Source organism: Rhodococcus sp. 27YEA6, assembly GCF_044908235.1.
In the GTDB taxonomy this organism is placed as follows: domain Bacteria; phylum Actinomycetota; class Actinomycetes; order Mycobacteriales; family Mycobacteriaceae; genus Rhodococcus_F; species Rhodococcus_F qingshengii.
In genome coordinates this window covers 1-114,956 of the sequence record NZ_JBIYCY010000017.1, presented here as the reverse complement: position 1 = coordinate 114,956, position 114,956 = coordinate 1, and the positions used below count along the sequence as shown (strand labels likewise).

Below are 114,956 nucleotides of genomic sequence, written 5' to 3'. Positions count from 1 at the left end.
GCTCGACCTTGCTGCGGGTAGACCCAGGCTTCTGCGATGTCGAGGTCGTCGAGTTCTGCGCCGATTCCGCCATCGGCGATGGACGTTTGCAGTGCGTCGAGGCTGACGGTGGTGATCCAGGTCTGCACTGGTTGGTCGGCGAGCATGTGTGGGTGAGGCAACGGTAGAGCGGGTGGGAGCGCCAGCATGTCACCCGGTGGGAGGGTTACCCGCCAGAGTCCGAACGGGGTTTTAGATTGCCGCGCAGCGTCGAGCGCGTTCTCGCCGCGAAGATGTCGAGGTTTTCCGTAGCCGAATTCGAGCATGCCAGCGGAAGCGAGGTACGCCGCTCGTTGGTCTATCGATACCAGTTGTGTTGCGTCGGAGAGTTCTTCGAGGTCCGGGATGCGTGTCCAACCGGCGGCTGGTTCGAGATCTCCGCGGGGTTCGCCGTCCAGCGGTGGGACCGGTCCACCGACGGTGACGACGATTCCTTTACCGCTGCGGGTGCGGTCGCGTTTGATCTTGTCGACGATGGCGGCGCCGGTGCGTGCTGGGGTGGGGCCGGGTAGCACGCCGAGGTGTTGTGCGCACCAGGCGAGTCGGCGTCCCAGTTCGCGGGCAGCGGGGAGGTCCTCGTCCGGGAGGTAGGTTCCGGCGGCCGGTGACCCGAGGATCCCCATGTCCCCCACGCGATTACCCCATCCGAAGTCTTTGTTCCAGTAGGTCCACACGTAGGGTTCGATGAAAATGTCGACCATGGATGTGAAGTTCCCGGTGGTGCGGGAGAGGTGAACGACGTGGCCGGGTTCTCCGCGGAGTTCCCATCCTGCGGTCAGCATCGGGGTCAGCGTGGCATGGAGGATCGCGGTGAGTTCCTCGGCAGCGCGGGTGCGGAGGATTTCCATGTCATCGACGTCGTCTTCGCTACCTGGATCGATGATCCATCCGAGCATCTCGCAGGCTTCGATTCCGACTATCCAGATCTGTGCCGGCGCGCCCAGCGGGGTGAGCGTTGCCCATCTGATGAGTTTGTCGAGTTTTTCGATAGAATCTACTGGGCCGGTGAGCGTGTGGCCGGATGGTGTGTAGGTTCCAGCTGCCGTGACAATGACGGCGTGGCCGTCTGCCGACTCGCCGGCGGGAGGAAGGGCGGCCGGTTCGGTTGCGTCGAGTCCGGGGGCCTGGGTGGTTTCCGGTTCCACATCAGCGGCGGTCTTGTCTTGGGGCACAACGGGTGCAGTGTCCGAGACCTCGAAGACCGATGCCAGGGGCGACGTCGAGCCCCCTTGGCGATCGGCATCGGTGCTTTCGCCGGTTTCTGGTTCGACATCTGCCTCTGCGTCGAGGCGATATGCCGCAACCTGCGATGCGGTGTCCACGCCAGTTTCGGATTCCGGGGCCGAGGCGGCGTCGTCGAGATCGAAAAGTGTTGGTTCAGCATCGAGCTCAGGACCCTCGCCATGGACTTCGGGCACCGGAGGAGGATCGAGGTCGAACAGGGGGATCTGCTCCCACTTCTTCACCGCCATCGCTGTCCCGTCGTTGCTGTTGGCGTCGTCATGATTCGAGATCGAATGCTGATCGCAATGCCCTGGTCAACAACACTTCCTGAGCCGGCAGGAGAAATCCTCGGTTCGCGCCGAGTGCCGACACGGGGATGGTCGTTACTCCGTCGCAGTCGGCAACAGATCCGTCCTCGACGCCGTTGCCTTCGCCTAAACTCAGTTCGGTCGACAACCCCCGCCCCTCCGAACGAATGGGAGCAACAGTAACCGTCCCCAGATGAGGCCGAACCAGCTCCCTCGTCAGAACCAACACCGGACAAAGACCTCCGAGTTGCGCGTCATGGATCGGCCGCACTCAGCTCTTCTTTCCGTGCGCGGCAGCGATATTCACATCACTATCCATTCCCGCGCCGTCAGACAGGATCTCCACGTCGCGGACCGCCAACTGTCGACGCTGCTCACGTTCCAACGCTCGAAGTACGACTTGGGCACGGCTTTTCGCGCGCCCGCCGCTGACCTCACTGTCGAGAAACGCCACGATGTCCTCGGGCAGTCGTACCGCGATCTGCGTACTCATAACCATCATGATACCGAATTGGGATGTAAACCGGTACCGGTCCCCCATCCATTCATCTCCTTGCAACCACCGCCCCTGACACTCCCGGTGCCGGGGACTGCCGGCCGAACATCCGTGGACTGCCGGGCCGTCAGCGCCCCGATTACTCGGTGCCGTACAACTCGGCGGTGTAAATGCCCCTCCCCATTGCGTGTGGCATCACCGAAAATCGACGCCCACCGCGTCGGCCAGGTGATGTGCATCGGAGAGGAAGTCCGCGAACACCGTGGGCAATTCTTCGGTGCCGGTACCGCAGCGGCGGGCGTACGCGATCATTGCGTCCGCTGCCCGCACAGCGCGGACGGAAGTTGTCGTGGATCTGCGCCTCTTCGGTCCTGCTCGCACAAGGAACTCATCGCGCATGCTCCCCGCCCGCCGTCGACGGCTGCGACTGCATCGAATGTGTCTATTCCTTCCCAGACGCATGCACGGTATTCGATCTTCGTTGTTTCGGACATTGCCTAAGTCCCTTTCTTTTTCGGGTGAGCTACACAGCGGGGGTGCTGTGTAGCGCGGCCAACAGGCCGGTCTGGACCTCGAGCGCGGGCGACGGCGCACCGTGTGCGAGAACGCTCGCAGTCGCGCTGTCGATGACGACGGACATGTGGGCGCGGTGACGCGAGAGCATCACGCAGGCGCGGCCCGGATCGAGATTGAAGGGTTCGGCGGTCCGGTATCCCGCCAATGGGTGCAGCACCACGACGGCGGGACGCTCGAGGCCTTGCAATGAGTTGGCGGTGCCGACCAGTACGTCGGGGTGCTCGCTCAGTAGTGCGCGGATTGCCGCAGCCTGGGTCACGTGCGGGACCACCACGGCCACGTCGGCGGCCGTCATTGACCGCTGGCCTGTGGTGGTGACCAGATCCGCTGCCAGTAGTTCCGCCGCCCGCGCAGCGCATGCGGTCACCAGGGCCGGATCGGACGGGCCTCCGCAGGTTGTGATCGGGCGGTGTGCCAATTCGGGCCACACAGCGCCGCTCGAATCGGTGAGGTGTTCCGGGGGTCTCTTGGAGGTGAACGGCAGATCGGGGTAGAACAGTGGCGCGATCAGTGCTGTGGTGTCGGGTCCGAGTCGCCAGGTGTGCGCCAACCGCACCATCCCCACCGCATCGCCGTGTGCGGCCAACAGTGCGATCGGGGCGGGTAGATCGGGTGCGGTTTCGCTTCCCTCCCAACGAGATACATCGCCGGTCACCACCGGGTCGATCTGTCCGGGATCGCCCACGCACACCACCTGTTTCGCCATGGCTCCCAGCGCTCCCAGATCGGCGTAGGTGCATTGCCACGACTCGTCCACGATCAACACGTCCGCGCCGACTCGGTCCGGGTCCGAGAACAACCATCGCGCCGTCGTGCCGATCAGAATTCCCCCGACGTCGCCCTGCCAGCGCACTTTCTGTCCCGAGACCACCGGGGTGTCGCCGCTGTCCGGTGCCGGTGCTTTCGCCTTCCACATCAAGGCGGCGCGGTCGGTGAGTGTTCCCAACCGGCGTGCAATCTCCACCGCCTGTTCGCGGGTCTGAGCCGCGATCCCTACGCGCAGATCCGCCCGGTGCGCCAATGCCGCAGCCAGCAGTGCAACCAAGCGGGTCTTGCCTGCGCCGGGAGGGGACGGCACCACCACCGCAGGATCACCCGACCACACCGAGAACAGCACACGCGCTGTGATCGGGTCGGACATGATCTCCGACCCCGGCCACCCCGTCAGCGACGGGGTGGCCGGACGGGACGACGGCGGGACCGGCCCGGAGGGGGCAGCGATATCCGACGAGGCCGTAATGCGCATGACGAATCAAACCTTTCTGAAAAAAGCTTCTGAACTGCCTATTTACTTATGGCAGTTGTGCTGCCGGTGCTATTCCTCAGCGCCCGCAATGAGCACGTCCAACGGCACGCCGCGCCGAGAAGGGACAGGCGTCTGCCCCGTCGAAAGCCAGGACCGCCGACCTCGGTAGAGCCTCCAGTACCGGCCCCGCCCAGCGCGCATCGCGAAAGGTGACGCAGCCTGCGGCATCAACACCACCGACGCCCCACTCGGCGGCGCATACATCCCCACCGAACCGAGTCCGAGCACCAACTTCCCGCCGACAACCTCGGCCTGAGTGACCTCGACGGTGAACTGCTCGAACGGACGCCGTCGCGGTGTACCGACCCACCCGGTGACAGCCGATCCAACCCGAAGGCGCGAATCCAAACGCTCACACGTCACCGACAACGACCCATTGCGCCGACGCGAGCCCTTCGGTGGCGGCGTCATCGATGCCACACCCACCGCAACGTGACCGGTGTGCAGTGCGCGCTCGCGCCACATCGGATCATCGAGCAAACCCGATGACATCACATCTGCTGCATCACAACGACTTCGCAGACCCATCGCGGCACTGGCCGTGTTGTCGGGACGCGACCAGTCGTGACCGTCCACCAAGGCGGACTGTGCCCGAGAAAACGAATACGCGTCGTCTTCACCGATCGCAGCGAGCAGCGGCAGCAACGGGCCACTGCCGATCGCACGCGCCCATTCGTGCATCCCGGCGACACTCTCGTCCGCGATCTGCAACCACGTCCGCCACACCCTCGCCGACCGCTGCGCTTCCGGCACCACTCCGAGCACGTAGCGGGAACTCGACGCGGCCGGAAGATTCACCACCGCCGACGTGCCGGGATGATCCGCCCGATCCGCCCACCACCCCACCATCGCGGCGCTACCGGAGATGTTCGGGTCGCTGTGGTGAGCGTGCGCCCGCGCCAACCCCACCAGGGCCGGAATCGTGCCGCCGTCGTCGGTGAGCAACGTCGCCGGGGCATCCGCCGCCAGCGTGCCGCCCAACCGTGCCAGCAACGCCAACCCGGCCTCGTCGCACGCGGTTTCCTCTCGTCCACCGAACGCCGCAGCGGACACGCGCACGCTGCCGCCGCGTGCGCTCGCCCGCACCGCCAGCGCCGACGCTGACGGGGTGAACGTGGTGTGTGCGAGCCGAGCAACGGGGCGCCCTGTTTCGGCGGCATAGAGACGCTGAGCCAGATCGAACCATTCCACGCTCACGACACGTCCTCCGTCTGTTCGCACGCCAGGATCACCGGATTCGCGGCGCACTCCCACCCCGCACGCAAGGCCCGCGCCGCCGCATCCTCGCTGGTACCGGCGACCACGCTCGCCACCTGATCCGGCGCGTGAGAAGTCCCGGTCAACACCTGCTGCGCGTACCGCAACAGGTCACCGCTCACCGAGTTCACAACGCACCGACCGGGATCTGCACACTCGACGCCCATTCCGGGGTCCGTGCCAGTGCGCCGTCGTTGCCGATCACCGCGCACACCAGATGCGCTCGCGACGGCCGATCCGGCCACGGCGTATCCCCATCCGTCAACACGATCACCACGTGCGGGGCAGGACGGGCAGCGTTCGCCGCATCGATCCCGACCCGCATATCCGTACCGCCGCCGCCCACCAACTGCACATCGGCCACCGACCGCACCGCCTGCGCAGACGTCGATTTCGCATCGCACGAGAGAATCCGTACCCGCTCCCGCGCTACACCGCCCGCAGTACACCCGCCACCTCACCCATCGCCGCCGACAGATCACCTGCCGACATGGACCCCGACGTGTCGATCACAATCGACACCGTGATCGACGGACCCCGCATCGCCGGGGCCACGATCCCCGGCAGGCTGCGCCGCGACGGACGCGCATGCTGTAGTTCGTCCGCCCCGACTGATCCGCCAGCGCGCGCCGGATCACCGCACGCAACAACCGATCCCACGGCACGGTCGGCGGCGTGAGAACCTCACCAGCCCACCGCGCCAATCCTGCCGGTGCGCTCCCGCGCCCCTTCCCTTGCGCCGCCTGCACCGCCCGCGCCACATGACGGCGCACCAGATCTGCTTCCGCGCCGTCCAACCCGTCCGCGACCTCCCCCGCTGCCGCGCCCAACTCCCCCGGCACCGGCGCGCACCCCGCACCGGACCCGCATCCCACATCGTCGTCGTCTGGAAACTGTTGTCCCGTAGCCGGATCGATCAGGTGCGTGTAGTAGTCCTCTGCGATTCCGCCGTCGCCGCACCCGAACGATTGTGGAGTGATCACCCCGTCCGGTAACCCGACGCCCGCCGCCAGCAAGTCGTCGTTGATTTCCGCATCCGCCGCGTAATTCCACGCCACGTGCTGCACCGGCTTCGGCAAGGACTGACCCCGCACACCGTGCGCCCGCAGCAAGTGCCCGACCTCGTGCAACAACACCGCACCCGCCACCGGCACCGGCCACGCACCAGCCCCCACCAACAACGCCGGATCGAGATAAAGCCGCCACTGCGCATCCACCGCGAACGTGCCCAACCCCGGTGCAGCAACAGGCTGCGCCGCGAACAACGCCCGCATGAAATACGGCATCTGTTCGGCAGAAACCAGTCGTGCCAGGCGAAACGCCCGCAACTCATCCGGCGCGAGCGCCCGAACCCCGCTCATGCCGCCGCCTCCATCAGACCCGCAGCGGTCAACATCGGCGCGAACCGACGTGCAGACGCCGGGACAGTCGCCTTCGCCGGTCGCGCCTTCGCCAGCGTGCGCGCCGCCGCGCCCGCCACGTCCGGTGCGCCCGCCTCCGCAGCCGCGATCAGCGGACCCCACGCACTGCGCCAGGCCTCCACCGTGCCCCATCCCACCGCCCACGCCGTGACACCGGACAGCACCGCCCACACCAGATCAGGACGCGACTGCCAATCGAACGCCGAATCGGGATTCTCCACCACCGCAACCGGATCGGGAAGATCCGCGCTACGCCGCCACTCCAAGAACTCCACGCCCGCGCCCTCACCGATCAACCCGAACACCGCCGTGTTGATCGCGGCGTTGTCGTCCTCCCGCAAATGCGGCAACACCGCCGCCAACATCGACCACGTACGACGCGACGGCCACGCACCACCGGTCTGCGCAGCCGACGACGGAAACGCATCCAACGCATCAGGATTGCGCTGCACAAAGCCGGTGATCGAACTGCGCACCAACGCAACCCGCTGCTCATCGGTGGCCACCGCACGCGAGGCAGGCGGCGCACCCCACCCCGGCGCCATACCGTCCAACCACTCATCGACAGACGGTGTGAACTCCACATGGCAGAACCGATTCGCCAACGGCGCTTCCAACTCGTACCCACCAGCAGCGCAATCCGGAGGATTCGCCCCGCAATCACCCGAGTTCCCTTCGGTAACTGCACATCACCGACAGTCAGATCCAACGCCACCGCCAACATCGCCGCCTGCACAGCAGGCGGACTCGTCGTCAACTCGTCCAGAAACAGATACCCGCCACCACCGGCTACCAATTCCTTCGCCCACGCCGGAGCTTCCAACGTCACACCGTGCTCCCGCACCACCGGCAACCCCGCGAAATCCGACGGCTCACGCAACGACCCCAACACCGTCTTGCACAACACCCCATCCGCCGCAGCCACCCCACGAACCAAACTCGACTTGCCCATCCCCGGACCCGAAATCAACAACGACGGCACACCCGCTCGCCCGTTCGCATCCAACACAGTCACAGCAGTAGCCAGATCAGCCATCAGAACACTCCAAAAAATCGGCACGATGCATCTCGATCGCCCAAACCACCGATAGTCAATGTAGTGCTGTTATTGCCTTATATAGTCTTGAGTGCGACCATATAAGGCATGGACGAGATGACGGTGCACGAGGCTGCAGCTTTGCTCTCGGTGACCGAACGGCAGGTCGCAAGACTCGCTCGCTCCGGATCCATCCTCGCCGCCCGCACGGTAGGCAATTCTCTCCTTCTCAACAGTGCATCCGTCCACCGTGTGGCCCAAAGCTCCCGCCGGCCGGGACGCCCGTGGAGTCCTGAGGTTTCGTGGGCTGCCCTGGCCTTGCTTTCCCACTGCAAAGTCGACTGGATGCATAATTCAAAACAGATCACCCGCCTCAAACATCGCTTGCGCAGGTCCACCGCGGAAGAAGTCGCCTACCTCGCCAGAAACCGTGCCACGACACACCACATGGACACTTGGGACGGCGATGGAGATGTCTTGATCAAGGACGGCTACCTCGCGGCCACAGGCATCAGCGCGGTTATTCATGTACCGGAAACAGCAAAGCGATTCGGCCTGTCCTCCGCGTCACACGACAAAGTCGACGGGTACGTATTGGAAGACGACTTCGACGACGTCGTAGAACAATTCGGGATGCTGTCCCAAAATGGAGATGTCACCCTCCGGGTCGTTTCCGCCCTCAATCCGTTCTTCCGTACGCCGACGCTTCCGATCGCGGCCGTCGCCGTCGATCTGATGGACTCACTCGACACCCGCCAGCGCAGCGCCGGCACCCGCGTACTCCAGGAGCTACTCGATGACTTCCGCTGACCACCCTCTGCAAGCCGCCGGCATCGAGCCTCCTCAATCCGAACACACTCCCCCGTCCGTGCCGAGTGGACTGTTCAGGCGCCCGCCGGCGGGTGGGCTACTCCGTGGCCCCAAGCCGCGGAACTGGCCAACGCGATCCCGTCCGAACAGTGGACACTGATCGGCGGTTTGATGGTGCAGTTGCACGCAGCGAAAGCAGGAGTGCCACTCAACCGGCCCACGCTTGATGTCGACATCGTGCTGCACATAGAAACCGGCGACTCATGGTCAATAATGCCGGGCGCCTGGTCGATTTCGGCCCGGACATCTCTGCGGTGCTCGAAGACGAAGGCCGGATCTCGAGCATCATCTACGAAACACTCTGAACACAGCGATAGAGCATCCGTACTCGCTCCGCTTCCGACGAGCCCGCTCAAACCTCCACTATTCGGTCTGCACCGTCACACCGGACTGCCACGTCAGAACAGACAGAGCGTTCTACTCGGTGCCGCGGCGACTGCACGGACGATGGGCGGGCTCCTGGTTTGGTCAGTGATTACCAATGTCGTTGCCCGTGCCCAGGAGCCCACGAATGCCATCATCGCCGATCTCGCTGTGCCCGGCGTGCCCGCCCCATCCGTCGCGCGGGCATTGCTACGCGGTGTATCCGTCGTCGTTGCTGACCGACGCCCAATGGGCGATCCTGGAACCGTTGCTGCCGCCGCCGGGCAACACGGCAGGTCGCAGCGGCAGGCCCGAGAAGCATTGCCGCCGAATGATTCTGGATGCCATCTTCTACCTGGTTCGGGGTGGTATCGCGTGGCGGCAGCTACCGGGGGAGTACCCGCCGCCGATGACCGTATACGCGGTCTTCGCTCGCTGGGTGCGCGGAGGCGCGTGGCAACGCATCCATGACACGCTGCGAGACCGGACCCGCACGCAAGAAGGGCGGGACCGGTGCCCGACCGCTGCGGTCGTCGACTCGCAGACCGTGCCCGCAGCCGACACTGTGCCCCGATCCAGTCGCGAGTGGGACGCGGCGCCAAAAGAACAAACGGCCGCAAACGACACATCGCCATGGATGTCAACGGCCTGCTGCTCGCCGTCGTGGTCACCGCCACGTCCATCCAGGACCGCGACGCCGCGCACCGGCTACTCGCCGCACTGCGTGTCGCGTTCTCCACCATACGGCTGGTCTGGGCCGACGGCGGCTACCCAGGTCGGCTACTCGTCTGGGCGGAACATGTTCTCACCCTGCGCATTCAGATCATCAAACGCAAACCAAGCAGTACCGGATTTCACGTCCGCCCTCACGTCTGGGTGGTCGAGCGGACCTTCGCGTGGATCAGCAAGCACCGCCGCTGCGTCCGCGACGACGAAACCAGACCCGACCACCACGAAGCGATGGTCCGCATCGCCATGATCGTCCTCATGACCCGCCGACTCGCCCGAACGTGACCGATTCTCAGCTTCCGAGAGGTCGAGGAACTCATGCTCGAACGCGGTGTCGTGGTCAGCTACGAGACGATCCGGCGGTGGTGCGCCAAATTCGGGCAGGCCTACACCAACGAGCTCCGCCGCCGACGCCCACAACCCGGTGACAAGTGGCACCTCGACGAGGTGTTCATTCGGATCAATGGTCGGCAACACTATTTGTGGCGTGCTGTCGATCAACATGGCAACGTTCTCGATGTGCTGGTTCAGTCACGCCGAAGTGCGTTGGCAGCCAAGAAGTTCTTGCGGAGGCTGCTCAAGGGTTTGGAGTATGTTCCGCGGATGATCGTCACCGACAAGCTGGGCAGCTACCAGGTGGCGCACCGTGAACCGCTGGGATCGGTCGAGCATCGCCAGTCGAAGTATGTGAATAATCGCGCCGAGAACTCGCATCAACCGACCCGACAACGCGAACATGCGATGAAACGCTTCACCTCACCTGGGCACGCGCAACGGTTCCTGTCCACGTTCAGCAGCATCTCGCCACATTTCCGGCCGCGCCGACACCTGCTGACCAGCGCCGAATGGCGTGTCGAGATGGCCGACCGGTTCGCAGTCTGGCGCGAGATCACCGCGACCGATGCCGCCGCCTGAATGTGAACGGCCCGGCATTGTCCCGTAGCAACCTGCACCAAACTAGTTGTGCCGCTGCATCTTTCGATTACCGTGACAGCACAAAGTCGGCGACCGCGTGGGCGTCGGCTGAGCTCCACCCCCGATCACTCCCCCAAGTGCACCATCAGCGGGTCGAAGATCGATGTCCCCGCAGGTGGTCACGATCGGCCCGCACAACAGAGCTCATCGACCGCCAAAATCTGCCTACCCACTCCGATCGGCACTGTCGCGCTCAACAACGTGACAGTGCCGTCTCGATAGGTCACGATCGCTTGCCGACTGGCGATAGCGGATTCAGGTTCCTTCTATAGAACGTCGACGAACCCCCAGAGACACCCCGAGAACGACACCGACCACAGATCACCAACCCCACCGTCGGATCAGAGGACTCATCCCACCACCCGGCCGCGGGACACTCTCACCCATGACTATTCACCGTTCCCGCCGAACATCACTACGCCGCACCCTCGCCGCTGCTGCCTTGACCGCGGTCACCGCCGCCACCCTCACCGCCCTCAGCGCCGGCGCCGCCGGCGCTGCCGACCGCTGCGGGAATGAGAACCTCCTCCCCGGCGCCGATCTGCACGGCTGCAACTTCAGCAGCAGAAACCTGACAGACAAAGACCTGCACGGCGCAGACCTCGAGTACGCGGACCTGTCATCGGCAACGCTGAGGAGTGCGAACCTGACGGGGGCGAACCTCAAGGGTGCGCACCTGCCGTCGGCGAACCTGTCGTGGGCGAACCTCGAGAAGGCGAACCTGTGGGAAGCCCGACTGGTCGACGCGACGCTCAACTACGCCGTCCTCCGGGCCGCGGAACTACACCTGGCGAACCTCCAAGGGGCGAAGCTGATCGAAGCGCACGTCGAAGGGGCCGGGTTCAACAAGGCGAACTTGACGGACGCGAGAATCGGCGGCTGGTACACGAACGATTTCACCAATTTCGATGGAGCAACCTGGCTCGACGGCAGGACGTGCGGGATCCTGTCCCTCGGTGAGTGCTACAAAAACACCTGACCCGGTCAGGCCCCGGAAGTGGCTGCCACGACCACCCCCCGGCGGTGACTGCACGAGACGGAACCATCGGGTGCGGAACCTTCGGCCGACCCACCTCACCGACGTTCGATCCCGGTACGGGCCGCATCCGCGCCGTCGCTGCCGCGATCGGTACCGGAATCGAACTTGGTCTCAACAGGTCAACGCATCACCGACGATAACGGATCAACCCCAGAAGATCGGATCTGTGAACGACGGTCGAAACCTAGTCCATTCCCGACGGACGGAAACTAGACCACGCCGATGTATTCTCGTCACGCCCGACAGCAGATATTGACACACGTAAAGGTTCGAGTCGGTCAGCCAAAAGCTCCCGAACACACACCCGATCGAGTACCTCAGCAAACGATGTCGCAGAAGACTTCCCGCCCCGACGTTTCGGGCCGAGATGGAATGCTGGGGGCCAACACTGTCCAAGGAGTCCTGCCATCGACTCGGCCTAGCCATTCCCCCGTTCATGGGGGCTGGCCGCCAACCGACCCGAACATCACAGATGTCGTATCCACTCGCTGGAGATGCGCGGCGATACCCCTGAGCATCTCCAGGTCAGAAGCCGATTAACGAGGCAACTGGCCGTGCCGGGTGGCGCATTCCGGACATACCGGCAAAGCGACGTGGTCCTGAACCGCGACGAAGAAGACTCCGCACAAGGCACGTACAGCGTCACCCTCGACAGCGCTCTGTGCGAGATGGTTCGTGTGACCGTAGTGACTGACCGTCCCCTGTTCAATCGGAAGTAGCCGTTCTTCCGCTTCGGCGACGGACAGTGCGGAAATACGGCAATCACGGTGTCCGATTTCAGCGATCTGTGAGTACGTCCACCCGTACACATCCCATTCCTGAGCACGAGGAGCGATGGAAGTGAGAACTCGAACAATCAACTGCCACCCGATGTCAGTGCCTTGTTCGCTCTCGTTCCACCCGATCTCGACAACAAATTCTTCCATGTGAGGGTCGTCGCTACCGAAGGTCACTTCCACGGTGGCGATCGTGTCATCCCGTAGAGGATGTTTGACCTCAAACGATACGGCCGGCGCACTCGTCAAGTCGGCCAGAGCTTTTCGCGTCTTGGACTGGATCGACAACTCCCATTCGGTGAGGATCCATGCAGCGGTCTCACGTGTGAGGAGGTACTGATCGTCGACCGTGGGCAGAAGATCGTTGCCACGACCCCGAGTTACCTGGTCGGCGATCTGTTCGTAGAAATCGTCACGGTCTCCGTGTCCGCCCTTCGCCAAACCCGCCGCGCACAGCCATCGAACTCCGGTCTCGGGGTCCGTCCAGATCGCGCCGCGCCACTGTCCGAGCCGTACTTTGAGCAGATGCATCTCTTTCGCGGATACGATCGCCTGGGGAGCGGGATCATGGTCCGGGTTCGTGCCGTACAGCTCGGATGCTTTGCGTATCAACGGGTGCGGTAACTCCGCGAACGGATGTAGGTCGGACCATCGACGATCGACAATCGCTCGCTGAGGGGATGGGTCGTCCCATCCGTCGCCGAGATCGACCGACAGCACTCGTTGTGTCGGCCGTGCCCGACGGTTGTGGCTCATCCGTTCATGATCTCAAGTCGAGATTTAGCAATGCACGTGGCGTGAGCTGGCGATCAAAGTTGGGCTGCGATCTCGTCGATCGCGGCATTGCGGCCGGCATTTTCGTGAGCGAACCGTTCGGCGAGTTCACGACGATCACGTTGGCGGCGGTGTTCGAAATCGACGACGTCGCTGAACAGGACTCGGCGGTGGCTACCGACTCTGACGGAGGGCAATGTCCCGTTGTCGAGCAGTTTGTACAGGTGTGTACGACTCATCTTCAATCGGTCGGCGACTTGTTGCGGGGTCAGTTCTGCGTCGGCAGGCAGAAGGGTGATATCGGTGCCGTTTTCCACCGATGCCGCGAGGCCGAGCAGGAGGTCACGCAGTTCGGGTGCTTCGAGTCTTGCAGCGAAGGATCGCAAAGCAGTGACATCGGTGGGAGGCACCGCGTGGGCAGCGAGTTCTGTGATGGCGGCAGGCATGGGTGTGGTTTTCCTTCGGTTGCTCAGACAACGCCGATCTACGAATTCTCCATCCGCAACAACTAGCGTAACTGTCATATCTGAAACTACGCGGGTTGCTGCTGGGACGCAATACGTGATGCGTCATGCCCGCCGTACAGAGACGATCACATCCTCACTGTCGGCAAAGACCCGCATCGCCGGGAAGGCCCGAAACCCGGGCCCTTCATATGCAGTACCTACCCCGGACTGGATCTCGACAGATTAAGGAAATCCAGGACCTCGCCGAAGAAAGGGTGATGCTGCGCGAGAGTCCGTCTCGGGCCCGCCCCCGATGCACGTAACCCGTCCTTGCCCAACAATTGGCCTGGTCTGCAGAATGTTTCGAGTTTCAGCTGCGACAGCTTCGACACGGTCAGAGTGCATTCGCCTCCGCACGCCGGTCCGCCGTGACCCCGAACAACACACGGCGATCCTCGTCGGTGAGAAGATCGCCCGCACGCTCGATCTGATCCCACGAGCCCCGCTGATACGACTGGCCCACCAGGTCATCGGCGGCGACCTGACCGAACGTGTACTCCCAACCGGCGAGTTCACTGATCATCTGCTCACGGCTGATCCGCCCGCCGGCATGCTCGAGCACCACCTCCCGAGGACTACGGTCCCGAGCTGCCGGATTCAACCGCAACTTCTTCACGATCCGCGGCACCTCGGGCTGAGCGACACCGAGCATCCCGGCGATCGTGCGCTGCGGGACGCCTCCGTCCGTTGCCTTGCCCACTGCACGCAGCAGTTTCAGTTGCAGCAGTTCCTTCTCCGCCGGGATAGCCCGCAAGTCACGTTCGATGCCGTAATCGATGGTCATCAATCTGACCTACGGCGCGCGGGGTTGTCGATCCGGGCGATCGCGTCGGAGATGCGACGCGCACCGTCGACGATCAGCCGAGAACTCAAGCGCAACACCATCTCAGTGCGGGGATATATGCCTCATACGGCGCATCGGCTGTCGGTGAAGCATCGGGCCAGGCCCCCGGCAGGCGAAGCTGTTCGCCAATGCCGAACTTCGTTCCTACGTCCAGGGGAAACTGGGGAAAAGGTGGTCGCCGCAGCAGATCAGTCACCGACTGATCAAGGACTTTCCGACCACTCCGGAAATGCGCGTGAGCACCGAGACGATTTATCAGGCGATCTACGTCCACGCCCGAGGCGAACTCACACGAGAACTCGGAAAGCAACTGCGCCGCGGTCGAATTGCTCGAAAACCACACAAGCAGCCCGACGCCCGCCGGCCGCGGTTCGTCGACCCGATGACTCCATCAGCAATCGGCCGGCAGAGGTTGACTCGCGAAAAGTTCCAGGGCATTGGGAGGGCGATCTCATCATCGGCGCGCTGGGTGGATCGGCGATCGCGACACTGGTCGAACGCTCCTCCCGCTTCGTGATGCTCGGGCACCTCGGACGTGAGCGGACTGCCGAAGCCGTCCGCGACTCGCTCATCACCACCGTCCGTCATCTGCCCGCCTCGCTGCGAGGAACTCTGACCTGGGATCAAGGCGCCGAGATGGCCGAGCACCGGGCATTCGCCACTGCGACCAACTTCGACGTCTACTTCGCAGACGCGGGCGCTCCCTGGCAGCGCGGCAGCAATGAGAACACCAATGGTCTTCTCCGCCACTACTTCCCGCGCGGCACCGACCTGGCAGCGCATAGTGTCGACAAACTTTTGGCCGTCGCGGAGGAGCTTAACGACCGACCCCGGAAATCGCTCGGCTGGGACACCCCTGCCGAGCAGGCCTGAGTGCTTTACTGGAAGTCTCGTAACCGCGAGTGTTGCGACGATTGCTGGAATCCAAGGGCAGCAATCGACCACGATCGTCGCAACGCTGCACTGCAGCCCTTGACTGCTTCCGCCGTTGGCGTCGGTTGCAGCAAGAATCGCCTGGTTGTCGGATTCGAAGAACTCGTCACCGCTCGATCCGTCCGCGAGCGTTATAGCGTTTCAACGGCTAACCTCTGAACAGATCACCCGATTCGATGGTTTCGACCCTCTATAAGTGGCGACCTGCACCGCCGCGTTCGCCAGAACTGAAACGGGCACGACAGTGACGCGCGCTCGTGGTCGAAGAGAGGCATCGCGTAATCCTGTTGTGTAGCTTCGCCCTTCATGCTGGCAGGATCCACACTCGCCGAACCTTCAACACACTTCATCGTTGAAACGAGAGGGTGGGGTCTTGGCCGCATTTGACCTCACCTATCAACCGCTGACGTTGTCAGCGCTCCTCAATCAAGTCGATCAGTCCCCATTCCAGGGCCCGACCAACATTGATCGCAGTGCCAGAAACAAAAAGGTGATAAGCCCGCCACCGACCGATCCGACGAGGAATCGACACGGTGCCACCAGCTCCCGGAATCAAACCCATCCCTATTTCCGGCAGTCGAAACACAGTGCATGGGTGAGCTCTGATGGTGCGCGCAAACGCCGGGACTTCAATCCCCGCACCGACGCAACTTCCGTGGACATGGACTTCGATTCGATCGGCGAGTCGCGCCATCAATCTCGCCGCACCCGCTCGCGTCCGAATCAAGTGTGCGATAGCCAGATCCGGAGTGGTGCCGAACTCGTCCAGATCACCTCCAGCAGAGAACGACGGACCGGCACCGTCGAGCAGGACCTTTTCGATACTGGAATCCATCCAGGCAAGCTGGAGTGCGGCCACCAGCCCGTCACGAACTTGTGCACCGTAGGCATTTCGCCGCTCAGGACGGTTAAGTGTGATGTGCAGCAGCGCTTCACGGCGATCGATCAACACCGGTTCCTGCGGGGCGGGGGGAGGCAGAGGTCTTGGCCCTCGCCGATCGAGCCACCGCCGAAAATCAGGAGTGCCCAGAAGTGTCGAGTATGCTAAGGATTCCACGTCCAAGGCAGCCCGAATGGGCAAATTTTCACTCAACCGCAGAACCTGCGCCGCAACAACTGACGCGTACGGATTCTCACTGAAACGCTCGACGAGAACTTCCAATTCGGTATCGAGATCGTCGACGCTCACGAACTCCCGGATGCCTGAGCCACGATGAGACGCGACGGTGGTATCGAGTGCCCGAGCGAGTGATCGACACGCCGCATCGGCAACTCTGGCGGCCCGACCAATGACAACGCGGTCGCCCGCGACAACTTTGGCCGCCGCAGCCACGGCCGTGACTGCGGAGATCGGCTGATCGAGATCGACAACAACCACCGCGTCGTCAAGAACGCCACCCTCAGCCAGAATCGGACGATCGAGGACCCCATCGACAATGTCCGACGGAGACACCAAGTGAACCTGACCGACCATCCTCGTCCTTCACGCGTATGGGCACCGAATAGCTCCCATGACGTGCGGGATTGCCGGTCCGGTAGTACTTTTCGGAGTGTAGCATCGTGTGATGTTCATCTGGCCGGACACCGTCGACGAGGCTGTCCGAATCCGGGACTGGCTGAGCAGCGGTATTGTCCCTCTAACCGGACCGTCGGACGGCCCGCCCCTGATTCCCCCCGGAAGCGCCGCCACAATCGCCGATGGCCTGGGTTCGTTCATCGGCACTCCGGTCCGCGGAGCTCGTTTCCTCTCCGAGCGAGCAGCGTTTACTGGGATGACCCGAAACGGCAATATCTCAGTCGGCGGGAAAACTCGGCTGCTTCCTACGTCAGACGGTTGGGCGGCCGTATCTTGCGCTCGCGAGAGTGATCCGAGCCTTCTGGCCGCGCTGATCTCGCACGATATCGGAGATGATCTCTGGCCTGCTGTCGCCGCCTGGCTGTCGGAGCGCCCTGGTGCCGAACTAGCTGAGCGAGCAATGTTGCTCGGGCTTGCCGCCGCACCAGTCCAACGCAGCACAAAGCCGGTTCCCACCCCGACTACACGACGCAGTGTCGACGGCATGCTCGTCGTCGATTTCAGCGCGCTCTGGGCCGGCCCACTGTGTGCACACCTCCTCGGAAATGCGGGAGCGCGCGTGATCAAGATTGAAACGCCCACCAGACCTGACGGAGCGAGGCTGGGAAACAGGGAATTCTATTCGCTGCTGCATTCGGGGCATGAGTCGGTCGTGCTCGATCCTGACACCCCCACTGGAAGGTCTGCACTAGCTCTGTTGGTCGAGCGAGCAGACATTGTTGTCGAAGCATCACGGCCACGTGCACTGGCAGGATTCGGGCTCGACGCAGATGCAGCGGTCGCATCAGGGACCACCTGGATCTCGATCACCGCGGCCGGACGAGACTCACCACGTATCGGCTTCGGTGACGACATCGCCGCGTCGAGTGGGCTAATCGCACACGACGACGCCGGGTCCCCTGCCTTTGTCGGCGATGCGATAGCCGATCCGCTCACCGGCCTTCTTGCCGCAGCACTCGCAATGTCCGAAACTCCTCACGGAGCAGGGGAACTCTGGGACATCTCGATGGCGGCCCTCGTATCATCTACACTCCCGTCACTGCACGTCAAAACACCAAAACCCGACGCCGAATCCATTGCCTTTCCTTGCAGGCGCGCGAGCATCGGCATCGCGCCGGCGTCGGGCGCCGACACCGAAACAGTCCTTCGTAGCCTGGGAATAAGCGTCCCGTGAGCGACCTTGTGATCGCCAACTGCGCAATCGAAGCAGTTGCAGGATTGGATATTCGAATCGAAAGTGGACTGATCGCCGAGATCGGACACAACCTCAGGCGCTCCAATGATGATGTCCTCGATGCCGAAGGCAATGACATCATTCCAGGATTGTGCGATCACCACATCCATCTTCACGCCTTGGCTGCGCGGCGCGCGTCTGTCGACTGCGGTCCGCCGTTTGTCCGGAGTTCAACAGAACTTGCTGCAGCACTCAATGATTCACCAGGGATCAATGGATGGGTACGCGGTGTCGGTTACTTCGAATCGGTTTCCGGAGAACTCGATCGAGAGCGCCTCGATCGTCTTCACTATGCTCGCCCGGTCCGAATTCAACACCGTAGTGGTGCTCTGTGGATCCTGAACACCGCCGGCATCGAAGTAACCGGATTGGATCAGGCGAATCACCCTGGCATCGAGAGGGACAGTACTGGTTGCCCGACCGGGCGTATCTGGCGAGCCGACGCATGGCTCCGCGATCGGATTCCCGGAAACACTCCCCCGTCACTGAAAGCTGTCGGATCCGAGCTTGCTGCACTCGGTATCACGTCCGTCACCGACGCAACCCCTGACCTCGACGTCGATGGCATCACCTCGATCGCCGATGCGATGTCCAAAGGTGATCTCCCACAACGGGTACACCTTCTCGGAGCACCGGTGGGCAACCCCTCCGCATTGGAAGGCGTGAGTGGTTGGGCGACCCAGAGCACCTCCGCCCGTCTAACGATCGGACCGTACAAAATTGTTCTGGCAGATTCCGGTTTGCCCGACCTCGACGAACTGGCGCGAACAATCACTGAATGCCACCGTGTCGGTCGGGCGATCGCCGCGCACAGCGTCAGCCGTGAAACGCTACTAATCTTGCTGGCCGTGCTGAACGAAGTCGGTTCGATTCCCGGCGACCGAATCGAGCACGGAGCACTGATCCCGGCTGCGTCCATTGAGGAAATCCGCCGGCTTGGGCTAACGGTAGTCACACAACCCGGATTCATCGCAGACCGTGGTGACGATTACCTCGAACACGTCGACCACGCCGATCAGCAGGATTTATACCGTTGCCGATCTTTGATAGATGCCTCGGTACCAATTGCTTTTTCGAGCGATGCGCCCTACGGCCCGTTGGACCCGTGGACAGTCATCGCGGCAGCGCAGCATCGTAGGACGCCTAATGGCATCGTTCTCGGCGGGAACGAAACAGTTAACGCCGCACGTGCTCTTGATGCCTATCTAAGCGGATCGGACGATCCGGGCGGCCCCGCACGCCGGGTACAGGTTGGCGCACCGGCTGATCTCGTCCTAGTTTCCGGAAGCCGCAGGGCACTCGCAACCATCATTGGGGGTCGGCAAGTCCACTGACGGAGGGAAATCCTTATCGATCACTACTTTCGGTCAACGGAGAGTTTCGCTTCGAGGACCGCCACGTCTACCAGAAGAGTCCTGACTGCTCCGAGTACGGACGTGCGGCGCCTCAGGATCCGAGAATTTCCAGGGCAGCAATACCACATGGGAAAGACTTCACCGATAGTTCCAAGGGATCAGTCAACTGAGGCATTCCAACAGCTCGCCCATGCCAGCGGGCCGCGACCTGCCAAGGAAGCGACCAATAGTCGAACCCAAATCCTGCTCCGCTCTACTTGCGAAGTACTTGTACCTCCGAGCTACTCGTCTCGATCTCATGCGCACCAATGCGGTGACGAAGACCGTTCGCTTCCGACCGCGCCAAATGCGCCGACTCGATCCGCCGGACTCATCAGACTCCGATATCGAGCCCGAAGACACGGCGATCAAGAACGCCATCAGACCTAGCGCGCGCAAACTCATCCTTCGGCGCACTACGAAAACAGCCGACGAAAGCTAGACAATGTCGCCCTTCTCCATTGCGAGAGAAGGGAGCATCTCCGACGCCCATCGACCCATCGACGAGTGTTAGGTCACGGCATCACCCTCATCGCTGACGCCGTAGAGCCGCACGGTAGGCGTAGTGCTCGGGAAGAAAGTAGCCGGACGACCAGTTCAACCGCATCCCTCGGATGCCGCCAAACCGTTAGGATGCTGACCTGCTTCGTCAGCTCGATCCACTAGTCACGGTACTTGTTCACGTACTACACCTCCTACAAGGCCTGAGGTCACGGCGGACGGACTTGCCTGCCTGTTGAGCCAGGAAGGACCCTCGCCGTTCAAAGAGCTGCTCAGCGGGCGGCCCCTTCAGTTTCTGACGGCGTGTCCATTCACACGGCCATATTTGTTCTACCCAGTCGAAATGTCAAGAGCAGGGTTGACCCACTGTGAGCACTGGCAGCGTCGATCCGTTAAGGCAGCACGTTCGGATCATCTGACACTCTTTGACCGGAATGACGCGCTGGTCGAACCTTCAAGCCACATCCACTCCATCCAGAACAAAGGATCGCCATTCAGATCGCATCCTGGTGGCCTCTCCGCCGGGCGCTCGGTTATCGGTAGACCGCACGCCTCGGAACCTCACTCCGACAACGCATTTCCCGTACGACAGGGCCGCCGTAAGCAGGGTATCGATGGGAAAGTGGGTCATTAAGGCCCGCAGTTAGACTTGGTGACAGTAGGATTCACCCAGCCCGCCACGGACGCACAGGAGCCACTGAGTAAGGGCGTGGCCGCCACCAACGAACCCACAATGCCCGCCCGCCGCGGTTCCGTCGGACCTCGCACCCGGATTCACCTGCAATGCCTAATCGACGTCGCGGGAAGCTGCGCAGTACTGGGGTCCGGCCCGGCGTCGCCGTTAGCGGTCGACACTTTCGGCACGCAGTGTGGAACGCTTCATCCCACCCCTTGTCGCTCGCGCGAACGGACATGCAGTGGTGTTGAAGATGTCTGGAAGGCTGGGAAATTCCCGCGGCACCGTCCCGGAACTAGTGCAGCGCAGCCACGTTGTCTGTACACGTTGTTCGACGACGATGAGCCTGTGCCAGCGTTGCACCCTACCCTTTTACCCTCGCACGCGCCCGCAGCACGAGCCGGAAGTATGCAGGGAGGCCACGAAGCCGCGGCACTGAGCATATTCCTCGTCGGGGCACCCTGGAAGTCGCGAACATGATCCACCGCAAGCTCGCACAGTTGACAAGTACCCCTAGTTCGACCGATATTAGACATAAGTGTCAGATAGCGTGTGAAAGGCAAGGACTCCATGAGCTTTGTGATCTTGCAGCCCTGCTGCAACGACGCGTCGTGTGTCGATGTGTGCCCGGTGGACTGCATCCATCCGACACCGGAGGAAGTTCCGTTCATGCGGACCGAGATGTTGCACATCGACCCTCAAACATGCATCGACTGCGGTGCGTGCGTGGACGCGTGCCCCGTGGATGCCATCAAATCCGAGGACGACCTGGAGGAAGAGGAAGAGGTCTACAAGAACCTCAACTCCGAATACTTCGACCTACACCCGCTGGTCTCCGGCCAGCTCGATCCGGTCAAACCAATTTGGCGTAAGGCCGATTTCACCGGAATGCGCGTGGCCATAGTCGGATCAGGACCCGCAGCCTTCTACGCTGCGCTTGAGATCGTGGCCACGAAGGGCGCGAGCGTCACCATGTTCGAACGCTTGCTTACACCCTACGGACTCGTGAGATTCGGTGTCGCGCCAGACCATCCGGGCACCAAGGCCGTCACCGATGTCTTCAAGACACTGGCACGCCGAACCAACTTCTCGCTCAACCTCGGAATCGAGATCGGCAAACACATCACGCACGACGAACTGCTCGCGCGCCACCACGCAGTGATCTACGCCGTCGGCGCGTCATCGGACCGCAGGCTCGGCATCGACGGCGAAGACCTACCCGGTAGCCACACCGCCACCGAGTTCGTCGCGTGGTACAATGGCCATCCAGACTACGCGAACCGGTCATTCGACCTGTCGAGCGAGCGCATCGTCGTGATCGGCAACGGCAACGTCGCCCTCGACGTCGCGCGAATCCTACTCACCGACCCCGACGAGCTCGACCGAACCGACATCGCCGACCACGCACTGGAAGCATTGCGGGACAGCAAGGTTCGCGAAGTCATTGTCCTAGGCCGCCGCGGCGTCGCCCAGGCAGGATACACCAACCCGGAGATGATCGCGCTTCGCCATCTCCCCGACGTCGACTTGATCGTCGACGGTGACGAGGTCGCAACCGACGAACTCACACAGTCCATCCTCGACGCGGACGACACCGAAGCATCCGTCCGATCCAAGGTCGCGTTCGCCCAGGACGTGGCGAGTCAACCTCCAGAAGGTCACCGCAAGCGACTCGTGTTGCGCTACTTGGCATCCCCCACCGAGATCGTCGGCACCGATCGCGTCGAATCGGTGACGGTGACGCGCAACCGCCTCGAGCAGGAAAGCGACGGCGCAGTCATGGCTGTCGCGACGGACTTCACCGAGTCCATCGACACCGGCCTCGTTCTGCGTGCCGTCGGATACCACGGCGTCCCAGTGCCCGATCTGCCGTTCGATGCCGCGCGAGGCGTCGTTCCTAACGTCGGCGGCAGGGTGGTCGATCAGTCGAGCAGGGACACCGTTTCCGGCGTGTACGTCACCGGATGGATCAAACGCGGTCCGTCCGGGGTCATCGGAACCAACAAGAAGTGTGCCACCGACACCGTCGACCTGCTTCTGCAGGACTACCTCGCCGGTGCGCTGCCCATGCCGAGCGAGGGTCCGGAATCCACCGCCGAGCTCGTCTCGCAGCGCCAGCCGAACGTGGTGGACTTCGCCGGGTGGGCCACGATCGACAAAGCCGAGAAGGCAGCGGGCAAGGCCCGCAAGCGTCCGCGTGTCAAGTTCGTGACTCCGGAATCAATTTTGGCAGAACTCAACTGACACGAACGAAAAGAGGGACCGGGCAACATCGTCCGGCCCTCTTTTTCGACGCTACCGGGCTGCTGCCATTGCCATTCGGGATTCATCCAACGAGGCGCCCGACGCCACAGCCGCGCGCGCCTTCATGACCTTGCCGCCCATTCCGGCGCAGAGCACGGCCGTCAACCTGCCGTCTCGGTCGTAAGTACACAAAGAGCTTGCCCGTCCACCTCCGCCATAGTCACGCGATCGAGTGACCATCGTGTGCCGAGCGTTCGAGTCTTCACGTCAAACTGATCGCTCCAGAAGTACGGGCCACCAGCCGTTCCCGCGGCAGCCTCTCCCCGAGCAACTCGGTGCCGAGTCCGCTACATCCGAGCCCCGACCACCGAACCCACCACGAATTCCAGCACCGTGTTCTGTGGTTCGACGAGGGTCACCTCATGTCCGAGGTCATGCAGGCTCGCGGCCACCTCGCATCCGATGAATCCACCGCCGACAACGAGCACCAAAGCAGCGTCGGCCCGTTCACTTCGAATGCCGACGCAGTCATCCCTCGACCGCAGTACGTGCACGCCTGCAAGATCCGCCAGTCCCCGCAGGCGACGTGGCCGAAGTCCGGTCGCGATGACGCGGTGGTCGTAGCCGATCGACGAACCGACCCGCACTGCGATCGTTCTCGTCTTGATATCCAGCGGACACGGAGGTTCCGAGACGAAGGTCGTGCGATTGTCGACGACGAACTGCTCGTCTCCGGTCAGAACCAGTTTGCCGTCGAAACCCGCAGGTCGACAGTGCTCTGCGGTGCGAAGGCCCCCAGGCCTGCGCCCACGATGACGATTCTCCTCGGTCCGTCTTCTCTGTCGTCGTCATGGTTGCCCCGGCAGAAGCCGCAGGAACAACGCTTCGACGTCCGCGAACAGTTCGTCTCCGTCGTGCAGGCGTCCGGTGATCCAGGTCTTGCGCCCCTCGATGCCGTCGATGGAGACCGACACCGTCAGAGGCCGCCCGATCGGCGTGATCTTGCGGTAGTTCACTTTCAGGAATGCGGTCCGTGACCCCGGTTGCGCGACCGAACTGACGAAGATTCCCAGAACGTCGTCGAACAGCAACGGAATGATGCCACCATGCACGGCACCGTTGCCTCCGAGGTGCGCGTCGCTGAACGTCACCGTCGCGCTGAGCGTCGTGTCGTCCGAGGAGTCGACGCGGTAGGGAATCAACGACGGATGGCCGCCACGGCCCGACCGGTCGGGCCTGCGCGCCAGGCGCTGTTTCTCGTCCGCCCGCTGCGCCGTCAACTGCTCGGCAGCAGCGCGGAACTGCTCGGTGAGCGACGTCGCGAGGTCGAAGGTCGGGGCCGACGCGGCCAACGCCGCGTGCATCTCACGAAAGGCGTCGACCAGTTCCGTGTACTCGGGCGGCGATGGCAGCGGAACGTAGCCGGTAGCTGGCACCGTCTCGTTCATCGGCGAATCATCTTCTCGGACAACAGTTCCACATCCTCACGGAAATCGTCGATGCTCCGGCTCGCCGGTTCGACGCTGATCCAGGTCACGCCGGCGTCGGCGTACGCATCGAGCTTCGGTGCCACCGCAGCACAGAACTCCGTCGAGTTCCCGCTCGCGAGCAGGTCCTTCTCGAACGGAACGAACGAAACGTCGACGGCGGGCTTGCCGATATCAGCACAATTCTTGTTCAGCTGGCCAATCTGCTGTGCGAGCGCCTCGATGTTCTCGAGCGGCGGTGTCTTGGTGATGGCAGCCATCTCCGCGGACTGCCCGATCGGCATCCAGCCGTCACCGAGCTCTGTGACGCGTCTGCGAGCGGCCTTGCTGTTTCCACCGATCCAGATCGGCGGTCCGCCTTCGGTGACGGGCAGCGGCAACGACACGTGATTGTGGACGCCGAATTCCGGACCGTCATGTTCCACACCAACCCACGTCGCGCGCATAGCGGCGATCGATTCGTCGAGAAGCTTTCCACGACGGGAGAAATCGGCCCCCAAAGCGTCGAACTCGGTCTTCAGATAGCCGGCCCCCATGCCGAGGGTCAGCCGTCCGCCGGACAGCAGATCGAGACTCGCCGCGGCCTTCGCGCCCAGGTAGGGACTGCGATATCCGGCAACCATGATGTACGTGATCAACCGGATGCGCGACGTCGCCTCGGCGGCCATGCTGAGAGAGACGAAGGGGTCGAAGGCGTGATGACCTCCGTTGGACAGCCAGTCGCGGTCCGGATACGGGTGTTCGCTCATTGCGAGCCCGTCGAACCCGGCGTCCTCGACGAGCCGCGCCACCTCACCGAGGCTGCTGTCGCCGATCCACGTTCGGTAATGCTTCACCGCACGCATCGGGAAGATCAGGTTGAACTTCATCGGACCTGTCATTTCGAAAACTCCATCATTTCAACAGCTCTCGGGCGATGACGACGCGCTGGACCTCGGTGGCGCCTTCGCCGAGTCGCTTGACCCGCAAATCGCGAAACCATCGCTCGAGTGGAAGTTCGTCCGACAGCCCGAGAGCGCCGTGGATCTGGATGCAGCGGTCGATCACGTCGTATGCCTTTTCGGTGCCGTAAATCTTGGCGATCGAGGCGTCGACCTTCACGTCCTTGCCGAGGTCTGCGTTCCATGCCGCCTGGTACATCAGCAACCGCGCGGCGCGAAGTTCCACCTCGGATTCGACGAGCATCCATTGAATTCCCTGCTTGTCGGCCAGCTTTCCGCCGAACACGTCGCGATCCTTGGCCCAACGGCACGCCATGTCCAGTGCTTGCTGGGCGATTCCGATCGGGCCGGCCGGGTAGATGATCCGACTGTGCACGAGGAAGTCGCTGGCGAGCGAGAACCCACGGCCCTCGTCGCCCACGAGGTTGGCCGCCGGGATTCGTACGTCGTTGAAGTGGAGTTCATACGGTGAGAACGAGGCCACGACGCCGATGCGGTTGAATGTGAGCCCCGCTGTTCCCTTCTCGACGATGAAGCACGAGATTCCACCCCTGCCTTCACCGGTGCGGGCGTACACGACTCCCCAGTCGGCGTTCTCGGCGTGCGACGTCCACATCTTGCTGCCGTTCAACACGTAGTTGTCGCCGTCGCGGACCGCCTTGAGCTTGATGGCTCGCGCGGGGTCCGAACCGCCGGACGCTTCGCTGATCGAGGTGTATGCCTTGGTCATCGTTCCGTCGACGATCGGCTGCGCGAACTTCGAGAATTGTTCCGCCGATGCCTTGAACATGATGTTCGGCGGGTTGCCGCCGAACGCACCGAGCGCCGGAAAAAACGCTCCCATGCGGCATTTCGCGGCTTCCTCGGCGACGACGACCTGCCCGAGCACACTCAGTCCTGCCCCGCCGAACTCCTCCGGCGTCTGCAGAGCCCACAGGCCGAGGGCGCGAGCTTTCGCCTGCAGCGGAAGCAGTTGCTCCCGTGGCAGTCCCGCGACGTCGTGAGCCAAAGTGTCCTCGATCGGGCGCACTTCGGTCTCCATGAAGCGGCGCACCGTCTCGCGCAGCATCGTGAATTCTTCGGGAAGTTCCCAGGCACCGGTGACCGACGCCTGTTCGATGGTCGTCATCGACGCGCTACCTATGCCTTCGCGCCGAAGCGGCGAGCGCGCGCGTTCTCCAGCTGCGGGTGGTGGTTGGCGTCGTATTGTGCGATCCAGTCGGCAGGCAGTTTGCCCCAGGCCTCGCCGATGCGCAGGCGCTGCCCGTCGTTCAGAATTTCGGACGCGACCACGTCTCCGACGAAGATCGAGCTCTCTTCAACGTCGAGTGTGCCGACGACCCTGGCCTCGACGTAGCTGTGCGCGTCGAGAAGGATCGGCGCACCGGTCTCCCCGGTCTTGGTCCGCAGCTTGCCTATCTTGTCACCGTCGCGACCCGAGCTACCTCCGAGCGTCATGAGGATCTCGAGCGACTTGTCGAGTCGGTCGGCCTCGGCGCTGAGCATGTGCATGACGAAGAGGCCGGAATTCACGACCATGTCGTGGGTCTTGTTGTACTTGGTGAGGCTGATCGTCGCACGCGGGGCTTCGGGGATGATGCTCGCGGAACCGGCAGACAACGACATCAGGCCGTTCGCGACACCACCGTCGACGGTGGTGATAGCGACGGGGAACGGACGAAGACCGGCCAGCACCCTGTTGGCGACCTCGGGATCGTAGGACATACGAATTCTCTTTTCTAGGAGTGATATTCGATCGAATTGTCGAGATAGTCGAGAAGATTTGCAGTGAAGACGTCGTTGTCGTCGCCGGCGACCATGTGGCCTGCCTCGCGCACGTCGACGACCTTGGCGTGCGGGATCAGCTCACGCATTTCGGCGACGCCCTCGTCGGAGACGACGTCGGACTCCTTGCCCCGCACCAGAAGCACTGGCGCGGTTATGCTGCGGGCAGCGATCTTCGACCGCTCGTAGATGACTGCGCTGATAGGGGTGTCGGGATGCGTCTCCGCGTCTGCGGGGAACATGACCCGCGGGTCCCAGTGCCAGTGCCATCGGCCGTCGCGCAGCCGCAGGTTCTTCTTCAGCCCGTCGAGATTCTTCGGTCTGGGACGATGTGGGTTGTACGCCGAGATCACCTCGGACGCTTCCTCGAGCGAGGCGAACCCGTTCGGAGCGCTCCGCATGAAGTCTCGCACTCGCCGACCGCCGCTGACCTCGACTCGCACCGCGATGTCGACCAGCACGAGTGCCTGTGCGAGATCGGGGTCCTCTCCCATCGCGATGAGCGCGACCTTGCCGCCGAGCGAAGCTCCGACCACGGCGACGCCGAGGCCCGGATCACGTTCGCGCACATGGTTAATCATGTTCCGTACGTCCTCGGTCATGATGGACATGCCGTAGTCGCCGTGTGAGTCCCAATCGCTGTCCCCGTGCCCGCGCAGGTCGATCGCATACGCGATCCAGCCCGCGCGGCCGAGACGTTCACCGGTACGGCGCCACGAGTGCCGCGTCTGACCGCCGCCGTGCAGCAGGATCACGATGCCCCGCGGCGGCGCGTCACCGCTCGCTGCCCACCGATCTCCGCGCAGGAAGAGACCGGATCCCGCGATCTCGACGATTCCCGGATCCACTGTCATCGATTCGCCTTTCCCGCCGCACGGCCTGCGGTCGAAGTCGTCACTTGCGGCGCGAGATCATTTACGCGTGTCGGCAATTTCCAGCACCACTGCCCCGGCCTGGCCGCCGCCCGCACACATGGCAGCGACCGCGTATCCGCCACCGCGACGACCCAATTCGTTCATCAGACTGATGACCATCCGGGCGCCCGATGCGGCCACCGGATGGCCGAGACTGCATCCGCTACCAAAGACGTTGACGATGGACTCGTCGATTCCGAGTTTCTTGCACGCTGCGACGGGTACCGATGCGAACGCCTCGTTGATCTCCCACAGCGCGACGTCGGCCACCGTGATGCCTGCGCGATCGAGCACCTTGGGAATCACGTCGAGCACGGCGAGCCCCATCAGTGCGGGGTCGATCGCTGTCGCAGCCCATGCCTTGACCGTCGCGAGAACGGGCAGTCCCTGCTCCGCTGCGAGATCGCTTCCCACGACCATGACCGCTGCGGCCGCGTCGTTCATGCCACTGGCGTTGCCTGCGGTTATCGAGAAGCCCTCGATCTCGGGGTGCAGAACCTTCAGACTCGCAAGCTTCTGGAGACTCGAGTCGCGCCGCGGATGCTCGTCGACCGCGAACTCCTTGCGGGTCCCGTCCGCCTGAAGCGCTTGCACCGGGACGATCTCAGCGTCGAACATTCCTGCATCGACTGCCGCGACGGCACGCTGGTGAGAGCGGAAAGCCCACGCGTCCATCTCTTCTCGCGTGAGGTCCACCTCCTTGGCGGTGTTCCAGCCCACCGTGATCGACATGTCCATGTTGGGCGCCTCGGCCGTGTCGGGGTGAGTCGGGGGCATCCACTTCTCGGTGAACTCGTCGACGGTGCTGCCTGGTGTACGCCAGCGCTGGATCGGACCGGTCGAGGTGGATTGTGTTCCGCCTGCGATGATCGCGCGCTCGGCTCCCGAGATGATCTGTCCCGCGGCGTTGCCGATGGCGGTGAGTCCGCCCGCGCAGTGCCGGTTGATGGCCTGGCCCGGAACCTGCAGCATGCCGAGAACTACGGCCGCGTGCCGCGCGATGTCGCCGCCGCCGTAGTTGGACTCGGCCAGAATGATGTCGTCCACCTGTGAGATGTCCAGGCCGGACCGCTTCTGCACGGCGTCGACGACCACTTCGGCGAGTTCCATCGCGCTCGTGTCGCGCAGTGTGCCCTTGAACGCTGTGCCGATTGCGGTGCGCGCTCCGGCGACGATGACGGCGTCGATCTTCTCTGTCATGACGAGTACCCTTCGAGTTTGTCTGTAATCAGCCGAGCGTGAACGGATCGCGCGTTGCGCCGGTCAGTTCCACCCAGATCGCTTTGGTTTCGGTGAAGTCCTTGACGGCATCGATGCCGTTCTCCCTGCCGATGCCGCTTGCACCGACGCCGCCGAACGGAACGCTCGGAGACACCGCACGGTAGGCGTTGACCCAGATCGTCCCGGCCCGCAACCGTCCGGCAACTCGGTGAGCGCAATGAACGTCCTTTGTCCACACCGAGCCGGCGAGACCGAACTCGGTGCCGTTGGCGGCATCGATCGCCTCGTTCTCGTCGCTGAACGTCGAGACCACCAGGACGGGACCGAAGATCTCTTCCACCACCGCCCGCATGTCCGAGGTGACGTCCGTCAACACGGTCGGTTCGACGAAGTAACCGCCGAGTTCTTCCGACGCCCGGCCGCCGTAGGCAATCGTGGCACCCTGTTCCTTCGCGGATTCGAAGTGCGAGAGCACCTTCCGATACTGCGGCTCGTTGGACACCGGGCCCATCTCGGTCCTCGGGTCCTTGGGATCACCGAGCACGATCGTCTTCGCGCGCGCCACGATCTTCGCGACCAACTCCTCAGCAATGCTCTCGTGCACCAACAGCCTCGAACCCGCCAGGCAGGTCTGCCCGGTGGCTGCGAAGATCCCGGAGATCACTCCGTTGGCCGCCGCGTCGAGGTCGGCGTCCGGGAACACGACCTGGGCGGACTTGCCGCCGAGTTCGAGCGTGAATCGAGTCATGTTGGCCAGTGCCGCTTGACCGACCTTGATGCCGGTACCGGTGGAGCCGGTGAATGCGATCTTGTTCACGCCAGGATGGGCGGCGAGTGCCGCTCCGGTCTCCGGTCCCCAACCGGTGACGACGTTGATGACACCGGGCGGAAAACCTGCTTCGGCGAACAGCTTCGCGAACGCGACCGTCGACGCGGGCGTGTAGTCGCTGGGCTTGACGACGAAGGTGCATCCCGCGGCCAGACCGGCAGCCAGTTTCCAGCTCAGCAACAGCAGCGGGGAATTCCACGGCGTGATCGCGCCGACGACGCCCACCGGTTCGTGTTTGGTGTAGACGAGGTAGTTGGGCTTGTCGGTGGGGACGACGGCGCCTTCGAGCTTGTCCGCCATGCCGGCGTAATAGTAGTAGTAGTCCGGCAGGCTCTTCATCTGACCGGCCATCTCGCGCAGGAGTTTTCCGCCGTCACGGACTTCGAGCTCGGCCAGATTTTCGGCCTCGCGAGCGATGACGTCACCGAGTTTCCACAGCAACTTCCCGCGGGCGGTGGCCGTCATGGCTCCCCACGGCCCGTCCAGCGCGGCGCGGGCCGCCGCCACGGCACGATCGATGTCGGCTGCGGTTCCGTCCGACACCCGCGCCCACGCCGACGCCGAATACGGATCCGTGCTGTCGTAGGTGCGTCCGGATTCCGATTCCACGTCGGCTCCGCCGATCAACAGCGAGAATCGAGCGAGCTCGGCTTCGGTGTGGACTGCGGTGTCCGTTCCGCTACTGCTGGTCACGAAGAACCTCCTCGATTGGCACATTCACTGTCGGTCGTCATCGCATTCGCGGTGAGCGCTTGTTCTTGCGGGAGTCGGTTCGTCCCTCGCCCGGGTTCCCGATCTGGGTGTACGACAACCCGTTTCGGATCGCCATCGATGGCGTCATATCGATGGACTCCCAGATGGCGCGCACGGTGCCTTGAATTGCTTCCGGGCGGCGTGCAGCGATCTCGGTGGCCAGTTGGTGTGCACGCGATCGGAGTTCGGCTGTCGGGGTCACCTCGGTGACGATGCCCACGCGCAGTGCCGTGTCCGCAGTCATCCGCTCGTCGCTGCCGAGCAGCGCCCAGCGCATCACTTCACCGAAAGTGACTCCGCGAGCGAGCATTCCGATTGGTTCGAGAGCCGAGACCATGCCACCGTTGGCGTGCGGATCGAAGAACGTCGCCTCTTCCGAGCAGATCACGATGTCGCTCTCGTTGATGAAGTACATCGCACCGCCCGCGGCCATGCCCTGCACCGCGCAGATCACCGGCTTCCACACCCGGTGCGACCGCGGTCCGAGCGAGACGCCGGGATCCGTTTGATTCCACCGGTTGAGATGAGACCACCACGCGCCCTCGCTCAGATCGACACCGGTACAGAAGGCGCGCTCGCCGTTGGCACGCAACACGGCGACGTGAATGTCGTCGTCGTCGCGAACCTGAGCCCAGACGCGCACCATCTCCCCCGCCATGGCCTCGTTGAAGCAGTTCATCCGATCCGGTCGGTCGAGGGTGATGGTTGCGATGTGGTCCGACACCTCGAACTCGATCGTCGTGAACGCGGTGTCGTCCGCGGCGCCGTTGCCGACTGCGGAGCCATTCTCGGAAGCCACGGCAACCACCTTCTTCTCGTCCTGTGGATGTGTGTACCGCTGTTGCAGAGCGGGTTTGGAAATCTTGCCCAGCGGGTTACGCGGAATCGCGTCCACCACCTCCACTTGTTCGGGGAACTTGCGGGTGTTCAGCGCCGTGGTGCGAAGAAACTGTCGAATCGAGTGGAGCGTGGGGACGTTGCCCGCATCGGTCGGGACGACCACCGCGCACACCCGCTCACCGGAGACGGCGTCGGGCAGCCCGATGACGGTGAGATCCGCGATCATCGGATCGCCGATCAGTGTCTCTTCCACTTCGCGCGCCGAGATGTTCTCCATCTTGCGCACGATGATGTCCTTGATTCGGCCCGTCACCGCGAGACGTCCATCGGTGTCGAGGAACCCGAGGTCGCCGCTGCGGAAGTATCCATGGTCGTCGAGTGCCCCCGCGTCGAGGGAGTCGTCGACGTATCCACGGAACAGCTGCGGACCCCGTACCCGAATCTCCCCGATTTCGCCTGTGTCGGCTTCGCGTTCGCCGTCGCAGACGATGCGAACCTCGCCGCCCGTTCCCGGAATGCCTTCGCACTCGGCATGCTGCGCATCGGTGTCGTGCGGAGTTCCCCACGTGATGTAGGGGCACTCGGTCATCCCGTACCCCGAGATGATGCCGACGCCGCCGAGCCTGTCACGCGCGTCGGCACTCAGGCTCGCGGGCCTACCCGATCCACCACCGAGTGTGGCGCGCGAATGCGGGAACAGCGGCGTGATCCCGCGTTCCCGGGACAGCCGCAGGTACTCGTTGGTGAAGGGCAGTCCCGATCCCACGAGTGTGGCCCGCTCCTCGATGAGCTGATCGGCGTTTCGCTCCGGATCGAACACGGCGCTCACGATGAGCGAATGACCGACCAGGAATGCGTGCAGTACGTGCGCGATCCCGCCCACGTGCGCGATGGGGACGAACGCGGCACACCGATCGTCGGACGTCACCTCGAGGTTTGTGACGAAAGTCCTGGCTGCGGCGATCAGTCCACGGTCGGTGTGCTTGACGCCCTTCGGCGCGGCCGTGGTGCCCGACGTGTAGAAGATCCAGTCGATGGCGTCGGCGCCTCGGGTGCTCGGCGCGGGCAGGTCGGCGGGGTCACCCAACTCGAAGTCCTGCTCGACGACGAGCACATCGAGACCAGGCAACGAAACCTGGACTCGCTCGGCCATGGCGCCGTGGTCGTAACCGCGATACTCACGCGGAACTACCAACAGGGACGCACCTACCTGAGTAGTGATGAACTCGACGTCGGCATCACGCAGCATCGGGATGACGGGGTTCTGCACAGCGCCGAGCCGCGACAGAGCCACCGACATCGCCATCGTCTGTACGGTGCTCGGCATCTGCCACGACACCACGTCACCCGTCCGGACACCGCGCGCATGCAGCGTGGCAGCTATCCGGTCGGACAATTCACGGAACGCGCCGAACGTGAACCGCGAATCGTGCTCGTCCACTGCGAATTCGGCGTCGGGTGCGAGCTCGGCTCGATCGGCAACCAGTTGCCAGACCGTAGTCGCATCCAGGATCTCATCGCGTGAACGTTGGGCCACGCTGTCGGTCAGTTCGGTCATGGCGCGGCTATTCCGCCGCCACTGCGCGAAGGTCGTCGGCGATGACCCGCTTGAGGATCTTGCCTGCCGGGCCCAGCGGGAATTCGGTACGGAACACGAAGCGTCGCGGCTGCTTGTAGCCGGCCAGTTCGGCTCGGCACAGCGCGGTGAGCTCGGCTGTGACGGCGTCGGTGTCGATCTCGCCGCGAGGAACGACGACCGCGATGGGCGTCTCGCCCCACTCGGGATCCGATACACCGACCACGGCAACCATCTCCACGGCGCTGTGATGACCGATCACGCGCTCGATCTCCGCCGGGTAGACGTTGAACCCACCCGAAATGATCATGTCGGTCTTGCGTCCCGTGATGTGCAGATAGCGCTCCTCGTCGAGGAATCCGAGGTCACCCGACCAGAGCCCGGTGGGGCGGAAGGCCTCCGCCGTCTGCTCGGCACGATTCCAGTATCCGGTGGCGTTGGCGTCGGACTCGATGACGATCTCGCCGATCTCACCCGCAGGCAGCTCGGCACCGTCGGCGTCGACGATGCGAATCGACACCATCGGTGTCTCCTGCCCGCACGACGTGAGGATCGAGGTCTTGCCATTTACCATGTCGCGGTGATCCTGTGGAGTGAGAATCGTTGCCTGACCACCGCATTCGGTCAGACCGTACCGCTGCTGCAGGTCGCAACCGAGCAGATCCATGGCCTTGCGCGCAAGACCGGGAGGCACCGGCGACGAGCCGTAGCTGATCCGGCGAAGACTCGACATGTCGCGTGCTGGGCCGTCTTCGAGAATGCGCAGCGTCCGCTGCAGCATGGTGGGAATGAACGTAGTGAACGTGACGCCGCTTCGCTCTATCTCGTCGATGACCGACTGCGGGTCGAACTTCTTGTGGATCACCATCGTCTGACCGAGGTAGGTCCACGAGACCGTGCGCACCATGCCGCCCGCGGTGAAAAACGGGGTGGTGGCCAGGAAGACGTCGGACCGGTTGCCCTCGGTGACCAGGTTGGTGTCCACCGCCTGCGCGAGCAGCGAACGATGCGTGTTTACAACGCCTTTCGAGCGCCCAGTGGTTCCGCTTGTGTAGAGGATGAAGAGCACATCGTCCGGTTCGATCGTCGGCAGAGCCGTTTTCTGGCCCTGGTCGAGTACCGATTCGTATTCGACGCCTACCGACGTGTCGCCGCCCGATCCGATGCGCACCAGCACGTCGAGATTCACGAGTTCGCCGCCGAATCGTTCGAGTTGATCGGTGTGCACGATGACTGCACGCGCACCCGAATCGTCACGTACGTGCGCCAATTCGTCCGGAGCGAGACGGATGTTGACCGGCACCGCGACCAAGCCTGCCTTGGCGAGGGCGAACGTCGCCTCCGGCCACTCGACACAGTTTCGAGCGATCACCAGGACGCGGTCGCCCTTGTTCAGCCCTGCGCTCAGCAGGTAGCGAGCCAACTGATCGGCTCGAAGATCCACCGCCGCCCACGTGTGGGTGGTGCCACCCTCGACCACGGCGGTCTTGTCGGGGTATCTCCGCGCGTTGTTCCGTGAGATGTCGCCTACCAGCACAATTCCTCGCATATGTTCTCGGGAAGGTGACTCGCACCTTCGCGTATCGGTCGCAGCACGTCGTTCTCAGATCAGGAAGGCAAGGGTGTCCAGCGGACCACCGGCGCCCACGAGATGCACGGTCTTGGCGACGAGTTCGAATCCTTTGTCGGTGCGGCGCACCGTGTGGACAACTCGGCCGGCCCAGATGCGTTGTGTGTAGCGGTACTCGAACACCGCGAAGTTCGATCCCACCGTCACGGTGTCGGCGGTGGTGCCGAGAACCTCCATGTTGCTCAACATTCTGCGCATCACCGACGGCGGTGTCTGCGAATGCCGGTTGCCGGTGTTGAGCTGCGCAACACGGGACTTGATGCGTCGTCGGTTGTCGTAGATGTACGACAGCTGCGTCTTCGGATCGGTGTCCGGATGCATGGGCACCCAGTACAGTGCGTCGTCGGCCCACAGCAACTCCCATTCGGAGTACCTGCCCTCATCGGCCAACCGCGATTCTAGATACAGGAATCCGGCGACGTCTGTATCTGGGGCGGGCAACGGGGTCAACGTATTCGCGACATCTGCCGCGCCGGCGATATTCTCAGTGATTGTCACGGTCACTTCTCCTGTCCCACAACGGATGCCCACTGCCGGTAGAATCCGCGCTGCGGTGTTTCCGCACTCTTGTCGTAGTTGACGATTCCGGTCTCGTCGGTCACGTCGGTTTCGAGGCCGCGTGAGAGGCGAAGCCACTCGGGATCCTGGGCCGCGAGACCGGCCTGATTGCGCATGCCGATCTCGCCGTCGTCGGCGATGAGGAATCCGGCCGGGCCCATCGCACCTTCGGAACGCCGCAGGGTGCGCTCGTTGAGCTTGTCCTGGCCGGGGATGATCACCGCGGTGGTGTACGCGACGGTGCGGTCGACGTCGATCGGTTCGACGTACATGACGTTCATCTCGGCAAGGAAAAGATTGGGCCAGATCAGTGTATGCGCCGGCCCGACGACGAGCGCGTCGTGGGCCTTCTCGACGCCGTGCGCTTTCTCCAGCGCCGCAACGTATTCCGGTAACTTCTCCCTGGGGGTACGGCCGTACCAGACGAACTCCTCGTCGAGTTTGCGATACTCGGCCGAGTAGTCGATCTCCGAGTGTCCGTCACCGATGTCACGGACGACGACCTCGACCTTGGACGGAATGTGCGAGACCTTCGCGGGCTTGATGGCGTCGTACACCGAGGCGTGGGTGAACAGCGCGTGATAGCCGTCGACGTTGTTCTCCACCACCATCTTCCAGTTCGCGTGGTGCAGATGCTTCATCCAGTTCGAGCGTAGATCGATAGTGCCGGTGGGCGACAGGTCGAGCACTCGATCGATGGCACGCGTCGCGCCGCCGAGATGCTCCTTCAGTGACACGCCATCCGCCGACAGCGACGCGAAGATGAATCCGCCGTAGCTGTCGACGCGGGGAGCCTCGGCCATGCCTAGTTCCGAGCGCACTTTGTTGAAGGCGTCGCCGTAGCCGTTTCGCATCGGCACCGCGGCGAGCGAACCGTCGTTCGAGAACGTCCAGCCGTGGTACGGGCAGCGGAAGTTGCTGGCGTTGCCGGACTCCGCGTTGCAGAGCTTGTTGGCGCGGTGCGAGCAACGGTTGAGCAGGACGCGCACGATGTCGTCCTTGCCGCGCACGACGACGACGGGATCGTGTCCGATCACCCGGGTGAGATAGTCCCCCTCCTCGCTTACCTCGCTCTCGTGTGCGACATACACCCAGCCGGTGCGGAAGATGGTGTCCATCTCACGCTTGAATATCTCGGGTGAGGTGTACACCGAGCCGTGCACGCGGTCGCCTTGAACGACGTCGGCGACGTCGAACGCGTCCGAGTTGCCGTCGGCGGTCTGTGGCGGCGTGTGGGCCAACGCGGGTTCGAGTGTGGTCATGAGCGGGCCTCCGTGTCCGATGAAGCGGGATCAAATGATGCAGGTTCGGTTTGGGCAGAGTTGGATTCGATGCATGCGGCGGGCAGTGCAACCCCGCCCAGGTGCCGGAACCCGACGGAGACGGTGTCCCCGATGCGAGGTGCGGCCGAGGCGACATCGACGGTCGTCATGATCAGGCGGTGGCCGCCGCGTAGTTCGACGTCGACGATAGGATAGGGCTCGGTGGTCGCGACCAGTCCGGGTTCGAGCCGATGCATGAGCGTGGCCGAATGAACGGTTCCGGCGAGCTCGGTTGCACGCCAGTCCGTTTCAAACGATCCGCACCGGTCACAGACCTGCTGGTCGAGATCGACCGGGGCGTCGCACCTCGAGCAGAACGGCAGCATGAGTTCGCCGCGGGCGGCGCCGTCGTACAGCGGCTGCAGCGGATCGCCGTCGACGGTCGGCGCCAGCGACGGGGCGAGCAGCCAGTCGGTTCGATTGTCGGTGATCACTGTCATGCCGCACGCTCGAGAACGAGTGCCGCATGGTGATCTACGCGACCGCCGATTCCGCCGACGAGTGCCGTTCGGGCGCCGTCCACCTGACGATCGCCGCCCGCTCCTCGCAGTTGGACGAGAGCTTCGGACAACGGCGTCATGCCCTGGAGGTAGAACCCGGACAGCTGACCGCCGCCGGTGTTGGTCGGCAGCACGCCACCGAGGCCGGTCTCTCCGGACCGGACGAAATCGCCTGCACGAACGCCGCGGGTGAGGCCGTACTCCTCGAGCAGCATCAGCGTCACGATCGAGAAGGGGTCGTAGAGCTGAGCGGTGTCGAGGTCGTCGCGGGTCATCCCGGCTTCCGTCAGTGCATCCTCGACAGCGCGAGCGCCGCCGCCGAACCACGACTCACGGCCGGCTCGCCGATGACGAACTGGATGCTCGCGCCCGGCACCGCGAATCGCGACCCTCGGGCCCGTTCCGACGCCGGGGTCCGCGGTGATCACGACCGCGACGGCACCGTTGACCGGCCGCGCGCAGTCGAGTCGGCGCAGCGGTTCGGAGATCATCGGGCTCGCGTAGTACTCGTCGCTGTCGAGCGGAGCGCGCACAACGGCGTGCGGGTTGCGCTGTGCCCATGCGCGAGTGCTCGTGGCGACGGCGCGAAGATCGTCCGGCGTTCCGCCATTGGTGTGCATCCATCGGTTGGTCAGCAGCGCATAGGTCGGGACCGAGCCCAGGACACCCGACGCGCGTTCCAGTCCGCGAGTGCCGCTCTGGCCGCCACTCTGCGCGTAGGCCGAGCCGGCTGCCCTGCCTGCCACGAGAGGAGCGTCGGCGAACACACACACGACTGCTCGCGCGGCGGACGACGCCACCGCGGCACGCGCGTGCTGGATCATCGCGATGGTCGTAGCGCCCTTGATCTCGATGTGCTCGAGCAGTCGCAGATCACCGAACCCACCCTGCGCCGCGAACGCGACACCGAGTCGATCAGGCCGAATTCCCTGCGACGAGCCGACGAGCAGCCCATCGACGTCGTGCAGTTCCAGTCCGGCATCGGCGACCGCAGCACGTGTGGCCTCACCCGCGAGCTCGAGCGGCGACGACCCGGGCCGCAGTGACATCTCGGTCATGCCGAGCCCCACTATGGCCGGGGTCGTCGTGGACGCAACGGTCATGGCTTGGTGCTCCTGACGGGACCGAGCGAGCGATCCCTTCGCTCGTCGCGGTAGTTGCCCACCCTGATCCACTCCTGGCGATCTTCCGGCGTCGCGAGGCACAGGCTCGCCAACTCGAGCGGCGACAGGAAGATGTGGTCCCCGGTCTCGGCGTCCTCGACCAGCAAACGCGGACCGTTGCCCGTGTCGTCGACCGAGATACGGACGACCGCGAATTCGTTGGACAGATGAGCGACCTCCCGCCTCTTGGGAGTGCGTCGATCCGTTACTTCGTCAGACATTGACCTCAACTCTTTCTCTGACTGCTGGTGGTCGACGCGCTCGATGGAACGACGAGCCGATCGGACCAGCTACCTTCATAGTCATATCGTATGCGAGTGTCAGAAACAATGGCTGCGATCGACCGAACTAGGTCAGGCTGGTCCAATTATTCCCTGTTCAAAGCTGTAGATTGACGTCGCATGAAGATGCACACTATGAATAGATAGCACTGAACAGGTACAGAGCGTCAGATTACGATCATCACCGACGGCGAACTCGGCAACACGGAAGGCTCCCGATGACAGAGACCACGATCGACTCTCCGACGACACCCGACACCGAGGTTGGGAACGAGAACTACCAGAGCATCTGGGGCTATCTGCGCGAGCTGGAGTTCCGCCAGGGTTTCCTGGACGTCGACGGCGTTCGCACCCGATACGTCGAGGCCGGTTCTCCGGACAAGCCGCACGTGATCCTGCTGCACGGCACCGGTGGACACTGGGAGACGTTCGCCCCGAACCTGTCCGCGTTCAGTGAGCATTACCATTGCATCGCAATCGATCTCGTCGGCAACGGATTCTCCGACAAGCCGGACTACGACTACGAGATCGCCGTCTACGTACGCCAGATCCTGGCCGTGCTCGACTTATTCGGTATTTCGAAGTCCCACTTGATCGGAATGTCGCTGGGCGCGTGGGTCTCCGCCGCGGTGGCGGTCGAGCATCCCTCCCGCGTCGACAAGCTGATCCTGATGTCGCCCGCCGGCCTCGTCGCGACGGCGTCGAACATGGCTCGCATCCGCGCCGAGCGGACCACGGCAGTCGAGAACCCCACCTGGGAATCTATTCACAGGGTCTTCGAACACCTCATCGCCGATGAATCGCGTCGCCTCCCCGACCTTATCGCCCTCCGGCAGGCAATCTACCGGCGCGAGGACACCCGCACCTCGATCGAACACCTGTTGATCCTGCAGGACGCCGATGCACGCGACCGCAACCTGATCCCCGAGGACAAATGGGCGACCATCGCCGCGCCGACGATGATCGTCGCATCCGGCAAGGACCACGGCGAATACCAGAGCACCGCGCGCACGGTCGCCCGGCTGATTCCCGAATCGGAGATCTTCGAAATGACAGAGGTGCGCCACTGGCCGCACTTCGAGGATCCGGCGAGCTTCAACCCGGCAGCGTTGGAATTCCTCGGTCGAGGTACCGCCGTCAGCACTCACGCATCCGACCGGGACGCCACCGATGAGTGAGACGTTGGACGCGGGCGCCGTCGCCGACGCCGCATCCCGACTCTACGAAGCGGAGAGAACCCGAACTCCGATTCGCCAACTGTCTCTTCAGTATCCGGACATGACGATCGACGACGCCTATGCCGTGCAGCGCGCGCTCGTCGAGCTCAAGATCGCCGACGGTCGCACTGTGCGTGGCCGCAAGATCGGGCTCACGTCCAAGGTGATGCAGCGCGCGGTGTCGATCTCGGAACCCGATTACGGTGCGCTGTTCGACGACATGTTCTTCGACGACGGCGGTACGGTGCCGGCGAACCGGTTCATCCGGCCGCGCGTCGAGGTGGAACTCGCGTTCGTTCTGGGCGAGACGTTGAAGGGCCCCGGCGTAACGCTGTACGACGTGCTGCGTGCCAGCGAGTACGTGACACCTGCTCTGGAAATTCTCGACGCCCGCGTGCAGATGAGCGATCCGGATACCGGGCACCTGCGGACGATCGTGGACACCATCTCCGACAATGCCGCCGACGCCGGAATCGTCCTCGGCGGCAACGTCGTTCGACCACACGACGTCGATCTTCGCTGGGTCGGCGCACTGCTGCTGCGCAACGCCTCCATCGAGGAGTCGGGACTTGCAGCTGCCGTGTTGGGACATCCCGCGAACGGAGTCGCGTGGTTGGCCAACCGGCTCGCTCCGCACGACGTCGCGCTGCAGGCAGGTGAGATCATTCTGGCCGGCTCGTTCACCAAGCCGGTGTTCGCCGAACCCGGTGACACCTTCGTCGCCGACTACGGTCCGCTCGGCACCGTGTCGGTCTACTTCGAACCGCTGGACCGAACATGACGGCCAACAGCTGGCGGGAGCTCCTGTCCGCCGGCACGGCACAGTTCGGCATGTGGGTCGCCTCGGGCAACAGCTACACGGCCGAGATCTGTGCAGGGTCGGGGCTCGACTGGTTGATGCTCGACCAAGAGCACGTTCCCAACGACCTCCGCTCTACTCTGGCTCAGCTGCAGGCCGTGGCCCCGTACCCGATCGAGGTGCTCGTACGGCCGGCGTCGGGAGACGCCGTCGTCATCAAGCAACTCCTCGACATCGGCGCGACGAACCTGATCGTGCCGATGGTCGAGTCGGCCGACGAGGCCGCAGCCCTGGTCGCAGCAACTCGCTACCCACCGAACGGTATCCGCGGCGTCGGTAGCGCCCTCGCCCGCGCCTCGCACTGGAACCGTACTTCTGACTATCTCATCACCGCCGACGAAGGAATCTCACTCACCGTCCAGGTCGAATCGACCGCGGGCCTCGAGGCACTGAAGGACATCGCATCGACGCCGGGGGTCGACGCCGTGTTCATCGGACCGGCCGACCTCGCCGCCTCCATGGGGTACCTCGGACGACCACACGACCCTGTTGTGGTCGAGGCCGTCGAACGGGCTATTTCGGACATCACGGCGTGTGGAACGGTCGCGGGGGTCAACGCGTTCGACGAGACACTCGCGCGTCGGTACATCGCCGCGGGGGCGCGCTTCGTACTCGTCGGCGCCGACGTCACGATTCTCTCCAGCGGCAGCGACGAGCTCGCTCGTCGATACGTCGTAACCGGCAAGAATTCCTAAAGCACTTCAATCTGACGATACTGTCACTTACACTTGAATGTAGTCGGACCGCGAATCGAGAGTGATTCGCCGCTACGGAAGGCCCCGAAAGATGGATTTGGACTTCACGAAGGAACAGGTGGAGTTCCGCGACCAGGTGCGTACATGGTTGGTCGAGAACAAGCCGCGCGAGGAACGCCCGCGCGACAACGCGGGGATTCGCGATTACGACATGGCGTGGCAGCAGACGCAGTGGAAGGGCGGCTGGGCCGGAATCGCCTGGCCGACCGAGTACGGCGGCCGCGGACTGACATTGCTGCAACAGCTGATCTGGTACGAGGAGTACGCGGCACAGGGATTCCCTGGAATCGATGCCAACTTCGTCGGCCTCAGCCACGCAGGCCCGACGCTGATCACTCGAGCAGGCGAGGAGCAGAAGGCATTCCACCTTCCCAAAATCCTGAAGGGCGAGGCGATATGGTGCCAGGGATTCTCCGAACCCGAAGCCGGATCCGATCTGGCCTCGCTGAAGATGAAGGCCGTCGTCGACGGCGAATCCCTCGTGGTGAGCGGTCAGAAGATCTGGACGAGCTTCGCGATGAGCGCCCACTTCCAGGAACTGCTGGTTCGCACCGACAACTCGGGTTCCAAGCACAAGGGCATCACCTGGGCCATCTGCGACATGAGCACCCCCGGCATCGAAGTTCGCCCCATTCGAACCATCGAAGGCGGCGAGGAATTCTGCGAGGTGTTCTACGACGACGTCAGGATCCCGCTGAGCAACGTGGTCGGTGAGATCGGCTCCGGGTGGAGCGTGGCGATGTCGACCCTGTCCTTCGAACGCGGAACCGCGTTCACCGCCAATCAGGTTCGCCTGGCCAAGGTGGTCGAGGACCTGATCGACTTCGCCCGCGATCATGTCGGCCCCGACGGTCGACGAGCGGCAATCGAGGACGACGAGATCTCCCGTCGACTTGCTCGCGCCCGCGCATCGGTGGCATCGCTGCGAGCGATGACCTATGTCGGCATCTGCGAGAACATGAAGTCCGACACCCCCGGTCCGCGCGGGTCCATACTCAAGCTCCACTACGCGGATCTGTGCAAAGAGGTGGCCGCACTGGCGATGGACATCGTCGGGGTCGACGCGCTCCGCGATTCCTCACGGTGGGACAAGAACGGGTGGGTGGGCAACTACCTGTATTCGTTCTCGCAGTCCATCGGAGGCGGAACCTCGGAAATCCAGCGAAACATCATCGGGGAACGCGTCCTCGGTCTCCCACGGTGAGAAGAGAGAAACGATCATGAATCTACTCCCCTCTGAGGAACAGCTCGACATAGTCTCTGCTGCAACCGATTTCATCGACTCCCGGCTGCCTGTCGCCGATATCCGCGACCGAGCGGAGCTGCCGAGCGCGGTGGACTCGGCGCGGTGGCGCGAAGGAGCCGAACTCGGACTGCTTACACTCGGCCTCGACGAATCCTTCGGCGGCTCGGGCCGGCCGCTCGACGACGAGGTACTCGTGTTCGCTGCGCTCGCGACGCGCCTCGCGCCCGGTCCGTTCCTGGCGTCGACACTCGCCGCACGGGTCGCTGCGCACAGTGGCGACGTCGAGCTGACCGAGCGCATCGGGAGTGGTTCGGCGCTGGTAGGACTCGGTGAACTGCGCGGCGACGGAGCTTTCGGCGAGGATGGGTTGAAGGGCTCGTTCGACCTGCTCGACTGCGCCGGTGCCACACACGTCCTCCTGGTGGCCCAGCACGGCGCCGCTCTCGTCGCGATCGACGAGTTTCCGGACATCACACCCGTACCCTCGATCGATCCCGCCGTCCGCCTGTCGACGTCGACCGTGATCTCCGGCCGCGTGACCCACTGGGCGCCGGCTTCGACCGATCCGATTTTCTCGAGGGCGCAGGTTCTCGCGGCGGCCACACTCGCCGGACTGGCTGCGGCCGCGAAGAACATGGCGACCGAGCATGCCGCCACCCGGATCCAGTTCGACAAACCCATCGGGGTCAACCAGGCCGTCAAACACATGTGCGCCGACATGGCGGTGTCGGCCGACGCGTCCATCTCGCAGACGTTGTTCGCCGCGATCGCACTCCAATCGGGCCGGGACGACAGCGAATTTCAGATCCTGTCCGCCAAGTCGGTTGCTGCCAGAGCCGCGATCGACAACGCCGCGCACAGCATCCAGGTACACGGCGGGATGGGCTACACCTACGAACACAACGCGCATCTCGTGCTGAAACGGGCACACGTGTTCGCGCACCTGTTCGGCGAACCGACCGATGTGCTCGCACAGCTTCTCCAGCAGGGTGCGGCACAGTGACGCGCAAGGTTGCCATCGCGGGCGTCGCGCTGTCCGACGGCGGCAAGGTGGACGACAAGAACGCGTACGAGCTCATGGCACAGGCGAGTCGACGTGCGCTCGCCGAGGCCGGTCTCACCCCCGCCGACGTCGACGGACTCGGCTCCACGGGCCAGGGAACATTGCCGCCCACCGACGTCGGTGAATACCTGGGCCTGAAACCGCGCTGGATCGACTCGACGTCCGTCGGAGGCGCGTCGTGGGAGGTCATGCTCGCGCACGCCACCGACGCCATCGCCGCGGGGCACGCCGACGTCGTGCTGCTGACCTACGGGTCGACCGCCCGCGCCGACATTCGAAAAGGATTGCGCGGCGCCAACATCAACTGGGGCTCTCGCGGACCTCTCCAGTGGGACGCACCCTACGGTCACACGCTCATCTCGAAGTACGCGATGGCTGCGCGCCGGCACATGTACCAGTACGGCACCACCATCGAGCAGCTCGCCGAGGTCGCGGTCTCGGCCCGATTCAACGCCGCGGACAACCCCGAGGCGATGTACCGCGATCCCATCACGATCGAGGACGTGCTGTCGGGACCGATGATCGCCGACCCGTTCACCAAGCTGCACTGCTGCATTCGCTCGGACGGCGGCGCCGCAGTGGTGCTGGTCTCCGAGGATCGAGTGAAGGACCTCGTGTCCGACCCGGTGTGGGTACTCGGATCGGGTGAGGCGACATCGCACATGCTCACGAGCCAGTGGGACGACATGACGGTCGGGCCGGCCTCGGTAACGGGACCGCTCGCGTTCGCGCGCGCCGGTCTGAAGCCGTCCGACGTCGATGTCGCGGAGATCTACGACGCCTTCAGCTACATGCTGCTCCTCACGATGGAAGACCTGGGCTTCTGCGAGAAGGGCGAAGGCGGCAAGTTCGTCGAATCCGGCGCACTGCGCTTGGGCGGAGACTTACCGACCAACACCGACGGCGGCGGCCTGTCTGCCTGCCACCCCGGTCAACGAGGACTCTTCCTCATCGTTGAAGCGGCACGCCAGCTTCGCGGTGAGTCCGGTGTCCGGCAGACTCCGAACGCGAAGATCGCCTGCGTCAGCGGTACCGGCGGATGGTTCTGCTCGAGTGGCACCGTACTGCTGGGATCGGAACAACCGTGACGGCTGCGCGCTCGCCCGTCCGTCCCCCACTTCCCGGTCGATTCACCAGTACCGGAGAGTTGATGGCGGCAGCAGCGGCAGAGTACGGCGCACGCGACGCCTACGTGGAACAGGACGGCACCCGACTCGGTTTCGACGAGTGGTACCAGCGCTCTCGTGCGCTCGCCGCTCGTCTCCGCGGCCGGGGAGTCGACCGCGGAGACGTCGTCGCCCTGATGCTTCCGTCGGGAATCGACTACGCGATCTGCTACAGCGCGATCGCACTGCTCGGTGCCGTGACGACCGGGATCAACACGCGACTGGGCCCGCGTGAGGTGGAGTCGATCCTGACGCAGGCACAACCGGCCCTGGTGATCCGCGACGCCGATGCCGGTCTCCCCGAGATCGACGCCGCGCTTCCGGTCATGGCACGCAGCGAACTGGACGCCGCCTTTCACGAGGGGGACACCGACTTCGTCTCTGCAACAACGGGTCTCGATGCACCGGTGACCATCATCTTCACGAGCGGAACGACCGGACTACCGAAAGGCGCCTGGTTCGACGGCGAGAACATGGCTGCCGCAGCGCATTCGGCCGGCGTGATGAGCGCCCCCTACGATCGACGCCTCTCGTCCACGCCGTTCCCGCATGCCGGGTACATGGCGAAGCTGTGGGATCAGCTCGTCTGGGGTATCACCCTCGTGGTCTCCCCCGTCCCGTGGTCGGCCGCGAAGATGCGAGACATACTCGTCCGCGAGCGCATCACGATGGCGGGCGGCGTCCCGACCCAGTGGACCAAACTTCTCGACCTCCCCGACGTACGACGTGATTCGTTTCCCGACCTCCGGCTCGGCATCGTCGCCACCGCTCCTGCGTCACCGGAACTCGTCGAGCGCACCGCCGAGCTGATCGGCGTGCCGTTGGTGGTTCGCTATGCGATGACCGAGTCGCCGAGCGTGTGCGGCACCGCGATCGACGATCGACCGGACGTGGCATTCCGCACCGTCGGAAAACCGCAGACCGGCATGGACGTTCGCATCACCGACGAGGACGGCACCGACGTGCCGACGGGCCGGGTCGGACGAGTGCGCGTTCGCGGCGCGTGCGTGATGCGCGGATACTGGAACGACGACGAGCGCACCGCCGACGCTTTCGACGACGACGGCTGGTTCGTCAGCGGAGACCTCGGCAGCATCACCGACGAGGGCGACCTGGTATTGGCAGGACGCGTCGGAGACATGTACATCCGCGGCGGTTTCAACGTGCATCCGGTGGAAGTCGATCACGTACTCGCCGAGCATCCCGGAGTGAAAGAGGCAGCAGTAGTGGGATATCCGACGCCCGTCATCGGCGAGATCGGGGTCGCGTTCGTCGTGCCGTCCGACGCCTCGTCGCCGCCGACGTCTGCCTCGCTTCGACGGTGGACCGCCGACCGACTCGCCGACTACAAGTCCCCCGACCACCTCGTGATCGTCGACGCGTTGCCGCTGACCGCGATGAACAAGGTCGACCGAAATCGGTTGCGCACGTTGGCGTCCGAGAATCCTCCGCCGCCGCGATGAGCGAATCCATCACCCCGAACGCGTCCGTCCCGGCGACCACCGACACACTGGCGAACCTTCGTGACGTCGGCGGGTTGCACACCGTCGACGGACGGACCACACGCTACGGCGTTCTCTACCGCAGTGATGCCCCCTACCAGGGGGATTCCCGTCCAGCAGCGGTGTCGATCTGGCCACCCGCGGTGGTCGTCGATCTTCGTTCCCTCGCGGAGACCGAACGAAATCCGTTCGACTGGGGCCAGGACACGATCCGCCATCACCGTCCCCTGCACGACGGAGCAGCGCCCACCGAGGTATTACCACCGGAACTCACGGGACTGTACAACCAGATTCTGGGGTCCGCCGCCGATCGCGTCGCCGAATTGCTGTCGATCGTCGTAGGCGCGTCGGGCCCGACGCTCGTGCACTGCGCCGCAGGCAAGGACCGCACCGGCGTCGCGGTCGCAACACTTCTGCTGGCCGCAGGCGTGACGCCGAACGAGGTGGTCGACGACTATCTGCAGACATCCGCGCACATGCCCGCGCTGCGACTGCGATGGAAGGCCAAGGCCAACAAGGGTTCCGCTCGGCGCGCACTGCCACCGCAGTGGCTGACCGCACCCGAATCCGCGATCACGTCGGTCGTGGATCGCCTCACACTCTGGCCTGGCGGCGCAGGCGGATGGCTCGTCGACCACGGTGCGAGCGCAGCCGATCTCGCGCAGTGGCGCGCCGCACTACTGAATTGAAACATCGCTCGACCCAGACACTGCTGGAAACAAGCACTGCTGTAAACGAGACACTGTTGGACCGATGCACGGAGGTAGACGCAATGCGAGTACACATCGAACTCGATCAGTGCGAGGGACACGGTCTGTGCGCGGCCACCGCGCCGGACCTCTACGACCTCGACGACGACGGATTCGCGGCGAATGCCGATTTCGAGGTCCCGGACGCGCTGATCGCGGACGCCGAATCGGGGGTGTCCGCGTGCCCGATGAGCGCCATCCGACTCCTCGCAGGTTGATCGTTTCCGCTGCGAAATTTGCTGTGGTGGAACAGTATCGACGTTCTTCGATTTTTCCTGCGCGGATGGTCTAGCGTCGAATGCAGGCACGACGCATAAGTGGCGAATCGCCACCGTCGGCCCTCATCCCCGGCGTGAACAGGAGTTCTCATGGCAGGACGTCTCGAAGGAAAAGTAGCATTCATCACCGGTGCCGCCCGTGGTCAGGGTAGGAGCCACGCGGTGCGTCTGGCGCAGGAGGGCGCAGACATCATCGCCGTCGACATCTGCGAGCAGATCGAGTCCAACCCGTATCCGCTTGCGACACCGGAGGATCTAGACGAGACCAAACGTCTCGTCGAGAGACTCGACCGACGCATCGTGACGGCGAAGGCCGATGTGCGCGAACGCAGTCAGCTCCGCGACGCGCTCGGCGCCGGAGTTGCAGAACTCGGCCGACTCGACATCGTACTCGCGAACGCCGGAATTCTCCCCATGGCAATGGGTGATCCCGATCCGTTGGACTTCGTGGACGCAACCGATGTCGATCTTCTCGGCGTCATGAACGCTGTGGCAGTTGCCCTCCCGCACCTGCCCGATCACAGTTCCATCGTCGTCACCGGTTCCACCGCGGCGATGCTCCCCGGCACCACCGACAACCCGGCGATGGGCCCGGGAAGCGCAGGATACGGCTGGGCGAAGAAGACGTTGATGGGTTACGTCGAGCAGATGGCATTGCATCTAGCGCCCAAGTTCATTCGCGTCAACTGTGTCCACCCCACCAACGTCAACACCCATCTCCTACACAATGACGGCCTGTACAGCATGTTCCGTCCCGATCTCGAGAACCCGACTCGTGAAGACGTGGAGCCGGCGTTCACCACCTTCCAAGCGATGCCGATCCCGTACGTCGAACCGGTCGACATCTCCAACCTCATGCTCTTCCTCGCTTCGGACGAATCTCGCTACATCACGGGTCAGCAGATCCGGGTGGACGCGGGCTCCCTCCTCAAGTTCCCCCAGGGCCCAAGTTAGGGCAGGATCGGTATCATCGACGAGACGGATGTCGGTTGCCTCGGCGGTCGCATCGGAGGTAGTCGTCACCAGGTGCCGCTCGTCCCTCACGAGGACGCACAGGACGGCACAACGGGCAGCGTCGATCTCGGCGTGCCCGACACTTCGAATCCCGCTGCTGGAGAACCGATCACGATCGGATTCAACAGTGACTGCGGGGGCAAAATCGGTCTCGGCCGTCACGAAAGGTGCTCTGGCCGATGTGGATCAGACGATCACGGTACTCTCGCCCGCCGGAATCCCGCTGCTGACCCACAGTTCGGCATCCCAGGCCGTACAACAGACTCCCGGCGTCTTCAGCTTGCCGAACGGGCTGAGTCCCTGACGCGGAGGCACACGATCAAGGTGTGAATTAGGCTGCGCTGAGCGGCATCGCCGTCCCCGGAATGGAAGGTTCGGCCCGTTCCCCGGAGTGCTGTTGTACGAGAACACCGGTATCGACATGACAGTGACGGCCATTGCATCCGTTACCGCCGACATGACGCCGCCGATCACCGCCGCGAGCGCTGACGGATCCGAGCTCTACCACGTGTTCGGGAACGACAGCTCCTGCACCAGTGCATTGAAAGCGATCAAAACGTACGAGAATGGCGTCCACATCCTCGTCAGATGTGGACGCCACTTTCGTGTGACGACTGCGAACGGCTACGCCGATCTAGGTCGCCGGGTAGCTGAAGGTCTTGGTTTCGAGGAAGTCTTCGAGTCCTTCGACGCCCCATTCGCGGCCGAGACCGCTCTGCTTGTAGCCACCGAACGGCGACTCCGGATCGAACCACTGAGCACCGTTGAGCGCGATCGTCCCCGTCCGCAACCGAACAGCGACTCGCTTGGCGCGTTCGACGTCGGAGCTGTATACCGATCCGCTGAGGCCGAACTCCGAATCGTTCGCGATACGGACTGCGTCGTCGTCGTCCGCGAAACCGATGAGGCATATCACCGGACCGAAGATCTCCTCGCGAGCGATCCTGCTGTCGGCCGGGACGTGCGAGAACAGTGTCGGCGGAACGAAGTAGCCCTTCGAGTGCTGCTCGGGTCGAGTTCCGCCGATCACCAGGCGTGCTTGGGTCTTACCCAACTCGATGTAGTCCAGTACCTTCTCGAATTGGGACCGGTTGATCAAGGGCCCCATCATGTTCGCCATGTCAGTCGGATCACCCCACGGCAGACCGGACAGGATTTGCTTGCCAATAGCTGCAGCCTGATCCATGAGATGGTTTGGGATCAGCAAGCGAGTGGCAAGTGCACATCCTTGGCCTGCGTGCATGCACACCGCACCGGCCGCCATTGCAACACTCGACGCTAGGTCGGCGTCGTCGAGAATGATCGCCGCCGATTTCCCACCGAGCTCCAACGACACCCGCTTGATGGTCTCCGACGCATTGCGCATGACCAGTCGGCCCGTCGCGGTCGATCCGGTGAAAGTGATCTGATCGACGTCGCGATGGGTCGTGAGGACTTCGGCGACCCGATTGTCCGACGTGGTCACGATGTTGAGTACACCGGCCGGAATGTCGGTGTCGGCTGCAGCAGCGGCCAGTACGGTTCCCGACCACGGAGTGTCCGGAGCCGGCTTCAGAATTACCGTGCATCCGGCAGCGAGCGCCCCGCCGATCTTGGTGAGGTTGAGCTGGAACGGAAAGTTCCACGGCGTGATCGCGGCGACCACTCCTGCCGCTTCCTTGCGCACGGTCCGCAGGGACTGTCCGCCCATGATCTGTTTGCGCGGCAAAGAGCGCTCGAACTCGTACGTGGACAACAGTTCCGGCCAGTATCCCAGCGACTCGACGGGTCCGTCGAGACCCATCGGAAACGACAGTGCCAACGGCATGCCGCTCTCCGCGGTCAGCACGGGGCGAATCTCGTCCGCGACCTTGCGCAGATTGTTCTGCAGTTGCGTCAGGCACCGACGCCGCAGTTCGACGTCCGTGGACCAGTCCGTCTCGTCGAATGCACGTCGAGCGGCCGCAATGGCCCTCTCGACGTCCTCGACCTGTGCATCGGGCGCGGTTCCGACGACCTCTTCGGTCGCCGGATTCACGACTTCGTAGGTCTGTCCGTTTCCTGCACCGACGAGATTTCCGTCGATGAGCATCTGCTGATCAGTGATGTTCATGTGCTGCTCCTGTTGTGTGACGTCGGTCGCGATCTGAGGCTCAGTTGTAGATGCCCGTGCCGTAGACGACCTCGTAATTCGAAAGCTTTCCGTCCTTGTCCGACTCGGCGATGATCTCAGTGCTACTGAAGAGGTTCAGAGAGATCGCCGACATCGCCGATCCGTCTCACATGAATGTGCCGCTGATGAATGAGCCCCCGTTCGGATTCTGCAGCGGCACGTACCGGCAGCCGAACCTGTTGTAGCGGAACGCCAGAGCGAGCGAGACGGCCAGCGCCAGAATGGCGAGCGCGAAGTAGACCTGATCCGACGACACCCGCGGGCTTCCGCTGCGCCACAGGTCGGCGGGGAATATCGGGTTTGACGTGACCTGATCCGTCCCCAACTTCTGGCACACCAACCCCGCCAGAACCAGCGAAACGCCGAGTGCGGAAACCGCACCCGGCGGCCGAAAGATCAACGGGTACAGAACGAGTCCGAGGGCGACCGCCATCAGCAGTGCGATGACCAACGCCGGCACCGGACCGACAGGTTCCCCCGAGCCCACCGTATCCGGGAGGCCTGGGATCAGCAGGAGTAGTTCACCCTGCCGAAGAAATGCGTAAACGTAGGCGATGTCCAGCACGATCGCGCCCGTGGCGAAGTTGAGAACGCCCGAACTGCGAAAGGTGAGCACGATGGCGAGCGTGAGCGCACCGAAGACTGCGCCGTTGCCGAGTCCCAACGAGAGGGAGACGAGATCCTGCATCGACGACGATCCTTCACTGTTGCAATGAGGATTTCGGTTAGTGACACACACGTTAGATCAGGTTGGCGCTCGCCGATGCGGAATCGTCTACTCAGTCCGATTTTTCCGATTCTTCAAGAACAGACTTTTCTCGAATGATGTTTTTGGCCATCTAAAATGCCACATTTTATACTGCGGGCCGCTCTCACATGGTGAGCTACTCGCTACCTGCGTCTACATGACACTGGATTCAGATGAGGGCGCCAACGCCGGTCGCCACGCCTCCAACCCGTCCATGGTCTGGGCCGCCACGCCGATCCGATCGGACAATGGTCCCCACCGTCGTGCGAGCTCGCGAGCAGCCTCGGTCACCGTCCCGACGACGGCGAACTCGGCGAGCATCTCATCGTCGATCAGTGCAGACATCGCATCCCACTCCCCGGTCTTCGCCAACACGTTCAGCTTCTCGTGCACACCGCCCCAACCGTGTACGTCGAGCACTCCTCGGTACGACGGCGTCGAGCCGTAGAACGCGATCTGCCCGCGCACGTGTTCACGTGCACGGGCGACCTCGTCCTGGGTGGTCCCGGTGGCCAGCATCGGCGTCAGGCAGATCTCGATGTCAGCACGCGTCCGACCCGATATCGCAAGGCCCTCGTCGATGCTGGGTCCGATGACCTCTGTCAAATACTTCTCCGTAACGAACGAGTGCACCTGGAAGCCGTCCGCGACCTCGCCCGCCACCCGCGACATGCCGGCACCCACACCTGCGACGAGAACCGGGGGGCGCCCGTACGGATTGGGACCCGGATCGAACATCGGCGTCATCAATGTGTGCGAATAGAACTCGCCGTCGAACGCCAAGCGGGTCCCGTTCTCCCACGCATCCCAGATCGCGTGCAACGCGTGCACGTATTCCCGCATGCGCGCCGCAGGACGTGACCACGGCATCGCGAAACGTCGGGTGATGTGCGCGCGAACCTGACTCCCCAAGCCGAGACGAAGCCGCCCACCCGCGAGAACCTGCACGTCGTTCGCGGCAGTCGCGGTCACCATCGGGCTGCGCGCGAAGGCGACGAGAATGCTCGTCGTCAGTTCGATGTCGGCCGTGGCCTGCGACGCCGCCGCGAGCAGCACCAACGGGTCATGGTTCGTCTCGCCCAGACACAGTGCGTCGAACCCGACCGCTTCCGCCGCCGCGGCGATAGTCGCCACGGTTCCCGTTCCCGGATCGACGAGAACGTCGAACGTCGATCTGCCAGCCATCGTTTACTCCCTATTGCTGATACTGAATTGGTTCACGACCGGTCCGGCCAGATGACTTCCCCCGGTCGAGTAGATCAGATAGCGTGTATTCCGTCCACGGAATACGCAATCAGACCAGAACACAACGAGGAGACCGATGCCCGACGCCGACCCCACGCGCTCCCGAGCCGCCGCCGTCGCGCGAGCGATCGAGGACGACATCGTCGCGTCGGGTTGGCGCGTCGGCGAGTCCATCGGCTCCGAGTCCGAGCTGATGGAACGGTTCGGCGTCGGCCGCGCGTCGATCCGGGAGGCGTTCCGCATTCTCGATAGTCGTCACGTCGCCACACCGCGCCGCGGACCAGGCGGAGGTCTCGTGGTCACGGCGCCGGATCGATCCGCGGTGCTCGACCACGCGTCGCTCTACCTGGAGTACACCGGGTTCGCTCCGGGCGACGTTTACTCCGTCATGGAGACTCTCGAGGTATCCGCCGCGCAAGACCTCACGGCGACAATCGATTCCGCCGGTATCGATCGACTTCGTCAGGTCCTTGCGGAGGAGGCGATCGCTGCGGACTATCGCGAGCGCACCGTCACCGTGCACACCGAGATAGCTCGCCTCGCCGGCAACGCTGTTCTGGAGTTGTTCGTCCACATGGGCAACAACCTCGCCCGTCTGCACGGCGTCGCACCCACTCAGTCGGAACGAGCGTGGATGCACGAACGCAACATCGAACTCGTCGACGCCATCGTCGCCGGAGATGCGATCGCGGCAGGCCGCGCGGTGCGCAGACGTGTTCGAGCCATGACCAAGCGCGAGGCACTCTCGGCCCAACGCAACACGACTACGAAGAAAGATGTCGAACAATGACGGAACCCGACGACACATTGGTACTGGTGGAACAGCGCGGACGCACCCGCCTGTTGACGCTGAATCGTCCGCGAGTGCGCAACGCGCTGTCCATCGCGCTCAGCGACACCCTCGTTCACGAGCTTCGAGCGGCGGACGCCGATCCCGACACCGCCATCGTTCTGCTCACCGGGGCCGGTGGGGCGTTCTGCTCGGGTGTGGATCTGAAAGATCTGGCGGAGAACGGATTCGACGGCGAGCGGTCGTCGGACGGAAACTGCATCACGGTACTCGCCGCCATGGTCACACCGGTGATCGGTCTGATCTCGGGCCCGGCGGTGACCGGTGGATTCGAACTGGCGCTGGCATGCGACTTCTTGCTCGCCACCCCCGACGCCCGCTTCGCCGACACACACAGCCGAGTGGGAATCGTCCCGGGCGGCGGTCTGACCGGTCGACTGGCCGCAGCCGTCGGCATTCGTCGTGCCCGGCAGATGAGTTCCACCGGTTCATATCTCGATGCACCGACGGCGCTCGCCTGGGGCATCGTCAACGAGATCGTCCCTGCGGACCACCTCGTCGACCGAGGATGGGCCGTCGCCGAAGCCATGCTAGCCGCCGACCCACACACGCTCGCGGCGGTCTGGGCTCTCTACGACGCGGCGGCCGATGACGCCACCGCCACCGCGATCGACCGCGAGGCCGCCGTAAATCGCAGGTGGAGTGTGTCGGCCAACGGCGTGGCCGACAGGACGGCACAGGTGTTCGATCATGGCCGCACTCAAACCTCCAGTTGCTGAGTCCCTCTCACGGCCGAATGGGCGGAAAGTAGGATTCCGCTCCCTGAGAACGGACGTCGTCGAACCAGCCCGGCCCGTACGCGTCCACCGTACGGACAGAATCGGGTGCTTCGAGATTCCACGCCTGCCGCTTGTACGTCCAGTTGTTCGGCTGCAGTGAGCGGGCGGACTTCCAGCTCGAACGCCTCGAGACGATGCGTCCCATAGCCGACGCCGCCGAGTCGGAGCTCTACCTACAGATGGTGCTCGACTGGGCCGGACACGGTTCGCAGAGCAGATACGTTCTGGTGCTGGAGGACGTCGTGGCACGGTCCGCACCACGCTCTGTCTACGAGTCCATCGCCGCAGCGCACTTCGAGCTCGGCCAGCATCTTCAGCTCCTCGGCGACCACGCCGGAGCCGTCGAGCACTGACGTGAAGCACACCGCTTGCAGCCGTTGAACTGGACGTACAAGCGTCAGGCCTGGCAGTTCGAGTACGGCGAGGCATCGCTGTTCGAGGGCAGCTTGGAGAGGATCTGCGCGAGGTCGGGCCGGCGAACTACTTCCCTAGACTTTGTCCCTGACAATCCGTTTCATTGCATCGACCCACCGACGGGCCCACGCCGTGCACGCCCCGGCCAGGCCCGCTACACAGCGGGCGTCTACGGGCCCCGCGCCGAACTCGAACCCCTCAACCTTCGAAGGAACCCAATTCGGCGGCGCCCTCACGACCACCACCGAGATCGAGAACTTCCAGTACCAGGCCCGCACGACCATCCTCGCCATCGGAGCCGCAGCACGCTACCTGTCCAACCCCGCGGAAGGCACCGCCTCCATCGACGAGCGCTGGCTCGCCGAGCATGGCGACATCACGACCACCACGCTCGAGCACGCCGACCAACCCGTCAACGTCGTCCACGCCTGAGCTCATACCAGTCCGCGCCTGAGCACACACCGGTCCACGCCGGATTACTCGACGACAACCTCGGAATCGAGCATCGCTACAATTTCCTCTGCGCTGTAACCGATTTCCGACAAGACCTCTCGCGTGTGCTGCCCCTTACTCGGCGCAGCACGGCGAATCGACGGCATTTCGTCGTCGAACTGCACCGGCGCTGCCGACAGCTTCAGATCCGGATGCTCGGGGTGCCTCATCAGGTAACCGTTGGCCGTCACCGCCGTATCGGTCTGAACGTCTACCGGTGTGGAATAGAACGAGAAGATGCACTGACGTGAGCCCAGTCGTTCGGTAATCGCCGCACTGTCCAGCCCCGCGATCACAGCACCGATCTGCACTGCGATCGATTCCCGATTCTCTTTTCGCGCGGCCGCGTCGGGGTATGCGTCGACGAGCGCATCCAAACCTAGCGCCACGAGTGCCGGCTCCCAGTAACGCGCTTCGTCGATCATCATCAGTGCCACCCAGCGATCGTCGGCAGACCGATACTGCCGGATCAGGGGGGCCATATCCTTCAGCGGCGCCTTCGGCAGTTGCTCACCGGTCAACGACGCGTACGCCATGTCGGGGCCCAGGTTCCAGGCTGCCGAGCCCAGCAGCGACGTGTCGACCACCGTTCCCTCGCCCGTCCGGGACACGTGGACCAGTGCAGCGCAAATCCCACCAGCAAGGAACATCCCACTCGGAATGTCGCCGATGGCCGGTCTCTGCTGGGCGGGACGTGCGGCGCCCTCATCGGTCAGGACGTGAGCGACTCCGCCTCGAGCCCAGTAAGAGACGGCGTCGTAGCCACCAGCTTCAGCCTCCGGGCCACGTTGCCCCTGTCCGTGCCCCTTGGCCACGACGAGGCGGGGATTGAGTGCCAGCAGATCCGACGGCTCGGTGTGCAGCTTGCGCTGGACCCTCGGAAGCTGATTGGTGATGGCGACATCGGCCCACTTGACGAGCTTTTCGAAGATTCTGCGCCCCTCGGTGTGCCGAACGTCGAGCGCGATCCCCCGTTTGTTTCTGTTGACGAGTTCGAACAGGAAGTCGTACCCGTCCTTGGACGGGACCATTCCACTCGGAATGATCGAGCGCATGGCGTCACCTTCCACGCGTTCGATCTTGACGACGTCTGCCCCGAAATCGGCCAGTGCAGCGGCCGCGGCAGGGACGAAGCCGTGTTCGGAGAAGTCGAGAACTTTGACCCCGGTCAGCGGAAGTGTCATAAATGTACGCTCCTGAACTGTAGGCGAATTCGAACGGAAGGATCGACGATGACCTTTCGCACGGAGGCCCCAGACCATGCTCTGCTCCCCCGGCTGGACCGGGCGGCGAGGTAGCCACCGCGCTCGCTATCGCCGAGGCCCACACACCCATCGCCTACTCGCACGATGCGCGCGAGGGCGTTTCGGCATGCTTCGAGCGCAGGGCTCCCCACTCGCAGGGGCGCTGAGCGCCCCGTCATCAGTGTGTGCGCTCGCCGAAGTCGATGTCGGAGAGCCCACGGAACGGCCTGAAGTTCGGGCGGTCCAGCCACGACGGCCGAGCCGCGTGATCGTCTGCCGGGTGGGCCCACTCCGGCGAGTCACCCCAGTCCAGGCGGCTCAAGCGATCGTCGGTGGACTGCGGAAACTTCGCCAGGGCGGCATCGTATTCGCGCGTGAAGCGCTTCATCTCGGCCATCAGCCAGAGATCTTCCTCCGAACGCCACTTGCCGTTCCCGGCGTAGCGAATGTTCTGCCACGACGAGAAATCGATCGGCGGCGCGCCTGGCTCTGGATTGTCCGCGCGATTGATCACCTCGTACACCACGCGATCACCGTCGATGGCATACCAGGCCAGCGGATTGTAGACGTGCGGGGCCGCGCCCATCGTGCCCTCGATGAATCGGCGAATTTCGCTGGGACCGGTGAACTTTCCGTAGAAGTGGTCATGGTAGACGGCATCGTCGGTGAACAGGTCGGACCAAGCTTCCCAGTCTTCGAGCACCTGACCCACCCGAAAGTAGTGGCGGAACGCAGTTTCCACTTCGTCGCGCGTGAATTCAATCACTGGGGCAGAACCTTTCTCTCGTCCAGCATCGCGCTCGTGACTGCGAAGTTCTCGATCAGCGCCGCGCACTGCTCGGCGTGGTCGAGAACCAGATGATGGTGACCGCCGGGGATCTGCACGTAGGTGCTGGTCTTCGACGGAAGTACACGTTCCGCGTCCGCAACCGCGCCGGTGGTGACGACGGAACTGTGCTCGCCGTACACGTACAGCAGCGGTACCGTCAGGGCCCTTGCCGAATTCAACACGAAGTCGTAATCGAACGTCACGCGTCCCGTTCGGTCGAACTTCCACGTCCAACCGCCCTCGACCGCACGTAGCGAGTTCGCTGCGATTGGCGCTACCAACTCGGGTGCGACTGGAGGCTGCGGCGGCATCAGCCGAAACCGCGAGACCGCCTCGGCTGTGGTCGCATACGGGACCGATCGCCCCTGCGGACGTTCGGGAAATTGTGGCCGTGGCTCGGCGAGTCCAGCAATCAGCGTGTCGAACAACACGACTGAACTCACGCGTGAACCATGCTGTGCAGCAACACCGATAGCTACTGCGCCACCGAGACTGTGCGCGGCGAGAATCGCATCGGTCGAACCGAGGTGCTCGAGAACGCCGACGACGTCTGCTGCCCACTGCTGTACGGAATACGCCTCGCGATGACCGCTGTCTCCGTGCCCGCTCAGATCCACGAGCACCAACCGGTACCGGTCCTCGAGCAGCGGCACGATCGCATGCCACCACTGCGAGTTGGCCAGATGACCGTGTATCAGCAGGATCTCACGCGTGCCGCTGCCGGTTACGCGGTACCTGATCGGTACTCCGTCGACGTCGACGGAGTAGTCCACGTCCAGAGCCCTATCCGCCCATGCGCAGGCCGGCGGCACGCGTACCGAACACGTCGGTCGCGAAGATCCCGCCCAGCTTGTTCGCATCCCAACGCTTTCCGCCGTTGGAGACCACTGCCACCGGGGACCACGCCTTCAACAGCTGGATGTTCTCTCCGAGCGCCTTGATGACCTGACCGCTGACGTGGCCGGCCTCCGGACTCGCGAGCCACGCGACGACCGGTGATCCGAGTGACGGGTCTTTGGGGTCGAACTCGTCTTCGCCGCGCTCGTCGGGCTCGATGGCCGGAGCACTGCCTGCCATGGTCGCGGACATTCGTGTACGTCCGCCCGGGCTGATGGCGTTGACCGTTGCACCGATCGAGGCGAGTTCGAGACTCGACGTCTGCGTCAGCCCGACGATGGCGGCCTTGGCAGCGCTGTAGTTCGTCTGACCAAAGTGACCGAGCAGACCTGCGCCGGACGTGGTGTTGATGATGCGCCCGTACACCTTGCCTCCGGATGCCTTGGATTCGTCGCGCCACTTGCGAGCCACAGCCCTTGTGGTCAGCCAACTTCCACGAACGTGCACACGCATGACTAGGTCGAAGTCCTCGGCGCTCATGTTCCAGATCGCGCGATCGCGCACGATGCCCGCGTTGTTGACGACGATGTCCAAACGCCCGAGTTCGGCGTACGCACGCTCGACAAGAACATCGACCTGGGCCTCGTCACCGACATCAGAGAAATCCGAGATCGCCGTGCCACCGCGGGATCCGATGATCTTCACGACATCGTCGGCGACCTTACCTGTGCCCTCACCGTCTAGCGACGTACCGAGATCGTTGACGATGACCGTGGCACCGTGCTTGGCGAGTTCGAACGCGTGTCCGCGTCCGATGCCGTGTCCGGACCCGGTGACGAGTGCGACTTTGCCGTCGAGCAGTCCGCTCATGGGTGTGTTTCTCCTTGTGTTGTTCGGGAAGTGCAACGTGCGATCAGGACGAGACGGGACGAAACACCGTTGCATCGAGTTCGTCGGTAATCGGCCGGAAGAAGACCTCTACGACCATGCCGACCTCGAGCTCCTCGGGCAGGGCACCTTCGATATTCGTCATCACACGCGGCCCCTCGTCGAGCTCGACCATGGCCGCGACGTACGGCAGCCGAGTCTTGAACGGGTGAAGATCGTTGACGTAGACGGTGGAATACGTATAGAGCGTTCCTCGTCCGCTGGCCGCTGCGGCCACGACGTTCTCGCTCCAGCAGAACGGACAGAACGGCCGCGGGTAATGGTGTACCCGCGAGCAGTCGTTGCACGACGCGATCAGCAGCGTCCCCGCCTTCGCGGCATCCCAGTACGGACGGCTCGCGTCCTCGACGGTGGGCAGGTCAGCGCGCGGATTCTCGGTTGCATTGTCAGCCATGATCGTTCACCAACCCACGTATTCGGGGGGACGCTTCTGGACGAAGGCTGTGACGCCCTCCTTCGAGTCCTGCGCGTAGGACTGGATCTCCTGAGCCATCGCCTCGGCGACGAACGACGCGGTGCGATCGCTGTCCGGCGAGTCGTTGAACAACCGCTTCGTCAACGCGATCGCACTCGTCGGAGCCACGGCCAGTCGGCCGGCGAAATCGGCCACGGCGTCGTCGAGATCCGCAGCGGGAACGACCCTGTTGACCAGACCCAGGCTCAATGCCTCTGCAGCGGTGAGCTTCTCACCGAAGAAGGCCATCTCCTTGGCCTTCTGCATACCGATCCGGCGCGGCAGGAGGTAGGCACCGCCACCGTCGACGACGAGTCCGCGTTTGACGAACGACTCGGCGAAGTACGCGGCATCCGTCGCGATCACGAGGTCCGACGCATACGCGAGGTGTGCGCCGATTCCGGCCGCCGCGCCCTGCACCACGGTGATGACGGGTTTGCCGCAATCGAGCACGGATGCGACGAGTTTCTGGGCACCGGTCATGATCGTTCGCATCGCTCCGGTCACCCGTTTGACGTTCTTGGCGTGGCCGTCGGCGAGCTTGACGACGTCCGCGCCCGCGCAGAAGTGTCTGCCGTTCGCACGCAGGACGACGACGCGCACCTCCGGATCGGCATCGGCGTCGAGAAAGAGTGCGATCAAGGCATTGCGATCGTCGGGTCTGATCGCGTTGGCGGCGTCGGGGCGATTCAGCGTGACCGTCAGTACTCCGCCGACCAGGTCCGACACGATCGCGGAGTCCACCTCGTGGTTCACCATCGTTTCCGTCATCGGTCACTCCCTACCGGGCCACGTGCAAGGCCGCGTTGATCCACAAATTCTGACAACAATGTCATCGAAACTTCGGTCATCCGGCACTGTAGGTCGCCCGAAGATGCTTGATGCCGTTGAGGAAGTTCGACCGCAGCATCGCGGGCTCACCCACGGCCTCGATGTCCGGGTACCGAGTGAACAATTCACGGAATGCGACGTCCAGTTCCAGCCGCGCAAGGTGTGCACCCAGGCAAAAGTGCGGGCCCGGCGCTCCGAATGCCAAGTGCGGGTTGGGGTCACGGGTGATGTCGAAGGTGTACGGATCCTCGAACACCTCGTCGTCGCGATTGGCCGAGGTGTACCACAGCACCACCTTGTCACCCTTGGCGAATTCCTTGTCACCGAGGCGAACTCCGTCCCGGGTAACCGTCCGACGCATGTGCACCACCGGGCTCGCCCAGCGCAGCATCTCCTCGATGGCCCCCGAGGCGTAGTTCTCGTAGTCCGCCATCCAGGTATCACGCTGATCGGGGTTGCGGCTGAGTACCAACAGACCATGCGTGATGACGTTGCGTGTGGTCTCGTTGCCCGCCCCGACGAGCAGAATGAAGAACTTGGCCATCTCGGCGGGAGTCAAGTTGTCGCCTTCGGTCGCTGCCACCAACCTACTGATCAGGTCGTCCTTGGGATCGGCGATGCGCTCCTCCGATAGGGTGCGCAGCAGCGTGATCAATCCTTCGCTCGCCGCTGTGACGGCCTTGCCGATTCCGGCTGCGGTCTGGTCCTCGATGTACTCCGCATCCGAGGCGCCGAGAATGGTGTTGGTCGCTTCTAGGATGAACTTCTCGTGCTCGCGTGGGATACCGAGCATGTTGTCGATGATTCGCAGTGGGAGCAACGCAGCGAAGTCGCCGACGAAATCGCACTCACCCGAGGCGGGCATCTCCTCCAGGATCTCGCGAACGGTTGCCTCCACCTCGTCTCGCAAACCTTCGAGCGACCGGGTGGTGAAGCCTCGCGAGACGATCTTGCGCATGCGCGCATGCTCGGGATTGTCCATGTCGATGATCGATCCGCGGTACTCACGCAGCTTCTGCGGCTGATCGAAGATCTGAGTGCCCTCACCGGAGGAAAAGTCCTCGGGACGACGGCTGACCTCGAGGATGTCCGCATGTCGCGTCAGCGCATAGAAGCCCTTTGCCGGACTGGATCCGGCGGCGCCGACGGGGACGAAGACCTGCGGGTGGTTTCTTCGCAGGTCCGCGAACACCTCGTCGCGCTCGGCCGGGTTGTTCTGCCACCAGTTCAAATCGACGAGTGGCGTCGAGACCTCTTCGGTATCGATCATTGAAACCGCCTAAGAATGTGATCCGGGTAACCCACCTTTGCGATTCTGGCAGTTGTGTCACTATTTGGCAAGCGGCTTGAACAGGCAAATATAGTCACTTGAAACCAATGCGCAATCCGCCAACTGGCTCTATCGTCACTTGAGAACCCTCACGTCCACACCATCGACTCCAGCAAAGGTCTCCACGAAGTGAGCGACGCCCCGTACCCGTCCCCCGCACTGATCATCAGCGAATGCCAGCGTGGGATTCTCGACCCTGCACGGTCTGTGTCACCCGGTCTTGCATCGATGGCAGCCGACCGAGACGTGGTTGGCAGAACTGCCGCATTGGCAGCCGAGTTTCGAGCCCGCGGCCTGCCGGTGGTGCACTGCATCATCGAGCATCGCGCCGATTTGAAGGGTATGCGAGCCAACTCCTATCTCGGCGCCATGTCGCTGAAACATCGATCCATGACCGTGGGCTCCGACGACGTCGAGATCCCCGCTCGGCTCGGTCCCGAGCCGAGCGACATCGTGAGCTCACGCGCGACCGGCCTGACCGCCTTCTACGGCACCGAACTGGACGCCATGCTGCGATTGGAGAATGTCGCCACTCTGGTTCTGGCGGGAATCTCGACCAATATCGCACTACCCGGACTGGCGCTCGAGGCGGTCAATCGGGGGTACTCCGTCGTGCTCGCCGAGGACTGCACCGCCGGATCGTCGCCCGAGGCACACGAATTCATGGTCTCGAACATGCTGACACTTCTCGCGCGAATCACCCCGGCAGTCGATGTCATCTCTCGACTACCGGGGTGACGCGGACTTCGGTGCGGTCAGCTGGGTCTCATCGACTCGGAGTCAGAGCCGCAGCCTCCGCGTCCTGCACGGCGTCACCGTTGATCGAGAAGCCGCCGTCGACGGTCACCAGCGACCCGGTCGCGAAAGCTGCCTCATCGGAAACGAGATACGTTGCTGTATAGGCGATATCCATAGGGTTTCCGATTCGAGTGAGTCGACCACCACCGGTGTGATGTCCTGAATCGCCACGTCCGGCGACCACCCTGCCCACAAGAATGCAGTTGGCCCGAATTCCGTCGGCACTACCTTCGACTGCGAGTGATCGCGTCAACGAGTTCACCGCGGACTTCGCGGCTCCGTACGCACCGAAACCCTTGAACCCGGCGACGGACTGACCCGACGAGATGTTCAGGATGGACGCGCCGTCCGCCGAAACGAGGTGCGGCCAGGCATACTTCGACGCCCAGAACACGTTGCCGGTGACAGTGCCGGTCATGATGGCCTGCCACTCCTCGTTGGAGTACTCGTGGATGGGCTTGATCGTCGTGGCCACCGCCTCGGTGGGAGCCGCGTTGTTGACCAGGGTGGTCAGCTTTCCGAACCGTTCCACGGTCGATGCCACCGCGCCGCGGATGCTGTCCTCGTTCGTCACGTCCAGGGAGAAGAACTCCGCTTCGCCCCCGGCTTCCCGAATGCGGGCCACCACTTTGTTACCGCGATCCGCAGTTCGCCCGGTGACCGCGACCTTGGCCCCCTCCAACGCGAAATGCTCCGCCATAGAACGACCGATGCCACGAGTGGATCCGGAGATCAGTACTACTTTGTCGGACAATCGTGTTCCCATATGTACTCCTTGCGCGTGGATATTGCCGACGACCGGCGTCGATCAGAGCGATTCCTGCAGGTTCTTCATGGCAATCAGTCGACGACGAGTCATCTCGATCGACGCGGGCGCGTTGGGATCGTCTGTGCGGGACTCCAACTCGCTCAGATGAGCTCGGGTGGCTTCAATCTCCTCGACCAGCCGCTCACCGGCCTCGTCACGCGTCAGCAGATCCTGATCGGTCCAGTCTGCTGCGTCGATGTCCTTCTCTGTGGCCATGCTGACACCATTGCTTTCGATCGAGACCGAGTGCGACGAATCGGGGCATCGTGCTCAACGCCCGCGCGGCACCGTGGCCTGTTTCACGTGTTTGAATCTGACACCTATGTACGGTAGTGACCGTCATCACAACTGTCAACGTGGGCTGCGTCGGCCCGCGTCGACGAACGCTTCTTCGATCCGCCGATGCCGCGCCCTCACCGATTCCAGAGCCTCGGGATGCGTCACGATGTACAGATCTCCGCGCTCGATCGCATCGACGACGGTGTCTCCGACCACATCCGCGGACAGGATTCCCTCTGGTTGCCTCCGATCCGACTGCGCCGGAGCCGAACCCGGCCTGTTGCGTTCACTGTTCGCGATGTTCGATCGGACCATCGCCGGAACGAGGACGCCGACGCGGACGTGCGAGTCACGCTGAGCTAGTTCCTCACTCACGGTTTCGGTCAGTGCGACGACGCCGAACTTCGTCACGCCGTACGCCGCGAGACCGGGCCCTGCTCGCAGTCCCGCGATGGAAGCGGTGTTCACGACATACCCACTGGTCGACGTCGATTCGATGATCGGGAGGAAGACGTTCATGCCGTTGACGACGCCCCAAAGGTTGACGTCGATCACCCAGCGGAAGTCGTCGAGGGTGAGCTGATCGAACGGCGCGATCTTCGCGACCCCGGCATTGTTGACGGCGATGTCGATCCTGCCGTGGCGTTCGACGACCTTGTCGGCCAGTGCCTGCACGTCTACAGCATTCCCGACGTCGGTCACCACTCCGGGAACTCCGAGCGACGCCGAGGCCGCCTCGAGGGCTGTTCTCTCGACGTCGGCGACGGTCACCTCGGCGCCTCGGGCGATCAGCGATGCCGCGATCGCGTATCCGATACCGGCTGCACCACCGGTTACCACTGCGACCTTGCCCGTCAGATCCGAAATTCCCACGGCCATCGTCGGTACCCTCTCCTTATGCCGAGTCCCGTTGTTGGGAAACGATCTTCACTGTTCAGTCGATATTCAGCCCACCGAGCGCGAACTCGCTGATCCACTCGACGTCCGCGTCGGTCGGTGCCGTCGAACCCCACAGGTGACGACGCATCGCACCGAGTACGAGGTCGGAAATGCATGCCCCGTCGCGCACCGGATCGCAGCCCAGAGCATCGAGGGGCGCGTCGAGCAGATCCGAGATCGGTTTCAGCAGCTCGTGCTGGCTGCCGCCGGGAGACGCGGATCCGGACTTGCTCAGGTGACCGAGCACCGTACGGGAAGTCTGCGCCGCTTCGACGCTACTGACCTGTCGTAGCACTCCGCGAGTCCACGCCGCAACCTGCTCACGTGGATCGTCGACTTCGTCCATGCGTCCGCTCACGAACTCGACCACTCGACTGACGCCCTGCTCAAGGACGGCGAGAACGAGGTCGTCCTTGCTCGGAAACGAACGATACAGCGTCTGGTTGGAGATGCCGGCCGCGGCGACGATCTCGGATACCGACGGCATTGCCGGAGCGGACTTTTCGATGAGTCCGAGGGTCACGTCGAGTAACCGCTCGATTTCGTCCTCGGCAGATTTGCGCTGTCGCTCGGTTCGCCGCGCGGCGGCCTGTGCGGCCCGGCTGTTTGCTACCGGTGACCGAGAATCTGAGGTATCGTTCTGCATCTTGAGTAATCGCATTCTGTTTCTAGGAGACTGATGAGTTCCAGTATGGACGACAACAGCAACTCCGTAGCCGCCGACACCGGATCTCCGTTCGACCTGTTCAGCCTCGCAGGCAAGGTCGCACTGGTCACGGGCGGCAGTCGCGGCATGGGTAGACAAATGGCGCTCGCATTCGCCAAGGCAGGCGCCGACGTCATCGTCGCCAGCCGCAAATTGGAGAACTGTCAGAGTGTCGTCGCCGAAATCGAGGCGATCGGACGGCAGGGCCTCGCCTACAGCTGCCATCTCGGGCACTGGGGCGAGATCGAAGGACTGGTCGACGCAGCGTACGAAAAGTTCGATCGAGTCGACGTTCTAGTGAACAACGCCGGCATGTCGCCCACCTACGACAGCGTCACCGACGTCACCGAGAAGATGTACGACAGCGTTCTCGGCTTGAACCTCAAGGGCCCGTTTCGGCTGACCCAGCTGGTCGGAACTCGAATGAAGGCACAGGGTTCCGGCAGCGTCATCAATGTCAGCAGCACCGGATCACTACGTCCGATGGGCTCGATCATCCCCTATGCCGCGGCGAAGAACGGCCTCAACGCCATGACCGAGGGATTCGCCGACCTTCTCGGGCCCGAGGTGCGCGTGAACACGCTGATGCCGGGTCAGTACATGACCGACATTGCCGCAGCCTGGGACATGGAGCACACCATCGAGGCGTCCAAGCGGCTGCACTTGGAACGAATCGGCCAGCCGCCCGAGATCGTGGGCGCAGCACTGTTTCTCGCAAGCAACGCATCGAGCTACACCTCGGGCACCATCGTGCGCTCGGACGGCGGCATCCCCTGATCTACTGCCCGCAGCATGAGCCTGCGGTGACGACGGGATGCTCTCGTCCCGTAGTCACCGCAGGCCGGGTAGGCCGTTCGAACTCTCAGAAGTGATCGACGAGAACCTTCGCGAGAATGTCGGGTTCGCTGATCATCACGTTGTGACACGTATCGATGTCGACCACGTGCTCGACCCCGCCGAGGTTCTCGATGTGCATGCGCTGTTGTTCGGGAGTGACAGCACGATCCTGGCTGGTCAGAATCCACGTCCGCGGAATCGACTCGGGCATACCGCTACGGTCGACGGCTTGCGTTGCGAGAAGGTCCGATTCGGCGCACAGGCCCGACACACTGAATTCGATCTGCTCGTCCGTCATGCCGTTGCAGAACAACTGTTCGGCCAGCTCCCTCGGAAAGGGCGCCGGTTCGGCGTCCTCCTCGACCTTGTCGCTCACCTCCTGCTGGAGATCACCGACCAGATCCTGCAGGATGGACATTCCGTTCGGGGGCATGGCTGCGGCGACGAAGACCATGCGCGACACTCGATCCGCACCCAATACGGCAGCGACGCCGGGTACCGTCACACCTCCCATCGAATGGGCTACCAACATGACCTCGTCGACGCCCGCGCGTTCGATGTCCGCCACCACCGAAGCAACGCAGTCCGCGATGCCGACCGTCCGAATGTTCGCCGGATTGCCCGCTCTCCCTGGTAGATCCACGGCGATGACCTCGATGTCGGGACGCAACACCGCCAACGCCTCGACCGTCGGCTTCCAACACTCGGACGTGTGTTGGCCACCGTGTACCAGAACTATCGCTCGACTCATGATCTCTGCGTCTCCTCGTTCGTCCAGTACTGCTCGAGCAAAACTCTTTTGAGTAACTTCCCGGTCGGCGTCCGAGGCAGGCCGATGGCGAAGTCCACGGACTTCGGGCACTTGTAGCCCGCCAACACCTCGCGTGTGTGTGCGATCAGAGCAGTGGCAAGTTCGTCGCTGCCGGACACACCGTCTTCGAGCTCCACGACGGCCTTCACCTGTTGTCCGAACTCGTGATCGGGGACACCGATGACAGCAACATCGAACACCGCGGGATGTTCGGCGATCCGGTCCTCGATCTCCGCGGGATAGATGTTGACGCCGCCCGAGATGATCAGGTCGACTCGACGACCGTCGAGGTAGAGATATCCGTCCTCGTCGAGGTAGCCGAGGTCACCGAGAGTCGCACGTCCCGATGCGTCGAACACACCTGCGGTCTTCTCCGGCGACTTGTGATAGCTGAACCGCGGCGCATGCTCGAACCACACGATGCCACGGACTCCCGGCGCGGCCGGCCTGCCGTCGTCGTCCAGCACCGAAATCGTTCCTGGGGAGGGTTTTCCGACCGATCCTGGATGTTCGAGCCAATCCTTCGGGGCGATCAGCACCATGCCGATATTCTCGCTGCCGCCGTAGAACTCGTACAGAATCGGTCCCCACCACGTCATCATCGCCTGCTTGACCGACACTGCACACGCGGCACCCGCGTGAATGACGCAGCGCAGGCTCGTGACGTCGTACTGCGACCTGACGTTCTCGGGCAGACCGAGCAAGCGCACGAACATCGTCGGAACCACACTGATATGCGAGACCTCGTGGCGCTCGATCAACCGGAGGGTCTGCTCGGCGTCGAATCGCTCGGTGAGCACGAGCGTCCCACCCCACCTGATGACCGATGTGCAACTCTGCAGCGGGTAGGCGTGATAGAGCGGTGCCGAGTTGAGCCAGACCGAGCCCTCCGAGAATCCCCACGTCGCGGCGAATCCGGCAGTCAGCGGATCGCCCTGTGCGAAAGAAACATTCGGCATGTCACGCAGGATGCCTTTCGGTTTTCCCGTGGTGCCGGACGAATAGAACATGAACGCACCCTGGAGTTCCCCGGCCGTTGCCTCGGCTCCCGGGTCGACCTGGTCTCGGTACAGGTGCTCGACGCCGGACGACGAGTGGTCGTCATCCGCCACCAACACGACAGGCGATGTCGGTGCGTGACAGACCGCACCTCGGATCGTATCGACGTATCGCGCGGAGGTGACAATGAGACGTGCGTCGGAATCGACGATGACGTGCGTGATCTCGTCGGTCGTCAGATGGGTTCCCACGGCGACCAATCGGACGCTCGTACGGAGTGCAGCGACGGCGACGACGAGATAGTCCGCGCGGTTCTCCATCGCCACGGCAACCCTGTCACCGGTCACGATGCCGCGGGCCGACCAGTCCTGCGCGACGGTTCGAGACAGATGCGCCAGTTCGCCGTACGTCATCGACCGACCGTCCGGGACCAGGATCGCGCATCTGTCCGGATCACGTTCTGCCCAGTAATCGGGTGTCAACGGCGGCGCTTCGGTCTCGACGGACACAGGGTCGACGGACATAGGAATTGGGCTCCTTCTTCTTGCTGAGATCCCGGCAGTGTGGTTATTTCGGCAGCGCCTGCATCATGCCGCCGTCGAGCTCGTAGGTGCTGCCGGTGATGAACGACGCCTCGTCCGAGAGAAGAAACGTCACGAGATCCGCCGCCTCGTCGGGGCGACCCATCCGACCCATCGGAACGAGGTCAGACCACTTCTGTTGGAACTCATCGGGATACGACAGGATCGCGGGGGTCGCGATCGTCGCAGGCGCGACAGCGTTGACCCTAATTGCGTCGAGGGCATAATCGATCGCGGCGTTGCGAGTCAGTCCGACGATGCCGTGCTTGGACGCCACGTAGCCAGCCATCAGCTCGGCGCTCTTGAGCCCGGCACATGAGGTGACATTGACGATCGAACCACCACCGTGCTCGACGAAATGCGCGAGCTCGGCGCGCATGCACAGAAATGTACCCCGGAGGTTGACGTCGATCGACAGATCGAACGCCGCGGGATCGAGTTCGTGAATTCGCTTCATCTGGTGGTTGATTCCGGCGTTGTTGACCGCCAAGTGCAACCCGCCGAAGTGCTCGACGGCGTGAGCTACCAACGCCTCGGCGTCGCTCTGCTTCGATATCTCGGCGTGGAAGAACGACGCGCACCCGCCTGCCGCGGTGATCTCGTCGACCACTCGCGCCCCTGCCGCGTCGTCGATATCGGAGACGACGACGGCAGCGCCCTGGGCCGCGAGCGCCTTCGCGCACGCTTCGCCGATTCCATTGCCTGCTCCGGTGACCAGAGAAATCTTGCCGTCGAACCGCATGGACGTCGTCTCCAAGAGTATGTGTACAGAGCCACCGATAGGATTGTCCGAGGTTCGGCATCTGACATCAATGGACAGTAATGTGACGCAGACCACCTGTCAATGGACCGCAGGTAGGGGCGCATTCTGGCAGTCCGCACCCGAAAAGTACACCGAAAATGATCAAGTGACGTTATCGTCAGATTCATGCCTTCGACCGAGACCCTTCCTGCAGTGCACGGTTCGACAGCCGCAAGGTTCGGCGTGTACGTGCCACAGTTCAAGATCGACGTCGAGTCGATGTTCGAGCGGGCGAGATCGGCCGAGGCGTCGGGCTTCGATTCGTTCTGGCTGATGGACCACCTCTACGCGCCGGGTGCGCCGCCGTGCGACAGCCTAGAGAGTTGGACCCTGTTGACCGCACTCGCTTGCGCCACCTCGACACTGCGACTCGGCCACCTCGTCGGTTGCGGACCATTCCGACATCCAGCTCTGCTGGCGAAGATGGCGGCCACCGTAGATCGGATCAGCGGAGGCCGACTCGATCTCGGACTCGGTTGGGGTTCTGTGGAGGACGAATTCGTTCGATTCGGTTTCCCTCTCAGCTCGAAGCGATCACGATCAGACGCGCTCGGCGAGTCTCTCGAGATTCTCGACTTGATGTTCAGCGGTGACACGTTCGACTACCCAGGTAGTCACTTCGATCTGCGTGGCGCCCACGGTCTGCCGGTCCCGGTACAGCCGCGCATTCCTGTCCACATCGGCGGCGGGGGCAGAACACTGACGATGCCACTCGTTGCCGCGCACGCGGATTGGTGGAACTGCGTCGGCAGTGCTCGACACCGCCTTGCCGAGCTCGCGCCCCTGCGCGGAAACGCACGTATTTCGGCGCAGTACGCCGTCGGGCTGCTGAACTCCGAGTCCGAGCGAGAGGAGGTGACGGCGAAGGTCGCTCGCCGAATGCCCGAGAATGCCTGGGGTGCAGCGTTCATCGGAACCGCTTCTCAGATCGCCGAGATGTTCCAGGCAGAGGCGGCACTCGGCGTCGAACTGTTCATCGTCCGTTTTCACGATCTGGGATCCGTGCGCACCCTCGAGCACTTCGGTTCCGACGTCATTCCTGCAGTGGTCGGAGCGAGCGTATGACCGGCACCGTGATCGTCGATGACAATGCCGTGGTCGATGCCGTGTCACGATTTCTGTCGGACAACGATCCGACGACGATGTCCGACAAGGAGTTCCTCGGCCGAAGGTTCGACGCCGGGCTGGCGTGGATCGACTTTCCCGTAGGCTTCGGCGGCTTGGGCGGACCCCGATCGTTGCAGAGGATCATCGAGCAGGCCATGCAGCGAGCGGGCGCGACACCGGTGGACAGCATGCGCAATCCCGTCGGACTCGGCATGGGGGCTCCGACCGTGGTGCACCACGCGTCCGAGGAGCTCGCACACCGCGTGCTACGCCCGCTGTGGACCGCCGATGAGATCTGGTGCCAGCTCTTCAGCGAGCCCGGTGCGGGTTCGGATCTGGCGAACGTGGCGACCAAGGCTGTGCGCGACGGTGACGAATGGATCGTCGACGGCCAGAAGGTGTGGACGTCGTTGGCGCACTTGTCGAGATGGGCAATGCTTCTCGTCCGCACCGACCCGACAGCACCGAAACACCGCGGAATGACGTACTTCATCCTCGATATGACAACGCCGGGTATCGACGTGCGACCGCTTCGCCAGGCCACCGGCGAAGCGCACTTCAACGAAGTGTTCCTCAACGGCGTACGCATCCCAGACGCCATGCGCATCAGCGAACCCGGCGACGGGTGGAGCGTAGCTCGAACGACGCTGACGAACGAACGAACTGCCATCGGCGGCAAGGATGCACCGCGCGAGGACGGCCACATCGGACGCCTCGCCGGGCTGTGGCGCTCTCGTCCCGACCTCAGGACGACCGCAGCACATGCAGATCTGATGCGTATCTGGGTGGAGGTGGAGGTCGCACGCCTGACGAACGAACGCACGCGGCAGATCGCGGCGACCAATGCAACCGGGCTGGAAGGTTCGGGCGCCAAGGTGACCGTCGCCCGTAACAACCAGCAGGTGACCCGGTTGGCTGCTCGACTAGATCCTGCGCAGGCACTGCGCTACGACGAGTGGTCGCTCGAGAACGCTCCCGAGCAGGGCAGCGAACGGCCGGAGACCTATCACTACCTTCGTGCTCGGCCGAACTCGATCGAGGGAGGCACCACCGAGATTCTGCTTGGCCAGATCGCCGACCGCGTCCTGAATCTCCCCCGCGAACCCAAGATCGACCCCACCATCCCATGGCAGGACATTCCCCGATGAACACCACAGCGCCGGCTACTCCAGAACCGATCACCACACCACCTATGCCGTCGCTCGTGTACGACGACACCGCCGACGAGCTTCGCACGGCGGTGCGCCGACTCACCGATCGACGATCGTCGCCCACCCAGCTGATCGCCTTCACCGCAAACGATTCCGGATACGACGCCGCGCTGTGGCGCACGCTCGCCTGCGACATGGGCCTCGCTGCTCTGCTGATACCCGAAGAGTTCGGTGGCGCAGGCGCGTCGGCACGCGAGGTGTCAGTCGTGATGGAGGAGCTCGGGCGTTCGCTCGCACCGGTCCCCTACCTCGCGAGTGCTGTGTTCGCGACGTCCGTACTCACCGCATCGACGGGGCCGGTGGCTACAGACGTGCTGAGGCGACTCGTCGACGGTGCCGTTGCAGCCGTCACGGTACCCGCGATCGCGGCGCCCGGTTCGAGCCGGGCAACGGTGACGGCAACCCGGCACAGTATCGAGGAGCGAGTCTCGCTGTCCGGCAGCGTGTCCGGTGTACTTGCCCTCGACTGCGCAGACGTTCTGCTCGTTCCGGCCGGCCTCGACGATGAGCGCGTCGTCGTCCTCGTCGATTCCCACGCACCAGGCATCACGGTCCACACGCCGGTGAGTGCCGACCTGACACGTCCGATTTTCGATGTCTCGCTCGATGGTGTCCTTGGCGACATGATCCTGCGCGGACAGGACGCCACCGACGCGCTCGCGGCGGCCGCTACCGTCGCGGCAGCAGCTCTGGCGTCGGAGCAGGTCGGTGTCGGGGATTGGGCATTGGCCACAGCGGTGGAGTATTTGACCGTTCGGCACCAGTTCGGCCGTCCGATCGGGTCGTATCAGTCGCTACGCCACCGGGCTGCTCAATTGTGGATCGACAATCAGCAGTCCCGTGCCGCGGCGCAGTACGCAGCCGCGGCGATCGCCGAGAAGTCGGCAGATGTCGATGCCGCCGTCGCTGTCGCGCAGTCCTATTGCAGTGCAACGTCGTTGACTGCGGTCGAGGAATGCCTACAGATTCACGGCGGAATCGGCTTCACGTGGGAACATCCGGGGCACCTGTATCTGGAACGCGCGTTCACCTCGTCGGTGACACTCGGTACGACGGAGGATCATCACCGCACACTGGCAAACCTGGTGAACTTGCCGGCCGCGTAGGCCGGCAAGTTCGCGCGGGTCAGCGCATCGCCAGTGTGCCTCCGTCGACCGGGAAGACCTGACCGGTCATGAAGCGAGCACCGTTGCTGGACAGGAACGCCAGCACCGGTACGAAGTGCCGGTCGACGTCGCCGAGCCTGCCGCCGAGAGGCACGGCCGTGGCCATGAATTCGTCGTGTGCCGCCAACTGGTCCGGCGTCATCGACGCTCGCGTCTTGTCGTACATCGGCGTCCAGATCGCAGGAGCGATGGCGTTGACGGTGATGTCGTACCGCGCCCACTCGCGCGCGACGGTTCTGGTCCACGCCACCACGGCGCCCTTGCTCGCGGAGTAGGCCGCCTTGTTCGGCAGTCCCTGCACGCCTGCGGCCGAGGCGAAATTGAGGATCTGCCCGCCCGAGTCCTTCAGGTGCTCGAACGCGGCCTGATTGGTCAGGAACGTCCCGGTCGCGTTGATGGACATCACGGTCGACCACGTTGCGAGAGTGATGTCCTCTGCTGGTCCGCCTGGCGCGATTCCAGCCGCATGGATGAGCACATCGAGTCCGCCCAGCAGCGACACCGCCTCATCCACCGCGGACTTCACCGAATCGAGGTCTGAGACGTCGGCCGCGACGAACTTCGCACCTGCGTCCTGCGCGATGGACGCCCCCGGATCCCGAGTAAGATCGAGGGACACGACCTGCGCGCCCAGTTGCGGGAACGCCCGCACGAGACCCGCGCCCATACCGCTGGCACCACCCGTGATCACGACGCGTCGTCCCGTCAGGGCAATCGAATTCTCCTGTACGGACATCGCGGTCACCCGATCCCGAGCTTGGACCTGGCTGCGCCGATCTTCGACGGAATGTGCTCCGACGGCCACAGCGTGTCGACGGCCTCGTAGCCGGCGAGCACTCCTCGGGCCACCTGACGAAGGTGAACTTCGGTCGGCCCGTCGACCAGGCCCATCACGGGCGCACTGACCCACATGTGCGCGAGCGGGGTGTCCTGGCTGACACCTAGTGCGCCGTGGACCTGAATGGATCGAGAGACGATGTCGTGCAACACCTTAGGCGTCAGCGACTTGATAGCACTGATATCCTTGCGGCACTTGGAGTAGTCCTGGGTCTTGTCTATCAGCCAGGCGGTCTGCAGCACGAACAGGCGGAACTGTGTGAGCTGGGCGTACGACTCCGCGATATAGGTCTGTACCGTCTCGCGGTCGGCAAGAGACTTGCCGCGCGTGGTGCGGCTGAGCGCGCGCTCGCACATCATGTCGAGCGCCCGCTGTGCCATTCCGACGGTACGCATCGCGTGATGCACGCGTCCGCCGCCCAGACGTACCTGAGCAACCTCGAAGGCACGCCCCTCGTCACCGAGCATCGCGCTCGCGGGCACCCTGACGTTGTCGTAGTGCATGTAGGCGTGCGAGCCCTCCTCCACCGGCTCGTGCATCAGCGGCACGTTTCGCTCGATGACGACGCCCTCGGTGTCGGTAGGCACCAGGAACATCGACATTCCCTTGTGCGGGCCCGCGTCCTTGTCCGTGTACGCCATGACGATGCAGAACGTCGAGTAGCGAGCATTGGACGAGAAGTACTTGTAGCCGTTGATAATCCAGTCGTCACCATCACGAACTGCGGTGGTCTCGAACTGCCCGACGTCGGCTCCGCCCTGCGGTTCCGTCATCGAGTAGCACGAGAAGATCTCGCCAGCCAACAGCGGCGCCAGGTACTCCGCCTTCTGCTCCTCGGTACCGAAATGCGCGATGATCTCGGCATTGCCGGTGTCCGGGGCCTGAGTTCCGAAGATGACCGGCGCCCAGATCGAACGGCCGAGGATTTCGTTCAGTAGTGCGAGTTTCATCTGGCCGTAGCCCTGACCGCCGAGTGCCGGTTCGAGATGGCACGCCCACAGCTGCTGGTCGCGAACCTTCTGCTTGAGTGGGTCGACGATGCGACGGTGCTCGTCGTCGAGTGGTTTGTAGTTGTCGTGCGGCCAGACCAGATCCAACGGCTCGATCTCGGTACGCACGAACTCGGCCGCCCAGTCGAGCTTGCTCTGAAACTCGGGGTCGGTCTCGAAATCCCATGCCATGTAAAGCTCCTCGATAGTGTGTTCAGTGAACAGGATCAGCGGTACGACGTGGTGTGAGACAGCGACGCGGCGAACTCCATCAGCTCCAGCGCAATGGGTCCGAAGCGCGCGACACGGTCGTCCGCCTCCCCCTTGGCGTGACGAGCGACGCTTGCCTCCAGCACGATTGCAAGCTTGAATCGGGCAAGGATCACGTAGTAATCGACGGCGGACACGTCACGGCCGCTGACGTTCGCGTAGTGCTCGAGCATGGCGTCGCGTGACGGCATTCCCGCGTAGTCGAGGTAGCGCGCGTACTTCATCGCATCGCCCTCGGGCGGCCAGCCCACGAGAACCCAGCCGAGGTCGAGCAACGGATCGCCGATCGTCGCCATCTCCCAGTCGATGATCGCCGCCAGTTCGGCCGGCTTTCCGTGCTTGTACATGACATTGGCGAACTGGTAGTCGCCGTGCATGATTCCCGGCTCGAACGTGGACGGAAGGTGGTCGCGGAGCCACTTCGCGGTCTCGTCGAGGCCCGGTAGCTCGCGGAACTTGAATCCCGCGAGGTGCGAGAGCCACCGATCGACCTGACGCTCGAGGAACCCTTCCGGCTTGCCGAAGCCCTCGAGTCCTTGTGTCTTCCAGTCGACGCGCGCCATTTTCGCTGCGCCGTCGACCAACTGGATCGCGAGATCGCCCCGGGCCTCGAGATCGGTGTCGAACGGTGCGATCCAACCCGCGCCCATCGGGCTCCAGCCGTCCACAAGGTCCATGAGGTAGAATGGGCTTCCGATGACCGACTCGTCGTCGGTCACGCCGCGCAGGCCCGCATGTGGCACATCGGTTTCGGTGAGCGCCTTCAACAACCGAGCCTCACGCATGAGAACCTTGGCTCGCCCCTCGACGCCGTAGCTCGGCGGACGGCGGAGCGCCATCTTCTCTCCACCGCGAGTGATCTCGAAGAGTTCGTTCTGCGACCCGCCCGCCAGGGAACGCGCCCGAGCGAGTTCGCCGGCACCGGGTAGACCCTGCGTATCCATCCACCGACTGAGCGACTCGACGTCGAGCGACGGAGTACTCACTGCTTGATCTGTCATGATCAGAACATAATGACTATATTTGGGAAACGCAATTACCCAACGCGCATTTTTCGTATGTTCGCTGTTGGAAGCCCCCGAGCTTTCCCACCTGAAAGGATCTCGATGACCTCCGCAGATCGCATCCGCCCCGGTACCATGTCCGCCGCCCGCATCCATCGACTCGGCAGTGCGGACGCGATCCAGATCGACACGGTCGACGTGCCGTCCCCCGGACCGGGAGACGTGCTCGTCGAGGTGCACGCGGCCGCCGTCAACTTTCCCGACACGTTGATGATCGCGGGTCACTACCAGACTCGAACTCCGTTGCCCTACATACCCGGACACGAGGCGGCAGGCATCGTCGTCGACGTCGGCGACGGCACGTCGGAGCTCATCGTCGGAGATCGCGTCGCCGTGCTCGCACCCCACGCATTCGCCGAATACGTCACTGCACCTGCGGAGTCCGCGTCGCTGATTCCCGACGACGTGGATTTCGGTTCCGCCGCGGCAACCTGGGTCTGCCATCTCACCGCCTACCACGCTCTGCGGTCCGTCGCTCGAATCTCCTCGGGCGAACGGGTTCTCGTGCTGGGCGCGGGCGGTGGCGTCGGACTCGCCGCGGTGGAACTCGCCACGGCCCTCGGCGCCGAGGTCGTCGCGGCAGCGTCGTCTCGGGCCAAGCTCGACGCCGCGACTTCCCGCGGTGCGCGCGTCACGATTGACTACAGCGCAGGCGACATCCGCGAACAGCTGCGGGCGGTGTGCGGTCCCGGCAGCCTGGACGCCGTCATCGATCCTGTCGGCGGGTGGCAGTCCGAAGCGAGCCTGCGTGAACTTCGTTGGGGCGGAACATTCGTGACCCTCGGGTACGCCAGCGGTGAAATCCCGATGATCCCGCTGAATCTCGTCCTGCTCAAGGGCGCCGTGATCAAGGGATTCGAGATTCGGACCTTCCCGCAGCACGACCCGACCGGCAATGCACGCGACCGAGCGGAGTTCACCGACCTGTGGCGCTCGGGCCGAATCTCACCGACCATCCACGCGCGATTCCCCTTGGCTCACACCCGAAGCGCACTCGAAGCCGTCGCGGGACGCGAGTCGGTCGGCAAGACCGTCATCGAGATCGTTCGGGACTGAGACCGCGCACGTACGGCGCCGAACGGCGAAGGACGCCCCGCGGATACTCTCGTGGGACGTCCTTCGATGCTCGACGCGTCAGCTAGTGCGCGGGAAGTGGTACAGCGCGCGGGCGTTGAGTTCGACGATCTTGTGTGCCTCGTCGTCAGGAACGTCAGCGAGCAGTTTCTCGGTGAAGCGACGGCTGTTGGGCCAGTTCGAGTCCGAGTGCGGGTAGTCGCACTCCCAGGTGATGTTGTCGATGCCGATCTTGTGGCGGCGCGACACACCTTCGAGGTCGTCGATGAAGCATCCGTAAATGTTCTGCCGGAACAGATCCGACGGACGGACCTCTTTGTTGACGTTCTGGTACCAGCGGTGCTTCTCCCACGTCAGGTCGATGCGCTCGAGAAGGTAAGGAATCCAGCCGATTCCGCCTTCGGACAGCGCGACCTTCAGGTTGGGGAACTTGTAGAACACCGGCGAGAACAGCAGATCGGCGGTGGCGTACATGGAGTTGGTACCGAACAGCGCGATCATCACGGCCATCGGGGCCTCCGGTGACGTCATCGGCGCCTTGCCCGAGGATCCGAAGTGCATGCACAACGGCATCTTCGTCTCCTCCGCAGCGCGGAAGACCGGATCCCAGTGATCGGTGTAGAACGACGGTAAGCCTAGTCCGACGGTGTTCTCCGGGAACGTGATCGCCTTCGCACCCTTGGCGTGGCAGCGGTAGATCTCCTTGGCCGACTCCTCCGCATCCCACAGCGGAAGGATGATCAGCGGGATGAACCGGTCGGGTGCACTCGCGGCCCACTCGTCGAGGTGGAAATCGTTCCATGCCTTCACCGACAGCAGCGCGAGCTCACTGTCCTTGTGATCGATGAAAACGGTGCCTGCGAAACGCGGGAAGGACGGGAAGCACAGAGCCGCCTGAACTCCGTCGATGTCCATGTCCGCGACGCGAGCCTTCGGGTCGTAACATCCGGGCAGCATGTCCGAGTAACGCGTCGGATCCATGCCGTACTCCTGCGGCTTCTTTCCGGCAACTGCGTTCAGGCCGATGTTCGGGTAGATCTTGCCCTCGTACGACCACACCTCGGCCAGCCTGCCTTCCTGCGCGGCCTGGCCACCCTCACCACGCGAGGAGGCGAGCAGGAGCTTCGAGAGCCCCTCGTCGCCGCCACTGTGACTCATGTCCATCTCGACGATCCGCGGACCCTGATCGAGGTGCTTCTTGGGCAGACGAGACGTCCACACGTTCGGCGGTTCGATTAGATGATCGTCCACTGAGATCAACTGCATATGGTCCTGAAGCGGCACTATGACTCCCTACGTGAAGAGGATGACGGCCCGTGGCCTGAACATCATCGAAATCTTTCGGCATCCGACCTATCAGCATCCGAAGCGTCGTCGACGCTACATCTGACATAGTGTCATCGTAGTGATGAGCATCACGAACGTCAACATTTGACTGGATCTACCTGCGAAATATTTCTGTAAATCCAAATTCATGGAGAGACAGAATTTCCGCCACCGGCACAATTTGACCTCTTTCTGACGACTCGGTCATTCAATTACCGAGTTACGCCGACATACCTGAGATCGAATGCGCCACCGGACGTCGGCGGGCTCATCTCGTCGAGTCCCACCACGGCAGACGTGTGCGCATACTGCGTCGGGATCGCACAGACGAAGAGTTCGAGAGCATTCTCCGATGCGGTGGCCGACGCCGCGGCCAGCGCCTGGGCACGCGCGTCGGGCGCCATCGTCGCATCGAGCGGTGCCTGCAGCGTCGCCTCGATATCCGCGGGCAGCGGGCCCGGGTACTGCCAACCCAGGTAGGACTCGGCCATGGTCGTGCCCGCGTCGGCCGTACCTGGATGCGTGTATTGGAACCCGTCGGCTCGCCCCGCTCGCCAATCGATCGCCGCCTGCCCAAGGTCGCGCTGCTGTAGTTGCAGATCGATCCCCACCTGCGCGAGCTGTTCCTTGATCGCGACCGCCACTCCGTCACTCGTCCGTACGCCTGCCAGCGTCAGCACCGTCAACTGCAGCCCGTCGCCGCGACCGGATTCGGCCAACAGTTGCCGCGCCCGATCCGGATCGTAGCCGTATCGATCATCACTGCCCTCGTCGTGGCCGACGACGCCGTCCTGCAACGGCTGCGACGTCGGAGTGCACTTGCCGCCGAGCAGTGCCTCGCTGATCCCGTCGCGGTCGATGGCGTAGTTCATGGCCCGTCGCACGTTCACCTCCGCCAGTGCCGGGTTCGAGGTGTTGAGATACATCGCGTACCACGCACTGCGGTCGGTATCGGTGACGCCGAACCTGTTGTCCCGCAAGAGTTGCTCCACGTCCGCACTCTGCGTCACCTTCGTCAGCGCGGCGTCAACCTGACCGCTGCGCAGCGCGTTGAGGCGCGCCTGATCGTCCACCATCCCCACGACCTCGATCGAGGCCATGTTCTGCGCCGCGTCGTCCCAGTACCCGTCGAAGCGGGTGAAGGTCGCACGGTCGCCGACCTTCAGCTCATCCAGTACGTACGGCCCCGATCCCGCCTCGGTCATCGACAGATCGGCGTTCGCCGCAGCAGGGTTCACGATCGCGCCTGCCAGGGTGGACAACCGGTAGATCAGATCGGCGGCAGGCCGGTTCAGGGTCAGTACGACTGTGTTCGCATCAGGTGCCTGCACGTCGACGATAGACGTCAGTTCGCTGGCCACCGTCGACTTCGGCAGAGCCCGCGCTCTTTCGAGACTCCACCGGACCGCCTCGGCATTCACCGGTGTGCCGTCGTGGAAGGTCGCGTCCTGTCGTAGTGCGAAGGTCAGCGTTCGTCCATCTCCGGAGTACGACCACGATTCGGCCAGCATCGGAACGAACTGCGCGGTTCCCGACGAGTTGTCGACGCGAACGAGCCGGTCGTAGGTCAGGCTCAGATAGGGGAACGCGCCGACGATCGACGGAGTCGCGTGCGGGTCCATCATCGGCGGCGGGAGAATCCATCCCATCGACAACGACGCGTTCCGATCGACGTCATCACTGGCGCCGGTGGTGGTGGACGACCCGCCGCCCCCGCACGACGATGCCAACAACACCGAAGCACAGACGACCGAAGCGAATGCGAATCTGCGAAACATGCTCTTTCCCTCTTCTCGTACCGATGAGAAACGACGAGAGCGGAACGGGGACGGCCCGTTCCGCTCTCGTCGCATGTGAAGTCGATCAGGCGGTCTTGCCCAGGAAACGGGTGTCGACGATGCCGGTGAAGTCGGCCTGTCCGGCCTGGTCGATGCCGTACACCTTGTCGGTGTACGCGGCCTGGGTCGGGATGCCGCAGACGAAGACGTCGTACGCGTCCTCGGATGCGATGCGTGACGCCTGGGTGTACAGCGAGATGCGCTCGTCCTCAGTGGTGTTGGGATCGAGCGTCTTACTTACCGCGTCGGTGAACTCCTGTGACGGTGCCGTCGGGAAACGCAGCGGTACCAGGTAGTTGTTCTGCAACGACTGAGCAGGCGTGGGGAACGTCAGACGCGGATTCAGCAGTGCGTAGTCGCCCTCGCCCATCCGGACCTGAGCATCCGCGGTGGGCAGCGGCATGATGTCGAGCCCGACTCCCACCTCGGCCAATTGAGCCTGGATCGCGGTGGCCATCTCCTGCTGCGGCGACAATCCGGCGACGGTGATGAGCTTGAGCCGGAGGTCAGCGGGTGCGTTGGCCTCGGCGAGCAATTGACGAGCCTTCTCGGGATCGTAAGTGTAGCGGCCGACGGATTCTTCGTCGGTTCCCTTGATCTCAGGAGCGATCGGCTGGGAGATCGGCGCACACTGATCCTTCAGCAGCGCACCGTTGATGCCCTCGCGGTCGATGGCGTAGTTCAGCGCCTGGCGCACTCGCGGGTCCTCGAGTCCTGGCTGGCCGATGTCGAGCTGCACCGCGTAGTACTGCGCCACCGGATAGGTGTGCAGCTGGTACTGCGGCTGACGCAGCAGGGTCTGAAGATCGTCGGTCTGTCCGGCCTTGGCCAGCATGGCGTCGATCTGGCCACTACGGAATGCGTTCAGTCGCGCGTTGTCGTCAGTGATACCGATGATCTCGAGCTTCGCGGCCTTCTGTGCTTCCGGATCCCAGTAGCCGTCGTACCGGCTGTAGGTGATGCGGTCACCACGGCGAACCTCGTCGACCACGTACGGTCCCGAACCTGCGGTCTCCACCGACAGATCGACGTTCCCGTCGATCGCGGCCGGGCTGATGATCGAGGCGACGGTGCTCGACAGCACTGACGGCAGGTCCGCCGCGGGACGGTTGGTCGAGATCTTGACCGTCGTCGGATCGACCTCTTCGATTCCGTTGATCAGTGCCAGCGCACCCGCTGCCCTGGCCCGTGCCGGATCGGTCGCGCGCTGAAGGCTTTTCACGACCGCTGCGGCATCGACCTTCGTGCCGTCGTGGAACGTCGCATCGGTGCGGAGCTTGAAGTTGGCGGACATGCCGTCCGGTGCGAACTCCCAGGACTCTGCGAGCATCGGGGCGATCTCGGGGCCGGCGACGGCCTGCGTCAGCCGGTCGTACACCGGAGACAGGTAGTTGAAGTCGATTTGGTAATTCGCCGACTGATGCGGGTCGAGGTTGTTCGGTCCCAGCGTCCAGGCGTAGCGAAGCGTCGCGTTGCGATCGACGTCGGACGCCGCTGCGCCGCTTCCGTTCGCTTCGTTGGAAGAGGAAGAACCACTTCCACTGCCACATGCGGTGGTCACCACGGCCACCGTCACGAAGCCGACGAGAAGCTTCGTACCGAACTGGATTCGTCTGTGCACTTTCATGGCTTGTCTCTGTTCCTTGTTCTCGCAGGGCGGAGGATCTGGTATGGCGGGGGGCTTCTGGCAGGGCGGGGGCCGGGCCCTCACCGGGCCCGTCGGGGTTGGAGCAGTTGAGGAGCTGGGTTCGGTTCTGCTATTTCCTGATCTTGGGATTGAGGTAGCCGTACGACATGTCGACAAGCAGGTTGCAGATGAGCACCACCAACGCGCTGATGATGACCACGCCCTGGACCATCGGAAGATCACGCTGCACCACAGCGGTGTAGCCGAGCATTCCCAATCCCGATATGGCGAAGACGAACTCGACAGTGACCGCACCACCGAGGATGCGTCCCATCTGCATGCCCAATACGGTCACAATGGAGACTGCAGCATTCTTCATGGTGTGCTTCCACAGGACACTTCGTCCGCTGAGTCCTTTCGCGCGCGACGTACGCACGTAGTCCTTGTTGAGTGCGTCGACGATGGAACCTCTTGTTTGCCGGGCTAATTCGGCTGCGGAGACCGCCGCCAGCGCGAGCGCGGGCAGAATCAGATGCCGAGACCACTCGACGATGCCACCCTCGGCGATGGTGACATATCCGGTTGCGGGCAGCCACGCACGCGTGATGGCGAACGTGATGACGAGGAGCAGACCGAGGACGAAGGGTGGAACGCTCATCAGCAGGGCGGCAACCGTGGTCACCGCGCGATCGACCAACGAACCCTGACGCACTGCGGCCCACACACCGAGGGGAATACCGATCACGATAGTGAGGATGATCGCCCACAGCGACAGCGAACCGGTGATCCATATGCGTTCCATGATCGCATCGGTCACAGCCTGACCGCTGTACAACGATTTGCCGAGATCCCCGGTGACGGCGTGACCGACCCACTCCGCGTACCGCACGATCATCGGCGAATCCAGATTGAGGTTCTGCCTGATCGTCTCGATCTGTTCCGGGCTCGCCCCGTCGCCCGCGATGCGAGCAGCCGGATCGGTTCCGCGATTGGCCAGTTCCAAGAGCACGAACGAGAGGAAGGCGACCAACAGCAACAACGGCACGGACGCCAGTATTCGACTCGTCACCAGTTTCAGCATGGTCCCGACTCCTCGTTCTCGAACTGTGTCGTGAAAACTTTCGACGCGCGATCGCTCATGACGACGCCAATGCACGTCGAGCGGCACGCTTGCGCGGGTTCATCACCGGGATCGCCGACAGCAGATCCTTGGTGTAGGTCTCCTGCGGATCTTCGAATATCTGTGCAGTGGGGCCGGATTCGACGATCTCACCGCGACGCATAACCGTGACGTCGTGAGCAAACATCTTGACCAGCGCCAGGTCGTGCGAGATGAACAGGTAACTGATCTGGCGTTCCGCCTGCAGATCTTGCAACAGGTTGAGAACCTGCGCCTGGATCGAGACGTCGAGAGCGGCCACCGGCTCGTCGCAGACGATGAGTTCGGGTTCGGTGGCGAGGGCTCGCGCGATCGCGATGCGCTGCAACTGGCCGCCGGAGAACTCGTGCGGGTACTTCTCCATCTGGTCGACGCGCAGGCCCACGCGTTCGAGCAGTTCGGCGACCTTGTTCTCGCGATCACGACCGCGCAGATCGGTGTGCAGCGTCAGCGGTTCGGCCACCGACTGCCCGACGAGCATGCGGGGGTCCAGCGAGTTGAACGGATCCTGGAAGATCATAGTCGCCCGACTACGAAGCTGCCGAACGCTTTTCGTGGACATCTTCAGAATGTCGTCGCCGAAGAGTCTAATCGCACCCGTGTCGGGTACGTCCAGACGCAGAGCCATCCTGCCGATCGTCGATTTACCCGCACCGCTCTCGCCGACGATGGCGCGGGTCCGGCCCTTCTCCAATGTGAACGAGACGTCCTTGACCGCGTTCGTGTGCTCGGTGGCAATTCCGAAGACGTTGCGCTTCTTGACGAACGACTTCACGATGTTGTCGACTTCGAGAACGGCGGTCATCGGCTTATCCCTTCCAGTTCGAGTGCGTCGGCGCGCGCGCAGCGGACCTGATGCGACTCGGCTCCCGACAGCGGGACAACTCCGTCGTCGCACAGCCCGGCCTGGGCATAGGCGCAGCGCGGATGAAACCTGCACCCGTTCGGCCAATTCCATGCTGCGGGAACGGTTCCGGGAATCGCGTACAGTCGCTCGGCACGTACCTGCGCATCGGGTGTCGAGGCCAGCAGTCCCTCGGTGTACGGATGCTGCGGGTCGTAGAACAGATCTTCTGACCCGGTGGTCTCCATGACCTGGCCGCCGTAGAGAACGGCGACGCGATCGCACGTCTCGGCCACCACACCGAGGTCGTGAGTGATGAACAGAATGCCCAACCCCATACGATCCTGCAATTCGGTGAGCAGGTCGAGAACCTGTGCCTGCACCGTCACGTCCAACGCGGTGGTCGGCTCGTCGGCGATCAGCACCACGGGTTCGCAGGCGACGGCTATCGCCAGCATCACCCGCTGACACATTCCGCCGCTGAACTGATGTGGGTATTCATGCGCGCGGGCAGCTGCGTCGGGAATGCCCACGAGCTCGAGCATCTCGACGGCACGAGCCCACGCCTCACGACGCCCGACGCCTTCCCGGTGGCGCTTGACCACTTCGGCGATCTGATCACCGACGGTGAACGCCGGATTCAGTGATCGCCTCGGTTCCTGGAAGATCATTCCGATCGACTTGCCGCGTAACGCATTCATCTCGCGCTTGTTCAGTCCGACCAGTTCGCGTCCCTGTAGCTTGACCGAACCGGAGATTCGGACACGAGGACCGGTCAGCAGACCCATGATCGCGAGAGACGTGACGGTCTTTCCCGATCCCGACTCCCCCACCAACCCGAGTGTCTCGCCGCGTTCGAGGGTGAGATCGAGATGATCCACGACAGTGGACCATCCGTGCTCGCTCTTGAACTGGATGCTCAGATCCGTCACCTCGAGGACCCGTTCGCCGACATGCACAGCAGCGGCCTCGGTCACCATCTCTTGCTCAACCATTTGCGCCACGTCCTTCGAATGCATCGCGCATGCCGTCGCCGAACGTGGACAGTGCCAACACTGTCAGAACGATGGCCGCGGTCGGAACGATCATGAAACTCGGTGATGCGCTGACGTTCTGGAACGCGTCCTGCAGCATCGATCCCCAGCTCGCTTGCGGTGATTCCACGCCGAGCCCGAGGAAACTCAGGCTCGCCTCGACGATGATGACGATGCCTGCCCCGAAGGTCAGCTGAATCATCAACGCGGAACTGGCATTGGGCAGCACGTGTCGCCAGAGCAGACGAAAGTTGGAACAGCCGACGCTCCGGCACGCTTCGATGTAGGACTCACCCGCAACGGCCTGCGCCTCGGACCGTGCCACGCGGAACAGCCGGGGAGCCAGTAGCAATCCGACGGCGATCATCGCGTTGGTCAGACCGGGCCCGAGCACTCCGACGACCGCGAGTGCGAGAATCAGTGGCGGAAGAGCGAGTAGCGCCTCTGCGATTCGACTGAGCACAGCGTCGATCGGACCGCCGACGAGCCCGGCGAGCAGACCGAACGGAATGCCGACGATCGACGCCAGGACCATCGCCTGGACCATCGCGAGTACTGCGATCTGGGTGGCGTCGATCAACCTGGAGAAGGTGTCACGGCCGTAACCGTCCGTGCCGAACCAGTGTTCGCCGCTCGGCCCCTGCAGGCGATCACCGAGTACTTGAGTATTGGGATCGTGCGTCGTGAGCAGCGGTCCGAACACTGCCACCAGAACGAGAAGCACGAGGAACGCCAGTGAAATCATGGCTGCGCGATTCGATCTGAGCGCTCGCCACTTCCTTCCGCCGCGAAAGCGTTTCTTCCGAGGAGCAGAAGTGACGGGCACGCCGGCCGTATCGGCGACCGCGGGATCGGGGGTGACTCCGTCCGTCGTGCTCATCAGCTGTCCCGTTTGAGCAACATACATCCGGCCTCTGGTCCGCCTCCGACGCCGACGGCCGCGATCTCGACGTCCTTGGGAATCTGGCGATCGCCGCCCTCGCCCCACAGTTGGACGCATGCCTCGTGCAGGAATCCGTAGCCGTGCAGGCGACCTGCCGACAACTGTCCGCCGTGCGGATTGATCGGCAACGTGCCGTCGAGGCGGTAGCGGTCTTCGTCGTCGAGGAACTGTGCGACCTTGCCGTGCTCGGCGAAACCGAACGCCTCGATCCACTGCAGAGTAAGGAAGCTGAAACCGTCGTAGAGAGTGGCGAAGTCGACGTCGGCCGGCGTCAGGTCGGTGGTCTCCCACATCGACGCCGCAGCGTCGAACGGAGCCGTCGTCGTGAAGTCGGTGCGCTGGTCCCAGTTGTGCCGCTCGTAGAGACCGGCGCCCGCAGCCTCGATGGCGATCGGAGTGTTCTTCAGGCCCGCGGACGCTTCACGACGCGAGATGATGATCGCCGTCGCTCCGTCGCACGGAACGTCGCAGTCGTACAGACCGAGCGGAGTCGAGATCATACGTGCGCCGAGGTAGTCATCCATCGTCATCGGCGTGCGATAGATGGCGTTGGGGTTCAACCCGGCGTTGCGACGGCTGTTGATCACCAACTTGCCCAATTGCTCACGCGTCAGACCGAATTCCCACATGTAGCGCTGGGCGAACATGCCGATCCAGTTGGCCGGTGACGCCGCGCCGAACGGCATACGGAACTCCGAGTGTCCGGACGCGCGGGCCATCTTGGTGGTCAGTGCCGCGGCGCGGCCGGACGCCTGTGCGGTGGCCTCCCACACCGAGCGGAAGCACAGAACGTGATTCGCGCGGCCCGAGGCCACGGCGGCCGCCGCGTCGAGCAGGGTACCTATCTGTCCTGACGTCTCGACGCCACTGACGTGCCACCGAGTGCGCAAACCGAAGGCGTCCCGCACGTCGTGTGTCGTCGCGCCGACGAATCCGCTCTCGGCGGCGACGGGGCCGGGGTAGCTTGCGACGCCGTCGATGTCGTCGAATGACAGGCCCGCATGTTCGACCGCTCGAGCGGTTGCTTCGAGTGCGAGATCGATTCCGGTACGGCCGATTCGGCGTCCGATCTGAGATTGTCCGATTCCCGTGATCACTGCACGGTTGTCCACGAATGTCATGCTGTCACCGGCCTGAAAAAGGGGATTGCAACGTCGTCTTGTTCGTCGAAGACCACCTCGACTGCCATTCCGACGTCGACCGCGTTCACGTCGACATCCACCAGACAGGTGGTCAGGCGAACGTCCGGTGAATCGTCGAGTTCGACGGCGGCAATCACGTACGGCGGGGGGAAGGCGGGCAACCACGGATGGTGGTTGATGGTGAATGCGGCTACCTTGCCCTTGCCCGAGGCAACCTCGGGCGCGACGTCGAGGCTGCGGCAGCGCCAACAGGCGCCGACCGGCGGATGAATCCAACCGCGACACGACTGGCATCGAGTGATGCGCAGTTCGCCCTCGAAACCTCCGGTCCAGAACGCGCGCGATTCCGCGGTCACCTCGGGAAGCACTCGACCCGATTCGTTTGACATGTACATCCTCCAGGACATCTCTTGCTCGGCGCCGAAAACGGCTGGTGATCTGATCCACTCACTGGGCTGCAAGTGATGCCGATCACCGTTTCAGCACACTAACATCTGATAGTCGTGTCACGTAAGTGCTCAGCCCGAACTGCACTTGAGAAAGTGATCTGGCGTCATATGGCGGACATTCGAGACACTCCTCTGACGTAACTGTTCATCTTGAGTAATCGAATGACTGACATGCGATGAACGAGATCCCCCGGCCCCGAGCTCACAAGTGTATGGATGCGTCAGATTGAACATGACGATGGCAGGCCAGCTGGTGCCGAGATCATAAATCGCGCAGGTGAATCTGACTGGGAAACACAGGAATCTGATACGACCCCAATGCAGAGCGCCCCGCGTCACCACGATCAAAGCGCCGCTTAGGTCCAGCACAGAGGGTTGATCGACGCACAGACGCGCTCCACGAACGCCTTTTCCCGCCGAAACGGACGACGACAATTGTGACCACCGACACAAACCGTCAGATTTCATGTACAGTGAGTCAGATACTTCAGCAGCGGATATTGTCATCCCCGCGCACGCTTACCCGGTGACAACAGGTCCGCTGCTTCCGTCAGTCGAAAGGATGCTCTGTCGTGGTCGGTGTAATGAACGGAATCCGAGTCGTCGAAGTTGCGGCGTGGACCTACGTACCGGTAGCAGGAGCGATCCTGACCGAATGGGGCGCCGACGTACTCAAGATCGAGCATCCCGAGACCGGTGATCCGCAGCGCGGACTGGTCAGCTCCGGCTTGATCCCTGCAGGTGGCGTCAACCACATGTTCGAACTCCCCAACAGGGGAAAGCGAAGCGTCGCACTCGATCTGAAGACGGAAGAGGGCCGCGATCTGCTCATGAAGATCGTCGAGACCGCCGACGTCTTCCTGACCAACTTCCGGCCGGGTGCACGCAAGAAGCTCCGCATCGACGTCGACGACGTCCGTGCGCACAACGACAAGATCATCTACGTTCGCGGTTCGGCTGCAGGGCAGCGCGGTGAGGAATCCGAACGCGGTGGTTACGACATGACCTCTTTCTGGGCTCGCAGCGGCGCTGCCGACAACGTCAGCCCGGACGAACTCGGTTACGCCGTCACGATGCCCGGTCCTGCGTTCGGTGACACGCTCGGTGGACTCACGCTCGCCGGCGCCATCTCCTCGGCTCTGTTCCACCGCGAGCGCACCGGCGAGGCACTGACCGTCGACGGTTCCCTGCTCGCGCTCGGCGCCTGGTCCATGGGTGCGACCATTGCCGGTGCTCATGCATTCGGGCTCGATCGCTATCCCAAGACCGTGCCTGCCACTGCCGCCAACCCACTAGTGAACAGCTACCGGACATCGGACGACCGCTCCATCGCACTGGTGATGCTGGAATCCGATCGCTACTTCCCCGAGCTGATGCACGTGCTCGGAAGTCCGGAACTGATCGACGATCCGCGCTTCGCCTCCCACGCGCTGCGCGGACAAAATCACCTCGATCTGGTTCAGGTACTCGCCGACGGATTCGCCAAAAAGACTCTGGAGGAATGGCGAATCGCGTTGAAGGACATCGACGGTTCGTGGGCTGTAGTGCAGACTCCGCGTGAGGTGATCACCGACCCTCAGGTCGAAGCGAACGACTACATCGCGGACGTCACCGATGCAAGTGGCACCGACTTCAAGTTGGTCTCCGCACCGATCCAGTTCAATGGTGCGCCCGGCAACACCAGACGCGCTCCCGAACACGGCGAGCACACTGACGAGGTTCTCGTAGAAATCGGCCTGACGATGGACGAGATCGTCGAACTCAAGGTCAGCGGCGCCGTACTCTGATCCGCTGTCGTGGTCCGCCCGACTGGGCGCACCACGAGGATTCCATACCGCTCGAACACGCACAACGAAAAGCCCCTTCTGATTCCTCTCGGAACAGAAGGGGCTTTTGCCATGTGCGACTAGACCGCTGTGATACCTGCATCGACATAGCTAAGGACGCCGCGAATGTTACGTCCGGAGCGCATGTCGTCGTAGCCGTCGTTGACCTTCTCGAGCGGGTACGTGCGAGTGACCATCGAATCAAGGTCTACCGACCCTGCACTCCATAGTTCCAAAACCTTGGGAATGTCGCCGCGAGGGTTGGCCGAACCGTACAGGCTGCCGACGATCTGCTTCTCCTGCAGCGTCAGGTCCATCAGGTTGAGCGAGACCTCCCGCTCGAGCATGGGGTGAATGTTGGTCACGACCAGTCTGCCGCGCTTGGCGATCATGGCGAGCGCCTTCGAGATCAGCTTGCCGTCACCGACGCCCATCGCCGTGATGAACTTGTCCGCACCGCGATGCCATGTCGCCTCTGCAACAACCGCTTTGGCTTCTTCCCAGGACGACGCCACGTGTGTGGCACCCATCTTCAGCGCCATCTCCCGCTTGAACTCGTTGGGGTCGATGGCGGTGATCGTGCGAGCACCGGACAGCTTCGCACCCTGGATCGCGGCAGCACCGATGCCGCCGACGCCGGCGACGACTACCGTCTCACCCGGCTGAATATCGGCGGTGTAGACCGACGACCCCCAACCGGTGATGAATCCGCACCCGAGGAGGCACGCACGATCGAGGGGGTGATGCGGTTCGATCTTGATGCAGCTGGCCTCGTTGACCACTGTGTGCTTCGCGAAAGACCCGATGCCGCATGCCAACGACAGATCCTGATTCCGAATGTGGTGCCGCGCCGTTCCGTCCTGAATCTGCTTGCCGCTGTAAATCTTTGCGCCCAGATCGCACAGGTTCTGATGCCCGGACGAGCATGACGGGCACCGACCACAGGATGGAATGAAGCTGAACACCACGTGATCGCCCGGCTCGATCCACGAGACGTGCGAGCCCACGGCCTTCACAACTCCCGCACCCTCGTGACCACCGATACACGGCAGTGCGAACGGCATGTCACCAGTCACGATGTGCTCGTCGGAATGACACATGCCTGACGCGTGGAGTTCGACGAGCACCTCCTGTTCCTTCGGCTCGTCGAGATCGATCGTCTCGATCGACCACGGCGAATTACGTTCCCACAGAACGGCTGCCTGGGTCTGCATGTGTGTCCTTCCGAAAATACGAGGTGAATCAGAGAATGATCGATCGAGGCTCGACGAATCCGGCGATCCCTTCCGGACCACCTTCTCTGCCGATACCAGATTGCTTGAATCCCCCGAAGGGAGAGCCGAAGTCGATGGGGCCGGGTGAGTTGACCGACACCGATCCGACGCGTAGGCGCGACGCGACGCGTGCCGCCCGCCCGCGGTCGGCGGACCACACTGCGGCAGCGAGTCCATACTGCGAATCGTTCGCCTGCGCCACGGCGTCGTCCTCGTCGGAATAGGCGATCACGACAGCCACCGGTCCGAAGAGTTCCTCGCGGGCGATCTCGTCGTGGTTCTCGACGTCGGCGACGATAGTGGGGGTCACGAACCATCCCGCGTCGAGTCCTTCGGGCCTGGTTCCACCGGTGACGATGCGTGCACCGCCCGATTTCGCACGGGCAACAACGCTTTCGATGCGGTCGCGGGCCGCACGGTTCACGACGGGGCCGATCTGGGTGGCTCGGTCAGCGGGATCGCCGATTGTCATCTGCCGCACGGCCGATGCCAGTGCCTCGACCACTTCCTCGTACCGCGACTGCGGCGCGAGGATTCGGGTCTGCGCGACACAGATCTGACCGTTGTTCGCCATGACCCCGGTGACCAGACCACCCACGGTCTCCGCATCGAGAACGACGTCGTCGAGCACGACGGCCGCCGACTTGCCACCGAGCTCGAGCACACACCGCCGAACGTCGGCGGCGCACGCTGCTCCGATTCGTTTGCCTGCCGCGGTCGACCCGGTGAAGCTGATCTTGTCCACGCCAGGGTGGGCGACGAGCGCCTCCCCCGTCGCGACGTCGCCAGACACGATATTGATCACGCCGTCGGGAAGACCCGATGCCTCGATCGCCTCGGTCAGCATCGACAGTCCCAGCGGCGCTTCAGGCGACGGCTTGAGTACGACAGTGCATCCCGCGGCGAGCGCAGGAGCGAGCTTGAGTGCGGCGGTGAACAACGGAGCGTTCCACGGCAGGATCGCGCCGACGACGCCGACCGGCAACTTCTGTACCAGGACCTCACCGCCGACGACCGACGGACGAGTGTCCTCGAAGATGAACTCGCCGGCGAGCTTCTGGTACGACCGCAAAACTCCGATGGTGACGCCGATCTGGCCGAACGACGCCCACTTTCGCGGTGATCCGACCTCCGCGGACACAAGATCACCGAATGCGGTGGACCGCGCCTGGATCTCGTCGGCCAACCGTCCGATCGCTGCACTGCGATCCGCCACCGACGTTCGCCCCCACGGACCGCTGACACCTGCGTCGTGTGACGACTGCACAGCGGCGTCGACGTCGTCTGCAGTGGCAGCAGTCACGTGGCCCAGCACCGTTCCGTCGGTGGGCGAGAGCACCTCGATCCGCGTCCCGGATCCTGCGCGCCATTTACCGTCGATGTAGACGCCCTCGTAGTCGTGCACTCTCGATACCTCTCGATCGGCCGCGTCCAGGGGAATAGCAGCGGGATTTGATCTCGATTCTGGCAGTAATGTCACGTTACGGCAAGGGTCGATCGGCCACGGCCGGCAACGACGTCACCGAGCTGATCCGGCGTGCTTCCGTGCAGGACCAATTCGTCGGCGCCTGCCTCCCGATACCGCTCGAACATCTCCCAGCACTCGCTCGGTGAACCCAGCGCCGCGGCGCCGCGGATCCATTCCTCGGGCAACGCCCGCGCGACCTCGGTCATCTGATCTCGCTCGAGCACCGAGTCCGCAGCACCACGCACTCCCGCCAACAACGGATGTCCGCGCAGATCGACAAGCCGGTCGACATCCCACCCGTTGACCTTCGCCAACTGCTCGCCGAACGTGGGGATCTGGTAATACGACACGGCACGACCACCAACGACGGCGGCTTCTTCGTCAGCGGGCAGTCCGGACGCCGTGATGACGGTCGCGTATACCCGTACCGAATTCGGATCGCGTCCCGTCTGTTCCGCAGCTGTGCGCACGGCCTGGGTCGAGCGGCGAACGGCGTCGGGCGTAAGGAACGGGTGCAACAGCACTCCGTCGAAATGTCGACCGGCGAGCTCGAGGCCCTTGGGTCCGATCGCGGCGAAGACCAGCGGCGGAACGGGCACATCGGGTACGTCGGTCAGCCGCAGTGACGGGAATGTTCCCGCGGGCCCGTCGTACTTGACCTTCTCACCGCGACAAAGTCTGCGGAAGATGTCTGCCGAGTCGACGATGGAGGCATTGGTCGATTTGGGCAGTCCCACCGCGCTCCACATCTTGTCGACCGAGCGCCCGATGCCGAGCACGACCCGACCGTCCGAGAGTCCCTGTGCAGTCATGGCGAGCGATGCGAGCAGAGCCGGATGCCGGGACTGGAAGTGCGTTATCCCGGCCGCGATCTTGATCGTGCTCGTGACCTGGCTGAATGCGCCGGCGAGTACACCGAAGTCTTTGGTTCCCCACCGTTCGCTGAGCCACAGCGTGCTCATCCCGATGCGTTCCGCCTCGATCGCCTGCGCGATCGCCGGGCGTGGATCGGGAACGCGGCCGGGGAGGGCGTAGCCGCCGAGGGCCGGGCCCGGCGAACCCGATGCCTCGGACTGCACACCGGCGAGCGCAGTAGTATTTTCATCATTCATTCCCGTATTCTGACAGTATTGGTCATATAAATCTGCAATAGTCGGGAATCGACAGGGATACGGGAGGAATCACGGCTCCCGCACCGATACCGCATTCGAAATTCTCACGTCAGATCGAGGGAGCACATGGGTTACACGGCGACACGAGGTCGGCTCGAGGGGGACGTCCGCGGCGCGCTCGAGCAGTGGTTGCCGCCTCGGCTCGCGCCGGACGGGCACACGGACTTCGCGATATCGGAGTTCTCCGCTCCCGACGCCGGGTACTCCGGAAAGACTGTGTTCTTCACCGCGTCCTGGGCGAACTTCGACGGAGAGCGATCCGAACACGCTCTGGTTCTGCGCACCCAGGCAACGGACCATCAGCTGTTCACCGAGCCCGACGCCGTCCGGCAGGCCGAAGTCATGCGGATCCTGGGCCGTCATCCCGGTGTGCCGACGCCGACCATCGTTCTGACCGAACGAGATTCGAGTGTGTTGGGTACGCCGTTCTACCTGATGAAGCGAGTCCAAGGCCGTACCCCATCGGACGTGCCGAGTTGGCACAAGCGCGGATGGACCGCCGAACTCAGTGCAGCGGAGCGTGAATCGCTGTGCGACAATGCCTTACGGTCACTCGTCGCCGTACATCGAATCGACGATCCGGCCGACCTCGAGTTCTTGCGCGGACCGGACACCGAGGGAACACCACTCGAACGGTACGTCGCGGGCGTTCGTCGGTGGTTCGACCGCTCGCACGACAACCTGGTCGCCGGCCGCGACATCCTCGCAGCCGCGCTGACCGAACTCGAAGACCACGCTCCGACTGCGGACGTCGAGACCGTGGTGTGGGGTGACGCGAGAGTCGGCAACATGTCGTTCGCGGACGATCTGTCGGTCGCCGCGTTGTTCGATTGGGAGACAGCATCGACCGGACCGCCTGACATCGACCTCGGATGGTGGTTGATGTTCGAGCGATACCTCTGCGAAGCTTTGGGATTCAGCAGACTGCCCGGTATCCCCGACGACGACGAGACGGTCCGTAAGTACGTCGAGTTCGGCGGCCGCCTCACCGGCGACATCTCCTACTTCCAGCTCTTGGCAGCCGTCGTGCTGTCGCTCATCACCAATCGCCTCGCCCTGTTGCTCGTCCGCGACGGCCTCGACGCGGACACCGCACGCAGCTATCCGGCCACAGCAGTCAGATTGGCCGAGCAGTACCACCGAGATCACCTGCATCGAAGGAGCAGACAACAATGACGACCGACATATCCGCCCCGTCACCGGTAGGCGCGGTGAGCGAACCGTGGGAGGTCTTCGTCGAGCGCGGCAAGATCCGTGAGTTCGCCGCCGCGATGCAGTCCGACAATCCGGCCTATCAGGGTACCGACGCCGTGGTCCCCCCGACGTTCCTCATCAATGCCGTGCAATGGGCACCACCCGGTGTACGGGTTGCCGTCGGATTCGAGCGCAAGCGACTTCTGCACGGCGAGCAGGAGTACATCTTCCACGGCGACCTGCCGCAGGCAGGAGACCGGATGATCGCCCAGGAACGCGTCCTGGATCGGTACGCGAAGCCGGGCAAGCGCGGAGGCGAGATGAAGTTCGCCGTCGTCGCCACGGAATTCCGTTCCCCGAACGGCGAGTTGATCGCCGAAGCTCGCGCCACGTTCATCGAGACGGCGCCACGCGCCAGCGCCAAACAGGAGGCATCGAAGTGACCGAGACCGCAATTCCGATCGCCGTGGGCACAGTCGCGGCACCTCGCACGTTCGGGCCGCTGACCACCGCGATGTTCGTTCGCTACTCCGGCGCCTCGGGGGATCTCAATCCGATGCACTACGACGACACGCTGGCACGCGCGGCCGGGAATCCCTCTGTTTTCTCGCAGGGAATGCATCAGTCCGCATTGCTCGCGACGTTCGCGACGGATTGGCTCGGCGCGCGGAACCTACGACGCTTCGGCGTCCGGTTCCGCGAGCAGGTGTGGCCCGGCGACGTGCTGACCTGCACCGGAGAGGTAACTTCAGTGGAGAGCAGCCCAGAGGGACACCAACTCGTCGCCGTCGAACTGACGTGCACGCGGCAGACCGGCGGCATCGCCATATCGGGCAGCGCCCAATTCCGAATCGACCCGGGCCCGTAACTTGGGTCACACACATTCGCCTGGTGCTCGCCATCGGGCGGTCACTCACCCTAGGCTGTCCATCGATGTCAGAAAATCCGATCACTCGTCGCGCCAGCTACGGCCCTTCCAGCCCCGACGTCGGCACTCGCGGCGCTAACACGCGCAGCAAGATCGTCGACGTGTCACTCGATCTCTTCGGAGAGGTCGGGTTCTTCAACACGTCTGTCGACGCCATCGCCAAGGGTGCGGGCATATCGCGGGCCACGCTGTACCAGTACTTCCCGGGCAAGGACGAGATTTTCCTCGAATTGCTCGACGAGTGCGGTCGTGCACTTTTTCGTGTTGCTCGCCGGATCGGCCCGCTCGGCCCCACCGAAGTGGGATTCGACAATCTCAACTGGTGGCTCGGCGAGTGGAGCTGGGTCTTCGAGAAGTACTCGACGATGTTCGTCCAGTGGACCGGGGTGGCGTCGTCCGACACCGCGGTGCGACCCGAGATCGACAGGTTCATCGGCGGATACAACCAGCGCATCACCGACCGGCTGGAATCGTCGGGCCTCGACGGAATCGACGCCAAGGCCGCCGCGGTCACGATGACCGCGGTGGTGCACCGTATGAACCTCTTCATCCACACCGATCGCGCGTACGGACGAAACACTCAGTCGGTGGTCGACTCGGTGTCGGTCTTCCTGCAGCTGATGCTGTTCCCGGACACTCCCGACTCGGTTCTGGGGAGCCTGGGTCTGAGCGCCGGGGGTCACGATTCCATCGACATTCCGCCAATGCCCGACATCACAGGTCTGAGCACCGACGACCGTATAGCCGGCTTGAGCAAGCGCGCCGTCAACACGGTACAGACGTTGGTGGAGGCCGGTGCTGTCCAGTTCCGTGAGCGGGGATATCACCGAACGAGCGTCGACGACATCGTCGAGGAAGCGGGCTTCGCGCGCGGCACGTTCTACAAATACTTCAGCGAGAAGCAGGATCTGCTGGTGGCGCTCAGCGCCGAGGCCATCACCGCGACCGTCGAATTCGCAGACGAACTGACGCACATCGATCCCATGTCCGACGACGACACCGAACTCAGGGCGTGGCTCGACCGGTACCTACACTTCTCGACGCGCTTCGCAGGAACCATCGACGCGTGGTCCGAGCGCAGCGCAGACAGTGACATCGTCATGCGCCTCGGCACCTTCGGACAGACCAAGGTGGACAACGCGTTGCTCCACGTCATCGAATCGCGGACCCGTGACTATCCGTTCGATCCGGTAATGGCGGCCTTGATCTTCCGTGCCGTCATCGCTCGTGTCCCCCAGGCGACGCAGGAGTTGCCGACCCCTCTGTCGCACGACGAGGTTCTCGACCTGCTGACGGCTTGCATCAAGCGAGGCTTCTTCACTCGCGCTCACTGAAGCCCCAACCAACTCAATCCAATTTCTGACGGTTCGTTCGCCCATGCCCTTGCCTAAGCATCGCACCTTGGGCGTTTCCTTGAATATTTCTGACGTTTGTGTCATTTTAAAGTGAGGGCAATCGATGATGCTCGCCGCGCGGCGAGCGATCACCATCTCGCGACACTCGCGCCAGGAGAGGAACACAGTCACATGGACATCACCACAGCGTCCGCACTCGTCACGGGAGGCGCAGGCGGCCTCGGGGAGGCCACAGTCCGACGGCTCGCAGACCAGGGCACGGCAGTGATCATCGCCGACCTCAACGACGAGAAGGGCAAAGCCCTCGAAGCCGAGCTGGGCGGCAAGGTTCGATACGTCAGTACCGACGTCATGGATGAGTCGAGTGTCAACGCAGCGCTGGCCGCGGCGAACGAATTGGCTCCGCTCCGCATCGTCGTCAACGCACACGGTGGCGGCGCCGGCGCATCGCGGGTCGTCGGCAAGGACGGCGAACCCGCGTCCTTCGAACAGTTCCAGTGGTACGTCAACCTGTTCCTCAACGGAACGTTTAACGTCCTCCGCCTCGGCGCAGCAAGCATGGCCAGAAACGAGCCCTCGGGCGAGAGCGGCCGTGGCGTCATCGTCAACACCGCCAGCATCGCAGCGTTCGAGGGCCAGATCGGCCAGACCGCGTACTCGGCTGCCAAGGGTGGCGTCGTCGGCCTGACCCTTCCTGCAGCGCGCGACCTGACCAAACTCGGCATCCGAGTCATGGCCATCGCACCGGGAACGTTCTTCACCCCGGCGTTCAAGATGGAGCGCGAAGAAGCCGAGAAGTTCTGGGGCTCGACAGTTCCGTTCCCCAACCGCATGGGCAGCCCGTCGGAGTACGCGGCACTCGTTCAACACATTGCCGAGAACGACTACCTCAACGGGGAAGTGATCCGTATCGACGGCGCGCTGCGGTTCGCACCTAAATAGAGAGTCAAACGAGCAGACGCAACCCGCTCGTCCGACGCACCCCGTATCGCACGCAATTCGGGGTGCGCCTCGCCGGGCGTGCATTCGTCGAACGCCTGAGCTGCATACGTGGGAACACAGAGCCGGCTCGCTCCCTTTTCGGGAACGAGCCGGCTCTGCTACTGAAGTCGAACGTCAGATTTCGGACATTTCTTTCACACGACCGACGAAGCGCGCAGCCGTGCGATCTCCTCCCGCGAGCGTCCGAGTCCGGTCAACACCGAGTCCGTGTGCTCACCCAGGCCTGGCACCGGACCCATCCTCGCCTCGATTCCTCCGAGCGAGGCGGGTGGCAGCAGCGCGGAGATCGACCCCCTGGGCGTCGCCACGTCACGCCAACGGTCACGTCCGGCGAGGACCGGATGTTCCCAGAGTCCCTCCATCGTGTTTATTCGAGCGTTCGCGATGGAGGCGTCGTCCAGTGCTGATGCCAGTTCGTCTGCGGTCCAACCTTTCACCGCTTCGGTGATGATGGGCTCCAGTTCCTCGCGGTGTGTGACACGATCCGGATTCGTTGCGAATCGCGCGTCGTCGATCAGTTCCGGACGCTGCAGCACGTCGACACACAACCTCGACCACTCCCGCTGATTCTGAATCGCCAACAGCACCGACCGACCGTCCCCGGCGGTGAACGGGCCGTACGGCGCAATGGTCGCGTGGCGGGCGCCGGTCCGCTTCGGACTCGAGCCGCCGTATCGCGTGTAGTAGGCGGGCGAACCCATCCACTCGGTGAGCGCTTCGAACAGCGACACTGCCACCGGCCTGACCTTGCCCGTCGTTGCCCTGGTGTAGAGCGCGGTCATGATCCCGGAGAACGCAAAGCTGCCCGCGGCGATGTCTGCGACCGAAATTCCGGCCTTCGCAACGTCCTCCGATGAACCCGTCACGGACAGCAATCCGGCTTCCGCCTGGACGAGCAGATCGTATGCCTTGCGGTCGCGCCAAGGACCGTCCGCACCGTAACCCGAGATGTCGCATACGATCAGAGTCGGATGACTCGACGCGAGCTCGTCGGGGCCCAGACCCATACGCGACGCCGCACCCGGTCCCAGATTCTGGACTAATACGTCGGCGCCATCAAGCAACTCGCGCAACAACTCTCGCCCCTCTGGTGACTTGAGGTCGAGCGTGATCGATTCCTTGGACCGGTTGAGCCAGACGAAGTAACTCGACTGACCGTGGACGGTGGTGTCGTAGCCACGCGCGAAATCCCCCGCGTCGGGTCGCTCCACCTTGACAACCCGCGCACCGAGATCCGCGAGTTGCCGGGTGGCGTACGGCGCCGCGACAGCTTGTTCCAGGCTGACAACCGTAATTCCGGCCAGCGGTAGTTCACTCATTGTTGCCTCGCTTCATCTACTGAATCGCCAATCACTTCGTGAGCGGATCGCGTGGTAGACCGAGCAGGCGCTCGGCGATGGTGTTGCGCATGATCTCCGACGTACCTCCGGCGATGGTCAGGCAGCGAGTGAACAGGTAGTCGTAGGACAGCTCCGGTGTCTGCCCGGTGACCGCCGCGACGCCCGCGAGCTTCATTCCGAGATCGGTGATTCGCTGCGAGTGTTCGGCTTTGAGCAACTTGGTCACGTTCGCCTCGGGTCCGGGTCCGGCGCCGATGATCGCGCGCGCTGCCTGGCGAAGGTTGAGCAACCGCAGCGTGTGAGCCTCGGCGAGCACCTCCCCCACCGAACGCTCGTCGTCGACGCGCGTGGGTGTTGAGCCGTCGAGCAGCTTGACGAGCTCGACGCCGGTGAACTTGATCGACCCACTGCCGCCACCGATCGAGACACGTTCGTTTCCGAGCGTGGCACGAGCGACCTTCCAGCCCTGACCTTCTCCGCCTACGACGTCGGTGTCGGGCACAAAGACGTCGTCGAAGAAGAGCTCGTTGAACAGCGCATCGCCGGTGATTTCGCGCAGTGGGCGAATCTCGACACCCTGCGCCTCGAGATCGATCGCCATCATCGTGACACCGGCATGCTTGGATGCGGTGGGATCGGTTCGGACCGTTGCCAATCCCCATTTGCAGTGCAGTGCAGCACTCGTCCAAACCTTCTGACCGGTCACCCGCCAGCCGCCCTCGACGCGTTTGCCCGCGGTTCGTACCGCAGCGGCGTCGGAGCCGGCGCCCGGCTCGCTGAACAGTTGGCACCAATCGGTGTGCCCACGAAGAACGTCGTAGACCCACCGCGCCTTCTGCTCGTCGGTTCCTTCCTGTGAGATCGTCAGGTTTACCCATCCGCCGATGCCGAGTTCGGGCAGATCGACGCCGTGGAACTCCTCCTCGATCACCAGCTGTTCGACGACTCCTGCGCCTCTGCCCCACGGAGCCGGCCAGTGCGGAACGAGGTATCCGCTGTCCACCAGAAAGTCTCGACGCTCGGACTCGGGAAGGCCGGCTAGGGTGCGCACGGCCTCGCGCGCCTGCTCGCGATACCGCTCAGCTTCCTCCGGTAGCTCGAAGGAAGCTCCGTGCGCTTCGCCGGATCTGAACGCGGAGATGATGTCCGACAACGGGTTTCGATCATCGAGCAAGGCCCCTACCGTCTGCGCACGACGCAGGTACAGATGCGCATCGTGCTCCCAGGTGAAGCCTATTCCGCCGTGCAGCTGAATATTAGTGCGCGCGGTCATCACCTGAGCGCGTGCCGCGTGGGACGCCGCGACGGCACCGGCGAACCACGCACCCTCGATGTCACTCGAACGAGCGGCGTCCCATGTCGCAGCGACGATCTTCTCCGCTTCGATGAGCATGTTCGCGCAATGATGTTTGACGGCTTGGAACGTACCGATGGCCCGGCCGAACTGCTCGCGCGTCTTGGCGTAGGACGTTGCCGCCTCGAGGCACGCCAAAGACGAACCGACTGCTTCGGCCGATGTCAGGATTCGAAAGATCGTCGTGGCGCTGCGCGCTGCTCCGCGCAGTACGCGATCGGACCCGGGCGCGAGTCCGGAGACGGTCACCTTCCCGATCCTTCGCGTCGAATCGAGTCCGGCCTGCGCCTCCACCGTGACACCGGCCGAGGTCGCATCCACCAGAACGATGTCGTCACCCACCACGAGAGCGAGGATGTCGGCGTCCGGTGCGCCGAGCACCGCACGGCTCTCACCACTGACGATGCCGTCCGAGTCCAGCACCAGGCCTGCGGACAACCCCAGAGCACCGACGGCGGTACCGTCGGCCAGCCCGGGGAGAACAGCTGCACGCACGTCGTCGGACGCGAATCGATCGACGACCGCGGACGTCGCAACCGTCGGCAGAAACGGACCGGGAGCGACCTCATGTCCGAGTGCTTCGAGCACGACGCTGAGTTCGGGAAGGCCGAAGCCCGATCCGCCGTATTCCTCGGGTAAGTGCAACCCAAGCCAGCCGAGTGCCGCGGTAGCGGACCACAGTTCCGCAGCGTCGGCATTCTCGGCGTCGGTGTCGAGCGTGGCGCGAGCGGCCGCCCGCGCCCTGTGCCGCGTGAGATGCGATACCGCCACGTCGGCAAGGTCCTTGTGTTCCTCCGAGATCGCCAATGCCATGGCAGTACTGCCTTTCGATCGAGATGTGGACACGGTCACGCGTTTGTGACCTCGTATGTCAGATTGAGGTTATCGAAAACAGACCGTACACAACAGGGGAATGCGAGAACGCGTCACGAACGCCATGTCGGGCGACGTCGATTCACCGGCGTCGCGCTGGAAAATGCCTGCCAATAGGTGCACGCGGGTCATGCTTCCTGCAACTGTAGACAAGATGTCAGAAGATGGCTTATCGTTCTGAGAAAGTGAAGCACGACACACCAGGAGTGGACAGCCGATCATGAGCATTTCCCTGATTCTGGAGATGGCGGTCTCGGACAACCCGGACCGCACCGCAGTCTCCGTCGCCGATTCTTCACTGACGTATCAGCAGTTCTCCGACCTCGCCGCAGGAATCGGCAGCGTTCTGATCGAATCCGGCACCAAGTCCGTGGTCTTCCTCGGCGGGTCAGGACTCGAACTACCCACGCTTCTCTTCGCCAGTGCCTACGCCGGCATTCCGTTCACCCCGGTCAATTACCGCCTCGCACCGAGCGCTCTCGAGACGCTGATCGCCCGCGTCGACGGTGCACTCGTCGTCGTCGATCGCTCGTACGTCGACTCCGTCTCCGGTACCTCGGCGCCCGTCGTGCTGACCGAGGACATCGTCACACAGGGCCGTGCGCGAGCGAGTGATCCGCTGCCCGCCGCGGAGGTGGACCCTGACTCGCCCGCGATCGTGTTGTTCACAAGCGGTACGACGTCGGAGCCCAAGGGCGTGGTGCTTCGCCACAGTCACCTGCTCAGCTACGTGATGAGTACCGTCGAATTCGCATCCGCCGACGAGTCCGACGGCGCGCTGATCAGTGTGCCGCCGTACCACGTTGCGGGAATGGGCACGATCGTCAGCAACTTCTACGCGTGCAGGCGAATGATCTACCTGCCCAACTTCGACGCGGCCACCTGGGTCCGTCTCGCCCGCGATCAGGGTGCGACCTCGGCCATGGTCGTTCCTACGATGCTGGACCGCATCGTCGATCACCTGGGAACCGCGCAGGTGGACATTCCGACGTTGAAGTCGTTGTCCTACGGCGGCGCCCGGATGCCACGACCGACCCTCGAAGCAGCACTGCGGGCGTTCCCCGGCGTCGGATTCGTCAATGCCTACGGCCTCACCGAGACCAGTTCGACAATCGCATTGCTCGGACCCGACGACCATCGCGATGCGCTGGAGAGCGACGATCCCGTCGTGGCAGCCCGACTCGGCTCCATCGGACGTCCGGTACCCGGCGTCGAGATCGAGATACGCGACGCCGAGGACCGCGTGGTCGCCACCGGCGAGCAGGGTGAGCTGTGGGTACGCGGACCGCAGGTCTCCGGCGAGTACATGGGCTCGGGCTCGGTGCTCGACGCCGAGGGCTGGTTCCCCACCAAGGATCTCGCGTTCCAGGATCGAGACGGGTTCCTGTACGTCGTCGGCCGTAACGACGACACCATCATTCGCGGCGGTGAGAACATCGCGCCCGCCGAGATCGAGGACGTGCTCGTCGAGCATCCTCTGGTGAGATCCGTTGCCGTCGTCGGTATCCCGGACGATCACTGGGGTCAGGCCATCGTGGCGACCGTGGTGCTCGAACCGGGAGCAACGTCGGGTCAAGAACAACTACGCGAGTTCGTTCGCGCGAAACTGCGCAGTTCACGGACGCCGGACCGTATCGTCTTTCGCACCGAACTGCCCAGCACGTTGACCGGGAAGATCCTGCGCCGCAACATCGTCGCGGACATCCTGGCATCCACTGAAGTCACGCCGGTCTGACCTAGGGCAACGCCCAGCCGGAACCGGAACGAGAACAACCGAGGAGAAGAACATGTTGAAGACCGGAGCGAGGCTCAAGAGCCAGGTATGTACCACTCAGGTGATCGTGGTGCGGGCAAGTAGCGATAACGTCGAACTCCACTGCGGCGGGTATCCGATGGTGGAGCTGACTGAGACGCCCCGCGAAGGGCTCTCCATAGCAGCAGGATTCACCGAGGGCACAGCCATCGGAAAGCGATACGTCGATGCAGGAGGCGTTGTCGAGATCCTCGCCACGAAGGCGGGCACCGGCAGTCTCGCACTCGACGGCACCGTGTTGACTCTCAAGACGGCCACGCCACTGCCGTCCAGCGACTGATCGACGGTGAGCACTCCCACCGTCGATCATGTCGGCCCGCTGGCCGGCATCCGAGTACTCGAACTGGCCGGTATGGGTCCGGGCCCGCACGCATCGATGTTGCTGGCAGACTTGGGAGCCGACGTCGTGCGGGTGCAGCGACCGGGTCAACTCCCTGTCGCGGGCAAGATTGCGAGCCAGCAGTTGCGCGGCCGCACGATCGTCGAGCTCGATCTCAAGGACCCCTCCGCTATCGACACGGTCCTGCGGTTGATCGAGCGCGCCGACGTTCTAGTGGAAGGGTTCCGCCCCGGCGTCACCGAACGCATGGGACTCGGTCCCGATGTCGCTCTGGGCCGTAACCCCGCCCTCATCTACGGTCGTGTCACCGGGTGGGGCCAGGACGGACCGCGCTCGCAGGAGCCCGGGCACGATCTGAACTACATCTCGAGCACCGGTCTGCTCAATGCCGTCGGCCGTAAGGGCGAGCGCCCGGTTCCGCCGCTGAACCTGTTCGGGGACTTCGGTGGTGGATCGATGTTCCTCGTCGTCGGTGTGCTGGCGGCGCTCGTCGAACGGCAGTCGTCGGGAATCGGACAGGTAGTCGACGCCGCGATGGTCGACGGGGCGCCCGCACTCGGGCATCTGCTGTGGTCGATGCGCGGCACCGGCCAATGGTCCGAGGATCGCGGAACCAACATCTTCGACGGTAGTGCACCGTTCTACGACACGTACCAATGCTCGGACGAAAAATACGTCGCAGTGGGCGCGCTCGAGCCGCAGTTCTACGCAGAGATGCTCAGGGTGCTCGAGATCGACGCCGACGACCTCGGACCACAACGTGACGAGAGCGGGTGGCCGCACATGCGCGCGGTGCTGACGGCGCGCTTCGCTTCTCGGACCCGGGACCAGTGGGCACAGTCCTTCGACGGTGTGTCCGCCTGTGTCACTCCGGTACTCACGTTCGCCGAAGCCGAGACCGATCCGCACATGGCGCAGCGCGGCACGTTCGTCGACATCGACGGCGTCGTCCAACCCGCACCCGCACCGAGGTTCTCACGCACCTCGCCTACAGTCCCGGAAGCACCGTCTCGTCGATCGATTCCGGTCGACCGAGTATGGACATGACCGGCGCGGGAACACTCGCCAATCTCAGGGTGCTCGAGCTCGGTGCAATAGGTCCGAGCGCTCATGCCGCAATGTTGTTGGCGGACATGGGCGCCGACGTCGTACGGGTTCAACGACCGGGTGGTATCGACACATCCGCGTCCGACCAGCTACTCCGTGGCCGTTCGGTGATCGAGGCCGATCTGAAGTCTGCGACAGGTATCGACACCGTCCGTTCGTTCGCCGAGCGCGCGGACGTCGTCATCGAAGGCTTTCGTCCCGGGGTCGCCGAGCGTCTCGGACTCGGTCCCGAGTCGATACTCGCGCTGAACCGGGCGGCAATTTACGCTCGCGTCACCGGGTGGGGACAAACCGGACCGTATGCCGACAAGGCCGGGCACGACATCAACTTCCTCGCCCCGACCGGGATTCTGCACGCCATGGGCCGAGCGGATTCGCGACCGGTGCCACCGCTGAACCTCGTCGCCGGGTTCGGTGCGGGTTCGATGTTCCTGGTTACCGGCATTCTCGCAGCACTGTGGGAGCGACAATCATCCGGAATCGGACAGGTGGTCGACGTCGCGATGGCCGACGGTGCTGCACTGCTCGCCCAACAATCGTGGTCGATGCGAGCGTTCGGCGGCTGGTCGGACGAGCGGGGGCGCAATCTCGTCGACGGCAGCTGCCCGTTCTGGGACACCTACGACACCGCCGACGGAAAGTACATAGCCGTGGGTGCATTCGAGCCCGTCTTCTACGCCCGGCTCCTGGCGGCACTCGAACTCGACCCGACAGCGCTTCCCACGCAACAGGATCGGCAGCGGTGGCCGGAATTGCGAACCGCCATCGCGGAACGCTTCGTCAGTGAGACTCGGGCACACTGGACTACCGTGTTCGCCGACATCGATGCGTGTGTGACTCCGGTCTCGAGCTTCAGCGAAGCACCGAACGACCCCCACTTCCGCGCACGTGGCACGTTCACCGTCCTCGACGACGTCGTGCAGCCGGGACCGGTTCCACTCTTCTCGCGAACCCCTTCACCTCCCCCGTCGCCGCCGCCACGCCTCGCCGCGGTGAGTGCATCGCTCTGGCAATGAACCGAAGCAACCGACTCTGAAAAGGAATTCGATGTCCGATACCACGCTTGCCGCCGAGGCGCCCGCCCTGATCGAGCGCCGCGGCCACGTCATGATCATCACGCTCAATCGCCCGCAGGCCCGCAACGCGGTCAATGCTGAAATGTGCATCCGCGTCGGCGACGCCCTCGAAGACGCCGAGCAAGACCCGGACGTACGCGTCGTCGTGCTCACCGGTGCCGGCGACAAGGCCTTCTGCGCGGGAGCCGACCTCAAAGCCCTCGCCCGCGGTGAGAGCGTCATCCCGGATGGTCGGGAGAAGTGGGGCTTGGCCGGTTATGTCTCCCATGCCATTTCCAAGCCGACGATCGCCGCGGTAAACGGGCCCGCTCTCGGTGGTGGCACCGAATTGGTGTTGGCCAGCGACCTCGCCGTTGCCGCCGACTCCGCATCCTTCGGACTCCCCGAGGTCACCCGCGGACTCATCGCCGGCGCGGGTGGCGCCTTCAGGTTGGCTGCCACACTTCCGCCGACCGTGGCCATGGAACTGCTCCTCACCGGAGACCCGATCACCGCACAGCAGGCACTGGGGTTCCACCTCGTAAACCGCGTCGTCCCCGCCGCCGACGTGCTGAGCACCGCATTGGAACTGGCAGAGAAGATCGCCGGCAACGCACCGCTGGCCGTACAGGCACACAAGCGCATCGCATTGCAACAGACGGCAGACGGTCGACGCCCCACCGAGGAACCGGGGTGGGCCATGACCACCGACGCACTCCCTGCCATCGCCTACTCCGAGGATGCCAAAGAAGGTCCGCGAGCGTTCGCGGAGAAGCGCGTACCCGTCTGGCAGAGCAAGTAGATGAGCGAGAACACTGCGGCGCCGTACCAGACCGCGCTCGTGACCGGCGGCACCGGCGGACTCGGCTCCGCCGTCACTGCTCACCTGCTCGATCGGGGCTGGCGAGTCGTCGTCCCGTGGCTCGTGAAGGAAGAACTCGAGCGAGTCCCCGAGCATCCGAATCTGGTCCTCGTACAGGCAGATCTCTCCGAACAGACAGCGCTCGACGACGTGATTCAGGTTGCGTCGGCCGAAACGGACGCCCCACTGTTCGGTCTGGTGAACCTCGTCGGTGGTTTCACCTCTGGGCACCGCGTGCACGAAGAACCGGCCGCCGTACTGGACGCGCAACTGAACCTCAACGTGCGGACGGCGTACACCGTCACCCAAGCTGCGCTGCCACACCTGATCAGAGGCGGCGGAGGGTCGGTCATCTGCATGTCCGCAGCGGCTACGCGGCGGCCGTTCGCCGGTGCGGCGTCGTACATCGCGTCGAAGGCTGCGGTCGTTGCACTCGTGGAGACGCTCGCGCTCGAATACATCGACGATCACATCAGAGTGAATGCGTTGCTGCCATTTGTGATCGACACTCCGGGCAACCGCGCCGCGATGCCCGACTCGTCGCGCAAGGGGTGGGCCAAGCCCGACAAGATCGCGCGGGTGATCGACTTCCTCCTGTCCGACGCCGGGGCCGCAGTCACCGGTGGATCGATTCCGGTCACCGACGTCGACTGACGAGAAAGCCCGAGTACGATACCGAATGGTGTTCGTATTCGGGCTTTTTCATGCCCTGTTCGTTGTCTACCTCGATGCGGCGTCTCGACCTGCCAGCCAACCGAAGACCAGAGCGGGTCCGAGAGTTCCACCTGCACCGCCGTACGTCATCCCCATCGCCGAAGCCATGACGTTGCCCGCCGCGTAAAGGCCGGGAATCTCGGCGCCATCGACGTCGAGTACGCGTCCGTTCGGGTCCGTGCGCGGACCGCCCTTGGTTCCGAGTGCACCGCTGCGCACCTGGACTGCGTAGTACGGCGCGGTGTCGAGCGGTGCGACATTCGCTGCCGAGACCGCCCCGACCTCGCGGTCACCCCACCACTGGTCGAGCGTCGATTCGCCGCGACCGAAGTCCTGGTCGTTGCCGTCGACCGCGTGAGTGTTCCACCGTCTCACGGTTGCTTCCAACTCGTCTACCGGAACGTCGATGGTCTTGGCGAGCACGTCGATCGAATCCGCGGTGAGGATCCAGTCGGGAAGTGCGGCCGGCGGGAAATATCCTGCGAGACCGAACTTCTGCATGTAGTAGTCGTCGAACAACAGCCATGCCGGGTGATTGCTGTAGTCGTAGGTAGACACGCCGAGGTAGTGAAAGGCAGCGCCGAAGGCGTTGTAGTTGGCCGACTCGTTGGCGAACCGGCGACCCGCTCTGTTGACCATGATGCTGTGCGGACGAGAGCGTTCACCGTTGACCAGGTAGGGAACGCGGCCGAGACCCGGTCTGTCGACGTCGATCGTCGGCGCCCACCAGGCCTCACGCATGTTGCCGAGCCCGGCTCCGATGCGCATCGCCATCTTCAGCCCGTCACCGGTATTGGTCGGTACCGATACCGGTCGTTCGAGCGGGCCACGCAGGAACGACCGGACCATCTCCTTGTTCTGCTCGAAGCCACCGGTGGCGAGAACGACGCCGCGACGAGCATGAACTTCGACATTATCCGAATCCAAATCGCCTGCATCCGAATCGAATCGGACACCCACCACCCTTCCATCGCGGACGATCAGCGATCGTGCGGGCGAATTCGTGTACGGAAACAGTCCGCGATCGAGACAACCCTTGAGTAGCGCACCCACGAGCGCCTGACCGGTCCCGCGAGCATCGGTCGCCTTGCGCACAGCCAGATCCTCCGCCGACGGACCCTGCGATGCACCTTCGCCGAATGTCGTCTCGTCGAGCGAGATGTTCACGGGGAGCTGATGTCCCACCCACACTCGATCCGCCCACGCCCCCAGATCGGCGAACGGAAACATCGGGCACATCAACGTCCGTCCACCGTTCACCTTCGCACCGGGATGCGTCGGGTGGTAGTCGGGGAAGTTCTCGATGATCTTGAACCGGACAGGTGTGTGTTCCTCGAGCCAGGAGATCACCTCGGGCCCGTGGTGGACGAACGATTCCAGCACCGTGTCGTCGACGAGATCGTGAGTCAGAGAACGGATGTAGGTCAGCGCTTCGTCGGACGAATCCGATACTCCCAGTGCAGGCATGTGCGGATTGTCGGGCATCCACACCATTCCCCCGGACCACGCCGCCGTTCCCCCGACGTGCTCGGCCTTCTCGTAGATTCCGACGTCTGCGCCGCCGTCGTAAGCCGCGATCGCAGCGACCAGACCGGCTGCGCCGGTCCCGAGCACGATCACGTCATGTGTACGCGTAACGGTCATCTAAGTCCTTTTGTCAGGGGGATGTCCTCTGTCAGGAGGGAATATCGATTGCGAGCAGCAAGCGCTCCAGCACCGCGTCGAGATCCACCAGTCGACACACGGCCGCGACGTAGCGATCCGGACGCAGGATCACCACCTCGTCTAGTCCGCGAGCGAGCACCATGTCACGGAAGGCTCCGTCGACGTCGCGGAGTTCGATCGACGAGGTCTCGGCGGCCTCTCCCCGAGTTGAAGTCTCGAAACCGCTCCGACGTCCGGTGAGAGGGGGTGTTACATGGAACAGGTTCGCGCCCAATACCTTCAGGCGTCCCGCGTGGGCGTCGTGGATGTGTCGTGCAGGATCGCCTGTCAATCCGAGTACCGCGAAGCCATGGCCGATCGCATCGTCGAGGCGCACACGCACGCCGTCTGCCGTCTGCACCGACGGCTGCCCGAACATCCGTCCTACCGGTGAATTCCTGTCGTTCGTCGCACCCCCGACGACGATGCCCGTACGGTACCGCGGCACCGGCTTGTACTTCATCTGCAGGATGTACTCCCGCGCGCCCGGGATGCGTTGCACACTACGGAACACGACGTCGCGCACCATTTCGGTGGCCCTGTTGCGCGGCTGGTAGTAGCTGCCGACGCGGGTGGCGAACGAGACCATCGTTTCTGCGTTGCCACGGCGTTCGGCGTCGTACGTGCCGAGTATTCCAGCCCCTGCACGCCCATCAGTCACGGCGGCGAGCTTCCACGCCAGATTCGTCGCGTCACGGATGCCCGAGTTCATTCCCTGACCGAAGAACGGTGGCTGCAGGTGAGCGGCGTCGCCTGCGAGGAACACACGGCCGACGCCGAACGTCTCCGCCGTTCGCGAGTGATGCCAGTACACGCGTCGGCGTGAGATGGTCGGCAGCGGCGAACCACGGTAGAAGCGGCCGACGAGCGCGTTCACCGACTCGTCCGATACGACATCGTCCTCGCTCTCGTCGGGCAAGAGCTTGAACTCGAATCGCCGGTGACCATATGGAAGGGGGATGGTCATCGCCGGCCGGTCCGCATCGCAGTACACCGCCGAATACAGTGCGCCCCAAGTGTCGTCGGCGACGTCGACCACCAACCATTTCGACGGTGCGGTCTCACCCTGCAGTGCCACGTCCACGGCATCGCGCACGAAGCTTCGGCCACCGTCGGCACCGACGACGTACCGTGCACGCACCCGCACTTCACCGCCCTCGGACTTCGCCGTCACGTCGACACCGTCGGCATCCTGCGTCAGATCGATCACCTCGGTGGAAGTCAACAGATCCACATGTTCGAAACGGTCCAACCCACGGCGCAGAGCACCTTCCATCATTGGCTGAAAGAACAGACTCCGGCGCGGCCACCCGTAGGGCTGACCTACCGGTCGCACGTGGGCCAGCACCCGACCGCTGGAGCTGTAGTAGCGAATCGGGGCGTTCTGAATCAGATCCGGCAGCACGTCGTCGAGCACACCTGCAGCCTGGAACGTGCGCAGGGATTCGTCGTCGATCGCGACTGCACGAGGATGCGCGACGATGTCCGCGTCCCGGTCCAGCACAACGGCTCGTACCCCTGCTGCACCGAGCAGGTTCGCGAGTGTCACGCCACACGGGCCTGCACCTACGATCGCGACATCCACGGATCGATCCACGTGAGGGAGCCTCCTCGGCTGCTCGGTCGACATATCCGCCGAGCGACGCAGAACCGCGGCCGGAGGTCGCGACGCGAGCGTGGGCGGATATCACCCTACGTGAACATAGTGTCAGATCTACCGTGATTCCGTATGCGGTTTCGCACTATTCGTCGCGCGGACCCACTAAACCGATGCGGCGATAGCCATACCGGTGATCCACTCCTCCACCGGCTGGTAAACGAGGGCGTCGAGCGGCTTCCCGCCGCCTGCAGCGCCTGCTGCGAGCCAGGTACGCACTTCGTTGGCACCCGCTCCGGCGGCCGCGTGAGCACGATCGGTGAGTTCGGTCAACGCTGCCCGGTCCCAGCCGGCGAGCGCAGCGAGGAACGCCCGATCCCACTCGGGCTTGATCTTCTTGCGCGCAGCTGCCGAACCTTCGGCGATGATGCGTGCCCGCTCCTCGTCGCTGATGTCATAGGTGTCGACCTCGAGACTGGGCGGCGAGTGCGAGAGCCCACCGGTGCCGATCACCAGCACGCGATCACCGGTCCCGTCGAGGTAGTTCGATACGGCATCCCCGAGTGCGAGAACCCGCCGTGCGTGTGGAAGAGGTGCGGTCGCGCAGTTGATCGGGATCGGAATCACCGGATATCTGCCTTCGTCGCCGGTCAGATCACGCAACGGTTGTGCAAAGGCGTGGTCGAGTTCGATGTCGCGGCACATCGTGATGTCGATGTCCGACGCCAACAGATGCTCCGCCAGTGCGCGAGCCTTCGCTCTCGGAACGTTCAGCTCAGCGGCAGGATGCCCGGCTTCGGCCATGATTCCCGCCGACTGCGCGACGCCGAACGTCGGCACTATCGTGCGGAACGCACGTCGATGATCACCGCCGAAGAGCACGATGTAATCGGGGTCGAATTCAAGAACCCGTGAACGAGCACGCGCCAACGCACCTCGGAACTCCGAACCGTACACCTCGTCGACATCTCGGTCCTTGCCTGGACTGTGACTGGCACACACCACAAGCCGATCAGATTTCGACATTCAGTCCTCCTCGGAAAAAACAGGTGACAAGAACGTTAGAACGACTCGGTAGCAATTACAAGCACAAGCCAATCCCTACGACAGGGCGTGCAACGCAGACGCACGAGCGCCGCGAGTGGCTGCTGCGGAGCGGCCTTCTCGGCGACCCCACAGGCACACCCATCAGCGTCACCGAAGTCACCGAAGTCACCGGAGTCACCGGAGTCACCGGAGTCACCGGAGTCACCGGAGTCACCGAACGCATGGAAACCGAAGTACCTGACATAAGCAAATGCGCACTGCCCGCGAAGTCGCCTTGAACTGTCCACTCAGGATCTTCTCCAGCCGAGCTCGCGAATCTACCCATACGGATCGCCCTCAGTCGTCTTGCGTGAGTACACGACGAGTCAACGGCAGTGGCAGCATCGGCCGAGTCTGGACATCCCACATCACCGGGGTGAACGCCGGTACTCAACGCGTTCGTGATCACCTGCAAGCATTGGATTCGACCATACTCTGACAGTGATGGCCTCTTTCCCTGGCAACTCCAGGCTGCCAATTTCGAGCAAATTGCTGTCTTTCCGCAGATGTTTCGGTCAGAATCTGAGCGACAAGAGGCCAGATACGGTTCACACACCTTGGCTGCGTCACTGATTTCTGACAGTCTTTGCATCTACCTGATCTGACGGAGGAACAGCATGATCGAGCAATGGATTTTGGACTACTTTGCGGCGTGGAACGCCGAGGACCCTGACAGGGTTGCCAGCTATGTCACCGAGGATTGCGTCTACGAAGACGTGAGCGCCGGGCACATCTCCCGTGGCCGCCATCAGGTGGCGAACTTCGTCCGTATCTCCAACAAGGCCGTCCCGACGTGAGCTACGAGGTCGTGAGCGGTCACAGCACCCCGACAGCCTTCGCGGCCGAGTGGATCATGCAACCCCACGGTCTGCGCGGGTCGTCCGTCGGCACGTTGGTCGATGGCAAGATCTCGTCGAACCGCGACTACTGGGACGGTGCCAAGTTTCAGCCGAACAGGAACTGAACACCGAAACCTGTTCACCAGGTCGCCGGAACCCCACAGTTCACGGCTACCAGGACCTCTCCCGGCGCTCGATCTGACAATTCGGGCCCGGTAATTCCGCTGCACCACTTCGTAAGAGGGAGTCTTCGTGGTTACACCGCTGTGGCCTTGGTTGTTGAACGAGCCGACGATCACGGGCAATCTCGATCGCCGAGCCGAGACCACACCGGATGCTGTCGCGTTCATGGATGAACACGACCGTTCGTTGACGTGGGCGCAGTTCGACACTTCGGTTGATCGGGTGGTTGCCGGGCTTGCTGCGAAAGGTATCGGTCGGGGAGCAAGTGTGGCCTGGCAACTACCCACTCGGATGAGCACCGTACTGGTGATGTTCGCGCTGCGCCGATTGGCCGCGCAGCAGGCACCGATCATTTCGCTCTGCAGAGAACGGGAGGTCTCTGCTGCAGTGCGGGCGGTGAACGCGGATTTCTTGCTGATACCGGGAACGTGGAACGACTTCGACTACGCTGCGATGGCCGGCCGGTTGGATCTTGGTGATGTGCCGGCTCCTACGGTCATCGAGATCGGGGCGGAATCTCCTGACGCCGAGCCGGATCCGGAATTGCGGGCACCACAGGATCCGGACGAGGTGGCGTGGGTGTACTTCACATCCGGTTCCACCGGTCTCCCCAAAGGCGCCCGGCACACCGACGACACGTTGTTGACGACTGCCCGCGGGTTTGCCGGGACGGGTCACGTCGGCGAGAACGGTGATGATGTGGCTGCGATGGCGTCCCCGGTCGCACATGTCGGCGGAATCGAATTCTTCATTGCCGCCATCTGCTCGGGAACGCCGATGGTGTTGATGGAAGCGTTTGTCCCCCAGCAAGCGGTGGAACTGTACGGTCGGCTGGGGGTGACCATAACCGGTGGTGCGCCACCGTTCTATCAGGCATTCGCTGCGATGGGGGCCGCTGTGGCACCGAAACCGTTGGTGCCGAGCCTGCGCCTTCTCAAGGGCGGCGGGGCGCCGTGTCCGCCGGAACTGTTCCATCGAGTTCGAGAGGTGTTGGGGGTGACGGTAGCTCATGACTACGGCATGAGCGAGGCCCCGATGGTGGCGGTGGCCGATCCACACGATCCGCCGGAAGTCCTGGCGGCGACCGATGGACATCCCATCCCCGGCAATGAGATCCGTATTGTGGGTGATGATGGGCGGCCGGTCCCTGAGGGTGATGTCGGTGAGGTCCAGGTGTCCGGACGCGGCGTCTGTCGCGGCTATACAGATCCCGATGAGACCAAGAAGGCCTTCACCAGCGATGGTTGTTTCCTCACCGGCGACTTGGCCCGGATGCATCCGGGCGGTCAGATCGAGGTTGTCGGGCGTGCCAAGGACGTCATCATTCGCAAGGGCGGGAACATCTCTCCCCAGGAGATCGAGGAACTGCTCACCGGCCACCCGGCCATCGCCGAAGTGGCGGTGATCGGCGTGCCCGACACCGAACGTGGTGAGCTGGTGTGCGCCGTGGTAGCGCCTCCACCCGGAACCCATGCGCCCGATCTCGCCTCGATCGTCACCTATCTGACCGAGGCGCAACTGATGAAGCAGAAGATGCCCGAACGGCTCGAAATCGTCGAGTCGTTACCCAGAACCGGACTGGCGAAGGTCGCCAAGACCGAGCTGCGCGCCCGCTACGGCTCGCCCACGCCGAGAACTGCGGAGCGACCGCCACGTCACGCGCAGGGGCTCCCGTGAAACTGGAATCCGATGAAGCCCCTATCCTCGGCACCGACTGACTCTGCACTCGGACATCTCCACTGCTCATCATCGACGCCGACAACGACCCACTCGACGTATGGGAACCGTCGTTCGATGTCACACCGGCGTCACCGCCCGTGATCGACGAACGCCAGGCGGCATCGAAGATCAATGATCTCGTCTCGTGCCGGGGACGAGACGAGGCTCGACTGCTTCGGTTGTCGTGGTCTGTCGGAGGCTCTCGAACCTGTGAAGGACGGAGAGCATGGCAGCACCACGGAAGTACAGCGACACACGTTCCTCGCTGAGCTGAAGGAACGAGAAACGAGGATGGTGGTCGACGCCCGCCAGGATCCGGCGACGCGACCGCGAGTGCTCAAGCGGATCGCAGGTCAGCTCGATGTGCACCCCGAAGCGCTCCGGACCCTGGGTCACACGCACCGAGGTCGATTGCGGCGTCCGTCCGGGCACCACGACCAGTGATGGTGACCGGATTGCACAGTTTGAACGGGAGAACCGCGAGCTGCGGCGGGCGAACACCATCCTCAAGCATGCATCATGATATGTGGGTGATCTGACGCATCCAGTGTCAGGCTGATCATGTCGGTTGTCGGCTCGATCGAGGAGGCCCCACAATGAATGCTTTCGTC

At 63.5% G+C, this 114,956-nt stretch carries 109 protein-coding genes and 6 pseudogenes; 48 read left to right on the top strand and 67 right to left on the bottom strand.

Going from position 1 to position 114,956, the window contains the following annotated elements; all coding sequences use genetic code 11:
- The 9 genes and pseudogenes from ABH939_RS28725 to ABH939_RS28685 all read right to left on the bottom strand — a co-directional run.
- Positions 1-1,511 (bottom strand): hypothetical protein (locus ABH939_RS28725; protein ID WP_404650486.1); only part of this gene is annotated, 1,511 nt, incomplete at its 3' end.
- 28 nt (positions 1,512-1,539) lie between these two features.
- Entirely contained in the window at positions 1,540-1,842 is a 303-nt protein-coding gene (locus ABH939_RS28720; protein WP_151097002.1) for a type II toxin-antitoxin system PemK/MazF family toxin, read from the bottom strand.
- Entirely contained in the window at positions 1,843-2,064 is a 222-nt protein-coding gene (locus ABH939_RS28715; protein WP_151097004.1) for a type II toxin-antitoxin system ParD family antitoxin, read from the bottom strand.
- A gap of 198 nt (positions 2,065-2,262) precedes the next feature.
- Positions 2,263-2,466 carry a hypothetical protein gene (locus ABH939_RS28710; RefSeq protein ID WP_257233279.1) on the bottom strand — a complete coding sequence of 68 codons (204 nt, stop codon included), beginning with the start codon at positions 2,464-2,466 and terminating at the stop codon, positions 2,263-2,265.
- Positions 2,467-2,590: 124 nt separating this feature from the next.
- Positions 2,591-3,889, bottom strand: coding sequence for an AAA family ATPase (locus ABH939_RS28705; protein WP_151097008.1), 1,299 nt, complete (start codon positions 3,887-3,889; stop codon positions 2,591-2,593).
- Between the two features lie 69 nt (positions 3,890-3,958).
- On the bottom strand, positions 3,959-5,146 hold the full coding sequence (locus tag ABH939_RS28700; protein WP_151097010.1) for a hypothetical protein: 1,188 nt from the start codon (positions 5,144-5,146) through the stop codon (positions 3,959-3,961).
- Positions 5,143-5,337 (bottom strand): hypothetical protein, encoded by a 195-nt coding sequence (locus ABH939_RS28695; protein ID WP_243580641.1) that lies wholly within the window; start codon positions 5,335-5,337, stop codon positions 5,143-5,145. Before ABH939_RS28695 ends, ABH939_RS28700 begins: the two co-directional genes overlap by 4 nt.
- Positions 5,334-6,567: pseudogene (locus ABH939_RS28690) on the bottom strand (VWA-like domain-containing protein). The gene ABH939_RS28695 and the pseudogene ABH939_RS28690 overlap by 4 nt, the downstream one beginning before the upstream one ends.
- Positions 6,564-7,663, bottom strand: a pseudogene (locus tag ABH939_RS28685) (ATP-binding protein). The pseudogenes ABH939_RS28690 and ABH939_RS28685 overlap by 4 nt, the downstream one beginning before the upstream one ends.
- A 108-nt stretch (positions 7,664-7,771) precedes the next feature.
- On the opposite strand from ABH939_RS28685, the gene ABH939_RS28680 reads away from it, so the two are divergent.
- From ABH939_RS28680 to ABH939_RS28655, 6 genes and pseudogenes are all read left to right on the top strand, one after another.
- Positions 7,772-8,473 carry a helix-turn-helix domain-containing protein gene (locus ABH939_RS28680; RefSeq protein ID WP_151097012.1) on the top strand — a complete coding sequence of 234 codons (702 nt, stop codon included), beginning with the start codon at positions 7,772-7,774 and terminating at the stop codon, positions 8,471-8,473.
- A gap of 541 nt (positions 8,474-9,014) precedes the next feature.
- Positions 9,015-9,305: pseudogene (locus tag ABH939_RS28675) on the top strand (transposase); the annotation flags it as partial.
- A gap of 224 nt (positions 9,306-9,529) precedes the next feature.
- Positions 9,530-9,910, top strand: coding sequence for a transposase (locus ABH939_RS28670; RefSeq protein ID WP_243580642.1), 381 nt, complete (start codon positions 9,530-9,532; stop codon positions 9,908-9,910).
- 6 nt (positions 9,911-9,916) lie between these two features.
- Positions 9,917-10,540, top strand: a pseudogene (locus ABH939_RS28665) (IS6 family transposase); the annotation flags it as partial.
- Positions 10,541-10,985: 445 nt separating this feature from the next.
- A complete protein-coding gene (locus ABH939_RS28660; protein WP_404650485.1) occupies positions 10,986-11,579 on the top strand; it encodes a pentapeptide repeat-containing protein in 594 nt (197 codons plus the stop codon).
- Positions 11,580-11,623: 44 nt separating this feature from the next.
- Positions 11,624-11,779, top strand: coding sequence for a hypothetical protein (locus ABH939_RS28655; RefSeq protein ID WP_193595882.1), 156 nt, complete (start codon positions 11,624-11,626; stop codon positions 11,777-11,779).
- Between the two features lie 396 nt (positions 11,780-12,175).
- Here ABH939_RS28655 and ABH939_RS28650 read toward each other — a convergent pair whose 3' ends face one another.
- From ABH939_RS28650 to ABH939_RS28640, 3 genes are all read right to left on the bottom strand, one after another.
- Entirely contained in the window at positions 12,176-13,171 is a 996-nt protein-coding gene (locus ABH939_RS28650; protein WP_151097016.1) for a DUF3039 domain-containing protein, read from the bottom strand.
- Between the two features lie 53 nt (positions 13,172-13,224).
- Positions 13,225-13,635 (bottom strand): helix-turn-helix domain-containing protein, encoded by a 411-nt coding sequence (locus ABH939_RS28645; RefSeq protein WP_151097018.1) that lies wholly within the window; start codon positions 13,633-13,635, stop codon positions 13,225-13,227.
- A 394-nt stretch (positions 13,636-14,029) separates the two neighbouring features.
- Positions 14,030-14,479, bottom strand: coding sequence for a hypothetical protein (locus ABH939_RS28640; RefSeq protein ID WP_151097020.1), 450 nt, complete (start codon positions 14,477-14,479; stop codon positions 14,030-14,032).
- On the opposite strand from ABH939_RS28640, the gene ABH939_RS28635 reads away from it, so the two are divergent.
- Positions 14,414-15,412: an IS30 family transposase gene (locus ABH939_RS28635; RefSeq protein WP_334556106.1), complete on the top strand. Its 999-nt coding sequence runs from the start codon at positions 14,414-14,416 to the stop codon at positions 15,410-15,412. The genes ABH939_RS28640 and ABH939_RS28635 overlap by 66 nt on opposite strands.
- Positions 15,413-15,884: 472 nt before the next feature.
- On the opposite strand, the gene ABH939_RS28630 is transcribed toward ABH939_RS28635, so the two are convergent.
- Positions 15,885-16,928: an enoyl-CoA hydratase/isomerase family protein gene (locus ABH939_RS28630; RefSeq protein WP_243580654.1), complete on the bottom strand. Its 1,044-nt coding sequence runs from the start codon at positions 16,926-16,928 to the stop codon at positions 15,885-15,887.
- A 109-nt stretch (positions 16,929-17,037) separates the two neighbouring features.
- Here ABH939_RS28630 and ABH939_RS28625 point away from each other — a divergent pair, with 109 nt between their 5' ends.
- The 3 genes from ABH939_RS28625 to ABH939_RS28615 all read left to right on the top strand — a co-directional run bounded on the left by ABH939_RS28625 (position 17,038) and on the right by ABH939_RS28615 (position 23,097).
- A complete protein-coding gene (locus ABH939_RS28625; RefSeq protein WP_151097024.1) occupies positions 17,038-18,222 on the top strand; it encodes a CoA transferase in 1,185 nt (394 codons plus the stop codon).
- Positions 18,219-19,616 (top strand): amidohydrolase family protein, encoded by a 1,398-nt coding sequence (locus tag ABH939_RS28620; protein WP_151097026.1) that lies wholly within the window; start codon positions 18,219-18,221, stop codon positions 19,614-19,616. The genes ABH939_RS28625 and ABH939_RS28620 overlap by 4 nt, the downstream gene beginning before the upstream one ends.
- Positions 19,617-21,423: 1,807 nt before the next feature.
- The gene (locus tag ABH939_RS28615; protein ID WP_151097027.1) at positions 21,424-23,097 is read left to right on the top strand and encodes an FAD-dependent oxidoreductase; all 1,674 of its coding nucleotides are present in this window, start codon (positions 21,424-21,426) and stop codon (positions 23,095-23,097) included.
- A gap of 51 nt (positions 23,098-23,148) precedes the next feature.
- Here the strand turns inward: ABH939_RS28615 and ABH939_RS28610 are convergent, their stop codons facing one another.
- From ABH939_RS28610 to ABH939_RS28530, 17 genes and pseudogenes are all read right to left on the bottom strand, one after another.
- Positions 23,149-23,337 (bottom strand): oxidoreductase C-terminal domain-containing protein, encoded by a 189-nt coding sequence (locus ABH939_RS28610; protein WP_243580644.1) that lies wholly within the window; start codon positions 23,335-23,337, stop codon positions 23,149-23,151.
- A 107-nt stretch (positions 23,338-23,444) separates the two neighbouring features.
- Positions 23,445-23,744, bottom strand: a complete 300-nt coding sequence (locus ABH939_RS28605) for an FAD-dependent oxidoreductase (RefSeq protein ID WP_243580645.1) — start codon at positions 23,742-23,744, stop codon at positions 23,445-23,447.
- Between the two features lie 201 nt (positions 23,745-23,945).
- Positions 23,946-24,545, bottom strand: a complete 600-nt coding sequence (locus ABH939_RS28600) for a PaaI family thioesterase (RefSeq protein WP_042447269.1) — start codon at positions 24,543-24,545, stop codon at positions 23,946-23,948.
- Complete coding sequence (locus tag ABH939_RS28595) at positions 24,542-25,453, bottom strand: LLM class F420-dependent oxidoreductase (RefSeq protein WP_042447271.1); 912 nt, start codon at positions 25,451-25,453, stop codon at positions 24,542-24,544. The genes ABH939_RS28600 and ABH939_RS28595 overlap by 4 nt, the downstream gene beginning before the upstream one ends.
- Positions 25,454-25,478: 25 nt before the next feature.
- Positions 25,479-26,654: an acyl-CoA dehydrogenase family protein gene (locus ABH939_RS28590; protein ID WP_151097029.1), complete on the bottom strand. Its 1,176-nt coding sequence runs from the start codon at positions 26,652-26,654 to the stop codon at positions 25,479-25,481.
- Positions 26,655-26,665: 11 nt separating this feature from the next.
- Complete coding sequence (locus tag ABH939_RS28585) at positions 26,666-27,250, bottom strand: flavin reductase family protein (RefSeq protein WP_042447273.1); 585 nt, start codon at positions 27,248-27,250, stop codon at positions 26,666-26,668.
- Positions 27,251-27,264: 14 nt separating this feature from the next.
- Entirely contained in the window at positions 27,265-28,164 is a 900-nt protein-coding gene (locus tag ABH939_RS28580; protein ID WP_151097031.1) for an alpha/beta fold hydrolase, read from the bottom strand.
- A 57-nt stretch (positions 28,165-28,221) separates the two neighbouring features.
- Positions 28,222-29,424: a thiolase family protein gene (locus tag ABH939_RS28575; RefSeq protein WP_073513218.1), complete on the bottom strand. Its 1,203-nt coding sequence runs from the start codon at positions 29,422-29,424 to the stop codon at positions 28,222-28,224.
- A 28-nt stretch (positions 29,425-29,452) separates the two neighbouring features.
- Positions 29,453-30,967, bottom strand: a complete 1,515-nt coding sequence (locus ABH939_RS28570; protein WP_243580646.1) for an aldehyde dehydrogenase — start codon at positions 30,965-30,967, stop codon at positions 29,453-29,455.
- A gap of 37 nt (positions 30,968-31,004) precedes the next feature.
- Positions 31,005-31,826, bottom strand: a complete 822-nt coding sequence (locus ABH939_RS28565; RefSeq protein ID WP_243580655.1) for an enoyl-CoA hydratase/isomerase family protein — start codon at positions 31,824-31,826, stop codon at positions 31,005-31,007.
- Between the two features lie 75 nt (positions 31,827-31,901).
- Positions 31,902-33,425, bottom strand: a pseudogene (locus ABH939_RS28560) (class I adenylate-forming enzyme family protein); the annotation flags it as partial.
- A gap of 7 nt (positions 33,426-33,432) precedes the next feature.
- Positions 33,433-34,980, bottom strand: a complete 1,548-nt coding sequence (locus ABH939_RS28555; RefSeq protein WP_191908633.1) for a class I adenylate-forming enzyme family protein — start codon at positions 34,978-34,980, stop codon at positions 33,433-33,435.
- Between the two features lie 66 nt (positions 34,981-35,046).
- Positions 35,047-35,571, bottom strand: coding sequence for an aromatic-ring-hydroxylating dioxygenase subunit beta (locus ABH939_RS28550; RefSeq protein WP_371736604.1), 525 nt, complete (start codon positions 35,569-35,571; stop codon positions 35,047-35,049).
- Between the two features lie 2 nt (positions 35,572-35,573).
- Positions 35,574-36,893 carry a Rieske 2Fe-2S domain-containing protein gene (locus ABH939_RS28545; RefSeq protein ID WP_080726564.1) on the bottom strand — a complete coding sequence of 440 codons (1,320 nt, stop codon included), beginning with the start codon at positions 36,891-36,893 and terminating at the stop codon, positions 35,574-35,576.
- Positions 36,890-37,393, bottom strand: coding sequence for a Zn-ribbon domain-containing OB-fold protein (locus ABH939_RS28540; protein ID WP_151097037.1), 504 nt, complete (start codon positions 37,391-37,393; stop codon positions 36,890-36,892). The genes ABH939_RS28545 and ABH939_RS28540 overlap by 4 nt, the downstream gene beginning before the upstream one ends.
- Complete coding sequence (locus ABH939_RS28535; protein WP_151097039.1) at positions 37,390-38,556, bottom strand: thiolase family protein; 1,167 nt, start codon at positions 38,554-38,556, stop codon at positions 37,390-37,392. Before ABH939_RS28535 ends, ABH939_RS28540 begins: the two co-directional genes overlap by 4 nt.
- Entirely contained in the window at positions 38,553-38,837 is a 285-nt protein-coding gene (locus tag ABH939_RS28530) for a hypothetical protein (protein WP_042447283.1), read from the bottom strand. The genes ABH939_RS28535 and ABH939_RS28530 overlap by 4 nt, the downstream gene beginning before the upstream one ends.
- Positions 38,838-39,115: 278 nt before the next feature.
- On the opposite strand from ABH939_RS28530, the gene ABH939_RS28525 reads away from it, so the two are divergent.
- From ABH939_RS28525 to ABH939_RS28475, 11 genes are all read left to right on the top strand, one after another.
- The gene (locus ABH939_RS28525; protein WP_151097041.1) at positions 39,116-40,075 is read left to right on the top strand and encodes an alpha/beta fold hydrolase; all 960 of its coding nucleotides are present in this window, start codon (positions 39,116-39,118) and stop codon (positions 40,073-40,075) included.
- Positions 40,068-40,895: a 2-oxo-hept-4-ene-1,7-dioate hydratase gene (gene hpaH, locus ABH939_RS28520; protein ID WP_042447291.1), complete on the top strand. Its 828-nt coding sequence runs from the start codon at positions 40,068-40,070 to the stop codon at positions 40,893-40,895. Before ABH939_RS28525 ends, hpaH begins: the two co-directional genes overlap by 8 nt.
- Complete coding sequence (locus ABH939_RS28515) at positions 40,892-41,668, top strand: aldolase/citrate lyase family protein (RefSeq protein ID WP_151097043.1); 777 nt, start codon at positions 40,892-40,894, stop codon at positions 41,666-41,668. Before hpaH ends, ABH939_RS28515 begins: the two co-directional genes overlap by 4 nt.
- A 91-nt stretch (positions 41,669-41,759) precedes the next feature.
- Complete coding sequence (locus tag ABH939_RS28510; protein ID WP_151097045.1) at positions 41,760-42,932, top strand: acyl-CoA dehydrogenase family protein; 1,173 nt, start codon at positions 41,760-41,762, stop codon at positions 42,930-42,932.
- Between the two features lie 16 nt (positions 42,933-42,948).
- Positions 42,949-43,977: an acyl-CoA dehydrogenase family protein gene (locus ABH939_RS28505; protein ID WP_151097047.1), complete on the top strand. Its 1,029-nt coding sequence runs from the start codon at positions 42,949-42,951 to the stop codon at positions 43,975-43,977.
- Positions 43,974-45,125 (top strand): acetyl-CoA acetyltransferase, encoded by a 1,152-nt coding sequence (locus ABH939_RS28500; RefSeq protein WP_151097049.1) that lies wholly within the window; start codon positions 43,974-43,976, stop codon positions 45,123-45,125. The genes ABH939_RS28505 and ABH939_RS28500 overlap by 4 nt, the downstream gene beginning before the upstream one ends.
- A 62-nt stretch (positions 45,126-45,187) precedes the next feature.
- Positions 45,188-46,666 (top strand): class I adenylate-forming enzyme family protein, encoded by a 1,479-nt coding sequence (locus tag ABH939_RS28495; RefSeq protein WP_042447475.1) that lies wholly within the window; start codon positions 45,188-45,190, stop codon positions 46,664-46,666.
- Entirely contained in the window at positions 46,663-47,394 is a 732-nt protein-coding gene (locus tag ABH939_RS28490) for a tyrosine-protein phosphatase (protein WP_151097053.1), read from the top strand. The genes ABH939_RS28495 and ABH939_RS28490 overlap by 4 nt, the downstream gene beginning before the upstream one ends.
- Positions 47,395-47,477: 83 nt before the next feature.
- The gene (locus ABH939_RS28485; RefSeq protein ID WP_042447304.1) at positions 47,478-47,672 is read left to right on the top strand and encodes a ferredoxin; all 195 of its coding nucleotides are present in this window, start codon (positions 47,478-47,480) and stop codon (positions 47,670-47,672) included.
- Positions 47,673-47,822: 150 nt separating this feature from the next.
- A complete protein-coding gene (locus tag ABH939_RS28480; RefSeq protein WP_042447306.1) occupies positions 47,823-48,686 on the top strand; it encodes a mycofactocin-coupled SDR family oxidoreductase in 864 nt (287 codons plus the stop codon).
- A gap of 187 nt (positions 48,687-48,873) precedes the next feature.
- Entirely contained in the window at positions 48,874-49,050 is a 177-nt protein-coding gene (locus tag ABH939_RS28475) for a hypothetical protein (protein ID WP_191908615.1), read from the top strand.
- A 330-nt stretch (positions 49,051-49,380) separates the two neighbouring features.
- On the opposite strand, the gene ABH939_RS28470 is transcribed toward ABH939_RS28475, so the two are convergent.
- The 3 genes from ABH939_RS28470 to ABH939_RS28460 all read right to left on the bottom strand — a co-directional run bounded on the left by ABH939_RS28470 (position 49,381) and on the right by ABH939_RS28460 (position 52,831).
- Positions 49,381-50,838, bottom strand: a complete 1,458-nt coding sequence (locus tag ABH939_RS28470; RefSeq protein ID WP_042447310.1) for an aldehyde dehydrogenase family protein — start codon at positions 50,836-50,838, stop codon at positions 49,381-49,383.
- Between the two features lie 166 nt (positions 50,839-51,004).
- The gene (locus ABH939_RS28465) at positions 51,005-51,586 is read right to left on the bottom strand and encodes an ABC transporter permease subunit (RefSeq protein WP_151097055.1); all 582 of its coding nucleotides are present in this window, start codon (positions 51,584-51,586) and stop codon (positions 51,005-51,007) included.
- Positions 51,587-51,799: 213 nt separating this feature from the next.
- A complete protein-coding gene (locus ABH939_RS28460; protein WP_042447313.1) occupies positions 51,800-52,831 on the bottom strand; it encodes a TIGR03617 family F420-dependent LLM class oxidoreductase in 1,032 nt (343 codons plus the stop codon).
- 136 nt (positions 52,832-52,967) lie between these two features.
- Between ABH939_RS28460 and ABH939_RS28455 the strand changes: the two genes are divergently transcribed.
- From ABH939_RS28455 to ABH939_RS28440, 4 genes and pseudogenes are all read left to right on the top strand, one after another.
- Positions 52,968-53,681 (top strand): FadR/GntR family transcriptional regulator, encoded by a 714-nt coding sequence (locus tag ABH939_RS28455; protein WP_042447315.1) that lies wholly within the window; start codon positions 52,968-52,970, stop codon positions 53,679-53,681.
- On the top strand, positions 53,678-54,460 hold the full coding sequence (locus tag ABH939_RS28450) for an enoyl-CoA hydratase (RefSeq protein ID WP_151097057.1): 783 nt from the start codon (positions 53,678-53,680) through the stop codon (positions 54,458-54,460). Before ABH939_RS28455 ends, ABH939_RS28450 begins: the two co-directional genes overlap by 4 nt.
- A 131-nt stretch (positions 54,461-54,591) precedes the next feature.
- The gene (locus tag ABH939_RS28445; protein ID WP_151097059.1) at positions 54,592-54,873 is read left to right on the top strand and encodes a hypothetical protein; all 282 of its coding nucleotides are present in this window, start codon (positions 54,592-54,594) and stop codon (positions 54,871-54,873) included.
- 168 nt (positions 54,874-55,041) lie between these two features.
- A pseudogene (locus tag ABH939_RS28440) lies at positions 55,042-55,270 on the top strand (hypothetical protein); the annotation flags it as partial.
- Positions 55,271-55,410: 140 nt separating this feature from the next.
- Here ABH939_RS28440 and ABH939_RS28435 read toward each other — a convergent pair.
- From ABH939_RS28435 to ABH939_RS28405, 7 genes are all read right to left on the bottom strand, one after another.
- A complete protein-coding gene (locus ABH939_RS28435; RefSeq protein ID WP_073513233.1) occupies positions 55,411-56,610 on the bottom strand; it encodes a CaiB/BaiF CoA-transferase family protein in 1,200 nt (399 codons plus the stop codon).
- A 238-nt stretch (positions 56,611-56,848) separates the two neighbouring features.
- A complete protein-coding gene (locus ABH939_RS28430) occupies positions 56,849-57,436 on the bottom strand; it encodes a nuclear transport factor 2 family protein (protein ID WP_243580647.1) in 588 nt (195 codons plus the stop codon).
- Positions 57,433-58,272, bottom strand: coding sequence for an alpha/beta fold hydrolase (locus ABH939_RS28425; RefSeq protein WP_191908616.1), 840 nt, complete (start codon positions 58,270-58,272; stop codon positions 57,433-57,435). The genes ABH939_RS28430 and ABH939_RS28425 overlap by 4 nt, the downstream gene beginning before the upstream one ends.
- Before the next feature lie 10 nt (positions 58,273-58,282).
- Positions 58,283-59,206, bottom strand: a complete 924-nt coding sequence (locus ABH939_RS28420; protein WP_042447329.1) for an SDR family NAD(P)-dependent oxidoreductase — start codon at positions 59,204-59,206, stop codon at positions 58,283-58,285.
- 43 nt (positions 59,207-59,249) lie between these two features.
- Positions 59,250-59,678 (bottom strand): Zn-ribbon domain-containing OB-fold protein, encoded by a 429-nt coding sequence (locus ABH939_RS28415; protein ID WP_151097061.1) that lies wholly within the window; start codon positions 59,676-59,678, stop codon positions 59,250-59,252.
- A gap of 6 nt (positions 59,679-59,684) precedes the next feature.
- The gene (locus ABH939_RS28410; RefSeq protein ID WP_042447332.1) at positions 59,685-60,509 is read right to left on the bottom strand and encodes an enoyl-CoA hydratase/isomerase family protein; all 825 of its coding nucleotides are present in this window, start codon (positions 60,507-60,509) and stop codon (positions 59,685-59,687) included.
- A gap of 76 nt (positions 60,510-60,585) precedes the next feature.
- Complete coding sequence (locus ABH939_RS28405; RefSeq protein ID WP_042447334.1) at positions 60,586-61,839, bottom strand: cytochrome P450; 1,254 nt, start codon at positions 61,837-61,839, stop codon at positions 60,586-60,588.
- A 189-nt stretch (positions 61,840-62,028) separates the two neighbouring features.
- On the opposite strand from ABH939_RS28405, the gene ABH939_RS28400 reads away from it, so the two are divergent.
- Entirely contained in the window at positions 62,029-62,637 is a 609-nt protein-coding gene (locus ABH939_RS28400) for a cysteine hydrolase family protein (protein WP_042447336.1), read from the top strand.
- A gap of 28 nt (positions 62,638-62,665) precedes the next feature.
- Here the strand turns inward: ABH939_RS28400 and ABH939_RS28395 are convergent, their stop codons facing one another.
- The 4 genes from ABH939_RS28395 to ABH939_RS28380 form a co-directional block, all read right to left on the bottom strand.
- Positions 62,666-63,463, bottom strand: coding sequence for an SDR family NAD(P)-dependent oxidoreductase (locus tag ABH939_RS28395; protein WP_042447338.1), 798 nt, complete (start codon positions 63,461-63,463; stop codon positions 62,666-62,668).
- 42 nt (positions 63,464-63,505) lie between these two features.
- On the bottom strand, positions 63,506-63,721 hold the full coding sequence (locus ABH939_RS28390; protein ID WP_042447340.1) for a hypothetical protein: 216 nt from the start codon (positions 63,719-63,721) through the stop codon (positions 63,506-63,508).
- A gap of 135 nt (positions 63,722-63,856) precedes the next feature.
- Complete coding sequence (locus ABH939_RS28385; RefSeq protein WP_042447343.1) at positions 63,857-64,663, bottom strand: SDR family NAD(P)-dependent oxidoreductase; 807 nt, start codon at positions 64,661-64,663, stop codon at positions 63,857-63,859.
- Between the two features lie 55 nt (positions 64,664-64,718).
- A complete protein-coding gene (locus tag ABH939_RS28380) occupies positions 64,719-65,369 on the bottom strand; it encodes a TetR/AcrR family transcriptional regulator (RefSeq protein ID WP_073513265.1) in 651 nt (216 codons plus the stop codon).
- 45 nt (positions 65,370-65,414) lie between these two features.
- Here ABH939_RS28380 and ABH939_RS28375 point away from each other — a divergent pair, with 45 nt between their 5' ends.
- On the top strand, positions 65,415-66,206 hold the full coding sequence (locus ABH939_RS28375) for an SDR family NAD(P)-dependent oxidoreductase (protein ID WP_151097366.1): 792 nt from the start codon (positions 65,415-65,417) through the stop codon (positions 66,204-66,206).
- 85 nt (positions 66,207-66,291) lie between these two features.
- Here the strand turns inward: ABH939_RS28375 and ABH939_RS28370 are convergent, their stop codons facing one another.
- Genes ABH939_RS28370 through ABH939_RS28360 form a run of 3 tightly spaced genes read right to left on the bottom strand, consistent with a single transcriptional unit; the run spans position 66,292 to position 69,399 of the window.
- Complete coding sequence (locus ABH939_RS28370; protein ID WP_042447347.1) at positions 66,292-67,017, bottom strand: alpha/beta fold hydrolase; 726 nt, start codon at positions 67,015-67,017, stop codon at positions 66,292-66,294.
- Positions 67,014-68,600 (bottom strand): AMP-binding protein, encoded by a 1,587-nt coding sequence (locus ABH939_RS28365; protein WP_151097063.1) that lies wholly within the window; start codon positions 68,598-68,600, stop codon positions 67,014-67,016. Before ABH939_RS28365 ends, ABH939_RS28370 begins: the two co-directional genes overlap by 4 nt.
- 43 nt (positions 68,601-68,643) lie before the next feature.
- Positions 68,644-69,399, bottom strand: coding sequence for an SDR family NAD(P)-dependent oxidoreductase (locus tag ABH939_RS28360; RefSeq protein WP_042447349.1), 756 nt, complete (start codon positions 69,397-69,399; stop codon positions 68,644-68,646).
- Positions 69,400-69,585: 186 nt separating this feature from the next.
- Here ABH939_RS28360 and ABH939_RS28355 point away from each other — a divergent pair, with 186 nt between their 5' ends.
- From ABH939_RS28355 to ABH939_RS28345, 3 genes are read left to right on the top strand one after another with little or no spacing between them, the layout of a single operon-like run.
- Positions 69,586-70,524 carry an LLM class flavin-dependent oxidoreductase gene (locus tag ABH939_RS28355; protein WP_042447351.1) on the top strand — a complete coding sequence of 313 codons (939 nt, stop codon included), beginning with the start codon at positions 69,586-69,588 and terminating at the stop codon, positions 70,522-70,524.
- On the top strand, positions 70,521-71,714 hold the full coding sequence (locus ABH939_RS28350; RefSeq protein ID WP_151097065.1) for an acyl-CoA dehydrogenase family protein: 1,194 nt from the start codon (positions 70,521-70,523) through the stop codon (positions 71,712-71,714). The genes ABH939_RS28355 and ABH939_RS28350 overlap by 4 nt, the downstream gene beginning before the upstream one ends.
- On the top strand, positions 71,711-72,883 hold the full coding sequence (locus tag ABH939_RS28345; protein WP_243580649.1) for an acyl-CoA dehydrogenase family protein: 1,173 nt from the start codon (positions 71,711-71,713) through the stop codon (positions 72,881-72,883). Before ABH939_RS28350 ends, ABH939_RS28345 begins: the two co-directional genes overlap by 4 nt.
- 19 nt (positions 72,884-72,902) lie before the next feature.
- Here ABH939_RS28345 and ABH939_RS28340 read toward each other — a convergent pair whose 3' ends face one another.
- From ABH939_RS28340 to ABH939_RS28330, 3 genes are read right to left on the bottom strand one after another with little or no spacing between them, the layout of a single operon-like run.
- Positions 72,903-73,679 (bottom strand): SDR family NAD(P)-dependent oxidoreductase, encoded by a 777-nt coding sequence (locus tag ABH939_RS28340; protein ID WP_151097067.1) that lies wholly within the window; start codon positions 73,677-73,679, stop codon positions 72,903-72,905.
- Between the two features lie 5 nt (positions 73,680-73,684).
- Positions 73,685-74,962, bottom strand: coding sequence for an acyl-CoA dehydrogenase family protein (locus ABH939_RS28335; RefSeq protein ID WP_151097069.1), 1,278 nt, complete (start codon positions 74,960-74,962; stop codon positions 73,685-73,687).
- Positions 74,963-74,997: 35 nt separating this feature from the next.
- Positions 74,998-76,041, bottom strand: coding sequence for a phosphotransferase family protein (locus ABH939_RS28330; RefSeq protein ID WP_042447360.1), 1,044 nt, complete (start codon positions 76,039-76,041; stop codon positions 74,998-75,000).
- Positions 76,042-76,179: 138 nt separating this feature from the next.
- Between ABH939_RS28330 and ABH939_RS28325 the strand changes: the two genes are divergently transcribed.
- Positions 76,180-77,160 carry an NADPH:quinone oxidoreductase family protein gene (locus ABH939_RS28325; RefSeq protein ID WP_151097370.1) on the top strand — a complete coding sequence of 327 codons (981 nt, stop codon included), beginning with the start codon at positions 76,180-76,182 and terminating at the stop codon, positions 77,158-77,160.
- Positions 77,161-77,238: 78 nt separating this feature from the next.
- Here the strand turns inward: ABH939_RS28325 and ABH939_RS28320 are convergent, their stop codons facing one another.
- The 9 genes from ABH939_RS28320 to ABH939_RS28280 form a co-directional block, all read right to left on the bottom strand.
- Positions 77,239-78,462, bottom strand: a complete 1,224-nt coding sequence (locus ABH939_RS28320; RefSeq protein WP_042447362.1) for an amidohydrolase family protein — start codon at positions 78,460-78,462, stop codon at positions 77,239-77,241.
- Between the two features lie 254 nt (positions 78,463-78,716).
- A complete protein-coding gene (locus ABH939_RS28315) occupies positions 78,717-80,282 on the bottom strand; it encodes an ABC transporter substrate-binding protein (RefSeq protein ID WP_191908617.1) in 1,566 nt (521 codons plus the stop codon).
- An 85-nt stretch (positions 80,283-80,367) separates the two neighbouring features.
- Positions 80,368-81,969, bottom strand: a complete 1,602-nt coding sequence (locus ABH939_RS28310) for an ABC transporter substrate-binding protein (RefSeq protein ID WP_151097073.1) — start codon at positions 81,967-81,969, stop codon at positions 80,368-80,370.
- Positions 81,970-82,099: 130 nt separating this feature from the next.
- The gene (locus ABH939_RS28305; protein ID WP_151097075.1) at positions 82,100-83,050 is read right to left on the bottom strand and encodes an ABC transporter permease; all 951 of its coding nucleotides are present in this window, start codon (positions 83,048-83,050) and stop codon (positions 82,100-82,102) included.
- Between the two features lie 55 nt (positions 83,051-83,105).
- Positions 83,106-83,933 (bottom strand): ATP-binding cassette domain-containing protein, encoded by an 828-nt coding sequence (locus tag ABH939_RS28300; protein WP_073513244.1) that lies wholly within the window; start codon positions 83,931-83,933, stop codon positions 83,106-83,108.
- On the bottom strand, positions 83,930-84,967 hold the full coding sequence (locus tag ABH939_RS28295) for an ABC transporter ATP-binding protein (RefSeq protein ID WP_243580651.1): 1,038 nt from the start codon (positions 84,965-84,967) through the stop codon (positions 83,930-83,932). Before ABH939_RS28295 ends, ABH939_RS28300 begins: the two co-directional genes overlap by 4 nt.
- Positions 84,960-85,886: an ABC transporter permease gene (locus ABH939_RS28290; RefSeq protein WP_243580652.1), complete on the bottom strand. Its 927-nt coding sequence runs from the start codon at positions 85,884-85,886 to the stop codon at positions 84,960-84,962. Before ABH939_RS28290 ends, ABH939_RS28295 begins: the two co-directional genes overlap by 8 nt.
- The gene (locus ABH939_RS28285) at positions 85,886-87,070 is read right to left on the bottom strand and encodes a thiolase family protein (RefSeq protein ID WP_151097079.1); all 1,185 of its coding nucleotides are present in this window, start codon (positions 87,068-87,070) and stop codon (positions 85,886-85,888) included. Before ABH939_RS28285 ends, ABH939_RS28290 begins: the two co-directional genes overlap by 1 nt.
- Positions 87,067-87,480 carry a Zn-ribbon domain-containing OB-fold protein gene (locus tag ABH939_RS28280; RefSeq protein WP_042447492.1) on the bottom strand — a complete coding sequence of 138 codons (414 nt, stop codon included), beginning with the start codon at positions 87,478-87,480 and terminating at the stop codon, positions 87,067-87,069. The genes ABH939_RS28285 and ABH939_RS28280 overlap by 4 nt, the downstream gene beginning before the upstream one ends.
- 644 nt (positions 87,481-88,124) lie before the next feature.
- On the opposite strand from ABH939_RS28280, the gene ABH939_RS28275 reads away from it, so the two are divergent.
- Positions 88,125-89,327, top strand: coding sequence for a CaiB/BaiF CoA-transferase family protein (locus tag ABH939_RS28275; protein WP_042447377.1), 1,203 nt, complete (start codon positions 88,125-88,127; stop codon positions 89,325-89,327).
- 119 nt (positions 89,328-89,446) lie between these two features.
- Here the strand turns inward: ABH939_RS28275 and ABH939_RS28270 are convergent, their stop codons facing one another.
- The 3 genes from ABH939_RS28270 to ABH939_RS28260 all read right to left on the bottom strand — a co-directional run bounded on the left by ABH939_RS28270 (position 89,447) and on the right by ABH939_RS28260 (position 93,220).
- Positions 89,447-90,580, bottom strand: coding sequence for an NDMA-dependent alcohol dehydrogenase (locus ABH939_RS28270; RefSeq protein ID WP_042447379.1), 1,134 nt, complete (start codon positions 90,578-90,580; stop codon positions 89,447-89,449).
- Between the two features lie 28 nt (positions 90,581-90,608).
- A complete protein-coding gene (locus tag ABH939_RS28265) occupies positions 90,609-92,045 on the bottom strand; it encodes an aldehyde dehydrogenase (RefSeq protein WP_151097081.1) in 1,437 nt (478 codons plus the stop codon).
- 71 nt (positions 92,046-92,116) lie between these two features.
- Positions 92,117-93,220, bottom strand: a complete 1,104-nt coding sequence (locus tag ABH939_RS28260; protein ID WP_151097083.1) for a TIGR03857 family LLM class F420-dependent oxidoreductase — start codon at positions 93,218-93,220, stop codon at positions 92,117-92,119.
- A gap of 126 nt (positions 93,221-93,346) precedes the next feature.
- Between ABH939_RS28260 and ABH939_RS28255 the strand changes: the two genes are divergently transcribed.
- The 5 genes from ABH939_RS28255 (at position 93,347) to ABH939_RS28235 (ending at position 97,699) form a co-directional block, all read left to right on the top strand.
- Positions 93,347-94,456 (top strand): phosphotransferase family protein, encoded by a 1,110-nt coding sequence (locus tag ABH939_RS28255; protein ID WP_151097085.1) that lies wholly within the window; start codon positions 93,347-93,349, stop codon positions 94,454-94,456.
- Positions 94,453-94,917: a MaoC family dehydratase N-terminal domain-containing protein gene (locus tag ABH939_RS28250; protein ID WP_042447386.1), complete on the top strand. Its 465-nt coding sequence runs from the start codon at positions 94,453-94,455 to the stop codon at positions 94,915-94,917. The genes ABH939_RS28255 and ABH939_RS28250 overlap by 4 nt, the downstream gene beginning before the upstream one ends.
- On the top strand, positions 94,914-95,342 hold the full coding sequence (locus tag ABH939_RS28245; protein ID WP_042447389.1) for a MaoC/PaaZ C-terminal domain-containing protein: 429 nt from the start codon (positions 94,914-94,916) through the stop codon (positions 95,340-95,342). Before ABH939_RS28250 ends, ABH939_RS28245 begins: the two co-directional genes overlap by 4 nt.
- A gap of 65 nt (positions 95,343-95,407) precedes the next feature.
- Positions 95,408-96,736 carry a TetR/AcrR family transcriptional regulator gene (locus ABH939_RS28240; RefSeq protein ID WP_073513249.1) on the top strand — a complete coding sequence of 443 codons (1,329 nt, stop codon included), beginning with the start codon at positions 95,408-95,410 and terminating at the stop codon, positions 96,734-96,736.
- 192 nt (positions 96,737-96,928) lie between these two features.
- Positions 96,929-97,699, top strand: coding sequence for an SDR family NAD(P)-dependent oxidoreductase (locus ABH939_RS28235; protein ID WP_042447497.1), 771 nt, complete (start codon positions 96,929-96,931; stop codon positions 97,697-97,699).
- A 194-nt stretch (positions 97,700-97,893) separates the two neighbouring features.
- Here ABH939_RS28235 and ABH939_RS28230 read toward each other — a convergent pair whose 3' ends face one another.
- The gene (locus tag ABH939_RS28230; RefSeq protein WP_042447395.1) at positions 97,894-99,078 is read right to left on the bottom strand and encodes a CaiB/BaiF CoA-transferase family protein; all 1,185 of its coding nucleotides are present in this window, start codon (positions 99,076-99,078) and stop codon (positions 97,894-97,896) included.
- Between the two features lie 31 nt (positions 99,079-99,109).
- Positions 99,110-101,266 (bottom strand): acyl-CoA dehydrogenase, encoded by a 2,157-nt coding sequence (locus tag ABH939_RS28225; protein ID WP_151097372.1) that lies wholly within the window; start codon positions 101,264-101,266, stop codon positions 99,110-99,112.
- A gap of 280 nt (positions 101,267-101,546) precedes the next feature.
- Between ABH939_RS28225 and ABH939_RS28220 the strand changes: the two genes are divergently transcribed.
- Genes ABH939_RS28220 through ABH939_RS28195 form a run of 6 tightly spaced genes read left to right on the top strand, consistent with a single transcriptional unit; the run spans position 101,547 to position 107,157 of the window.
- A complete protein-coding gene (locus tag ABH939_RS28220) occupies positions 101,547-103,061 on the top strand; it encodes a class I adenylate-forming enzyme family protein (protein WP_073513252.1) in 1,515 nt (504 codons plus the stop codon).
- A gap of 52 nt (positions 103,062-103,113) precedes the next feature.
- Positions 103,114-103,419, top strand: a complete 306-nt coding sequence (locus ABH939_RS28215; protein WP_151097087.1) for a hypothetical protein — start codon at positions 103,114-103,116, stop codon at positions 103,417-103,419.
- A gap of 6 nt (positions 103,420-103,425) precedes the next feature.
- Positions 103,426-104,526 (top strand): CaiB/BaiF CoA-transferase family protein, encoded by a 1,101-nt coding sequence (locus ABH939_RS28210; RefSeq protein WP_073513253.1) that lies wholly within the window; start codon positions 103,426-103,428, stop codon positions 104,524-104,526.
- Positions 104,523-105,602 (top strand): CaiB/BaiF CoA-transferase family protein, encoded by a 1,080-nt coding sequence (locus ABH939_RS28205; protein WP_151097089.1) that lies wholly within the window; start codon positions 104,523-104,525, stop codon positions 105,600-105,602. The genes ABH939_RS28210 and ABH939_RS28205 overlap by 4 nt, the downstream gene beginning before the upstream one ends.
- Before the next feature lie 31 nt (positions 105,603-105,633).
- Positions 105,634-106,443 (top strand): enoyl-CoA hydratase-related protein, encoded by an 810-nt coding sequence (locus ABH939_RS28200; RefSeq protein WP_151097091.1) that lies wholly within the window; start codon positions 105,634-105,636, stop codon positions 106,441-106,443.
- Positions 106,444-107,157: an SDR family NAD(P)-dependent oxidoreductase gene (locus ABH939_RS28195; RefSeq protein WP_151097093.1), complete on the top strand. Its 714-nt coding sequence runs from the start codon at positions 106,444-106,446 to the stop codon at positions 107,155-107,157.
- 66 nt (positions 107,158-107,223) lie between these two features.
- Here the strand turns inward: ABH939_RS28195 and ABH939_RS28190 are convergent, their stop codons facing one another.
- The 3 genes from ABH939_RS28190 to ABH939_RS28180 form a co-directional block, all read right to left on the bottom strand.
- Positions 107,224-108,861: an FAD-dependent oxidoreductase gene (locus ABH939_RS28190; protein ID WP_151097095.1), complete on the bottom strand. Its 1,638-nt coding sequence runs from the start codon at positions 108,859-108,861 to the stop codon at positions 107,224-107,226.
- Positions 108,862-108,892: 31 nt separating this feature from the next.
- A complete protein-coding gene (locus tag ABH939_RS28185; RefSeq protein WP_151097097.1) occupies positions 108,893-110,518 on the bottom strand; it encodes a bifunctional 3-(3-hydroxy-phenyl)propionate/3-hydroxycinnamic acid hydroxylase in 1,626 nt (541 codons plus the stop codon).
- A 165-nt stretch (positions 110,519-110,683) separates the two neighbouring features.
- Positions 110,684-111,544, bottom strand: coding sequence for a 3-carboxyethylcatechol 2,3-dioxygenase (locus ABH939_RS28180; RefSeq protein WP_151097099.1), 861 nt, complete (start codon positions 111,542-111,544; stop codon positions 110,684-110,686).
- A gap of 23 nt (positions 111,545-111,567) precedes the next feature.
- On the opposite strand from ABH939_RS28180, the gene ABH939_RS28175 reads away from it, so the two are divergent.
- The 5 genes from ABH939_RS28175 (at position 111,568) to ABH939_RS28155 (ending at position 114,789) form a co-directional block, all read left to right on the top strand.
- Complete coding sequence (locus ABH939_RS28175; RefSeq protein ID WP_151097101.1) at positions 111,568-111,843, top strand: hypothetical protein; 276 nt, start codon at positions 111,568-111,570, stop codon at positions 111,841-111,843.
- Between the two features lie 378 nt (positions 111,844-112,221).
- Positions 112,222-112,401 (top strand): nuclear transport factor 2 family protein, encoded by a 180-nt coding sequence (locus ABH939_RS28170; protein ID WP_151097103.1) that lies wholly within the window; start codon positions 112,222-112,224, stop codon positions 112,399-112,401.
- Complete coding sequence (locus ABH939_RS28165; protein WP_191908618.1) at positions 112,398-112,568, top strand: hypothetical protein; 171 nt, start codon at positions 112,398-112,400, stop codon at positions 112,566-112,568. The genes ABH939_RS28170 and ABH939_RS28165 overlap by 4 nt, the downstream gene beginning before the upstream one ends.
- Positions 112,569-112,695: 127 nt before the next feature.
- Positions 112,696-114,303: a class I adenylate-forming enzyme family protein gene (locus ABH939_RS28160; RefSeq protein ID WP_243580653.1), complete on the top strand. Its 1,608-nt coding sequence runs from the start codon at positions 112,696-112,698 to the stop codon at positions 114,301-114,303.
- Positions 114,304-114,477: 174 nt separating this feature from the next.
- The gene (locus tag ABH939_RS28155) at positions 114,478-114,789 is read left to right on the top strand and encodes a hypothetical protein (RefSeq protein WP_151097105.1); all 312 of its coding nucleotides are present in this window, start codon (positions 114,478-114,480) and stop codon (positions 114,787-114,789) included.
- The last annotated feature ends 167 nt before the right edge of the window (positions 114,790-114,956 follow it).

What these genes read in the sequence shown, in the direction of transcription:
- ABH939_RS28715 (WP_151097004.1), bottom strand. Translation starts at nt 2,064, where the DNA reads ATGAGTACGCAGATCGCGGTACGACTGCCCGAGGACATCGTGGCGTTT.
- ABH939_RS28710 (WP_257233279.1), bottom strand. Translation starts at nt 2,466, where the DNA reads ATGCGCGATGAGTTCCTTGTGCGAGCAGGACCGAAGAGGCGCAGATCC.
- ABH939_RS28705 (WP_151097008.1), bottom strand. Translation starts at nt 3,889, where the DNA reads ATGCGCATTACGGCCTCGTCGGATATCGCTGCCCCCTCCGGGCCGGTC.
- ABH939_RS28680 (WP_151097012.1), top strand. Translation starts at nt 7,772, where the DNA reads ATGGACGAGATGACGGTGCACGAGGCTGCAGCTTTGCTCTCGGTGACC.
- ABH939_RS28670 (WP_243580642.1), top strand. Translation starts at nt 9,530, where the DNA reads ATGGATGTCAACGGCCTGCTGCTCGCCGTCGTGGTCACCGCCACGTCC.
- ABH939_RS28660 (WP_404650485.1), top strand. Translation starts at nt 10,986, where the DNA reads ATGACTATTCACCGTTCCCGCCGAACATCACTACGCCGCACCCTCGCC.
- ABH939_RS28650 (WP_151097016.1), bottom strand. Translation starts at nt 13,171, where the DNA reads ATGAGCCACAACCGTCGGGCACGGCCGACACAACGAGTGCTGTCGGTC.
- ABH939_RS28645 (WP_151097018.1), bottom strand. Translation starts at nt 13,635, where the DNA reads ATGCCTGCCGCCATCACAGAACTCGCTGCCCACGCGGTGCCTCCCACC.
- ABH939_RS28640 (WP_151097020.1), bottom strand. Translation starts at nt 14,479, where the DNA reads ATGACCATCGATTACGGCATCGAACGTGACTTGCGGGCTATCCCGGCG.
- ABH939_RS28625 (WP_151097024.1), top strand. Translation starts at nt 17,038, where the DNA reads ATGTTCATCTGGCCGGACACCGTCGACGAGGCTGTCCGAATCCGGGAC.
- ABH939_RS28615 (WP_151097027.1), top strand. Translation starts at nt 21,424, where the DNA reads ATGAGCTTTGTGATCTTGCAGCCCTGCTGCAACGACGCGTCGTGTGTC.
- ABH939_RS28610 (WP_243580644.1), bottom strand. Translation starts at nt 23,337, where the DNA reads ATGGTCACTCGATCGCGTGACTATGGCGGAGGTGGACGGGCAAGCTCT.
- ABH939_RS28600 (WP_042447269.1), bottom strand. Translation starts at nt 24,545, where the DNA reads ATGAACGAGACGGTGCCAGCTACCGGCTACGTTCCGCTGCCATCGCCG.
- ABH939_RS28595 (WP_042447271.1), bottom strand. Translation starts at nt 25,453, where the DNA reads ATGAAGTTCAACCTGATCTTCCCGATGCGTGCGGTGAAGCATTACCGA.
- ABH939_RS28590 (WP_151097029.1), bottom strand. Translation starts at nt 26,654, where the DNA reads ATGACGACCATCGAACAGGCGTCGGTCACCGGTGCCTGGGAACTTCCC.
- ABH939_RS28585 (WP_042447273.1), bottom strand. Translation starts at nt 27,250, where the DNA reads ATGTCCTACGATCCCGAGGTCGCCAACAGGGTGCTGGCCGGTCTTCGT.
- ABH939_RS28580 (WP_151097031.1), bottom strand. Translation starts at nt 28,164, where the DNA reads ATGACAGTGGATCCGGGAATCGTCGAGATCGCGGGATCCGGTCTCTTC.
- ABH939_RS28575 (WP_073513218.1), bottom strand. Translation starts at nt 29,424, where the DNA reads ATGACAGAGAAGATCGACGCCGTCATCGTCGCCGGAGCGCGCACCGCA.
- ABH939_RS28545 (WP_080726564.1), bottom strand. Translation starts at nt 36,893, where the DNA reads ATGACCACACTCGAACCCGCGTTGGCCCACACGCCGCCACAGACCGCC.
- ABH939_RS28540 (WP_151097037.1), bottom strand. Translation starts at nt 37,393, where the DNA reads ATGACAGTGATCACCGACAATCGAACCGACTGGCTGCTCGCCCCGTCG.
- ABH939_RS28535 (WP_151097039.1), bottom strand. Translation starts at nt 38,556, where the DNA reads ATGACCGTTGCGTCCACGACGACCCCGGCCATAGTGGGGCTCGGCATG.
- ABH939_RS28530 (WP_042447283.1), bottom strand. Translation starts at nt 38,837, where the DNA reads ATGTCTGACGAAGTAACGGATCGACGCACTCCCAAGAGGCGGGAGGTC.
- ABH939_RS28525 (WP_151097041.1), top strand. Translation starts at nt 39,116, where the DNA reads ATGACAGAGACCACGATCGACTCTCCGACGACACCCGACACCGAGGTT.
- hpaH (WP_042447291.1), top strand. Translation starts at nt 40,068, where the DNA reads ATGAGTGAGACGTTGGACGCGGGCGCCGTCGCCGACGCCGCATCCCGA.
- ABH939_RS28515 (WP_151097043.1), top strand. Translation starts at nt 40,892, where the DNA reads ATGACGGCCAACAGCTGGCGGGAGCTCCTGTCCGCCGGCACGGCACAG.
- ABH939_RS28510 (WP_151097045.1), top strand. Translation starts at nt 41,760, where the DNA reads ATGGATTTGGACTTCACGAAGGAACAGGTGGAGTTCCGCGACCAGGTG.
- ABH939_RS28505 (WP_151097047.1), top strand. Translation starts at nt 42,949, where the DNA reads ATGAATCTACTCCCCTCTGAGGAACAGCTCGACATAGTCTCTGCTGCA.
- ABH939_RS28495 (WP_042447475.1), top strand. Translation starts at nt 45,188, where the DNA reads ATGGCGGCAGCAGCGGCAGAGTACGGCGCACGCGACGCCTACGTGGAA.
- ABH939_RS28490 (WP_151097053.1), top strand. Translation starts at nt 46,663, where the DNA reads ATGAGCGAATCCATCACCCCGAACGCGTCCGTCCCGGCGACCACCGAC.
- ABH939_RS28485 (WP_042447304.1), top strand. Translation starts at nt 47,478, where the DNA reads ATGCGAGTACACATCGAACTCGATCAGTGCGAGGGACACGGTCTGTGC.
- ABH939_RS28480 (WP_042447306.1), top strand. Translation starts at nt 47,823, where the DNA reads ATGGCAGGACGTCTCGAAGGAAAAGTAGCATTCATCACCGGTGCCGCC.
- ABH939_RS28470 (WP_042447310.1), bottom strand. Translation starts at nt 50,838, where the DNA reads ATGAACATCACTGATCAGCAGATGCTCATCGACGGAAATCTCGTCGGT.
- ABH939_RS28465 (WP_151097055.1), bottom strand. Translation starts at nt 51,586, where the DNA reads ATGCAGGATCTCGTCTCCCTCTCGTTGGGACTCGGCAACGGCGCAGTC.
- ABH939_RS28460 (WP_042447313.1), bottom strand. Translation starts at nt 52,831, where the DNA reads ATGGCTGGCAGATCGACGTTCGACGTTCTCGTCGATCCGGGAACGGGA.
- ABH939_RS28455 (WP_042447315.1), top strand. Translation starts at nt 52,968, where the DNA reads ATGCCCGACGCCGACCCCACGCGCTCCCGAGCCGCCGCCGTCGCGCGA.
- ABH939_RS28450 (WP_151097057.1), top strand. Translation starts at nt 53,678, where the DNA reads ATGACGGAACCCGACGACACATTGGTACTGGTGGAACAGCGCGGACGC.
- ABH939_RS28435 (WP_073513233.1), bottom strand. Translation starts at nt 56,610, where the DNA reads ATGACACTTCCGCTGACCGGGGTCAAAGTTCTCGACTTCTCCGAACAC.
- ABH939_RS28420 (WP_042447329.1), bottom strand. Translation starts at nt 59,206, where the DNA reads ATGAGCGGACTGCTCGACGGCAAAGTCGCACTCGTCACCGGGTCCGGA.
- ABH939_RS28415 (WP_151097061.1), bottom strand. Translation starts at nt 59,678, where the DNA reads ATGGCTGACAATGCAACCGAGAATCCGCGCGCTGACCTGCCCACCGTC.
- ABH939_RS28410 (WP_042447332.1), bottom strand. Translation starts at nt 60,509, where the DNA reads ATGACGGAAACGATGGTGAACCACGAGGTGGACTCCGCGATCGTGTCG.
- ABH939_RS28405 (WP_042447334.1), bottom strand. Translation starts at nt 61,839, where the DNA reads ATGATCGATACCGAAGAGGTCTCGACGCCACTCGTCGATTTGAACTGG.
- ABH939_RS28395 (WP_042447338.1), bottom strand. Translation starts at nt 63,463, where the DNA reads ATGGGAACACGATTGTCCGACAAAGTAGTACTGATCTCCGGATCCACT.
- ABH939_RS28390 (WP_042447340.1), bottom strand. Translation starts at nt 63,721, where the DNA reads ATGGCCACAGAGAAGGACATCGACGCAGCAGACTGGACCGATCAGGAT.
- ABH939_RS28385 (WP_042447343.1), bottom strand. Translation starts at nt 64,663, where the DNA reads ATGGCCGTGGGAATTTCGGATCTGACGGGCAAGGTCGCAGTGGTAACC.
- ABH939_RS28380 (WP_073513265.1), bottom strand. Translation starts at nt 65,369, where the DNA reads ATGCAGAACGATACCTCAGATTCTCGGTCACCGGTAGCAAACAGCCGG.
- ABH939_RS28375 (WP_151097366.1), top strand. Translation starts at nt 65,415, where the DNA reads ATGGACGACAACAGCAACTCCGTAGCCGCCGACACCGGATCTCCGTTC.
- ABH939_RS28370 (WP_042447347.1), bottom strand. Translation starts at nt 67,017, where the DNA reads ATGAGTCGAGCGATAGTTCTGGTACACGGTGGCCAACACACGTCCGAG.
- ABH939_RS28365 (WP_151097063.1), bottom strand. Translation starts at nt 68,600, where the DNA reads ATGTCCGTCGACCCTGTGTCCGTCGAGACCGAAGCGCCGCCGTTGACA.
- ABH939_RS28360 (WP_042447349.1), bottom strand. Translation starts at nt 69,399, where the DNA reads ATGCGGTTCGACGGCAAGATTTCTCTGGTCACCGGAGCAGGCAATGGA.
- ABH939_RS28355 (WP_042447351.1), top strand. Translation starts at nt 69,586, where the DNA reads ATGCCTTCGACCGAGACCCTTCCTGCAGTGCACGGTTCGACAGCCGCA.
- ABH939_RS28350 (WP_151097065.1), top strand. Translation starts at nt 70,521, where the DNA reads ATGACCGGCACCGTGATCGTCGATGACAATGCCGTGGTCGATGCCGTG.
- ABH939_RS28345 (WP_243580649.1), top strand. Translation starts at nt 71,711, where the DNA reads ATGAACACCACAGCGCCGGCTACTCCAGAACCGATCACCACACCACCT.
- ABH939_RS28340 (WP_151097067.1), bottom strand. Translation starts at nt 73,679, where the DNA reads ATGTCCGTACAGGAGAATTCGATTGCCCTGACGGGACGACGCGTCGTG.
- ABH939_RS28335 (WP_151097069.1), bottom strand. Translation starts at nt 74,962, where the DNA reads ATGGCATGGGATTTCGAGACCGACCCCGAGTTTCAGAGCAAGCTCGAC.
- ABH939_RS28330 (WP_042447360.1), bottom strand. Translation starts at nt 76,041, where the DNA reads ATGACAGATCAAGCAGTGAGTACTCCGTCGCTCGACGTCGAGTCGCTC.
- ABH939_RS28325 (WP_151097370.1), top strand. Translation starts at nt 76,180, where the DNA reads ATGTCCGCCGCCCGCATCCATCGACTCGGCAGTGCGGACGCGATCCAG.
- ABH939_RS28315 (WP_191908617.1), bottom strand. Translation starts at nt 80,282, where the DNA reads ATGTTTCGCAGATTCGCATTCGCTTCGGTCGTCTGTGCTTCGGTGTTG.
- ABH939_RS28310 (WP_151097073.1), bottom strand. Translation starts at nt 81,969, where the DNA reads ATGAAAGTGCACAGACGAATCCAGTTCGGTACGAAGCTTCTCGTCGGC.
- ABH939_RS28305 (WP_151097075.1), bottom strand. Translation starts at nt 83,050, where the DNA reads ATGCTGAAACTGGTGACGAGTCGAATACTGGCGTCCGTGCCGTTGTTG.
- ABH939_RS28300 (WP_073513244.1), bottom strand. Translation starts at nt 83,933, where the DNA reads ATGACCGCCGTTCTCGAAGTCGACAACATCGTGAAGTCGTTCGTCAAG.
- ABH939_RS28295 (WP_243580651.1), bottom strand. Translation starts at nt 84,967, where the DNA reads ATGGTTGAGCAAGAGATGGTGACCGAGGCCGCTGCTGTGCATGTCGGC.
- ABH939_RS28290 (WP_243580652.1), bottom strand. Translation starts at nt 85,886, where the DNA reads ATGAGCACGACGGACGGAGTCACCCCCGATCCCGCGGTCGCCGATACG.
- ABH939_RS28285 (WP_151097079.1), bottom strand. Translation starts at nt 87,070, where the DNA reads ATGACATTCGTGGACAACCGTGCAGTGATCACGGGAATCGGACAATCT.
- ABH939_RS28280 (WP_042447492.1), bottom strand. Translation starts at nt 87,480, where the DNA reads ATGTCAAACGAATCGGGTCGAGTGCTTCCCGAGGTGACCGCGGAATCG.
- ABH939_RS28275 (WP_042447377.1), top strand. Translation starts at nt 88,125, where the DNA reads ATGAACGGAATCCGAGTCGTCGAAGTTGCGGCGTGGACCTACGTACCG.
- ABH939_RS28270 (WP_042447379.1), bottom strand. Translation starts at nt 90,580, where the DNA reads ATGCAGACCCAGGCAGCCGTTCTGTGGGAACGTAATTCGCCGTGGTCG.
- ABH939_RS28260 (WP_151097083.1), bottom strand. Translation starts at nt 93,220, where the DNA reads ATGAATGATGAAAATACTACTGCGCTCGCCGGTGTGCAGTCCGAGGCA.
- ABH939_RS28255 (WP_151097085.1), top strand. Translation starts at nt 93,347, where the DNA reads ATGGGTTACACGGCGACACGAGGTCGGCTCGAGGGGGACGTCCGCGGC.
- ABH939_RS28250 (WP_042447386.1), top strand. Translation starts at nt 94,453, where the DNA reads ATGACGACCGACATATCCGCCCCGTCACCGGTAGGCGCGGTGAGCGAA.
- ABH939_RS28240 (WP_073513249.1), top strand. Translation starts at nt 95,408, where the DNA reads ATGTCAGAAAATCCGATCACTCGTCGCGCCAGCTACGGCCCTTCCAGC.
- ABH939_RS28235 (WP_042447497.1), top strand. Translation starts at nt 96,929, where the DNA reads ATGGACATCACCACAGCGTCCGCACTCGTCACGGGAGGCGCAGGCGGC.
- ABH939_RS28230 (WP_042447395.1), bottom strand. Translation starts at nt 99,078, where the DNA reads ATGAGTGAACTACCGCTGGCCGGAATTACGGTTGTCAGCCTGGAACAA.
- ABH939_RS28225 (WP_151097372.1), bottom strand. Translation starts at nt 101,266, where the DNA reads ATGGCATTGGCGATCTCGGAGGAACACAAGGACCTTGCCGACGTGGCG.
- ABH939_RS28220 (WP_073513252.1), top strand. Translation starts at nt 101,547, where the DNA reads ATGAGCATTTCCCTGATTCTGGAGATGGCGGTCTCGGACAACCCGGAC.
- ABH939_RS28215 (WP_151097087.1), top strand. Translation starts at nt 103,114, where the DNA reads ATGTTGAAGACCGGAGCGAGGCTCAAGAGCCAGGTATGTACCACTCAG.
- ABH939_RS28205 (WP_151097089.1), top strand. Translation starts at nt 104,523, where the DNA reads ATGACCGGCGCGGGAACACTCGCCAATCTCAGGGTGCTCGAGCTCGGT.
- ABH939_RS28200 (WP_151097091.1), top strand. Translation starts at nt 105,634, where the DNA reads ATGTCCGATACCACGCTTGCCGCCGAGGCGCCCGCCCTGATCGAGCGC.
- ABH939_RS28195 (WP_151097093.1), top strand. Translation starts at nt 106,444, where the DNA reads ATGAGCGAGAACACTGCGGCGCCGTACCAGACCGCGCTCGTGACCGGC.
- ABH939_RS28190 (WP_151097095.1), bottom strand. Translation starts at nt 108,861, where the DNA reads ATGACCGTTACGCGTACACATGACGTGATCGTGCTCGGGACCGGCGCA.
- ABH939_RS28180 (WP_151097099.1), bottom strand. Translation starts at nt 111,544, where the DNA reads ATGTCGAAATCTGATCGGCTTGTGGTGTGTGCCAGTCACAGTCCAGGC.
- ABH939_RS28170 (WP_151097103.1), top strand. Translation starts at nt 112,222, where the DNA reads ATGATCGAGCAATGGATTTTGGACTACTTTGCGGCGTGGAACGCCGAG.
- ABH939_RS28155 (WP_151097105.1), top strand. Translation starts at nt 114,478, where the DNA reads ATGATCTCGTCTCGTGCCGGGGACGAGACGAGGCTCGACTGCTTCGGT.